This window comes from Paenibacillus sp. MDV22-iso6, from assembly GCF_058408365.1.
Window position 1 is genome coordinate 1 of record NZ_JBZVDZ010000002.1, and the last position, 115343, is coordinate 115343.

At 46.3% G+C, this 115343-nt stretch carries 92 protein-coding genes and 1 riboswitch (1 of these 93 running past the window's edge); of the genes, 59 read left to right on the forward strand and 33 right to left on the reverse strand.

Features of this window, described 5'->3' with window-relative positions; translation table 11 throughout:
* Positions 1 to 277 precede the first annotated feature (277 nt).
* The 3 genes from AC4PM4_RS06300 to AC4PM4_RS06310 all read left to right on the forward strand — a co-directional run bounded on the left by AC4PM4_RS06300 (position 278) and on the right by AC4PM4_RS06310 (position 2301).
* The gene (locus tag AC4PM4_RS06300; RefSeq protein WP_491613104.1) at positions 278 to 901 is read left to right on the forward strand and encodes a deoxynucleoside kinase; all 624 of its coding nucleotides are present in this window, start codon (positions 278 to 280) and stop codon (positions 899 to 901) included.
* Positions 898 to 1554 (forward strand): deoxynucleoside kinase, encoded by a 657-nt coding sequence (locus tag AC4PM4_RS06305; RefSeq protein WP_063568457.1) that lies wholly within the window; start codon positions 898 to 900, stop codon positions 1552 to 1554. The genes AC4PM4_RS06300 and AC4PM4_RS06305 overlap by 4 nt, the downstream gene beginning before the upstream one ends.
* A gap of 264 nt (positions 1555 to 1818) precedes the next feature.
* Positions 1819 to 2301: a hypothetical protein gene (locus AC4PM4_RS06310; protein WP_082935218.1), complete on the forward strand. Its 483-nt coding sequence runs from the start codon at positions 1819 to 1821 to the stop codon at positions 2299 to 2301.
* Positions 2302 to 2686: 385 nt separating this feature from the next.
* On the opposite strand, the gene AC4PM4_RS06315 is transcribed toward AC4PM4_RS06310, so the two are convergent.
* From AC4PM4_RS06315 to AC4PM4_RS06370, 12 genes are all read right to left on the reverse strand, one after another.
* Complete coding sequence (locus AC4PM4_RS06315) at positions 2687 to 3430, reverse strand: MerR family transcriptional regulator (RefSeq protein ID WP_063568456.1); 744 nt, start codon at positions 3428 to 3430, stop codon at positions 2687 to 2689.
* 172 nt (positions 3431 to 3602) lie between these two features.
* Positions 3603 to 4268 carry a thiamine phosphate synthase gene (thiE, locus tag AC4PM4_RS06320; RefSeq protein WP_491613105.1) on the reverse strand — a complete coding sequence of 222 codons (666 nt, stop codon included), beginning with the start codon at positions 4266 to 4268 and terminating at the stop codon, positions 3603 to 3605.
* Positions 4268 to 5080, reverse strand: coding sequence for a bifunctional hydroxymethylpyrimidine kinase/phosphomethylpyrimidine kinase (gene thiD / locus AC4PM4_RS06325; protein ID WP_491613106.1), 813 nt, complete (start codon positions 5078 to 5080; stop codon positions 4268 to 4270). Before thiD ends, thiE begins: the two co-directional genes overlap by 1 nt.
* Complete coding sequence (gene thiM, locus AC4PM4_RS06330) at positions 5077 to 5889, reverse strand: hydroxyethylthiazole kinase (protein ID WP_491613107.1); 813 nt, start codon at positions 5887 to 5889, stop codon at positions 5077 to 5079. Before thiM ends, thiD begins: the two co-directional genes overlap by 4 nt.
* Positions 5890 to 6147: 258 nt before the next feature.
* Entirely contained in the window at positions 6148 to 7215 is a 1068-nt protein-coding gene (locus AC4PM4_RS06335; RefSeq protein WP_491613108.1) for an ABC transporter substrate-binding protein, read from the reverse strand.
* A gap of 47 nt (positions 7216 to 7262) precedes the next feature.
* Positions 7263 to 8075: an ABC transporter permease gene (locus AC4PM4_RS06340; RefSeq protein WP_372828767.1), complete on the reverse strand. Its 813-nt coding sequence runs from the start codon at positions 8073 to 8075 to the stop codon at positions 7263 to 7265.
* On the reverse strand, positions 8062 to 8829 hold the full coding sequence (locus tag AC4PM4_RS06345) for an ABC transporter ATP-binding protein (RefSeq protein ID WP_491613109.1): 768 nt from the start codon (positions 8827 to 8829) through the stop codon (positions 8062 to 8064). The genes AC4PM4_RS06340 and AC4PM4_RS06345 overlap by 14 nt, the downstream gene beginning before the upstream one ends.
* A gap of 174 nt (positions 8830 to 9003) precedes the next feature.
* A riboswitch (TPP riboswitch) is annotated at positions 9004 to 9106 on the reverse strand.
* A gap of 108 nt (positions 9107 to 9214) precedes the next feature.
* Positions 9215 to 10342 carry a histidinol-phosphate transaminase gene (gene hisC / locus AC4PM4_RS06350; RefSeq protein ID WP_491613110.1) on the reverse strand — a complete coding sequence of 376 codons (1128 nt, stop codon included), beginning with the start codon at positions 10340 to 10342 and terminating at the stop codon, positions 9215 to 9217.
* Positions 10343 to 10360: 18 nt separating this feature from the next.
* Entirely contained in the window at positions 10361 to 11137 is a 777-nt protein-coding gene (locus AC4PM4_RS06355; protein WP_491613111.1) for an ATP-binding cassette domain-containing protein, read from the reverse strand.
* A 23-nt stretch (positions 11138 to 11160) separates the two neighbouring features.
* The gene (locus tag AC4PM4_RS06360; protein WP_491613112.1) at positions 11161 to 11946 is read right to left on the reverse strand and encodes an ABC transporter permease subunit; all 786 of its coding nucleotides are present in this window, start codon (positions 11944 to 11946) and stop codon (positions 11161 to 11163) included.
* A gap of 27 nt (positions 11947 to 11973) precedes the next feature.
* Complete coding sequence (locus AC4PM4_RS06365) at positions 11974 to 13029, reverse strand: ABC transporter substrate-binding protein (RefSeq protein WP_491613113.1); 1056 nt, start codon at positions 13027 to 13029, stop codon at positions 11974 to 11976.
* On the reverse strand, positions 13026 to 14168 hold the full coding sequence (locus AC4PM4_RS06370; RefSeq protein WP_269054744.1) for an iron-containing alcohol dehydrogenase family protein: 1143 nt from the start codon (positions 14166 to 14168) through the stop codon (positions 13026 to 13028). The genes AC4PM4_RS06365 and AC4PM4_RS06370 overlap by 4 nt, the downstream gene beginning before the upstream one ends.
* Positions 14169 to 14463: 295 nt before the next feature.
* Between AC4PM4_RS06370 and AC4PM4_RS06375 the strand changes: the two genes are divergently transcribed.
* The 9 genes from AC4PM4_RS06375 to AC4PM4_RS06415 all read left to right on the forward strand — a co-directional run bounded on the left by AC4PM4_RS06375 (position 14464) and on the right by AC4PM4_RS06415 (position 24833).
* Positions 14464 to 15339, forward strand: coding sequence for a radical SAM/SPASM domain-containing protein (locus AC4PM4_RS06375; protein WP_064640556.1), 876 nt, complete (start codon positions 14464 to 14466; stop codon positions 15337 to 15339).
* 365 nt (positions 15340 to 15704) lie between these two features.
* Entirely contained in the window at positions 15705 to 16373 is a 669-nt protein-coding gene (locus AC4PM4_RS06380; protein ID WP_491613115.1) for a pectate lyase, read from the forward strand.
* Between the two features lie 672 nt (positions 16374 to 17045).
* Entirely contained in the window at positions 17046 to 17639 is a 594-nt protein-coding gene (locus AC4PM4_RS06385) for an ECF transporter S component (protein WP_079694965.1), read from the forward strand.
* A complete protein-coding gene (locus tag AC4PM4_RS06390; protein WP_491613117.1) occupies positions 17640 to 19148 on the forward strand; it encodes an ABC transporter ATP-binding protein in 1509 nt (502 codons plus the stop codon). It begins immediately after the preceding gene.
* Complete coding sequence (locus tag AC4PM4_RS06395) at positions 19123 to 19917, forward strand: energy-coupling factor transporter transmembrane component T family protein (protein ID WP_491613118.1); 795 nt, start codon at positions 19123 to 19125, stop codon at positions 19915 to 19917. Before AC4PM4_RS06390 ends, AC4PM4_RS06395 begins: the two co-directional genes overlap by 26 nt.
* Before the next feature lie 109 nt (positions 19918 to 20026).
* Complete coding sequence (locus tag AC4PM4_RS06400; RefSeq protein WP_491613119.1) at positions 20027 to 22309, forward strand: outer membrane protein assembly factor BamB family protein; 2283 nt, start codon at positions 20027 to 20029, stop codon at positions 22307 to 22309.
* Positions 22310 to 22440: 131 nt separating this feature from the next.
* Entirely contained in the window at positions 22441 to 23259 is an 819-nt protein-coding gene (locus AC4PM4_RS06405) for a methionine ABC transporter ATP-binding protein (protein ID WP_491613120.1), read from the forward strand.
* Positions 23249 to 23917: a methionine ABC transporter permease gene (locus tag AC4PM4_RS06410; RefSeq protein ID WP_083678999.1), complete on the forward strand. Its 669-nt coding sequence runs from the start codon at positions 23249 to 23251 to the stop codon at positions 23915 to 23917. Before AC4PM4_RS06405 ends, AC4PM4_RS06410 begins: the two co-directional genes overlap by 11 nt.
* Positions 23918 to 23993: 76 nt before the next feature.
* Entirely contained in the window at positions 23994 to 24833 is an 840-nt protein-coding gene (locus tag AC4PM4_RS06415; protein ID WP_175383454.1) for a MetQ/NlpA family ABC transporter substrate-binding protein, read from the forward strand.
* Positions 24834 to 24958: 125 nt separating this feature from the next.
* Here the strand turns inward: AC4PM4_RS06415 and AC4PM4_RS06420 are convergent, their stop codons facing one another.
* Positions 24959 to 25822 carry a helix-turn-helix transcriptional regulator gene (locus tag AC4PM4_RS06420; protein WP_491613121.1) on the reverse strand — a complete coding sequence of 288 codons (864 nt, stop codon included), beginning with the start codon at positions 25820 to 25822 and terminating at the stop codon, positions 24959 to 24961.
* 142 nt (positions 25823 to 25964) lie between these two features.
* Here AC4PM4_RS06420 and fabF point away from each other — a divergent pair, with 142 nt between their 5' ends.
* From fabF to AC4PM4_RS06445, 5 genes are all read left to right on the forward strand, one after another.
* The gene (gene fabF / locus AC4PM4_RS06425) at positions 25965 to 27203 is read left to right on the forward strand and encodes a beta-ketoacyl-ACP synthase II (protein WP_491613122.1); all 1239 of its coding nucleotides are present in this window, start codon (positions 25965 to 25967) and stop codon (positions 27201 to 27203) included.
* A gap of 307 nt (positions 27204 to 27510) precedes the next feature.
* Positions 27511 to 27930, forward strand: a complete 420-nt coding sequence (locus AC4PM4_RS06430; protein WP_491613123.1) for a hypothetical protein — start codon at positions 27511 to 27513, stop codon at positions 27928 to 27930.
* 23 nt (positions 27931 to 27953) lie between these two features.
* A complete protein-coding gene (locus AC4PM4_RS06435) occupies positions 27954 to 32939 on the forward strand; it encodes a DUF4132 domain-containing protein (RefSeq protein ID WP_491613124.1) in 4986 nt (1661 codons plus the stop codon).
* 313 nt (positions 32940 to 33252) lie between these two features.
* Entirely contained in the window at positions 33253 to 33711 is a 459-nt protein-coding gene (locus AC4PM4_RS06440; RefSeq protein ID WP_491613125.1) for an acetyltransferase, read from the forward strand.
* A gap of 51 nt (positions 33712 to 33762) precedes the next feature.
* On the forward strand, positions 33763 to 34749 hold the full coding sequence (locus AC4PM4_RS06445) for a WXG100 family type VII secretion target (RefSeq protein ID WP_491613126.1): 987 nt from the start codon (positions 33763 to 33765) through the stop codon (positions 34747 to 34749).
* Positions 34750 to 34953: 204 nt separating this feature from the next.
* On the opposite strand, the gene AC4PM4_RS06450 is transcribed toward AC4PM4_RS06445, so the two are convergent.
* The 4 genes from AC4PM4_RS06450 to AC4PM4_RS06465 all read right to left on the reverse strand — a co-directional run bounded on the left by AC4PM4_RS06450 (position 34954) and on the right by AC4PM4_RS06465 (position 37449).
* The gene (locus tag AC4PM4_RS06450) at positions 34954 to 35742 is read right to left on the reverse strand and encodes a formate/nitrite transporter family protein (RefSeq protein WP_053784134.1); all 789 of its coding nucleotides are present in this window, start codon (positions 35740 to 35742) and stop codon (positions 34954 to 34956) included.
* A gap of 104 nt (positions 35743 to 35846) precedes the next feature.
* The gene (locus AC4PM4_RS06455) at positions 35847 to 36065 is read right to left on the reverse strand and encodes a bacteriocin immunity protein (RefSeq protein WP_465115410.1); all 219 of its coding nucleotides are present in this window, start codon (positions 36063 to 36065) and stop codon (positions 35847 to 35849) included.
* Between the two features lie 36 nt (positions 36066 to 36101).
* On the reverse strand, positions 36102 to 36326 hold the full coding sequence (locus AC4PM4_RS06460) for a hypothetical protein (RefSeq protein WP_491613128.1): 225 nt from the start codon (positions 36324 to 36326) through the stop codon (positions 36102 to 36104).
* 133 nt (positions 36327 to 36459) lie between these two features.
* Positions 36460 to 37449 carry a quinone oxidoreductase family protein gene (locus AC4PM4_RS06465; protein ID WP_491613129.1) on the reverse strand — a complete coding sequence of 330 codons (990 nt, stop codon included), beginning with the start codon at positions 37447 to 37449 and terminating at the stop codon, positions 36460 to 36462.
* 137 nt (positions 37450 to 37586) lie between these two features.
* Here AC4PM4_RS06465 and AC4PM4_RS06470 point away from each other — a divergent pair, with 137 nt between their 5' ends.
* The 4 genes from AC4PM4_RS06470 to AC4PM4_RS06485 all read left to right on the forward strand — a co-directional run bounded on the left by AC4PM4_RS06470 (position 37587) and on the right by AC4PM4_RS06485 (position 41163).
* Positions 37587 to 38462, forward strand: a complete 876-nt coding sequence (locus AC4PM4_RS06470; RefSeq protein ID WP_063566038.1) for a LysR family transcriptional regulator — start codon at positions 37587 to 37589, stop codon at positions 38460 to 38462.
* A gap of 6 nt (positions 38463 to 38468) precedes the next feature.
* Entirely contained in the window at positions 38469 to 39569 is a 1101-nt protein-coding gene (locus tag AC4PM4_RS06475) for a threonine aldolase family protein (RefSeq protein ID WP_491613131.1), read from the forward strand.
* A 200-nt stretch (positions 39570 to 39769) separates the two neighbouring features.
* Positions 39770 to 40240: an SMI1/KNR4 family protein gene (locus tag AC4PM4_RS06480; protein ID WP_491613132.1), complete on the forward strand. Its 471-nt coding sequence runs from the start codon at positions 39770 to 39772 to the stop codon at positions 40238 to 40240.
* Between the two features lie 32 nt (positions 40241 to 40272).
* The gene (locus tag AC4PM4_RS06485) at positions 40273 to 41163 is read left to right on the forward strand and encodes a LysR substrate-binding domain-containing protein (RefSeq protein ID WP_491613133.1); all 891 of its coding nucleotides are present in this window, start codon (positions 40273 to 40275) and stop codon (positions 41161 to 41163) included.
* A gap of 52 nt (positions 41164 to 41215) precedes the next feature.
* Here AC4PM4_RS06485 and AC4PM4_RS06490 read toward each other — a convergent pair whose 3' ends face one another.
* Complete coding sequence (locus AC4PM4_RS06490) at positions 41216 to 42205, reverse strand: aldo/keto reductase family protein (protein WP_491613134.1); 990 nt, start codon at positions 42203 to 42205, stop codon at positions 41216 to 41218.
* Between the two features lie 140 nt (positions 42206 to 42345).
* On the reverse strand, positions 42346 to 43377 hold the full coding sequence (locus AC4PM4_RS06495) for a PocR ligand-binding domain-containing protein (RefSeq protein ID WP_491613135.1): 1032 nt from the start codon (positions 43375 to 43377) through the stop codon (positions 42346 to 42348).
* 370 nt (positions 43378 to 43747) lie between these two features.
* On the opposite strand from AC4PM4_RS06495, the gene AC4PM4_RS06500 reads away from it, so the two are divergent.
* The 4 genes from AC4PM4_RS06500 (at position 43748) to AC4PM4_RS06515 (ending at position 49670) form a co-directional block, all read left to right on the forward strand.
* Entirely contained in the window at positions 43748 to 44890 is a 1143-nt protein-coding gene (locus AC4PM4_RS06500) for a glycerol dehydrogenase (RefSeq protein WP_310851978.1), read from the forward strand.
* Positions 44891 to 46660 (forward strand): dihydroxyacetone kinase subunit DhaK, encoded by a 1770-nt coding sequence (gene dhaK, locus AC4PM4_RS06505; RefSeq protein WP_491613136.1) that lies wholly within the window; start codon positions 44891 to 44893, stop codon positions 46658 to 46660.
* A 450-nt stretch (positions 46661 to 47110) separates the two neighbouring features.
* Positions 47111 to 48289 (forward strand): alanyl-tRNA editing protein, encoded by a 1179-nt coding sequence (locus AC4PM4_RS06510; protein ID WP_063566030.1) that lies wholly within the window; start codon positions 47111 to 47113, stop codon positions 48287 to 48289.
* Positions 48290 to 48365: 76 nt separating this feature from the next.
* On the forward strand, positions 48366 to 49670 hold the full coding sequence (locus AC4PM4_RS06515) for a DUF1963 domain-containing protein (protein ID WP_491613137.1): 1305 nt from the start codon (positions 48366 to 48368) through the stop codon (positions 49668 to 49670).
* A gap of 203 nt (positions 49671 to 49873) precedes the next feature.
* Here the strand turns inward: AC4PM4_RS06515 and AC4PM4_RS06520 are convergent, their stop codons facing one another.
* Both AC4PM4_RS06520 and AC4PM4_RS06525 read right to left on the reverse strand, forming a co-directional pair.
* Positions 49874 to 50221, reverse strand: coding sequence for a DUF1801 domain-containing protein (locus tag AC4PM4_RS06520; RefSeq protein ID WP_269054768.1), 348 nt, complete (start codon positions 50219 to 50221; stop codon positions 49874 to 49876).
* Entirely contained in the window at positions 50218 to 50793 is a 576-nt protein-coding gene (locus AC4PM4_RS06525; RefSeq protein WP_491613138.1) for a GNAT family N-acetyltransferase, read from the reverse strand. Before AC4PM4_RS06525 ends, AC4PM4_RS06520 begins: the two co-directional genes overlap by 4 nt.
* 256 nt (positions 50794 to 51049) lie before the next feature.
* On the opposite strand from AC4PM4_RS06525, the gene AC4PM4_RS06530 reads away from it, so the two are divergent.
* The 7 genes from AC4PM4_RS06530 to AC4PM4_RS06560 all read left to right on the forward strand — a co-directional run bounded on the left by AC4PM4_RS06530 (position 51050) and on the right by AC4PM4_RS06560 (position 65270).
* Entirely contained in the window at positions 51050 to 51505 is a 456-nt protein-coding gene (locus tag AC4PM4_RS06530) for a GNAT family N-acetyltransferase (RefSeq protein WP_090807670.1), read from the forward strand.
* Positions 51506 to 51862: 357 nt separating this feature from the next.
* Positions 51863 to 53215 carry an amino acid permease gene (locus AC4PM4_RS06535; protein ID WP_491613139.1) on the forward strand — a complete coding sequence of 451 codons (1353 nt, stop codon included), beginning with the start codon at positions 51863 to 51865 and terminating at the stop codon, positions 53213 to 53215.
* A gap of 253 nt (positions 53216 to 53468) precedes the next feature.
* Entirely contained in the window at positions 53469 to 56570 is a 3102-nt protein-coding gene (locus tag AC4PM4_RS06540; protein WP_491613140.1) for an ATP-binding protein, read from the forward strand.
* A complete protein-coding gene (locus tag AC4PM4_RS06545) occupies positions 56545 to 57648 on the forward strand; it encodes a response regulator (RefSeq protein ID WP_079694990.1) in 1104 nt (367 codons plus the stop codon). Before AC4PM4_RS06540 ends, AC4PM4_RS06545 begins: the two co-directional genes overlap by 26 nt.
* A 252-nt stretch (positions 57649 to 57900) precedes the next feature.
* A complete protein-coding gene (locus AC4PM4_RS06550) occupies positions 57901 to 60300 on the forward strand; it encodes a X2-like carbohydrate binding domain-containing protein (protein ID WP_491613141.1) in 2400 nt (799 codons plus the stop codon).
* A gap of 4 nt (positions 60301 to 60304) precedes the next feature.
* Positions 60305 to 63217: an InlB B-repeat-containing protein gene (locus tag AC4PM4_RS06555; RefSeq protein ID WP_491613142.1), complete on the forward strand. Its 2913-nt coding sequence runs from the start codon at positions 60305 to 60307 to the stop codon at positions 63215 to 63217.
* 298 nt (positions 63218 to 63515) lie between these two features.
* Positions 63516 to 65270, forward strand: coding sequence for a methyl-accepting chemotaxis protein (locus AC4PM4_RS06560; RefSeq protein WP_491613143.1), 1755 nt, complete (start codon positions 63516 to 63518; stop codon positions 65268 to 65270).
* Between the two features lie 190 nt (positions 65271 to 65460).
* Here the strand turns inward: AC4PM4_RS06560 and AC4PM4_RS06565 are convergent, their stop codons facing one another.
* Positions 65461 to 65970, reverse strand: a complete 510-nt coding sequence (locus AC4PM4_RS06565; RefSeq protein ID WP_072735062.1) for a GNAT family N-acetyltransferase — start codon at positions 65968 to 65970, stop codon at positions 65461 to 65463.
* A gap of 167 nt (positions 65971 to 66137) precedes the next feature.
* Complete coding sequence (locus AC4PM4_RS06570; RefSeq protein WP_143038109.1) at positions 66138 to 66905, reverse strand: AraC family transcriptional regulator; 768 nt, start codon at positions 66903 to 66905, stop codon at positions 66138 to 66140.
* Between the two features lie 194 nt (positions 66906 to 67099).
* On the opposite strand from AC4PM4_RS06570, the gene AC4PM4_RS06575 reads away from it, so the two are divergent.
* Together AC4PM4_RS06575 and AC4PM4_RS06580 are read left to right on the forward strand one after the other, a co-directional pair.
* Positions 67100 to 69421 (forward strand): beta-L-arabinofuranosidase domain-containing protein, encoded by a 2322-nt coding sequence (locus AC4PM4_RS06575; protein WP_491613145.1) that lies wholly within the window; start codon positions 67100 to 67102, stop codon positions 69419 to 69421.
* 82 nt (positions 69422 to 69503) lie between these two features.
* The gene (locus AC4PM4_RS06580) at positions 69504 to 70070 is read left to right on the forward strand and encodes a Uma2 family endonuclease (RefSeq protein WP_488731065.1); all 567 of its coding nucleotides are present in this window, start codon (positions 69504 to 69506) and stop codon (positions 70068 to 70070) included.
* On the opposite strand, the gene AC4PM4_RS06585 is transcribed toward AC4PM4_RS06580, so the two are convergent.
* The gene (locus AC4PM4_RS06585; RefSeq protein ID WP_491613146.1) at positions 70053 to 70241 is read right to left on the reverse strand and encodes a hypothetical protein; all 189 of its coding nucleotides are present in this window, start codon (positions 70239 to 70241) and stop codon (positions 70053 to 70055) included. The two genes, AC4PM4_RS06580 and AC4PM4_RS06585, sit on opposite strands and share 18 nt — an antisense overlap.
* A gap of 189 nt (positions 70242 to 70430) precedes the next feature.
* On the opposite strand from AC4PM4_RS06585, the gene AC4PM4_RS06590 reads away from it, so the two are divergent.
* From AC4PM4_RS06590 to AC4PM4_RS06600, 3 genes are all read left to right on the forward strand, one after another.
* The gene (locus tag AC4PM4_RS06590; protein ID WP_063566066.1) at positions 70431 to 71162 is read left to right on the forward strand and encodes a hypothetical protein; all 732 of its coding nucleotides are present in this window, start codon (positions 70431 to 70433) and stop codon (positions 71160 to 71162) included.
* A gap of 12 nt (positions 71163 to 71174) precedes the next feature.
* Positions 71175 to 72863: a vWA domain-containing protein gene (locus tag AC4PM4_RS06595; protein WP_491613147.1), complete on the forward strand. Its 1689-nt coding sequence runs from the start codon at positions 71175 to 71177 to the stop codon at positions 72861 to 72863.
* A gap of 81 nt (positions 72864 to 72944) precedes the next feature.
* Positions 72945 to 74084, forward strand: a complete 1140-nt coding sequence (locus AC4PM4_RS06600) for a toxic anion resistance protein (protein WP_491613148.1) — start codon at positions 72945 to 72947, stop codon at positions 74082 to 74084.
* A 108-nt stretch (positions 74085 to 74192) separates the two neighbouring features.
* Here the strand turns inward: AC4PM4_RS06600 and AC4PM4_RS06605 are convergent, their stop codons facing one another.
* From AC4PM4_RS06605 to AC4PM4_RS06615, 3 genes are all read right to left on the reverse strand, one after another.
* On the reverse strand, positions 74193 to 74900 hold the full coding sequence (locus AC4PM4_RS06605) for a YoaK family protein (RefSeq protein ID WP_269054778.1): 708 nt from the start codon (positions 74898 to 74900) through the stop codon (positions 74193 to 74195).
* Positions 74901 to 75002: 102 nt separating this feature from the next.
* Positions 75003 to 76043 (reverse strand): cupin domain-containing protein, encoded by a 1041-nt coding sequence (locus AC4PM4_RS06610; protein WP_491613149.1) that lies wholly within the window; start codon positions 76041 to 76043, stop codon positions 75003 to 75005.
* Positions 76044 to 76210: 167 nt separating this feature from the next.
* Positions 76211 to 76819: a TetR/AcrR family transcriptional regulator gene (locus tag AC4PM4_RS06615; protein ID WP_072735068.1), complete on the reverse strand. Its 609-nt coding sequence runs from the start codon at positions 76817 to 76819 to the stop codon at positions 76211 to 76213.
* A 190-nt stretch (positions 76820 to 77009) separates the two neighbouring features.
* On the opposite strand from AC4PM4_RS06615, the gene AC4PM4_RS06620 reads away from it, so the two are divergent.
* Positions 77010 to 77768: an SDR family oxidoreductase gene (locus AC4PM4_RS06620; protein ID WP_064640518.1), complete on the forward strand. Its 759-nt coding sequence runs from the start codon at positions 77010 to 77012 to the stop codon at positions 77766 to 77768.
* 125 nt (positions 77769 to 77893) lie between these two features.
* On the opposite strand, the gene AC4PM4_RS06625 is transcribed toward AC4PM4_RS06620, so the two are convergent.
* On the reverse strand, positions 77894 to 78922 hold the full coding sequence (locus tag AC4PM4_RS06625) for a LacI family DNA-binding transcriptional regulator (RefSeq protein ID WP_400347418.1): 1029 nt from the start codon (positions 78920 to 78922) through the stop codon (positions 77894 to 77896).
* A gap of 457 nt (positions 78923 to 79379) precedes the next feature.
* On the opposite strand from AC4PM4_RS06625, the gene AC4PM4_RS06630 reads away from it, so the two are divergent.
* From AC4PM4_RS06630 to AC4PM4_RS06645, 4 genes are all read left to right on the forward strand, one after another.
* Positions 79380 to 80666 (forward strand): sugar ABC transporter substrate-binding protein, encoded by a 1287-nt coding sequence (locus tag AC4PM4_RS06630; protein ID WP_063566015.1) that lies wholly within the window; start codon positions 79380 to 79382, stop codon positions 80664 to 80666.
* Positions 80667 to 80760: 94 nt separating this feature from the next.
* Positions 80761 to 82116: a carbohydrate ABC transporter permease gene (locus AC4PM4_RS06635; RefSeq protein WP_063566014.1), complete on the forward strand. Its 1356-nt coding sequence runs from the start codon at positions 80761 to 80763 to the stop codon at positions 82114 to 82116.
* On the forward strand, positions 82113 to 82949 hold the full coding sequence (locus tag AC4PM4_RS06640) for a sugar ABC transporter permease (RefSeq protein ID WP_024628944.1): 837 nt from the start codon (positions 82113 to 82115) through the stop codon (positions 82947 to 82949). Before AC4PM4_RS06635 ends, AC4PM4_RS06640 begins: the two co-directional genes overlap by 4 nt.
* Positions 82950 to 83108: 159 nt before the next feature.
* The gene (locus tag AC4PM4_RS06645) at positions 83109 to 84395 is read left to right on the forward strand and encodes an MFS transporter (RefSeq protein WP_491613150.1); all 1287 of its coding nucleotides are present in this window, start codon (positions 83109 to 83111) and stop codon (positions 84393 to 84395) included.
* A 99-nt stretch (positions 84396 to 84494) separates the two neighbouring features.
* Here AC4PM4_RS06645 and AC4PM4_RS06650 read toward each other — a convergent pair whose 3' ends face one another.
* Positions 84495 to 86654 carry an alpha-amylase family glycosyl hydrolase gene (locus AC4PM4_RS06650; RefSeq protein ID WP_491613151.1) on the reverse strand — a complete coding sequence of 720 codons (2160 nt, stop codon included), beginning with the start codon at positions 86652 to 86654 and terminating at the stop codon, positions 84495 to 84497.
* Between the two features lie 481 nt (positions 86655 to 87135).
* On the opposite strand from AC4PM4_RS06650, the gene AC4PM4_RS06655 reads away from it, so the two are divergent.
* Genes AC4PM4_RS06655 through AC4PM4_RS06665 form a run of 3 tightly spaced genes read left to right on the forward strand, consistent with a single transcriptional unit; the run spans position 87136 to position 91336 of the window.
* Positions 87136 to 88509: an alpha/beta hydrolase gene (locus tag AC4PM4_RS06655; protein WP_491613153.1), complete on the forward strand. Its 1374-nt coding sequence runs from the start codon at positions 87136 to 87138 to the stop codon at positions 88507 to 88509.
* Between the two features lie 2 nt (positions 88510 to 88511).
* Complete coding sequence (locus AC4PM4_RS06660; RefSeq protein ID WP_491613154.1) at positions 88512 to 89927, forward strand: hypothetical protein; 1416 nt, start codon at positions 88512 to 88514, stop codon at positions 89925 to 89927.
* A complete protein-coding gene (locus AC4PM4_RS06665) occupies positions 89924 to 91336 on the forward strand; it encodes an ANL family adenylate-forming protein (protein WP_072735074.1) in 1413 nt (470 codons plus the stop codon). Before AC4PM4_RS06660 ends, AC4PM4_RS06665 begins: the two co-directional genes overlap by 4 nt.
* Positions 91337 to 91530: 194 nt before the next feature.
* Here AC4PM4_RS06665 and AC4PM4_RS06670 read toward each other — a convergent pair whose 3' ends face one another.
* On the reverse strand, positions 91531 to 93300 hold the full coding sequence (locus AC4PM4_RS06670; protein WP_491613156.1) for an alpha-glycosidase: 1770 nt from the start codon (positions 93298 to 93300) through the stop codon (positions 91531 to 91533).
* A 254-nt stretch (positions 93301 to 93554) separates the two neighbouring features.
* Positions 93555 to 94136 carry a hypothetical protein gene (locus tag AC4PM4_RS06675; RefSeq protein WP_269054785.1) on the reverse strand — a complete coding sequence of 194 codons (582 nt, stop codon included), beginning with the start codon at positions 94134 to 94136 and terminating at the stop codon, positions 93555 to 93557.
* A gap of 407 nt (positions 94137 to 94543) precedes the next feature.
* Here AC4PM4_RS06675 and AC4PM4_RS06680 point away from each other — a divergent pair, with 407 nt between their 5' ends.
* Positions 94544 to 98023 (forward strand): glycoside hydrolase family 2 TIM barrel-domain containing protein, encoded by a 3480-nt coding sequence (locus AC4PM4_RS06680; protein ID WP_491613158.1) that lies wholly within the window; start codon positions 94544 to 94546, stop codon positions 98021 to 98023.
* Between the two features lie 122 nt (positions 98024 to 98145).
* On the opposite strand, the gene AC4PM4_RS06685 is transcribed toward AC4PM4_RS06680, so the two are convergent.
* Positions 98146 to 99717 carry a stalk domain-containing protein gene (locus AC4PM4_RS06685; RefSeq protein WP_491613159.1) on the reverse strand — a complete coding sequence of 524 codons (1572 nt, stop codon included), beginning with the start codon at positions 99715 to 99717 and terminating at the stop codon, positions 98146 to 98148.
* 199 nt (positions 99718 to 99916) lie between these two features.
* Between AC4PM4_RS06685 and AC4PM4_RS06690 the strand changes: the two genes are divergently transcribed.
* Positions 99917 to 100387, forward strand: coding sequence for a DUF4362 domain-containing protein (locus AC4PM4_RS06690; protein WP_491613160.1), 471 nt, complete (start codon positions 99917 to 99919; stop codon positions 100385 to 100387).
* 130 nt (positions 100388 to 100517) lie between these two features.
* Here the strand turns inward: AC4PM4_RS06690 and AC4PM4_RS06695 are convergent, their stop codons facing one another.
* Complete coding sequence (locus tag AC4PM4_RS06695; RefSeq protein ID WP_491613161.1) at positions 100518 to 100904, reverse strand: VOC family protein; 387 nt, start codon at positions 100902 to 100904, stop codon at positions 100518 to 100520.
* On the opposite strand from AC4PM4_RS06695, the gene AC4PM4_RS06700 reads away from it, so the two are divergent.
* From AC4PM4_RS06700 to AC4PM4_RS06755, 12 genes are all read left to right on the forward strand, one after another.
* Positions 100903 to 101145: a hypothetical protein gene (locus AC4PM4_RS06700; protein WP_491613162.1), complete on the forward strand. Its 243-nt coding sequence runs from the start codon at positions 100903 to 100905 to the stop codon at positions 101143 to 101145. The two genes, AC4PM4_RS06695 and AC4PM4_RS06700, sit on opposite strands and share 2 nt — an antisense overlap.
* Positions 101146 to 101333: 188 nt before the next feature.
* Positions 101334 to 102470: an EndoU domain-containing protein gene (locus AC4PM4_RS06705; RefSeq protein WP_491613163.1), complete on the forward strand. Its 1137-nt coding sequence runs from the start codon at positions 101334 to 101336 to the stop codon at positions 102468 to 102470.
* Between the two features lie 49 nt (positions 102471 to 102519).
* A complete protein-coding gene (locus tag AC4PM4_RS06710) occupies positions 102520 to 102960 on the forward strand; it encodes a hypothetical protein (protein ID WP_072735215.1) in 441 nt (146 codons plus the stop codon).
* A gap of 24 nt (positions 102961 to 102984) precedes the next feature.
* Positions 102985 to 103416, forward strand: a complete 432-nt coding sequence (locus tag AC4PM4_RS06715) for a hypothetical protein (RefSeq protein WP_491613164.1) — start codon at positions 102985 to 102987, stop codon at positions 103414 to 103416.
* Positions 103417 to 103729: 313 nt separating this feature from the next.
* A complete protein-coding gene (locus AC4PM4_RS06720; RefSeq protein WP_072735083.1) occupies positions 103730 to 104218 on the forward strand; it encodes a hypothetical protein in 489 nt (162 codons plus the stop codon).
* Positions 104219 to 104305: 87 nt separating this feature from the next.
* Complete coding sequence (locus AC4PM4_RS06725) at positions 104306 to 104773, forward strand: SitI3 family protein (protein WP_072735084.1); 468 nt, start codon at positions 104306 to 104308, stop codon at positions 104771 to 104773.
* A gap of 61 nt (positions 104774 to 104834) precedes the next feature.
* On the forward strand, positions 104835 to 105308 hold the full coding sequence (locus AC4PM4_RS06730) for a hypothetical protein (protein WP_072735085.1): 474 nt from the start codon (positions 104835 to 104837) through the stop codon (positions 105306 to 105308).
* A 104-nt stretch (positions 105309 to 105412) separates the two neighbouring features.
* Positions 105413 to 106075, forward strand: a complete 663-nt coding sequence (locus AC4PM4_RS06735; RefSeq protein WP_491613165.1) for a hypothetical protein — start codon at positions 105413 to 105415, stop codon at positions 106073 to 106075.
* Between the two features lie 182 nt (positions 106076 to 106257).
* A complete protein-coding gene (locus AC4PM4_RS06740) occupies positions 106258 to 109395 on the forward strand; it encodes a DUF3427 domain-containing protein (RefSeq protein WP_491613166.1) in 3138 nt (1045 codons plus the stop codon).
* A gap of 157 nt (positions 109396 to 109552) precedes the next feature.
* Positions 109553 to 112573, forward strand: coding sequence for an ATP-binding protein (locus tag AC4PM4_RS06745; protein ID WP_491613167.1), 3021 nt, complete (start codon positions 109553 to 109555; stop codon positions 112571 to 112573).
* The gene (locus tag AC4PM4_RS06750) at positions 112570 to 114525 is read left to right on the forward strand and encodes a hypothetical protein (protein ID WP_491613168.1); all 1956 of its coding nucleotides are present in this window, start codon (positions 112570 to 112572) and stop codon (positions 114523 to 114525) included. Before AC4PM4_RS06745 ends, AC4PM4_RS06750 begins: the two co-directional genes overlap by 4 nt.
* Before the next feature lie 109 nt (positions 114526 to 114634).
* Positions 114635 to 115343: the 5' portion of a DNA methyltransferase gene (locus tag AC4PM4_RS06755; protein ID WP_491613169.1), read on the forward strand. Its footprint extends 980 nt past the window's final position; only the first 709 of its 1689 coding nucleotides appear in the window; the start codon lies at positions 114635 to 114637; the stop codon falls past the right edge of the window.

Below are 115343 nucleotides of genomic sequence, written 5' to 3' on the forward strand. Positions count from 1 at the left end.
GCGCCGATGGTACTTGGACCGCAGGGTCCTGGGAGAGTAGGACGCCGCCAAGCAATCAAAAGACACGATCGTAGATAAGCGATCGTGTCTTTTTCTGTTATTATGATCATGGGAATGAATATAACTCCTGTAGGCTGTTTTATATATCTTGGTCTTAGAGATAAAACTCATTTTATACATAAAATACTGGCCTTCCCATCATCCAAGCTGTGATACAATAGGTGGGGTCTATATAGAAACGGAAACACGCATGAGTACGAGGAGGAACTGAATCACGATGAAATCAGCCCCGTTTATTGCCGTGGAGGGTCCGATTGGTGCGGGGAAAACAACGTTAGCAACGATGCTTTCTCAGGAATTGAACCTTCCGCTGGTCAAGGAAATTGTAGAAGAGAATCCCTTTTTGGCTTCCTTCTATCAGGATATAGATGAGTGGAGCTTCCAGCTTGAAATGTTTTTTCTGTGTAACCGGTTTAAGCAACTGGAAGACACAGGCGTGCACTACATTAAGAAGAATACACCCGTCATTTCGGACTATCATATCTATAAAAATATGATTTTTGCCGATCGTACCTTAAAGGGCACGAAACGGGACAAATACCGTCAAATCTATCACCTCTTAACGGATGATCTGCCGAAACCCAATCTGGTGCTCTATATTGAGGCTGAGCTCGATACATTGATGAACCGGATCAACAAACGTGGACGGTCTTTTGAGCAGGATATGGACCCCGCTTATATGGAGCAGTTAATTGCAGATTATAAAACAGGTATGGACTACCTGGCTAGCAGCCCGAATCCGCCAATTATCATTAAGGTGAATGCGGAGCAGCTCGATTTTGTAGAACATCCCGAACATTTCAAACAGATTGTTAATATGGTAAAGGAGTACATCACATGAACAACTATGGCATTCCGGCCAATGCATTAATTACGGTAGCAGGTACCGTTGGGGTGGGCAAATCCACTCTGACAGCGGCACTGGCAGAACGTTTGAGTTTCAAGACTTCACTTGAACAAGTCGACCACAATCCATATCTGGAGAAGTTCTATCATGACTTTGAACGCTGGAGCTTCCATTTGCAGATTTATTTCCTGGCAGAGCGTTTTAAGGAACAGAAGAAAATCTTTGAACTGGGCGGCGGATTCGTACAGGATCGTTCCATCTATGAGGATACAGGTATCTTTGCACAAATGCATGCGGATCAGGGCACAATGTCGGCTACGGATTTCGAGACGTACAGCAGTTTGTTTGAAGCTATGGTGATGACACCGTATTTCCCTCATCCGGACGTACTGATTTACCTGGAAGGCAGCCTGCCATCCATTCTGAATCGGATTACGGAACGCGGACGGGAGATGGAGATTCAGACGGACCGTTCCTACTGGGAGCATATGCATGAGCGCTATTCGGTATGGATTAATCAATTTACGGCCTGTCCGGTACTGCGTTTGAACATCGATGAGTACGATGTGAATGACCCAGCATCGGTGGATGCCATTTTGGCGCAGATTGCTGCTGTCATTAATCCCTCCAACGCTACGCAATTATAAACATTAACTTATCTAAGTATGTTATTCATAGGCTAATGAAAGAGTTATTAAATTAATAAGATTAAATGAGATCCCCTCTCTACCAATTCAAGGCTGATAGAGGGGATTTTTTGCGTTATATTGAGATAAAAGCATGGGCACAGAACCTATTTTAATGATTATAAGGTAGTAGAAATTTGTTGAATAAAAGGAGTATTTGTGGTTTCATAGGAAAGGTGAATTCTGGAAAATAAGCATAAGCATGACTCAGGAGGGAAAGACAACGTGGAAGAGAAACAAGGGATCAAGATCGGCATGCCAATCGTTGGTGGATTATTGGCAGCAGTTGTAGGGGGCATTGTGTGGGCAGTGATCGCTGCCATGACGGAAAGGGAGCTTGGGCTCATTGCTATCGTTATTGGGGCGCTCACAGGCTACGCGGTTGTATTGTTTTCGAACAAACGGATCGCGACAGTACACAAAGCCATTGCAGTCATCTTTGCACTTATCGGCATTTTGCTTGGGAAGTATCTGACGGTGGTGTATTTTACTTCCGAGTTGTTCAGCGATGCGAGCATGATGAATCTGGTGTTCGATGGTGAGATGGTAAGTGCATTTGTGGATACCTTTACGGATTATTTCAGCGAGCCGGTTGACCTGTTATTCATCGTACTGGCGATTGTATCGGCATGGCAGATTCCAGGACGGATGGCGAAGACCAGTCTGGCATCGGATGCTTCTTCGTCTGATCACGCTCCTAGAGCTTAACCAATGGATAGCAGGAAGCAAGGCCTGTGTAATACAGAGACTGCCTCCATTAAAAAAGTACTCAGAGTGAATAACTGTAATGGCTTATTCACATTGCGGCTGAGATACTACAAGAGGGACGTGACGTCTTAGGGCGTACGTCCCTTTTTTGTGTAAACTGAGTAATGTTGAATCCCTCGGCTGTCCAGCACATTGCATGAACACGGAAAAGATGTGGCAGAACGGAGTTCTATTTAACACGAGCATATTGCCTATATCGAGAGAGCAAGTTTTCATTAGCAATAGAAAGTTCGAAATGGAACTACTTGTCTACAACGTATACCTGATTGCGAGGGGCATCGGATAATACGGATAATGCTATAGGTGGAATCAATGTAGGCCTAGATTAGCTGTTTCGATCAGCAAACACAGCCATGGCATCCCTCATAAATACAGCCAAGCCTTCGCCGAATTGATCAATATTACGTGTAAAACGTTCGTCGTCTACGTACATTTGGCCTAACCCTCTGAAGACTTCAGGAGAATAATTGCCCATGTTGTTCAGATAGCTGTACCATTCCGAGATTCCGGCTTGAGCTTCGGCAGAGTTTGGATCCGTGTGACGAATTGCTGCAAGACGAGCGTAGATTGAATTCATTTGATCGGATAGAGCTTTTTGCTCCCCAGTAGACTGGTTGTGTAACTTTTGATTAGCCTGATCCACTGCTTGGTCTCCCCAACGTTCCCGCGCTTCCTGCTCATACGGATTATGACTGAAATTAAACCCTTCAAATTGTTCTTTGGTTGTCATCTTAATTTCTCCTCTCACGTGTTGAACCGATTTATCAATGGTGGCGATCATTTGGTCCAACCGCTGGCGTTTCTCCAACAAAATACGGCGATGCATATTCAGGGCTTCTTCTCGATCGAAAGATGGATTGTTTGTAATCTCCTTGATATCTTTCAGAGAGAAATCGAGTTCTTTAAAAAATAAAATCTGCTGCAGCATTTCCAGATTGGCATCTGAATACAGTCGATATCCGGCAGAAGTCACTTCGTCCGGTGTTAACAGTCCGATCTCATCATAATGATGCAGTGTGCGCACACTGATCCCGACAAGTTCGGCCACTTCTTTTACTTTCATGGCCATGATGGAAACCTCCTTACACCACCGATTGTACAGCGTCACGTTACGTGAGAGTCAACAGGTGAAAATGAAAAAAATAAGATGCAGGCACGGAAGCTGCATCTTGAGAATAACTGAATGTGCTGCACCATCTATCTGGTGCGGCACACGGACTGGCGGTGCAGGGAGCGCGTGGCTACGCCTGCATCCCGAGCACCGCCGCAGCGAACTGCGCAGCCGCTGCGCGCACCTCGGCCGCGCCCGCGATGGCGGAGATGACGGCTACGCCGTCGGCTCCTGCCGCCATCACGGCGGCCGTGGTATCGGGCGTAATGCCGCCGATACCCACCACCGGAACTGCGATGCCTGCGGCGCGCAGTTCGGCAACCCCTGCGGGGCCCAGCACAGCATGGGCATCCGCTTTGGACCGCGTCGGGTACATTGGCCCGACGCCAAGATAGTCGGCGCCCGCCTGCACCGCACGGCGGGCTTCCAGCGCGGAGTGGGCGGATACGCCAAGCATCCGCCCTTCTCCGATGCGGGCGCGTACCAGCGCCGCGTCCGCATCGTCCTGGCCGACATGTATGCCGTCGGCCTCCACAGTCACAGCCAGCTCCACATCATCGTTCACGATGAACGGTATCCCGTGCTGGCTGCACACCTCGCGAAGCCGCATCGCAAGCGTGATGCGTGCTTCGCCAACCAGAGCGCCAGTTCCTTTTTCACGGAACTGGAACAGCGTAATGCCGCCAGCGATGGCTTGGCGCAGCACTTCCACGGGGTCACGCGTCGTATTCACGCTGCCCATTACCAAATACACCTGCATCGCATGCCGTACCGCTTCTGCATCCAGTGGGCGCATTACTGTTCACCCCGCAGTCTGCGCTGATAGGCAAAATGATTCGTCGGCCCATGTCCGGCCCCAATCCCCAGCTCATCTTCGATGGCTGCCTGAATGAATGCTCGCGCGGTGGTGACGGCAGCCGGCACAGCTGAGCCTTTCGACAATTCGGCAGTAATGGCCGCAGAATACGTACATCCCGTTCCATGGGTATGCCTTGTCACTACCCGAACGTTCTCCAGATAGTGAAAAGACTGCCCATCATAGAGCACATCGACAATGATGCCATTTCCCCCATCATGACCACCTTTCACCAAAGCATACGTGGAGCCCATCTGCACGATCTGCCTTGCGGCTTCTTCACGCTGACTCAAATTCATAATAGACATTCCTGTAAGAAGCTCGGCTTCCGGAATGTTCGGCGTCGTGATCAGTGCATGAGGCAGCAGCTCCGTAATTAGCGCTTGAACGGCCTCCTGTTGCAGCAGGGGAGCGCCGCCTTTGGCAACCATAACCGGATCGATGACCAGATTGCACCATCCGTATTGCCGCCATTTCTCGGCTACCAGTTTAATTATTTCAGCACTGTAGAGCATGCCCGTCTTCACGGCTGTAGGCTGAAAATCATCACCGGTCGAATCCAACTGTTGAGCAATACCTTCATATGAAATAGGGAAGACGCCCTGCACACCTGTTGTATTTTGGGCAGCAATAGCTGTAATCACAGTCATGCCGTATACACCGAGCTCCTGAAAGGTCTTCAGATCAGCTTGAATTCCGGCGCCGCCACCATTATCGGAACCAGCAATCGTCAAAGCCTGTGTAATACTCATTGCGCACCTCCATCAATCTGGCGAACCTGTGCCCGCTGCGCGAGAACGTCAGGTGTCACTTGAGCCAGTTGATTCAGCAATTCGATCTGGAAGCTGCCCGGTCCCAGGTCAGCGGTACGTTCCGCCGCAATCTCTGCTGCAACGCCATAGAAAACGAGTGCCTCCACAACACTGCTCAGCAAGTCGTCTCCTGGTTTCGCAATGGCTGCAAAAGCACCAATTATCGAGCTGAGTAAGCAGCCTGCACCAGTTACTTGGGTAAGCAAGGCATGTCCATTACTCGTCAGGAACGTCGTTTGTCCATCCGTAATGACATCCTGGCGTCCGGTAATGACGACCACACAGCCGAGTTTTTGTGCTGTCCGTTCCGCTATTCCGATTCGATCTCCATCGCCTTGACCTGCATCCACACCTTTGATGCTCCAATGCTCACCGATGACATTCGCGACTTCTGCCACATTGCCACGCAATATCGTGAGGCGAAGCTCACGAACGAGCATCTGAACGGTTTCCGTACGATAGGCGGTTGCGCCAGCTCCAACCGGATCGAGCACAACAGGCACGTTATTTGAATTAGCCGATTGCCCAGCCAGGCGGATCGCCTCAACTACCTTTTCGTCCAGAGTACCAATGTTCAGTACAACCGCTCCCGACATCTTGGCAACATCTGCGACTTCTTCATGCGCATAGGCCATAAAGGGAGATGCACCTAGTGCGAGCAAACCGTTTGCCGTAAACGGAGCGACGACAATATTCGTAATGTTATGAACAAGCGGGTTTTGTGTACGAACACGTTCCAGATAAGACATATGAGTTCCTCCTTATAAATAAGCAAATTAATCAATAAAAGTGTCAGGGCAGGGTGGGCCATTAAATTCATGGGAACTAAAAGTTATTCTCGGATAGCTGGAAAGTCCATATAGAAAGCTTAATTAAAGAGTCCTTATCCTCGATAAAGATTCTAATCGTACAGTTATTGAATTCCGTAACTACTCATGTGGGCGACATCTGATAATGAATTTACAACTTTCAAATTTCCCTTGATCTCGTCCAGTAATCGATTTTACTTACTCACCCTGCAAGTTGATAAAAGCATCCTCAGCCTTTACGGAATCCGGAATCAGTTCACTTTGAACCAACCATGCACGTACATTTTCCCAAGAAGAGGCGTCCTGCCTGCCAAACGGCTGACCTTCTTCATTCATCAGTGGCAGTAAAATGTTTAGACTTTTGATTTCGATCTCCGGGTCAAGTGGAGACGTTTCGTTCTCATGTGCGAGCAGAATGTTCAGCGCGTCCTCGGGGTGCTCTGTTACATATTTCTGTCCTTCCTGCATCGCTTTGATGAAGCGGGTAAGCTGATCTTTCTTCGCTTCAATGCCCGCATCACTTGCAGTGAGGACCAGTTCATAATAATCAGGTACGCCGTAATCGACGGGATTGATCGCTTTCATGGCATGGCCTTCCTTTTCCAGAATCAATTGTTCATGGTTAATAAAACCACCCATAATGGCATCTGCCTGCCCGGAAGCAAGGGAAGGGATCAGGTCAAATCCCACATCCACCAAATTCATCTTGTCGGGATTACCGCCATCCTGGCTGATCATGGTACGCACCATTGCTTCATACAAAGGGATTGAGGAATAGCCGACCGTCCTCCCTTCAAGATCTTTTGGCGATTTCACTTTACCGTCTGCTTCAGTCAACAGATGCACGAGCGGATGGCGAACGACGGCTGCAATCGAACGTACAGGAATGTTCTCCCCACGCGCGAGCAAAATTTGCGGCTGGTAGCTTAGTGCAAGATCGATTTTCCCGGCGGCAACAAGTTTGAGTGCATCATTCGTATCGGCAGGCATCTGGATATCGACATCCAGACCTTGATCCGCGAAGTAACCATTCTCCTGAGCAACATAGATGAAGGAATGCACTGCATTTGGGTACCAATCGAGCATGATGGACAGCTTGTCTTTGGATGTCGATGGCCGTTCGGCCAAAGATGATTCTGTATCTTTTGCTTTGGAAGCTGAATCTGTAGCAGGTGTATTGGTACCCGTATTTCCACATCCGCTGATAATCAGTAACATAGATATGAGCAGAATGGGGAGTAGGGAGTAGATATGTTTTTTCTTCATAGCTTCAAATTCCTCATTTCCGTTTATCTGTTTTTGAAATCCGAAAGTTATCCAGTTTTTCTTCTACCTGCATGACGTGGTGTACTGAATCTTCTCTCCATCCATGCAATGAGTACAAACAGGGCGATACCGAGCAGGGATAACAGCACAATGGCGGCGAACATTGCATCCGTGTTCATATTGCTCGACATTCTGCGGCTGAAGTAACCGAGACCCTTGCTTCCACCGAGCCATTCCCCGATCGTTGCACCGACCACACAATACACCACAGACATTTTCAGTCCCGAAAAGAAGGAGGGAAGGGCAAGTGGAATCTGGAGTTTGCGAAAAATATCCCACTTGCTGGCCCCCATCGTCAGCAGCAGTTCACGCTGCTCCGGATCACCCTGGCGCAGGCCATCGTAGGTGCTTACTACAATCGGGAAAAATGCGATCAGGAACACCACCGCGACTTTACTCCACAAGGTGTAGCCAAACCATAGGATGAAGACGGGGGACAAGGCAATCAGCGGGATCGTCTGACTGATCACGATGAAGGGATATAACGCTTTTTCAATCGACCGATTCATATACATACCCGTTGCAAGTGCAATTCCGGCACCAATGGACAAGCCAAAACCAACGACAACTTCCATCAAGGTAGCGGGCAGATGTGTAGCCAACAAGAGGCGGCGATGTTCATACAGCGAAATGGCAATCGCCGTCGGGGCTGGAATGATGAAGGAAGGCACCCACCCCATACGCACAATCCACTCCCAGATGACAAGCAGCAAGATCATGAGCAAAAGAAACAGACCATAACGGGCAAGCCAACCTCTTATGCTATGCTTCATGCTATCTCTCAAGTTACCGTCTTGCATGCAATTGTTCCTCCAGTTGTCGTCTCATCTGAACGAGAGCCGGTTCGTAGATCATGTCCGAATGTCTTGGACGTGCTAAAGGTACCGACAGATCCTGCAGCTGTTGACCTTGGCCCACCGGAGTTAACAGGATAATCCGATCACTGAGCAGCAGGGCTTCTTCAATGTCATGTGTGATGAACAACACGGTTTTGCCCAGGCCTTCCCATAGCTCCAGCAGCCAGCGATGCATATCCCGTTTGGTCAGGGCATCGAGTGCGCCGAATGGTTCATCCAGAAGCATAAGTTGGCCACCTGTCAGCAAAGTACGAAGCAGCGCGACACGCTGGCGCATGCCACCTGAAAGCTCGTCCGGGTAAGCATGCGCGTGGCCGGATAAGCCAAATCTGTCGAGGCCAGCCAGGATATCTGCTCGAATCCTTATCTTATCCTGCCGACCTGCAGCCAGTTCAGAGGGAAGCATGCAATTCCCCATGACGGTTCTCCAGGATAACAGGAGGTCCTTTTGTGGCATGTAGGCCACCTGCCCCAGTCGCTTTCCTTCTTGAACCCAAGGAATGTCAATGGTTCCGTGTGTTGGCTCAAGCAAGCCTGCCAGCAGCTTGAAGAGGGTACTTTTACCGGAGCCGCTGGAACCGATGAGCGAAACGAATTCTCCTTTGGCTACAGTCATCGACACATTGGAGAGCACGGGGGAATCCCTTTTTCCCGGGAAAGCGTAGCTCATGTTGTGAATGGTTATATCGTTATCCATCTCGTTCCGTCCCCCTTGTATTCATAATTCAACTTCAAACCGCGGGATCTTTAATTACACCTTCTGATCTGCTCGCAGAACGCGAAAAAGACCCACCCATTTCCGGAGAAATGAGTGGGTCTGTAAGTTCAATTCACATTAAATTTCATCATCAACATGAAAAAATCCGCTTACTGAGAGGCCGCTCCACTTCCCTCCGCTGGTATGATCCAGATCAGGTTCAAAGGGTCCGAATCGTTCGATTCGTCTCAGCCGCAAGGCTCCCCTAGTGCAATGTTCAAGATATGCAGTTGTGTGTTCAGCATATATCACATGCAAGTGGAATGTAAAGAGGGCGGCTTAAAAGAAGTGTGCGTGATGTGAGTTAGGAAAGTAACCTAGGATTCTAATCGTTTGAATGTAACAGTGAATCAAGCTCACCGATCAGCCGGGCAATCTGCTCAGGTGTGCCAATCGTAATCCGAAGCCAGGTAGGCATACCGAATTCGGCACCGCCGCGAACAGAGATGCCTCTGTTCAACAATTCTTGGGTAATCGGGCCACTATCCTGCAACAGATCAACCATGATGAAATTTGTTTCGGAAGGGATGTAGGGTAAGTTCCACTGATCAAAGGACTGCATTAACGTTTCCCTTCCTTGACGATTGTAGTGCAGGCAGTGAGAAACAAATTCATGATCATCCAGGCTGGCCAAAGCAGCGGCTTGGGATGTGGCTGTCAGACTGATGGGCAGCTTGACCCGGTTAATGCCTTCAATAATGCTTTCATTCCCGATGCCATATCCAATTCGCAGGCCAGCAAGTCCATATATTTTGGAGAAGGTCCGCAAAATAATCAGATTATTATACTGCTCCAGCAGCTTAACCGTATCAGGATAATCTTCACTTTCCGCGAATTCATAATACGCTTCGTCCAGGACAACCACGACATGGGAGGGAACATGTTCGAGTAAACCAAGTAGGGCATCTGCCGTGAAAATGGTTCCGGTTGGATTATTCGGATTGCACAGCCAGATAATTCGGGTAGAAGCATTGATCCGTTGCCGGAATTGCTCCAGGTCCAGTGAATGGTTGACCAAAGGCACTTCATGAATGACCCCGCCTGCCAGCAGCGTAGCGCCCTTATACCAGTTAAAGGAGGGCACTGGAATGAGTGATTCCTCGCCGGGATTAAGATAGGCTTGGGCGGTAAGGGTAAGGAGCTCGAATGAACCACTGCCAAATACCAGTTGGGAGGTACGCACACCCAGACGTTCCGCAAGTTTGTCACGCAGCAGTTGGCTGGAACCGTCGGGGTATTGAGCCAAAAGATCAGAACCCAGCGATCTGACCGCTTCCGCTGCTAAGGGAGAGGAACCAAACGGATTTTCGTTCGCTGCAAGTCGATCCACACTTTCCAGTCCCAACTCCCGCCGGATCTGTTCCATGGATTTGGCAGGCGTATAAGCCGGAATTTGAGTTAACAGGTCTTTGACAGGTGGAGAGGGAACGGGTGAAAGGGATTGCATAATCATGCCTTCTTTCCAGTGGAATTAGATCGAGAATGATATCTGTTTCTGGGCAATCTGCTGTGGTGTCTCTTGTGGCGGAGTCAACAAGCGATTCAGAATAAGGTTTTCAAAATGAGCAAACCCGCTGTCCCGAACACGTGGCCGCTCCAGCGTAATTCGGGTATCCATCGTTATATGACCATCCTCGATTAACAGCACCCTGTCAGCCAGCGCAACCGCCTCACTGACATCATGCGTGACCAGAATGACAGTCAGATATTCTTCTACCCACAAGCGTTCGATTAATTGCTGCATCTCAATTCGGGTCAATGCATCCAATGCACCCAGCGGTTCATCCAGCAGCAGTAAACGCGGATGACTTGCGAGTGCCCGTGCCAAGGCGACACGTTGTTTTTGTCCGCCAGATAATACCCCCGGCCAATCACCTTCACGCTCTCCAAGTCCTACATTGCGAAGCGACTGGCGTGCATCTTCCTTGTTCTTGTCGGGGATACCTAGTCGTACATTGTCGAGCACGGATTTCCAAGGTAGCAGCCGGGCTTCCTGAAACAGAAACCGTGTCTCGGGTGCTGTACTGCCAAGCTTTCTGTTGCCCAGCATAATGCTCCCGGAAGAGGGGGGTTCCAGCCCGGCGATCAGACGCAGCAAAGTACTTTTGCCACAGCCGCTTCGTCCAACGATGGCTACAAATTCCCCTTGTCTTACATTGACGTTGATGTTGGATAGAATCGTCCGCTGATCATACGATTTCTGAACCCCATCTACTTGAAGAAAAGGACTGATCTGACTTGTGCTCATGGATCAATACACACTCCTTTGCTTTACTTGCGGGATAGGGCCCGGTTCCAGCGCAGCCAGCGCCGTTCCAGCCATTTAGCGATGGTATCGGACAGCTTGCCCAGCAGGGCATATAGCAGAATGCTTAAGACGATTACGTCCATCTGCATGAATTCCCGCGCGTTCATCGCCATGTATCCAATCCCCGCATCCGCCGCAACCGTCTCGGCTACGATAAGTGTCAGCCACATAATGCCAAGTGCATAACGAATGCCCACCAGAATGGAAGGCAGTGCACCAGGCAGGATAATGTCCTTATAAAGGGACCAACGGCTGAGGCCATATACTTTGCCCATTTCAATCAGACCGGGATCGACTGATCGTATGCCGTGAAACGTATTCAGATATACCGGAAAGAATACACCCAGGGAAACGAGGAATAATTTTGCTTCTTCACCGATCCCGAACCACACAATAACGAGGGGGATCAAGGACAGATGCGGAATGTTGCGGATCATCTGCACCGAGGAGTCGGCGATCTTTTCCGCAAGGGAGGAGATGCCGTTCAGCACACCCAGCAGGAAACCGAGACCCCCACCAATGAGGAATCCTCCCAAAGCTCGTCTGGCGCTAATACTGATATTGTTCAGTAGTTCACCGTTACGAAGCAGACGAATGAAGGCCTCCAGTACCTGAGCGGGCCGGGGCAAAATATTGGCTGCAACAACTCCAGATGCAGTAAGCCATTGCCACAGAGCCAGAATGAGTAGTGGTACAACAAAAGGAATGAACTGGTTAAACCATGCCCGGTTAAAGGTTTTGGACCGCACGTTATGCCTACCTCCTTGCTTCCTTCGTTATTGGCTACCTGGAGCTGGAAGTTGATTTTGAAGTGCATCACTCCAGAATGTGCTCACATCGACTGCCTGCTCAAAAATTCCCGCTTGCTGAAACGTATCCGCTACGTCCTGTTCAGACTTGATGGCCTTTTCAGAAATGGCAACAATACGTGATGGGCGTTGTGCTTCTCCATCCGTGTAGGTTTTAAGGGCTTGATCCACGGGCTGGTGGGTGTTGTCTGCTGTAATTTGAGCCCACGCATCCTTATTGGCACGAGCCCAATCATTGAATTTGTTGATTCGCTCCAGATAATCGGCAAGGGCCTCTTTCTGTTCCGCATTTGCAATAGCCTGATCGGAGGCGGCTACAAGGAAGCTGCCTGACAGGATATCTTTGGCGCTGGCGAGCGTTGTTGCTTCATTCTGATGTGCGGAGATGATGGCATTGCCGTAACTGGCAAGTGCATCCACTTTCCCGCTTATCAGGGCGCTGAGTCCATCGGCTGTTGAAAGTTCGACCGGACTGATGTCACTCCAGGTTAATCCGGCTTCTTCCAGCATTTTGAGCAGGAAATAGTGGGCCGTTGTATTTTTTACGAAAGCAACTTTCTTGCCTTTCAGGTCAGCAACCGATTTGATCGATGAACCTTTGGGAACAACGACCTCCTGATTTAAGGTGCTGCCTTGTTGTACCGCAATAATCTTGAAGCTTCCACCATTGGCAGCTTGAGATGCAAAAATGGGCGGAATTTCACTGGTCACACCAAAGTCCAATTGGTTTGCAGCCATCGCTTCAAGGATCAGGTTACCTCCCTGAAATACGTTATAAGTGACTTTATAGGGGGTTTCATCGAGTCCGGCGGCTTTTAGCCCCAATTCGAGATTGCTCCATCCGGTCTGACCAACACGAATGGTAACGTCTTTATTCGAAGCAGCTGATGCCGCTGTCGGTGTTGTGCCTGTACCCGCGGCCTGATTGTCAGTTCCGGCAGAGCAGCCGGAGATCAGCATCAACAGAAGCGCGCTCAGAAAGGCAGTTAAGGGAAGAGTGTAATGGCGGTTTGGACGGATCATAGGGAGGAAACCTCCTTGGTGTATGTACTGCTTTCACTGGACTGACTGGATTCTATGAATGTTTGGCCGATACGGTCTGCCTGAAGAATGGCTTCGGTTACCTGCGCCGTACTAACTCCGAAGGAGAGATGCGCCGCACTGCCTTCCCGCAGCTGTAGTCCTGCTGCAATGCACGCAGCAGCTTCCTTAGGCTGTTGTTGTATGCCAAGCTCGGCAAGAGTGATAGGCAGATTCAGCTTATGTAACAGAGTGGTCAACTCATGAAGCTCATCCCCTGCTTTGCCTTCAAGAATCCACTGGGTGAAGAGTCCAAAGGCTACCTTTTCTCCATGTAGTGAAGCGTGTGTGTCGGGTAATTTGGTGAGGCTATCATGTAGCCCATGAGCAATCGCGGCATGAAGTGATCCATCGCTAATGCTGCCTACAAGGCCTGCGAGCACAATAATGGCATCGGCAACATCACGGAATTGAGGTGTACTACCGGTTGTATCGGTGGATTCATAGACATCGATGGCGTGCGCTTCAAGAATATCGAGTGCAAGCTTGGCGGTGCTGACACTGTTTCGGAGAGTGAGACTGGTGGCGTTGCCACTTAGATTAACGGCGAACTCATGCCATTTTACGAGTGTGTCACCGATCCCTGCGGCCAAATATCGCCTTGGTGCACTCGCCAGAATATGAGGATCAGCCAGAACGAGATCAGGCGAACGACGCAGGGGACGATATCCTGCAGATTTCCCCTGTTCATCATAGAGCACGGTTAAGGCGGACCAGGCAGCGCAGGTTGCGGCAATCGTTGGGACCGTTACAATGGGCAATTGGGCTTGCTCGGCCACCGCTTTGGACAGATCGAGTACTTTACCACCACCGACGCCGATAATCAGATCAACATCCAAATCGAAGGCTTGCTGCGTAAAAGTATCAATCTGGCCTGTTGTAACCTCACCGTGAAACAATTGCACATGGAACTTGATCTTATGCTCCTCCAATGAAGGAAGAAGGTAAGGCTGTACGGCTTTTAATGCAGACTCACCGGCGATGATGAGAACATGCTGCCCAAGCTGTGCAATCCGCGAACCACTTTGCTCAAGAATGTTAGCCTCGTGTACATATACTGCGGGTGCCTTAACAGTAATCATGAATACACTCCCCTTATAACTTATTATTCTTACGTTTTAACTTGGTTTTAAATTGTTTAGATTCTAGCATCGCGTCTCGGCAACTACAATGACCTGGACAATCAATACATCCTATACTTCGATTGAAAGAATCTATAGGTGAACGTAGTTAACAAATTCGATGAGAAAAAGGGAATTAACATCCTAGTCGATTTACCTTGTCCCTTGAACCCGATATAATAGTGGTGGCACACATGGGCCGGATCACAAATGAGGGTGGGACTGTTCTCCCTCTAAGCAGAATGGGGACCCCGAGTTGAAAACGTTCAAGAAAGTATATATTGAGATCACAAGTATATGTAATCTGGCATGCAGCTTCTGTCCACAGACCAAACGTGCCAAAAATTTCATTGACCCTGAAGTCTTCAACAATATATTGGATCAGATCAAACCCCATACCAAACATATTTATTTACATGTCAAAGGTGAGCCGCTGCTTCATCCCAAAATTGATCTGTTACTGGATTCAGCGCATGAGAAGGGATTCAAGGTCAACATTACGACGAACGGTACGCTGCTGCCCAAGACCCAGCACAAACTGCTCGGCAAACCGGCACTGCGTCAGATGAATTTCTCCCTGCACAGCTTTGATGGTCACGAGGGTTCCACAGACCGTGAGGGCTACCTGGGTAATGTATTGTCATTTGTCCGGGAAGCAGTGAAGCACAATGTCATTATTTCATTTCGACTCTGGAATCTGACACAGGATAACTTCACGAATGCGCAGATGAACCGAAACCGGGAGACGCTGGAGGTTCTTGAACGGGAGTTCAATCTAGATTTCCGTATTGAGGAGAAAGTGGTGCCGGGGAGCGGTGTCAAAATTGCCCCGAATGTGTATCTGAATCAGGATCATGAATTCCAGTGGCCGAGTCTGGATGCACCCGAAGATGATGGTAAAGGTTTCTGTCATGCACTTCGTAGTCAGGCAGCCGTGCTTGTCGATGGAACTGTGGTTCCATGCTGTCTCGATGGTGAGGGTGTAATTAACTTGGGCAACGTTCACGAAAAATCGTTCTCGGAGATTGTGGATGGTGAACGAGCCAACAATCTGTTCTATGGTTTCTCCAAACGGGAAGCAGTGGAGGAATTATGTCGGAAGTGCGGATATCGTCAGCGGTTCGGCGCTTAAAGCGAAATTTAATAAATAAAATGAGATTCAAAATAATAGAGATCACGTTGTCTGGAAACAGATGAGGTGGTCTTTCGTTTTTTCTAGAACGATAAAGGAGCATATCGCCATAGATTACAAGTTGTAAAAGAAGCATACCCGAAGTTGAGATCGGCACATTACACAATGGAGTACGATGCAAAAAATGCCGAGAACACAGGCATACTGCTGTCGTTTCTATATCTAAGCTAATGATTATTATCGTAACATCCCTTTTTTGGTAGGATCAGGGTAGGTTCCGAGCCGGAGGTGCACCTCTGATCGGTTCCTTGAGGACAAGCTTATGCTTGTACGCCAATTCATCAGAATAAGGGAGGATTTAAATTATGAAAAAAATGTTGACGTTGCTGCTGTCTGCGGGTCTGGTCGCTTCATTATTCGGTGCAATTCCAGCTTTTGCTGCACCTACTGTTGTAAACTCAACGATTATTGTAGCCAAGGGAGAAACTTTTGATGGCAAAGGCCAAACGTATGTAGCCAACCCTTCTACCCTGGGAGATGGATCTCAAGCGGAAGATCAGAAGCCGGTATTTCGGTTGGAGGCAGGCGCCACGCTCAAAAATGTGATTATCGGTTCACCTGCAGCTGACGGTGTTCATTGTTATGGTAACTGCACGATATCAAATGTGATTTGGGAGGATGTCGGTGAGGACGCTCTGACTCTGAAATCAGCCGGAACGGTTAACATCACTGGTGGTGCAGCTTACAAGGCCTATGATAAAGTATTTCAAATGAATGCAGCCGGAACGATTAACATTAAAAATTTCCGTGCAGACGATATTGGCAAGCTGGTACGTCAGAATGGCGGAACAACCTTCGCAGTGAACATGACGCTCGACAACTCAGACATTTCCAGTGTCAAAGATTCTATTATGCGTACGGACAGCAGTACATCGCAAGGGAAAATTACAAATACGCGTTACTCCAAAGTACCGACCTTGTTTAAAGGCTTTGCATCGGGCAAAACAAGTCAATCCGGGAATACACAATATTAAAACAGAGCATACCGGTTCTCAATAATTTTCCTCTAAAGGATATGAAGCATAACAATTAAAGGGGATGTCCTATAAGTCATGAATATGACGGGGACATCCCTTGTTCGCGTTATCTTGGTCTAATGAACCTGGCACCCGTTATTCGCTCTCATTTGCACCTTTCTTAGATGTAACGAATTACAGAGACGTTATTTCTTGAAGCAGAGGTATATGGCGCATAAATGAAACATATAGTTAATCACTCTTTCTTCTAGTTTAAACTGATTTTTTCTTATCGGGATTGTCACAAATACCCATGTGTTGTACAGTAGAAGCAATGAAATAAGTGAACCGGGTGCTCAATGAAGTTGGGCTGAGAGAGCGGCCTTGTGCTGCTGACCGTATATCTGATCTGGGTAATGCCAGCGTAGAGAATATGAATTTGCGATGAGCAATAGTAAGCGATAAGGGATAGAACATAAATGTCAGCGTTTCTTGGTTGCAACGGGATTTCTCTGATGTGACGGGGATGGTGTCGTTTGTTTTCTTCTTTCTCTATATCTGCCTAATGCGTTGCATCGTGAGAATTGTAAACTGTGCGTATGGCCTGCCTGTGAACCTGGGAGGCTTTTTTTGTTTGTTTTATTGTTTATTTTAATAAATCAAGGGAAACAGAGAAAGGAAGTAGAGAACATGTCAACAGCAGTAGGCAGCAACAGATTGAAGTTAACCGATATTTTGGTAACGATTGTGATTGCGGTGGTCTTCGGGGTGATCTATAAAATATGGGGACCTACATATGATCTGATGAAGCCATTTGGCGTTCATGCGGAGCAGATGATTTACGGCATGTGGTTCATGGCGGGCACCTTTGCCTTTGTAATCATTCGTAAGCCGGGGGTAGCCATTCTGGCCGAAGTTGCGGCATCAACGGTGAGTGCTTTTCTCGGAAGTGAGTGGGGCATGTCCACACTGGTATACGGGCTGCTGCAAGGGCTGGGAGCGGAGATTTTCTTTGCCGCATTTCTGTATCGGAAAAGCAATCTGTTCGTTACCTGCCTTGCGGCTATTGGTGCAGCAGCGGCTTCGCTTGTACTCGATTATCAGTATGGGTACATTGATTCCCTCTCGGCTTGGAACTATACACTGTTTATCGGATTCCGCTTCATTGGAAGTATTCTGATTGCGGGTGTATTCACCTATTATCTCGCCAAAGCGCTGGAGCTTACAGGTGTAACACGATCCCTTAGACCGGTGTCGAAGCAGGATTATGAGGCGCTGGACTAGATGAATGAAGTGGAGAATGTGCAAGCGGTAGGTGTTACGAATCTAAGATGTAAGTTCCCGGGAGAGAAGGCCTTGGTGTTCCAAGGCTTGTCTCTCTCTGTGCGTCAAGGGGAGAAAGTGTTGTTGCTTGGACCAAGCGGCTCTGGCAAATCAACCTTGTTGCAAATTCTGAGTGGTCTGATTCCGCGATCTGTGGAGATTCCGATGAAATGTGATGACATTCAGGTGCCTGAGCAGCCCGGTATTGTTTTTCAAGATCCGGATACCCAGTTCTGTATGTCATATACGGATGAAGAGATTGCTTTTGTACTGGAAAACCGGAATATTCCACGCGAGCAGATGCCTGCTCTTATCCATCGATATCTGGAACAGGTGGGGTTATGCTTTGAACATAACCGAACACTCATTCAATCCATGTCACAGGGGATGAAGCAGCGTCTTGCGATGGCTTCGATTCTGGCTATGGAGCCAGACGTACTCTTTTTGGATGAACCAACGGCACTGTTGGATGATGAAGGAACCTCTCAGGTGTGGGGTACGGTGAAACAGATTGCACAGGACAAAACACTCATTATCGTGGAACATAAAATTAATGAAATTGTCGAGTGGGTAGACCGAATCATCGTATTGTCGCCTGAAGGAAAGATTGTGGCAGATGGCCCGGCGAATCAGGTATTTACAGATGAGCGGAATATGCTCAGGGAATACGGAATCTGGTATCCAGGAGTTTGGGAAGAGCGAGGGCAGACGAAAGCACAGACGTTGGTCACAGGAGAGTTTATTCGTTATGGGGCAACAGAAACTGAAAGTATAGATTATAAGGAGGAGCGAGCTTCTGCGCAGCCCCAACCAGCCCTGGAAATGCAGCAATTCACCGGATGGCGCGGAAAAACACCTTTCATTCAGGTGGAACAGGCCAAGGTATGGCAAGGAGATTGGGTGGGGATTGTCGGGGCTAACGGGGCAGGTAAAAGTTCATTATTGCTGTCCATGATGAATATTCTAAAAACGACAGGTCATTATGGTGTGGAAGGACAATCGGCCGGAAAAACCGAGCAGCTTGCAGATCACATTGCCTTTGTATTCCAGAATCCTGAATTTCAATTCGTGACCAATACAGTCCGGGATGAAGTGGGATTCTCCTTGCTGAGCGGTAAGTTAACTGCCGCAGAAAGAGGTATTCGAACCGATCACATGCTGGAGCAATTCGGACTGAGTGAGCTGTCCGGTAGGCATCCATACCAATTGTCGATGGGACAGAAACGACGACTGAGTGTAGCATCAGCTCTAGTACGGGAACAGCGTATTTTGTTACTGGATGAACCTACCTTTGGACAGGATGCTCGGAATACTTTTGCCATGTTATCACAGCTGGAGCGGTTGCGGCGTGAAGGGACCGCCATTGTGATGGTTACACATGACCGTGAAATCGTGAAGCGTTATTGCACCCGGATCTGGACGGTGCATGAGGGGAGGTTAACGGATGCAGCTCTCGTTTCCTCATCGTGAGACTTGGCTTCACGCGGTGAATCCGGGGTTGAAAATGATTTTCCTGACATTGCTGTTTGTCTTCGTCATCCTTATTCACAACCTGAATGTAATGGCTAATGTGGCAGTTGTCATGCTGTTACTGCTGGGCTGGACAGGTCACGCATGGCCCAGATTATTGCTGTATGCATCTCCGTTCATTCTGGTATATATATCAACTTCCACAGGTATGATCATGTTTGGTAAAGGGGAGACCACCTGGTTTCAGTGGGGATTGATTCATATTACCGAAGAGAGCTTCTACCGCGGGTTGCACCTAGGATTTCGTTCCCTAAGTATGGCGGCAGCTGGATTGTTGTTCGGTCTGACGACCAAGCCTGTGCGTCTCTTTTATTCCCTCATGCAGCAGTGGAGGCTCCCACCCAAGTATGCCTATAGTTTTCTGGCGGCTATGCGTATGATTCCGATTTTGCTGGATGAATTCCAGACGCTGCGTTATGCCATCCGCATTCGGGGAACGAGGCAGCATGGTTCCCGCTGGAATGTATACGGCATACTGAAACGATATGCAATTCCACTACTTGCCCAGAGTATTCGCCGTGCGCAACGTATGGCGGTGGCGATGGAAGCAAAAGGATTCAAGGAAGGCGGGAGCCGGACCTATTACATTCAGATCGGGTATTCCCGAGCGGATGTATGGTTTATGGGGTATTTTATCATCATGTTAACGGCTGCTTATATATTGGGAACCACATTCCCTTATAATTCAACCCTAGTGGATGTAAGGTGAGACCTGTAATTATTTCGTACCTTGTAAATATATTTGGGAGTAACAGTAACTTTTCCTAGTTCAAAACGTCTTAAATGGAAATAACTTCAAATGATTGGAGTGGACTGACGTGAAGACGGGGCGTAAAAGGCAATGGACGGGCTACCGGTGGAATATCGTTGCTGGTGTCTTAGTTGTGCTGGTTACGGGGGGACTGCTGTTGTACAACCATGCCAGGGCGCTGGAGGGGCAAGGTTCGGGTTCAGTAACGCAAGTGCTATCGGTGAAGCTTAATTATAAAAAGGGGGATAAGGTCACAGTTGCAAAGGGAGTACCTATTTACAGCCAAGTGGTCGAGAGCAGTGTTTCCCCTGATCGGATGGACATAGACGGGTATAGCTCCGCTCAAGGGAGCTTGCAAATCGACGCTGTTCGCGGGGAATGGGTCAAACTAAAAGGTAGCGATTACACTGAATTCTGGATACCTGGCTGGTATACCTCCAAAGAAAGCCGAAGCCTGACGAAATCCATTCCACAAACGTTCAAGCTTCAATCGGGCAGCAAGCTGTACCTGTTTCCCGGAAGTCAGGCAACATGGTCTTCAGGGGCATTCCTGAAAGAGCAGGCGTTCATTGTTGCAGCGACGAAGGACTGGTATGGCGTGTCCATTGCCCCGCGCGTCTGGAACAAGGAATCGTCCACTTATCGTCCAGCATTGCTTTGGGTTAAGGCACAGGATGTAGCACAGCGTACCAAGGTAGCGGATGGCTGGTTCAGTAGACAATTGGCGATGCCCACGTCCACTATACGTCATTTGATAGATATTGTGCTGAATTCAAAAACGACCTCAAAACAGGTGGCGCAGTGGCTTGGCGAACCGGATTGGCAAGAGCATTCCGGCAATTTAAACGATACGGGTTATGCCATGAGCATAGGAAAGACCTGGCGGTACGAACGAGCAGATGCTCATTTTCTCGTGACATTTAACAAGAACGGCAGGCTGGTTCGTACGCGCTGGAATATACCCCAGGACGATCAAAACGGTGTAGTGTCTAATTGGGAATTTGGTGGTTCAGATGAATATCAGTTCACGACTAAAATCTATGGCACAATGCTGCCTGCCACCTTACACTGGAAATCGGTATGGACCAATCAGGGGGATATTAATTACACCTTTCTACAAGCAGCAACGGAGGATGTGCTCCTGATGAAAGGGGATGACGGTGGATTTAGCGGTGGATATTACGAAGGTTCCATATATGCTCTTGACCGACATTCCGGCCAGAAATTATGGGCGATCAATGGTGGGTTTGGAAGACAGCAGGCAGAGGTGGATGCGGGACGCCAATACGTTACAATCTACACCGATTATGACCCTGACAAGAAAAAATACGTGGATCGTATACGCCATCTGGGCTTGAAGAACGGAAAGGTCGAGTGGGAGTATACCCCCAAGCAAAATTTCAGATTGAATGGGATCACGGCAGCGAAGAATGTCGTCATTGTGGACAGCGCGGTTGTTGAAGGCTCAAGCAATAGCTGGTTAACGGTGCTGGACAGTGCAAACGGAAAAACATTATGGAAGCGAAAACTGACGACCGGTTATGAATTATTGAATAAGAGCGCGGAAGATCCTTATGTCATGTATTGGGAAAAGGATAAACTGATTGCAGCTGATCCGCGATCAGGCCGCACCGTGTGGAGCATTGCAGCAGGGAAGTCAACGATAGAGCATCCCGAACGGAATCCTTATTTTGACGGAATTGCTCGTATCGATCCGTTTGTGCCCGCACAGCCAGAACGCTGGATGCTGCTGGATGACCAGTGGGTGCTGGTTGATCTGAACAACGGACAGAAGCTTGCACATTTTCCGGCCCGGGTTGGACAGCAAATTGAGGTGCTGAATGACGGCATGGTGCTCATTCGAGAGAACAACAACGGGGAAATGTATGGTGAATACGAGGATTACATAACCACCTTGTATGATCCCAAGACCGAAAAAAAATGGTGGACGCAGAATAACAAAATCGAACGCGCACTTGTGGAGGGCGATCAATTATATGTAATCAAGAACGGTTATCCTGCAGCCCTTGCCTATGATACAGGGGAGACCCGCTGGACTGCACAAAACACGATTGCTGCCTTTCAATACCCTACCAATCAGGGGAGTTACGTGGTGATTGAAGATCAGCTTTTGCTGCCGATGGGTGAGGATCTCCTGATCATGGCTAAAAATGACGGTACCTTGATCGGCCGTGTGCATGACGTCGTGATGGGAAACCCAGAACATCGTGATCGGGATGCGAAGAATGGAACCATGAATCGATTTGGAAATGAAGTCTATATTGGGTCGTCCAACGGACGGTTTAGTATATATGATGCAAATGATTTGCACACAGATATCTCACGTTAAAGCTTGTTTCATGTGGGATGATGATTTATTATAAATAAACAGGATTGCTCGCGCTCCGGTTATCGGCTGTGCGGGCTTTCTTCATGTGTTCTTGAAGGACCATGTACGATCAATCGCAGGAGGAATCTCCCATGATTTCATTATACGGGGTAAGCAAGCGTTATAACGAGCGTGGGTCCCGTGAAGATCAGGGATTCGAAGCGTTAAGCTCGGTTTCCCTGGAAGTAGGCCAGGGAGAGATCCACGGCATTATCGGCTCTAGTGGTGCAGGGAAATCCACACTTCTGCGCATGCTCAATGGATTGGAGAAGCCGGATGACGGCGAAGTCATTGTGAATGGGCAGCATCTGACCCGGATGAGTGAGAATAGTCTGCGTCAGGCACGGAGGTCCATTGGCATGATTTTTCAGCACTTCAATCTGGTCAGCAATCGGACCGTAAGTGGCAATGTCTGCATGCCTCTGGAACTCGCTGGCGTATCCCGTACCGAGCGGGTTGCACGGGGACTTGAAGTGTTGAGATTTGTCGGACTTGAAGATAAGGCCAACCAGTATCCTGCACAGTTAAGTGGAGGGCAAAAGCAACGTGTTGCCATTGCCAGAGCACTATCCAGCCGCCCGGATGTGCTGCTCTGTGATGAACCAACATCTTCGCTTGATCCGCAGACCACGAGTGGAATTCTGGATGTGTTGCGTCATGTCAATGAAACGCTGGGGGTAACTATTGTACTCGTTACACATGAGATGGAGGTTGCCCGAAAGCTCTGCAACCGGATATCGGTGATGAAAGAGGGAAGGATCATCAAAACGCTGTCGGAAGCGGAAGTACGCAGCATACCGGCACCGAAGCCTGATCTTCTAACATCCTTGTTGATGGGCGAAGATGTATCCATGAGTGGACGAAATACATCTCTTCATGGCGGTCAGGAGGACCAAAACGATGATACCTGAGTCCGTTGTGAAGTATCAGCATGAAATTTGGCAGGCCATCGGAGAGACGTTTGTCATGGTGGGGATCTCCATCACGGCAGCCGTGTTAATCGGGTTGCCTCTGGGTACACTGCTGTATCTGTTCAGAAAAGGGCAACGTTATCAGAATCGACCTCTGTTCACGATTCTGGGAAGTCTCGTCAACATCATTCGTTCCTTCCCGTTTCTGCTGCTAGTGGTATTTATGATTCCGTTCACACGTCTGCTCGTTGGAACATCCATCGGGACGCTCGCGGCAACCGTGCCGCTCTCGGTCATCGCCATTGCTTATTACGCCAGACTGGTAGAACAGGCATTGCTTGATGTCCCGAAAGGGGTGGTTGAAGCTGCTTCTTCTATGGGTGCATCGACCATACAGCTTGTGGTGAAATTCCTGTATGTGGAGGCTCGCTCAAGTCTTGTACTCGGCTTAACTACGGCAACCATTAGCTTTATCTCTTACTCTACGGTCATGGGTATTGTCGGTGGTGGCGGTGTTGGTGATTTTGCGATTCGTTACGGTTATCAGCGATTCGAGACGGAGATTATGGTATTTACGATTATCATTATGATTATCCTGGTACAGATGATCCAATTTACTGGCAGCAGACTGTCCCGCTGGCTCGATCGCAGATCCTGAAGAAGGACAAGCATTGCAGAAAGATTGAATTACAGCATGAACAATACAGATTACATGATGAAGGGGTTTATATCAGATGAAAGCAAAACTAATGCTCATGCTGCTGGCAGTGACGCTGGTAGCAGCCGGATGCGGCAAAAAAGAAGAAACACCTGCGGCGGAAGGAAATAAGGAAAGTACTCAAGCCGGACAAGAAGTGACTTTGAAAGTAGCTACTTTGATTCCGCCAATGACGGATGTGCTGGATATTGTGAAACCATTGCTGAAAGAAGATGGCGTTAATCTGGAAGTTGTTGTACTTTCCGATAACGTTCAACCGAATACTGCACTGGCGAACAAAGAAGTAGACGCAAACTTCTTCCAGCACGTACCTTACATGAATCAGTACAATGAAGCAAATAACGCTAACTTGGTGGCTGTTCAACCGATCTACAATGCCATCTACGGAGCATATTCCAAAAAGGTTAAATCCATTGAAGAATTGCCTGAAGGTGCAACGGTAGCGATTGCCAACGATCCGTCCAACATTGGACGCTCGCTGGTGATGATGGAGCAGAACGGCCTGATCAAGCTGAAAGAAGGCGTCGGTTTTAATGCAACGCAAGCAGACATCACGGAAAACACGAAGAATTTCAAGTTCAAAGAAGTGGATCTGTTGATGCTCGCCCGTATGTTGGATGATGCGGATCTGGTTGCCATGACGCCAGCCTATGCGAGTCCGCTTGGACTTACACCGAAGAAGGATGCGCTGTTCACTGAGAAGGATGATTCCCATTTTGCCATTACCTTGGTTGCCCGGGAAGATAACAAAGATTCGGAAGCCATTCAGAAGCTGGCGAAGCGTATGGCGGGTCCTGAAGTGAAAGCCTTCTTTGAAGAGAAGTATGCAGATATTGCGATCCCGGCGTTTAAATAACATCCGTTAATCTGCAACTGAAATGATTGTACAGATAGGTTCAAGACAAACATGAAGACCCAGGCCTCATCGCCTGGGTCTTTTTTTTGTTAACTTGTACTACGGAGTAAAGGAGAAGAGCAGTATCAGCTTTTGTCAGAGTCAGGTTGTACCTTTGGCTCCATGAGGCGGATCAATTTACGCTCTGTAGCAGTGTCCGTTGCAGGTGTGTAGATACTGCACCGCAAATCGGCATTTCCCTGAACCTGAAGTGAGGTAAGATCAAAAAGCATTTTGCCAGCTCTGGAATGTCTGAATTCAATCAACACATCCGGGGCGCTGCTAACATTGCTTTGTTTCCAGAGAGTATGAAAATCAGGATATCTGTCCATCATGTCATCCAAAAACAAGTTGTACCATTCATCATCGACATATTGACCGTAATAAGCACGGAAAATAGCTAGGAATCCGCTGACAAAATCCTCCCAATTGACGGCCAGCCTCCGAAATTCCTTTCGTTCAAACAACAAACTGATCATGTTCCGCTGTTCAGCCGGAATCTGTTCAAAGTCCATAAACACATGCCGTGCTGCGTCATTCCAGCCCACAATGTGACAGCGTCGGTCTGAGATGATTGTGGGACAATTGCGAAGTTCCTGCAATATTTTCTGCAAAGAGGGATGAATTTGGAGTGGCTTCTCATCCAGGATATGAAGTTCCGAATGGTAATCCAAGCCAAGGGAAAACAAATACTTCCGTTCATCTGCTGTCAGCCTGAGAGCTGAGGCGATGTTATCCAATACGGAATGAGATACCTGAATATCTCGGCCCTGTTCAAGCCAGGTGTACCACGTTGTGCTCACACCTGCCAATTGGGATACTTCTTCTCTTTTTAATCCAGGCGTTCTTCTCCGGGAGCCCGCGGGTAATCCGACAGATTCTGGCGAGATTTTGGAGCGCTGGTTTTTTAGAAAAGCGGACAGTGCCTGCAGCCTGACATCATGGTTCATTCCATCACCTTCGTTCCTGAGTTTATCATGGTAGTCATTATACTATTATAATTGACAACTTGTAATAGGATAATACGAATGGCAATATAAGTGCATAACTTAACTAAACAAGTATGGAAAGAGCACTAAAGGAGGATGCATTATGGAGCGTGTTGTTATTACAGGAATGGGGATTATCTCTCCTTTGGGGAATGATGTGCATACATTTTGGAATGGATTGGTGGAAGGCCAATCAGGAGTTTCGCCAATTGAAGCATTTGATACAACGTCCTATAAAACGAAGATAGCAGGAATGGTCCGTGATTTTGACGGAGAAGAACGGTTTGGACGGAAGGAAGCACGGCGTATGGACCGGTTCGTGCAATTTGCTGTTGCGGCAGCAGATCAGGCTTTATCTGACTCCGGTCTCGAGATGGATCATGTGGACAGGGAGCGAGTAGGCGTGTATATCGGTTCTGGCATTGGCGGAATCCAGACCCTAATGGAACAAGGTAAACTCCTGTCTGAACGCGGGCCTGCAAGAGTCAGTCCAACACTGGTACCGATGATGATATCCAATATGGCGGCGGCTATGGTGAGCATGAGATTTGGCTGTTGGGGACCCACTCTCTCGCCAGTGACAGCCTGTTCGATCGGCAACACCGCGATAGGTGAGGCTTTCCGGCTGATTCGTCACGGTGGAGCAGACGTGATTTTTGCTGGAGGAACGGAGGCAGCTGTCACCGAAGTATCACTGGCAAGCTTCGGCAATGCGACGGCGCTATCTACACGAAACGAAGCGTACGAAGGAGCGAGTCGACCATTTGATGCAGGCAGAGATGGTTTTGTCATGGCTGAGGGTGCCGGGGTCTTGGTCGTGGAGTCTTTGTCCCACGCCCTTGCGAGAGGCGCAAACATCCTTGGGGAAATCGTAGGTTATGGCGCTAGTTCAGACGCGTATCATATGGTAGCAACCCATCCGGAAGGACGTGGTGCATACTTGGCCATGAAAGCCGCTCTGGCGGATGCACAGCTTCAGCCACATGAAATTGATGTCATTAATGCTCATGCTACCAGTACGGAAGCGGGTGATCTTTCCGAGACACGAGCAATTAAGCAGCTGTTTGGTGCTGAAGCCTATCATATTCCGGTAACAGCAAACAAATCGATGACCGGACATATGCTGGGTGCGGCTGGTGGGGCGGAAGCCATATCGCTCATTCAAAGCTTGCGTAGCGGCATCATTCCCCCGACAATCAATCAAGAGCAGAGCGATCCGGAATGTGATCTCGATTATGTACCCAACGTTGCAAGAGAAGCTGACCTGAAGATTGGCATGTCCAACTCATTTGGCTTCGGTGGCCATAATGCGGTCATTATTTTGCAGAAATATTCATCGTAAGCTTACAGAGAGCAGTGACTGCCCAAAGGCGCACTGTTCTCTTTTTATTTGCTGTGGGAAGACTGTTCCGACTGCGAAAGTGCAATATAGGCCATTAGTTCGCTGGTTGCATGTAAACATGAGAAATGGCCCATGAATATGGTCGGGATATTCGTTAAAATGTTCAATAGGGGCACATATGTACGCATAATTGAATGGATAACGAAATAGGCCGAAGTTTAAGTTTGGTCCGTTTTCCATGGTGGTATAGATATAAGGGCTGATAGAGGCTTCTTATAACATAAAGCTATACATAGGAGGGTAAGCAGTGAATGTATGGATTACGGTGAAAAGTCTGGGTAAACGCAAGCCGGCACTTGCCAAACAGGCTGCCGAACTTCCGGAAACAACCGATACGTTGAGACAGCTTATTAAGAACATGGTGGCTCAACAGCTCAAGGCTCTTCAGGACAAGAAGAATGAAGCAGAATGGCTCGCCTACCTGATGCCCGAGGACATTCAAGAGCAGGGAGCAGCAGGAAAAGTAGGCTTTGGCACGATATATAACGAAGGGGTTCCCGATGTAGAAGGCGCCATGGATACAGCTGTAACCGCATATGAAGATGGGTTATTTAAAGTGTTTCTCAATGATGAAGAGTTGCAGGCACTGGATGAGCCGTTAATTTTAAAGGAAGACGATAACGTGGTATTTATTCGCTTTACAATGCTTGCCGGGCGTCTGTGGTAGAGAGTGACGAGGAGGAGAATGGAATGAATCAGGAAGATAAAGTTCAACAGTATCAACAAGAGTTGCAGGAAAAAGTGAAATCGCTGAAGGGTGTGGAGCAAGAACTCGCAGGCTATGTTGCAGAGATGGCTGGATTCACCTATTTGCGCGAAGACGAAAAGGCCTATTTGGATGCAGTGCAGCAATTGCAACGTATGTATGATGAGACGAAAACTCCATTGTTCCGTCCATTATTGGATGTATTGGAGCAACTGGTCAGTGAATCCTTTTTGGCTCGGTTCCGTTACATTGCAGAACGTGCCGCAAATTTTCCATATAGTAAGAATTATGAGCGCAGACCATTTCGTACGACCGATCCCGAACAGCATATTGGACAGGTTCTTCGTAAAATGATTGCCTTGTTCCGTATGGAGATGCATGGCTTCTCTCTGAACGAATATGTATCCATTCGGGAGTACAAGTTTGATTATCTTCATGAGATTAGAGCCGTTTTACCGGATTGCATTGCCTATGAACTGGATCATGAAACCGGCGATATGAAGCAGGCGCTGCATGATATTATCTATGGCGACAATCAGAATGCATTGCTGACCACTGAAATGATCAAGGGTATCTTCATGAGCGACCAGGTGGATGCTTACCAGATGGTTGGAGAATTGCTGGTAGCAGCCAGACTGCAGGAGGGTTTGCGCCAGAGCATTGTGGAACGGATGGATGAAGGAACGCTTGAGGCGTATATATACATATTAAAAATAATCATCGACAACAACCTGATTCGGTTCAGTTCGGTAGTGAGAGCGCTCGCCGTATGGACAGGGATCGGAATTGAAGCAGCGAATCAGCGTGTTGCTGCGCAACTAATTACACAAGCACATCAAGCATTAACTGATCCTGCGGTGCGAGAGGAATGGCAGGAAAGCGCTAATGCAAACCAATTATTTATCAGTCTCTGGGCAACGGCAGTCATCGAAGAAAATGAGTTGGAGCGAAAAGTCATTCAGATCATGGATCACGGGAAAGTATATCAGCAGATTGTTGCACAATACGTACTTGCTAACAGTCAGAACAGAGGGCTGCGCTTAAACATGGCACGTCAGTATCTTGAAGTACAGGATCTGGAGTTGCTGCATTGGGTGATTGAGAATTATGATGCCATGTACATGTTTAACTGGAGCTTTGAAAATGGGGAGAATCAACGTAGTGTTCATGTCTGGCCGCTGTCTGTTTTTGAAGATAAAGCCGTGCGTCGGCGTGACTTTGATCTGTTTAAACAAATGCTGGCCTACATTCCGCAGGGAGGTGCAGGTGGACCATCCGGTGTTCTTGAATTGGTTCAATATCGGATCGATCCGGATGATGTAGTGAAAAAAATGCTATACCTTGCTGCGTATGACATGGACCCAGAATGGATTGGCGAGGTCATTGCGCTCAAAGACAAGCTAAGCCCGGATTTGCGAGGAGAATTGTTGTCCCAATTTGTCCATCATCCCGAGAATGAAGTACAAAGACAGTTTATTTTTGACAGTCTGTCGGATAAGAGCATGAACAACCGTGAGAATGCTCTGCTCAAAGCCAAGCTACTGACGCTTACGCTCGAAGAGATGCTGCAAATGGAGGCGTTGCTCAAACTGAAAACGGGATCGTTGCGTCAGAAGACCATTCAGGTGTTATTGCTTCAGCCAACCGATCAGCTGATGGTATCCCTGAAACGACTTGTACAATCCAAAACTGAACTGCAACGATTGGGTGCGCTGGAACTGTTGACCGAGATCTCCGCAGATCCACAACGCACGGAGCAGCAGGAGCAGATGCAGCCAATCATAGCGTTAATCAAGACTCCAACAGCCAAGGAGCAGAAGCTGCTGGACAAGCTTACAGAGCAGAGCAGCAGGTATACGGCGGCTAATGGATTCGGCCTGTATGATCCTTCATGGGAAAACCCACTGCTTCAGGAAGAACGTGATCTCGGGGGCTTCAAGCCGAAGGACATGTTTACCCTTTCCCTGGAAAAAGTGAAGCAGTTTATTGAAGGGTTGGATGCGTTGCTACATGAGCACAGAGACCATGAATACGAGGCAGAATATTATGCGGGCTACAAAGAAACCTTGCTTGTAGGTGCGACATTGCGTGCTATGGTCTTCATTCCTTATGATCAGCGGCAAGCTATAAAATTATTGGAGCAGTTCCCTCTCCAAAACATATGGGGAGAATATGTTCAGAAGAGTGGTCTGGATAGTAAAGAACTGCTGCAAATTTTGTTTGCGATCCGTTTGGAGGATCTGAACAAGAAGTTGGATAGTTATTACCGTTACTACTCCACCATATACGAATATAGTGAAATGGAGAAACACTGGCTGCTGGAAGGATGGCGCAAGGAATTTGCCGAAGAGGTCTATCCGGTTCAATATATCCAGGACATGAAAAAGATGGTCAGTGAGCTTCGTTACGCAGATCAGGTGAAAACGCTGATGGAGGCCGTTTATGAGGACAGTGATAAGTCAGATACATTTGAAATAGCTGAGCGGACACTCTATGCGCTGATGAAAATGATGCCTGAGGAACAAATGGAAAAGGAATCGGGCATGCTCGCTCTTTTGTCTGGCCCATGGTTCTATATTGTCCGGGATCGTGTATATGACGATAACAGTTTCATGCGATACTTCCAGACGCTAAGCCAATTCGACCGATTAAATAAGGAAAGTAACCGAGGTTCCTTCCTCACTCTGAACGATTACCTGCGTGCCTATGAATTGGACTTCATTGATGTACAGGAAGTCTACAAGCAGCTGCTTGTGGGAGAGTCTCGTGCCCTGTTTATTCGGGAATTGACATCCAGTCGGTCCGACTGGATTACGGAGAAACCGGTATTGGCAGAACTGCGAAGAAGAGTTGTTGAACGAGTTTTGGAGATTGAGTTGACCCGAGGAGAGCTTTCAACAGAAGTAAGTACGCTGGCCATGAAGCTTGAACGCATTGAAGGTATGGAGCATTGGGTGCATCTCGTTGCTGCCATGGATCAGGATACCTTTGTCCGTGGATATATCTACAGCTACGGTGACAATACGACACGTAAAGAAACGTTCAGCCATCTGATCCAGGTTTGCCATCCGCGTGATGGAGAGGACGAAGTACTGCTGGGACAATTGCTGGCGAAGCATCCCATCCAGGAGAAGAAGCTCCTGGAAGCTGCAATGTACGCGCCACAATGGATGGAGATTGTTGCGAAGCATCTCGGATGGGAAGGACTGCGAAGTGCAGCCTGGTACTTCCATGCCCATATTAATGAACGGTTCACTGCTGAAAAGGAAACCATTGTGGCTCATTATTCTCCAATTTCACCTCAGGACTTTAACGAAGGCGCATTTGATATCGCATGGTTCGAGGAGGCATACGAGGCCGTCGGTGAGGAGCGGTTCAGCCTGTTGTACGATTGTGCCAAATATATCTCCGGGGGAGCCAATCACCGCAGATCACAGTTGTTCGCGGATGCGGCACTTGGGAAGCTGAAACTTGAAGATATGCGTGAGTCCGTGGAAGATAAGCGCAATAAAGATCATTTGTTGACCTACAGCCTGATTCCGTTTGCTGAAGAACGGGAACAGGATCTGCGTGAGCGGTACGACTTCATTCAGAAATTTCTGATGCAGAGCAAACAGTTTGGTGCACAGCGCCGTGCCAGTGAAGGTCTGGTATCCCAGATAGCGCTGGGCAACCTTGCCCGTAATGCAGGATATGCCGATGTTACCCGGCTGATGTGGGATATGGAAGCTCGCAAGCTGGATGAGATGAAATCCTATTTTGAGCCGCATGAACTGGATGAGGCTACTACAGCCCAATTGGTCATTGATGAAGAAGGCCAGCCGGAACTGCTCATCGTAAGCAAAGGGAAAACACTCAAATCTGTACCTGCTCGGTTCAAGAAAGATGGATACATCGCCGAATTGAAGGAATTAAAAACGGATCTGGTTGATCAGTATCGCCGGGCAAGACAGGAATTGGAGCGTTCCATGACGGCAGGAACATCCTTTACGAGTGAGGAAGTTTCAAGTCTGCTGCAGAATCCGGTTCTTCGTCCACTGGTTCGCACGCTTGTGTTCCAAGCAGATGACAAGCTTGGAAGATTCGATGTAACGTCCGGTGGGTTGGTTACTCCGGCTTCGGATGATTCGACAAGCACGATACAAACCTTGGCGGCACATGATCGCCTACTGATTGCGCATCCATTGCATCTGTTCCAGAGTGGAAGCTGGAGTGAATTCCAACGGGATCTGTTCAACCGTCAGGAACGTCAGCCATTCAAGCAGGTGTTCCGTGAACTCTATCTTCCAAATGAGGATGAGCTGGCTAATGGAACGGTATCCCGTCGGTATGCAGGTTATCAGATTCAGCCGAAAAAAGCAGTTGCTCTGCTTAAAGGACGTCAATGGACCGTCAGCTATGAGGAAGGGCTGCAAAAGGTAAACTATGAGCATAATCTGATTGCCAATCTCTATGCCATGGCAGACTGGTTCTCGCCCGCAGATACAGAAGCGCCTACTCTGGAGACGGTGCAGTTCTATGATCGAAAAACGTATAAACCTGTTGCGTTAAAGGATGTACCGCCGGTCTTCTTCTCTGAAGTCATGCGTGATATTGATTTGGTGGTTAGCGTTGCGCATGTTGGCGGAGTGGATCCGGAAGCCAGCTTGACCACGATTGAGATGCGTCATGTGATTGTGAATGAGTCACTGCGTCTGTTGAAGGTCGATAACGTACGTCTCGATGGAAATTACGCTCGAATTGATGGTGAACTGGGCGAGTATGCCGTTCATCTTGGCAGCGGCAATGTGTTCAAACAGGCGACGGGCGCGCTTCATATCGTTCCTGTGCACAGTCAGCATCGAGGCAGAATATTCCTGCCATTCCTTGATGAAGATCCGAGAACGGCAGAAATTTTATCCAAAGTGATGTTATTGGCTGAAGACAAGAAGATCAAGGACCCGCAAATCCTTGCACAATTGCAGCATTGATTAGTAATGTTGAATGATGCTGCAGCCAAGCGGCATTAGATTGACGATGCCGAGTGAACTTATCGAATATCAGGCAGCTAGAGCACCAGGGTCAGGGTGACTTTAGCTGCCTTTTATTTTCTGTTTTTTTGGTAAGGAATCCTTAAATAGCAGTAAAAAGCTGTCTCAAGATTGGTAATGGTGGGTACAGATTGAGTATTGGGCATGGTAAAATATGCGTAGAGTTATATAAAATTTGATGTATTAACCAAGTCCAATCGCAGGATCGAATGTTTACATAATTGTTTTCTAGGAAAAGGAGAATACGTTGGACATGTTAATCACTTCATATCGTGAACAGGATCATAACAAGTTGGTCGAGATTTGGGAGAGAGCCGTTCGGGCAACACATACGTTTTTGGAAGAACATCACATCCAGTTCTATAAAAAAGTAGTGAGCGACGTGTTGCAGCAAAGGCAAGTCGAGGTATGGGAAGCGCTGGATGCTGACAATGAACCCGTTGGTTTTATCGGTTTGGATGATAACTTTATTGAGATGTTGTTTGTAGATGTCAGTCAGCACGGGCAGGGCCTGGGGCGTCTTCTGATCAACCATACCCTTAACATCAAAGGCCGTCACCTCAAGGTGGATGTCAATGAGCAGAATGCTGGAGCAGCCCGATTCTACGAGAAAATGGGATTTGTACAAATAGGTCGTTCCGAGTTGGATGGTTCCGGTAATCCGTTTCCGCTGCTGCATCTGGAGGTCAAGGCAGATCAGGCTGCAAGATAAAGATCGGTGGACCACGAAATAGGAGGAATATGACGAAGAGGAGCGTGCAGGATGACACAGATTAAGGTAACACCGGAACAACTGGATACAGTCAGTGGGCAATTCGCCCAGGCACATCAGCAATTGTCGGAGTTTATGTCCACATTGGATAGCCAGATCCGTGTCATGCGCAGCAATTGGGACGGAATGGAGCGGGAGCGCTTTTATAACGATTATGCAACGGCTCAAGGTACAATGAAGTCTGTCCTTGAGCTGGTCTTGTCCATTCAGTCGGAACTCAAGAAGATTGCTGAGCGTTTCCGCACCACGGATGAAGATGTTGTGAACAAGGCTCTTATGGTGGCTTTGGCTGCGGCACAGACTCTTACGTCCCTCGGTAAACATAAAGGTGATGGCTCGGGCAAAACGTCAGGTCCTCCGGAGAATATGGAGGATTGGGATAAGAAGGACGCCGAGGATTACAAAAACTATGAGGAAATGTTGAAGAAAGCCGAGGAAATGGGTGACGAGAAACTGGCGCAGCAGCTTCAGGCCAGCATGAACGTTATTCGGCTTCAATATGAGGACGAAATCTATCAAACCGATCCGAACACAGGCAAGACGGTGAAAATTACCGAGGATTCGATTGTAGGTACGTATCAGGTGAAAAGCGACAAGGGTGAAACGACCAGCATCAGCTTGGATAAACAGGGTAACGTCGTGGATTACAACAAGGATACGAAAAAATACGAGTATTGGGAACAAACCCATACGACCAGTCAAGGGGAGCATCTCTTTGGCAAAGGAGCACAAACGGCTACAGCTTATGGAATCGGCCTGCTGTTGACCAGCAAGAGCGGATCTGCCTTTACAGAACATGCGACAGGGCTCGGTTCCTCCTTTGTTGCGGACAAGTTCCTGTTCTCCGTGCCGGAAGAAGGCGAGACGCGTACGATGATCTACCGAACCAACAAAGATACGGGCAAAATCGAGAATATGATCGTGGTCACGCGTGGCGACAACGATATTGAATATATTCCGTGGCGTGAGTATAACTAAGCCACCGGGTCAAGCCTTGTAGCCTCCATTCGGATAAAAGGCAGATATAACCGAGGGCAGGCACATAGTGAGCCTGCCCATAAACAAACACCCGCGCAACCTTCATCACAGGATGGAAAGGTTGCGCGGGTGTTTGTGGTCTGGCTTACCGTCCAGCCAAGGTCAGGTGACCGGGCTAATAAGGGGGATTTTTTTGCTCAAAAATTAGTGTGTCTCTTCGTCCAGAAAAGGTTTGTTCACCGCATAATACATGAAACCCATCAGCAGCACGCCGCCCACCAGATTGCCGAGCGTGACCGGAATCAGGTTGTGAATAACCCCGCCAAATGAGATCGTCCCCGGATGGTTCAGTACCAGTGCAATCGCAAACGTACACATATTGGCGACGCTGTGCTCATATCCCGAGATGAAGAAACAGAAGACAAAGAGCATCATGGCGAACATTTTTGCACCATTCTCCTTCATGAACATTGGCACAAAGAACGCCAAACATACGAGCCAGTTACACAGAATGCCCCGGAAGAAGAGCTGCATGGCTGGTGCCTCCATCTTGTGCTCTACGACACTCAGTAGAAAACCATTCACCTGAGATGAATCGAAAAGACCCGTCAGGTAGATTAACAGGGCAAATACTGCCGCACCCATCAGATTTCCACTGTAACTCGCGATCCACAGCTTCACCACTTCGAACCATTTCAGTTTCTTGCGTAAGGCAGCATAGGTGTAGTAAAACGTATTTCCTGTAAAAAGATCACCGCCACCATAGGCGATCAGAATAATTGCCGCGCCGAACGTGAGAGCCGCCATAGGGTATGTAAAAGGGGAATCCTCCATATAAAAGAAGTTACCCGTCTTGAACGCCACGATGACGCCAAACCCGATAAACATGCTGGCGAGCATGGAGCGTGCAAGGTACCTGATCAAGCTTTGTTTGTAAATCTTGTGTTTCTTCAGCGCCAGCTTCTCTACGTTGCGTAAACCTTCCGTTTCCATAATTCGCCTCCTGTTTTCCTGATGTCTTGTTTACATTATAACGAAAATATGGAAGTTGGGGAGAGATGGACTGGATTTGTGATGTTTATTTAATAGGATAAGAACTAAGGGCTGGGCGGAAGAATGATTGGATTAGCAGCTAGCGCCTCCTCCACAATCTGTTCGGGTGTCAGGTCTCGATTATCCCAGAAAATCAGATTACTGATCTCAGCATAAGGCATCTGTTGCTGTAGCTCGTTTAGCATCTCATCCAGTTCATTTTCTGTTCCTTCGGCATTCATCAGTTTGCGAACCCTTTCGACCAAATGCAAATGGTTAGCCATATCGATACCTCCTGAAGGATTCATAGAGTGAACAAACTAGTCTTTCATGGGTTGATCCAATGGATCATACGTAACGATCACCGGTAAAAATTTGGGCTCAAGCATCAGGCTAATGAGTTGTTCTTCTTGATCAGCATAAGAAATGAGATAGCTTCCAAAATGAGATTCATAGATGAAATCCCTGTATTGAAAGGATCGTTCGGGGTACTTTATGTTCACATATAGCGTAGTTACCCCGCGGGCAAAGGTTGCTTTCAACATCGGAATTTGGGCCAAAAGTATAATCGCGACAAGAACAATTGCTGTACGTTTAGCGAGACGGGTCAGATGGATTCCCCCATTATCGTAAAAATGATTTTTACCTAATTAATGAAGGTCCATCTAAAACCAGATGTCACTCCACGAGTATAGCAAGATTGCCAAACTGCTCTCCCTTTTCCATACGTTCGAATGCTTTCACTGTGTCCTGTAGCGGATATATACCATCGATCACAGGATGTATATCATGTTTCTCTACCCATTGCAGCATCTGAATAAACTCTTCACGGCTGCCCATGGAGGTGCCAATCAGGCTAACTTGCGGGAAAAAGATCGAGCGGATTGGAACAGCCAGATCATCTCCCGAGCTTGCGCCATACATCACGATACGGCCACCTGGTCTGATTATATCAAAATATTTTGGGAACATGGCTTGTCCGATGCTATCCAAGATGAAGTCAACAGGATCAAGATCATTCTGCAGACTCCAGTCTGCATGACTGTCCAGAGCTTGGAAAGCGCCCAGACGCAGGGCCTCATGTCTCTTGGCTTCACTTCTGGATGTAACGGTTACCTTGGCACCCGCAGCTACGGCCATGAGCAGGGCATAGGTCGCTACACCGCCGCCAATACCGGGAATGAGGATATGTTCACCCTGCTTAAGTCCGCCACGAGTGAATAAGGCGCGGTATGCTGTCAAAGCCGAAAGGGACAACACCCCTGCTTCCACCCATGATAGATGAGAGGGTTTGGGCAAGGCATTTCTAGCAGGCAGCGTAATATATTGTGCGAGAGTTCCATCCGTAGGGCCTCCTACAATATCGGGCACAATGGGTACTTCAACAGCGTGGTCCCAACCGAGAGTAGGGTGAATAATGACCTCATCACCTACAAATAAGTTCTCTACATCATCTCCAATTGCTATGATTACACCTGCTCCATCGGAACCAAGAATGAGTGGTGAGTCTTGGAATGTACGTCCTGCCATGATGAACAGATCACGATGATTAATTCCAGCAGATTTCAGTTGGATCTGTACTTCACCGGCTTCGGGTGCCCGAGATGTTGACTCTGTATATTGAAGACCTTCAAGGCTGCTTTGGCCGGAATGTATAATAGCTTTCATTTTCAAAATTCCTCCTTGTGTATACAAAAACTTCACTACTGAGCCTCATTGTACAGATGGGGCAGATTCACGTAAAATGAACAAAAATGAATGTCAGTATCAATTCAGATAATAGATAACAAGCAGGTGATCAGGGCATGGATGCAGGAGATTTGAAAATATTTCAGACGGTTGCCCGCGAAGGCAGTATCAGCAAAGCAGCATTAGCGCTGAATTATGTGCAATCCAATGTAACAACACGAATTAAACAGTTGGAAGATCAGCTGCAAGTACCGCTGTTTCATCGCTCCAACCGGGGCATGTCGCTCACACCAGCGGGTGAGAATTTACTGGGATATGCGGATAAAATATTACATTTGTTATATGAAGCGGAGCAGGCAACGCAGATCGGAAATCCACCTGCAGGGATGCTTCGTCTTGGTGCGATTGAGACCGCTGCCTCCAGTTATCTGACGCCGCTGCTCGCTGAATATCGTTTATGTTACCCCGAGGTTCAGCATTCGTTAATTACAGGGGGGACACATGAACTCAATCAGAAGGTCATTCAACATGAGCTGCATGGAGCTTTGGTATATGGCCCGATCGACCACCCTGAGCTGAACTATATGAAAGTGTACGACGAAGAGTTGGTACTGATTGCAGAACCCGGAACCCATGAAATGCATGCTCTATTGTGCAAACCGATGTTGTTTTTTGAAGTAGGCTGTACCCATCGCGCGCAGGCAGAAGCCTTTTTGAAAGATCAAGGCGTGCACACCCTCAACGTTACGGAATATGGAACACTGGACACCATTATGAATGGCGTATCTGCGGGAATAGGTGTGTCATTGCTCCCACGATCCTCGGTTACGAAAGCCGAAAGGAGAGGAGAGGTTACAGTGTTATCTTTGCCTGATCCGTATCGCAGGTTGGAAGTAGGATTTGTGCATTCCCGGAGTGAGCATCAATACGGAGCGCTGGGTGCACTGGTGCAGATGATAACGAACCAAAAAACCAGAACAATAAAGGAGTAAATAACCTTGAAGAATACAGAGTTAACATTAGCGGAAGCTTTTAATCAGGCAGAGTTTATTATAGGCGGTCACGGAAGTCGTAAAGTCAAAGTACTTCAGGAAGCGCTGGAGCAGGTGGATGGGGAACAATATAGTGATCATTATGGCAACGGCAAAATCATTGATCAATTCCAGCAGCAGATGGCTGACGTTCTGGGTAAGGAATCAGCTGTATTTTTCCCCAGTGGTACGATGGCGCAGCAAATTGCGCTACGTATCTGGTGTGACCGCAGAGGCATCAAGCGGGTAGCTTATCATCCTTTATCTCATCTGGAAATTCATGAAGAGGACGGACTGAAGGAACTACATCACATTGAATCCATTTTGCTGGCGGATAAGGACCGATTGATTCGATTGGAAGATGTGGAGGGGATGAATGAAGAGATTTCCTGCCTGCTGCTTGAACTGCCCCAACGCGAGATTGGTGGACAATTGCCTGCCTATGAAGAGTTGGAGGCAATCTCGGCCTATTGCCGTGAACGTGGAATCAAGCTTCATCTGGACGGGGCACGTTTGTTCGAAATCACGCCTTATTATCAGAAGACACCCGCCGAGATTTGCAGTCTGTTCGATAGTGTCTACGTGTCTTTTTACAAAGGCATTGGAGGAATTGCTGGGGCCATATTGGCAGGAGATACGGATGTTATGCAAGAATCGAAAATATGGAAGCGTCGGCACGGCGGCGATCTGATCGGCCTATATCCATATATTCTTAGTTCTCAATATTATTTCAATGAACGGATTGGCAAAATGGGGCTTTATTATGAGCAGGCGAAGGAACTTGCTTCCTTGTTAAATGCGTGTCACGGTATACGTACATTGCCAGAAGTACCCGTCTCCAATATGTTTCACGTACATTTTCCCTGGGCCCAAGCCGAGGTGGAGCGTATTCTAGCATCCATGACCCAGCAATTCGGGATAGGGATTACTTCATACTTGCAGCAGACCAGTGCTAATAGCTGTGCCTTTGAATTGTCAACGGGGGATCGTTATCAGAATGTACCCAAGGACAAGCTGCATTCAGCGCTGCAATGGCTGGATGAAGAACTGCGGAAACATGTGAACTAAAATAAAGCTATGCTTATTCTGCCTTATCCACTTGCTGGATAGGGCATTTTTGTTGCAGGAAAAGAAAGATAGGTGACGAAAGGTACTTTAATGCAGCAATAACAGTAATAATGTAGCTTCTGGTATCATCATGTCGTTAATAGTGAACATATTTGTGGACCAAAATTTCATTGATTTTCATTTATAGAGGAGGAGTTCAAGTGGAGTCGATAGGTTTGGAACCCATTCGTGATCTTTTGGTTGAAGCTTACAATACAACAATGGGAGAAGGGTGTACTCCTGAAACGCAACAGAGCATTGAGGATTTTGAGCAAAAGTATAACGTGAGATTGCCCGCAGTGTACCGTGAGCTCCTACTTGAATTTGGTGCATGCAACTTCGGTGATCCTGCTTTATATTCGGTGAAAGAATTGGATTGGGCGTATCCCGGGTTCCTGGTTGTATACCGTGAATATGAGAAGGAATACGAGTTGCCCGTTGAGCTACAACCATTCCCGATTGGTGGATTTGGCGAAGGAAGCATCGCTATACTGGATCAAACTTCCGGTAAGGTCCTGATGTTGATCCACGATGCGGGAGAACTGCCTCTTCGTGAGATTGCCGTGGAATTTAATGAATTAATGATGATGCTGGCTGAATCAGCCATTTGGGTTCAGGAACAGATGAAGTAACAGGTTAGTCGGAAGGGAAGTACATCAGACGTATGGATATTCGAAAATTACGATACTTTATCACCGTGGCGGAGGAGCTTCATTTCCACCGTGCGGCTGAGAAATTAAATATGACGCAACCGCCGCTGAGCCAGCAGATTCAGAATCTGGAAGAAGAGCTCGGCGTGAAGCTGTTGGAACGCACGAAAAAAATGGTTCGTCTCACGGCAGCCGGTGCCGTGTTTCTGGAACAGGCGAGGCTGATCATGGCCCAACTTGAGCGATCCATCCAGCTTACGCAGAAGGCTGACCAGGGGATCATTGGACATTTAACGGTTGCTTTTGTGGATTCGGCTTCAGGGAGTATTATGGTCGATGTGTTGAGAAAATTCCGTGCGGCGTACCCGCAGATTGAACTTACGTTGCACGAGATGACCTCGTCCGAACAATTGCAGGCACTAGCAGATGGACAGATCCATATTGGATTTTTGCGGTATCAGGATCATACCGGACATTTGTCGTTCCGGGTCTGTCAGACGGAAACATTAATCGCAGTGCTGCCAGACCATCACCCTTTAGCTGCACAGACTCAGGTGTCAATCACCGAGCTGGAGGACGAAGATTTTATTTTATTCCCGCGGCATCTGGGCTCTCCGTTCCATCGTCTTATCCTGGATTATTGCAGGGAGCATGGTGTAGATCCTCGTATTACACAGGAAGCCATTCAGATGTACACGATTGTGAATCTCGTTGCAGCGGGCATGGGGATATCCATCGTTCCTTCTTCAGTAGATGTGTTCGAGCGGAGGGGTGTGGTATTTCTACCACTAGTAGAAAGTCCGCCCTCCGTACCGTTATACACGGCATGGCGGACGGACATGAATCAGGAAGTGATTTCCCGTTTTATGAATATTGTAGATGAAATTGTTGAAGGGTTGTCGTGAAAATGATTAGTTCAACTTATATAGTATGGTTAGAGTAGTTTAAGAAGAGCTACTAACCCGTCTTGGCAGGGTTTCTCTCAATCCATTCACCTAATATTTCATCAATGCGGGACAGGATGTCCCGATCCAGTTGAACACCAGAGGCTTTCACATTCTCAAGGACTTGCTCTGGACGGGATGCCCCAATAATGACGGATGACACATACGGATGCTGAAGAACCCAGGCGACGGCAAGTTGAGGGAGCGTCAGCCCGATGTCTTTCGCGAGTGGAATAAGCTGCTGAACAGCAGTCAGAACGTCGTCACGTAACCACCGACCAGCAAGATTATTGAAAAAGGGTGCTCCAGCCTCGGCAGCTGCACGTGATCCGGCTGGCAGCGCTTCGTGCGGAATATATTTACCAGATAGTATGCCCTGAGCCAGGGGAGACCATGTAATGTGGCCCAGACCTGCTTGTGTACTTGCTGGTACAACTTCCTGCTCAATAACCCGCCATAACATGGAATACTGTGGTTGGCTCGCAATAAAAGGCACGCGAAGCTCCTTAGCTAATGCGGAACCTTCTTCAATCTGAGCCGCAGTCCATTCGCTAACTCCAATATAGTGAACCTTGCCCTGACGAACCAGATCGGCAAACGCAAGGAATGTTTCCTCCAGCGGCGTATTTGGATCATAACGATGAGCATAATAGACATCGATATAATCGGTTTGCAATCTTTGCAATGAAGCGTTGCAGGCCTCCATGATATGTTTGCGGGAAAGTCCTCTGTCGTTGCGACCTGAGCCAGTTGGATGACAGACTTTGGTACACAGCTCAATACTTTCTCTTCGAGTCTCCTTTAGAGCATGTCCTAACACAGTTTCTGCCTTGGTGTTGGAATAGACGTCTGCCGTATCAAATGTCGTGATGCCTGCCTCCAAAGCAGCTCGGACACAAGCTTTTGCGGTTCCATCATCCACTTGTGCTCCATGTGTAATCCAGTTGCCCAGTGAAATCTCACTGACGGTTAGACCGCTGTTTCCCAATTTGCGATATTCCATTCGTGACGCCTCCCTAAGTAATCTGGACTCCATTGTAGCAATGGCAGATTAATAGGTGAAATATCTTTTAACCCCATCTTTAATATGAAAAAGATATCACTGAGTTTTCTCTTGTAACGAAAACGTATGGTTAAACCCGCTCATTGTTCTTGCATGTATTTGCGATATAAGGCTGGCGTAATCTCCTCGAATTTCTTAAATATTTTGATAAAATAACCCGATTCATTGAACCCCAGTTCATCACTAATCTGTGACACGGGCATGTCCGTAACCTCAAGCAATTGCTTGGCCCATTTGATTTTGAGTCGTGCAATATAAGTCGTGAAGTTCTCACCCGTTTCCTTGGCAAACAGCCTGCTGAAATAACTTGGACTCAGGTGGCACAGATCGGCCATTTGTTTAAGCGAGACTTGCTCACTCTTGTGACTGTGGATATATTCAAAGGCAGGTTGGAGCACCGGGCTGGAGCTCTCTGTATCACTTGGACTGTTTTTAAGATAGGCATCTGCAATCGCATTGGTCATTTCTTTTTTGATCGACTCAATATTACGAATGGAGTATCCGGGCAGAATAGTGGACAGATTCAGAGACTCCTGATGCCCCGAAGCTTTCTCGAACATTTCCACCAGTAAATTTTTGTTTAGTGCTTCCTCCACAATGTAGTTACAGAGTAAAGAAAGCATGTTGGAAATTTTCACAACCTCTTCATAGGTCATGACAGGCAGCTGGTCATAATCGTCCTGTAATTCCTTTAGCTTTGCAGCATGCATAGGCACGTTCTTGGACGTGACGATCTGTTCCAGTTCCGTATCTTTCTCCGGGTCAGCGAGCTTCACCTGTCCTGCCATTACCGCACCGATATATTTTCCGTCAATGGTGATTGGAATCGCGATATCCACGATATTAAAATGACACAGATATACATAAGGTTCGTTCAATCGAACGGCTTCCAGACCACCACGAGAATCACATTTTTGGCAGTAGGGGAGCAGTTCGGGATCTTTGCGAACATTTTGGCAAAAGGCCTGACAGCTGCTATGGCTGGTTACGGGAATGCCTTTATAATCAACGGTTAGAATAGCCAGCTTGGTCACAGTGGCAAGAGAATCCTGTAGACGCTTCCATTTATTCAGATCAAGGATTTTATTGATGTGCAGATATTCTTTAATCATGGGTGGAACCCTCCATAGCTAACCTGATGAATGATTTCGTTCGTTAAAAGTTAGCAAGTTGTACATATTAAGATGAGTTAATGACGGGTAATGTATAGATGATGTCAAAAATTAACCTATCGCATGACAATAAGATACCATGATTCCATTGAAAAGCAAAAAATTACGATTGCAAATTATAATAATTTGTTATCAAAATCCACTGTAAACCTCACATGCATGGTATATATTTAGGTTAATTGTGAGTATTTAAAATTTAATGTTTAAGTTCATCTAAGAATTACATCAGATAGCCTTGTTGAAGGTATGCAGGACATTTATGCAGTAAACGAAAACGAACTTATATCATCCATAGGAGGTTTATATCATTATGAGAAAAGCATTTATTAGTCCAACGAAATATGTGCAAGGCGAAGACGAATTGTTGAACCTCGGTTACTTTGTGAAATCCTTTGGTGAATCTGCATTGCTGATCGCACATCCGGATGATGTACAGCGTGTAAAGGCGAAGCTCGATGCAACGGCACAAAAATTCAATATTACATTTGTTGAAAGCGGTTTTAGAGGGGAATGTTCCCGCGAGGAAGTTGCTCGTCTCCAGGAAATTGCGAAAGAAAAAGGATGCACATGTACAATTGGCCTCGGTGGCGGTAAAGCGATCGATGCAGCCAAATGTGTGGCAGAAGGCGAAGCGCTAATCATCTGTCCTACCATCGCAGCAACGGATGCGCCAACCAGTCACTCTGCTGTGTTGTATACGCCGGAAGGTGCTTTTGATGACTATGCGTATTTCAAACAAAGCCCAAGTGTTGTTCTCGTGGACACAACGGTTATTGCAAACGCACCAACACGTTTCCTTGTATCGGGTATGGGTGACGCGTTGTCTACGTACTTCGAAGCAAGAGCTACAGCAAAGTCGTACTCTCGTGTTAACGCAAGTCTGCCGATGGGTTCCCGTGAAGGATACACGCCATCCGCAGTAGGTACGAATGCAGCACTTGCTCTCGCAAAACTTTGTTATGAAATGCTGCTGACGGATGGATTGAAAGCAAAAGTAGCCAGTGACAGCAACGTCGTGACTCAAGCGCTGGAAAACATCGTTGAGACCAACATTCTGTTGTCTGGACTTGGATTTGAAAGTGGCGGTCTGGCTGCAGCCCATGCGATCCACAACGGTTTGACTGTTCTGGAGGGTACACATCACTTCTTCCACGGTGAAAAAGTATCATTCGGTACGATTGCACAACTCGTCCTTGAAAACGCACCAACCGAAGAGTTGCATGAAGTCATGGACTTCTGTCTCGCAGTGGGACTGCCTATAAGCTTGGCGGATATCGGTGTAGATACCATTACTCAGGAAGAGTTGTTGAAGGTGGCCGAGATCGCATGTATTCCGGAAGAATCCATTCACGCCATGCCGTTCCCGATTACTGTTCCTGAAGTGGCTGCTGCCATTGCGGCTGCTGACCGTATGGGACGGGACTACAAAAAAGCTCGCCGGGAGGCGAAATAAATGAAAAAAATTATCAATCAGGCTGAAAATGTTGTCATGGAAATGTGCAACGGGATTGCGCTGGCGCACCCGGAGCTTGAATTTTTGAAAAAATATAAAGTCATTAAACGCAGAGAGATTAATGGGGATAAAGTTAGCCTCATCAGCGGCGGTGGCAGTGGACACGAACCGGCTCATGCGGGTTATGTAGGCAAAGGCATGCTGGATGCTGCGGTCTGTGGAGATGTATTCGCATCCCCTTCCCAGATTCAGGTATACCAGGCGATCAAGGCCACAGCCAGCAATAAGGGTACGCTGCTAATCATCAAAAACTACAGTGGCGACATGATGAACTTCAAAAACGCAGCGCATCTTGCCGAGGAAGATGGCATTGACGTGCAATATGTACGGGTTGAGGATGACATTGCTGTTCAAGACAGTCTGTATACGGTAGGACGCCGCGGCGTTGCCGGAACCGTACTGGTGCACAAAATCGCTGGAGCCGCAGCCGAAGAAGGCCGCAGTCTGGCAGAGGTGAAAACTGTTGCTGAGAAAGCAGCCCAGAACGTTCGCAGCATCGGATTTGGATTCACATCCTGTACCGTGCCTGCCAAAGGAACACCGACATTTGAAATCGCTGAAGATGAGATGGAATTCGGTGTAGGAATTCATGGTGAGCCAGGCATTCGCCGCGAGAAATTGGTATCTGCGGATGAGCTTGCAGGACGCATGGTTAAAGTGCTACTTGCAGACATGAAGCTGGACAATAATGCATCCGCTGAGATTGCAGTGCTTGTCAATGGATTTGGTGCGACACCTTTACAGGAGCTCTATCTGCTCAACAACTCGGTTCAGCGTGAGCTGGCACAGCGTTCAGGACTGGTTGTAGCCACTACGTTTGTTGGCAATTACATGACGAGTATCGATATGGCAGGAGCATCGGTAACCATCCTGAAACTGGACGATGAACTGAAAACGTTGTTGTTCAAGGAAAGTGATACACCTGCTTTCAAAGTGTCTGGTCCTCCAGTAGCGCAAGTGGCATATTCCGAAGCGTTGGAAGCCGTCGTAACTGAAGATGCGCCAGTATCCTATGAAGTGGAGACACCTGCAACGTCTGCGGTGATCAACAACAATCAATTCTCCCTGGATAATATCGTCTACCTGATCGATAAGATGAGTGAGATCATCATCAAGAACGAAGTACCATTCTGTGAACTGGATTCCCATGCGGGTGACGGCGACTTTGGCATGAGCGTAGCGAAGGGCTTTAGACAGCTCAAACGCGAATGGAACCATATCGTGAACGAAGAGAAAAAGAATATCGGTTCATTCCTCGATGCCTGCTCTCTTGTCATTATGGAATACTGCGGCGGTGCATCTGGCCCAATCTGGGGTTCGGCATTCCGGGCAGCAGGCAAAGCTGTTGGTGACAAGCAGTCAATGAACGTTGCAGAGTTCGCTGACATGATGCAGGCGGCAGTCCAAGGGATCCAATCTACAGGAGAACGTTCCTTCGGACGTGGTGCCGTTGTAGGTGACAAGACATTAATTGACGCACTTGTCCCTTGTGCAGACTCATGGACGCACAGTGCGAAGTCTGGAGATGACTTCAAAACGGCGTTTGCCAAAGGTGCTGAAGCCGCGGTAGAAGGTGCGAAGAAAACAGAAGACATCGTGGCACGTATGGGCCGCGCGGGTGCTGTTGGCGATCGCAGTCTGGGCTACCCAGATGCTGGCGCATATGCGCTGGGGGTTATTTTCACAGAGCTATCCCAGGCAATGAAATAAATATGGAGTGCAACGAGATTACACTTGGTCACTCCGATTGCAGACCATACTTGATTTAGACACTCAGGAACTACACAGACAGAAAACCTTTCGATCTCTCTTACCCCCGGATTTCAATGATTTTCCCCTGAAGGGAGAAATCCGGTGATAAAGGAGTACGCTCCGCTTCTTCAGGTCCTTTCTGTCTGTTTCGCTCTTGTGTCTATACCAAATTAATATGACTGCATCTCGTTTTTGTGTAATTATAAGATTCAATCCATATCCAACGTTTCATTAACGTGGATAGTGGATATAAGTATGGAGACCGATCTGTAGCTTGGCTTACAGAGCGGTCTTTTTTGATATGGAAAAGCGAAGATGTGAGTCGGAAAATTTGGCTTGGAGGTTCCAGATAGTGTAATCTGGAGAGTATGGACAGCCATTTGAACGAGAAGGGATCGGGATGATTCGATGACGCAAAAAATCTATTATGACTCCGCGTACACACGGGAGTGGCATACACAAATTACAGGCAGAGTGGACAAAGAAGATGGTATATATGTCACGCTGGCGGAGACGGCTTTTTATCCGCATGGGGGTGGACAGCCTTGTGATCTGGGGCAGATCGGCGGCATTGATGTGTTGGATGTGATTAGTGAAGATGGTGAGGTGCTGCACAAACTGGAGCGTGCGACGGAGCAGAATGACGTGGATTGCCATATCGACTGGCAGCGCAGATTCGATCATATGCAGCAGCATAGCGGGCAGCATTTGCTGTCGGCTATTACGCTGAAGCTGGCAGATGCGATGACGCTCAGTTTTCATCTGGGGACAGATTATATCTCGATTGATGTGGCTGCAGCCGAACTGGGAGCGAATCAACTGGCTGCAATTGAAATGGAAGTTAATCAGCAGATATACCGGAATGCCAAAATCAGCAGTTCATGGGTCACTGCGGAAGAGGCGGCACGTCTGCCGCTGGTGAAGCAGCCTTCCGTAACCGAAGATATTCGCATCGTGGAGATCGAGGGCGTGGAATATAACGCTTGTGGTGGAACACATGTGTCAGCCACAGGAGAGATCGGAATTATTAAACTGTTGAAAACCGAGAAAGTGAAGGGCGGCACCCGGATTTATTTTAAATGCGGATACCGAGCACTGAATGAGTTCAACGCCGCGCAAAGCGTGCTGACCGGAATTACAGCCAAATTGAAGACCAGCCGGGAAGAGCTTGCGGATCGGATCGACAAAATGGAAGCAGAGCAAAAGCAGCTGCAAGCAGAGCTGAACGCTGTGAAATCTTCCAATGACGCTTATTATGCACAAGAGCTTTTATCTGCACGGGAAGGGCTTGTCATTGCCCAAATCTTTGAAGACAAATCGCTCAAGGATATGCAGAGTCTGGCGACCAAGCTGACATCAGAACATGAGGGACTTGTACTCTTTGCGAGCATCTCGGAGGCCAAAGTTGTATTAGCACAGAACGGGCAGCCGCCGGAGTGGGCTTGTGGACCTTTCTTCAAAGGCAATCTCGGAGCCTACCAGGGCAAAGGTGGCGGCAGCGAAAAAATGGCTCAGGCGGGTTTTGCCAGCAGCGAAGATGCGCTCGCATTTTATGAATTTACGAAGGACCAACTGGGACATCACTAATCTACCATCCCACTGATCGACATGATTGAGCTTGTAGAACGTGAAGAAGGATCAAAAGCATAGGGGGTACCCATAGATGACAGAACGCATTCCGTGCATACGAGAGGGGTGCCCAAATACGATTTTGCCAGCAACGGCTGCCAGAACAGGTGGGTACTGCATGCCTTGCAAGCAGGAGATGGAGCGCGAGGCACATCAGAGATACATTGAAGCCAATCGGCGCGACGTGGACTTGTATGAGGGAATCACGGACCCTGTGGAGATTTTGAAAATTATGCATGCACGCCAGGTTCATGATCCACTAATCCGTTATGTGGCATACGAGCATTCCAAAGAAGAAGTATATCTATCCTTGTCTACGGAGCAGCAAACCCTCATGATCGATTATGCGATGCAGCTGATTCGTACGGGGGATGACGATACAGGTAAAGATATTTTGGTGTATCTGGTCTGTTACCATGATACGTCGTTGTCTGCACAGATTCCTGAGCTGTTGGAGCACGAAATCTACTACCCTGTCATTTTGTATAAGAGCGCCTCGGCTGAAGTACGTGATAAACTGTTGCAACGGGTGAACACCGATGATGAGAATCGGAATAATCTGTTGCTCATGCTCGCCTATATTGGAGATGATGTGGTCGTACGTCAGTTCCAGCAATGGAGGCAGTCGCCACCTCGTTGGGCAGATCAGCTGCATGTCGCACCAGAACACTATACTACCGAAGCCGGTTGGGAGTTAACGAATGAAGGCCAGCGCAAGGATTTATTTATCACCCCAAGTTATTCACTCTATAAAGTAAAAGAGAATGAAGGGGCTGACGACACATCTATTGGCGATCCGATCTCCATGCTGTTGACCGGTGACGATAACTGTGAGTGGTGTGGCAGTCAGTTAACGACCTTAATTGATCTGGATGTACGGCATCCAGCATTGCAGGACGTTGCTTGGAACAGTGAGCGACTTCAAGTGCAGACTTGCGTTATGTGTAGCTGTTATGGCGTCGTATATATGGAGATGGATTCAGCAGGTGAACCGTTCTGGAGTACGCATAATGTGATGCCGATGGGAGCGGATGATCTTGACCCGGACGACAATATTCAGCTTGCACCGGATACAGGCCGGCAGTTTCGGATTGCGACTGCTCCACGTCATGCGTTCCATGGCAGTGAGTGGGCGATGGAGCCTTCTACATCCCAGATCGGGGGCCACCCCGGATGGGTTCAGGACGCGGAGTACCCGAACTGTCCATGCTGCTCTTCTAGGATGAGGGCCGTTGGACAAATGGACTGGAGCAAGGTTGAGGAGTACAGGGATGGCATGTATTACATGTTCATTTGCGAGCCGTGTCAGATGACCGCGGTATCTTATCAACAATCCTGACTGTGATCTCTAATGATCTGTTATTCATAGAGCGACTTACTTGTATTGACAGCTGCATACCCAAAAGGGGCTATCCTATATGTATTTAACATTCTAGGAAGCCCCTTTGTATGACTAGGTCAACCAGATATGCTGGTTGGCCTTTTTAATGGTCGCTAGAGCCGGTTGAAAGAAACTGAGACACCTTATATCCTCAACTCCAGCTAGAGTTCTGCCGATGCCTGTGTCAGCAGTAAAGCCAGCCACTCATAGTCGGGCGTATCTTTTTCCTTGATCTTGATTGTTTTACGTTCGGCGGGGCCTTCGAATATCCCATCTGGCAGCTCAAGTCCGGTTGCATTGAAGATCGTAAATGATATTGCCGGCTTGGAAGGGGAGAAGACCGCTGCATATTTACCGTTTTTCAGGAAATGAGGTTTCTTGTATTGCACACGTTCCTCTACTTCAGGAATGGACTCATGTACCAACTCTCGCAGTTTACTTGCAACCTGGGCTTGCCAGGGAACCGGGATCTGTTCGATAAATTCAGTGACTTCCGCATTCTTACTCATGCTTGTCCACCCTCCACATTGATCTGATTGTGTGCTTCCCATTCCGGTCTTAGAATTCCCATCAATAAGCGATCATAGCGTTTTCCATCACGATACACGGCTGACCTAGCACGACCTTCCAACAGAAAGCCAACCTTCTCATAGGCACGGATGCCCTTGGCATTATAGGCGATGACATCCAGACCTACCCGGTCCAGATTCAATTCATGGAAGGCATACCTCAAAATAAGGTTCAATGCTTCCGTACCGTATCCCTTGTTGCGATGCTCTGCGAGTCCGATGCCAATGGCAAGTTGTCCGCAGCGGTTGTTCCATTCAATGCTGTGAATGACAACGAATCCGATCAGTTGTTCATCCTTTAGCGTTCGAAGCCGAAAGTAAACTTCCTTGTCCTTCGTCTCGCCTTCATCTTCAAGCTGCTTTTCCGAAAATGGAATGGCAATATCCGTATCCACATTTCGCAAATACTCAGGATCTTCATTCCATTGCAGCATGGTCTGCACATCTTCTGCACGGGGCGGAGTCATTTTCAATCGTTTGCTATAAAACAGATTTTCAGTCGATAGTGTCATGATGGTCTCCTTTTCACAAATTAAGTTCGCTTCACCTCAGTATGACAATTAGCTATATGGTTTCTACGCAATATTCCTCGCTCCTTTGTAATCAGATAGCCTCACTATAATGGAAATTTAAGGGTATCACAACAGACATTTCATTTGTGTTTTTGAATCTGTTGTCAGAAAACCTGCCATGGTAGTACTATATAATCATTGGACATGTATTCAGTGTAAACAACACACAACAAAATTGTCGGTAGGAGTGGTAGATATGGAGATCAAAGTAGACGATTTGAGTGGCCATCAAGTCATTGGATTAATTGCAGAACATTTGCAGGGTATGGCAGCAGATTCGCCGCCGGAAAGCATTCACGCTCTGGATCTGGATGGGTTAAAGAAACCTGAGATTACATTCTGGTGCGCATGGGAAGCGGAGGATCTGCTGGGCTGCGGTGCCATGAAGGAATTGAATTCGGAGCATGCGGAATTGAAATCAATGCGTACAGCATCAGCCCACCTGAGAAAAGGCGTAGCAAGACAAATCCTTGCCCATATTATCGAGGTTGCCAAGGATCGGGGTTACAAACGGATCAGTCTGGAGACGGGTTCGATGGATTCTTTTATTCCGGCGCGCAAGCTGTATGAAGACTTTGGGTTTGTATACTGTGAGCCATTTGCAGATTATAGTTTGGATCCGAACAGCGCTTTTATGACGAAGGAATTATAATTTACACGATAGGCAGTAAACATAGCAGGAACACAGGAAACCAGCATTCTTTTGCATACAGACCGCTGGTTTTTTTGCGTTTAATGATTGTTTTGCGAAGTGCTAGACTGCAACAAATCATACATATTGGAGATCGTAAGAAGAGTAGAATGTATTCAAATGAACGGATTGAATGGCATACAGATTGCTTTGTATCATTGTGGGGTATAAAACATAGGTCATGTCAGCATTCGTTTGGGATGAATTGGCCGTACGGAACTGCTGGGCTGATCCATGAACAATAGGGTATACTGGAAGTTATGTTTCAGAAAATATAACAGAAGATTACAGACGTTTTTTACATCAGGAGGACTTGAATTGGCTCAGACAGAAGGAACATTGCAGAAGAAACTTAAACCAAGGCATATTAGCTTTATGGCTATGGGCGGTGTCATTGGAACCGGAATTTTCAAAGGAAGCGCCGAAACGATTGGACTTGCAGGTCCAGGAGTCATTGTAACGTACATTTTTGCAGGCTTATTGTTACTGGTTGTCATGGCTGCGATGGCGGAAATGGCTACAGTGTACAAGAACAAAAATATGAAAGACTTTGTGCAGGAAGCGTTCGGCAGCAGAGTCTCCTTTATCATGGGATGGATGTATTGTTTCCTCTGGTTGTCGGTTTGTGTAATTGAGGTCATCGCAGCAGGGAGCTTTTTGCAGTACTGGTTCTCGGAAGTACCGCTGTGGATGCTGAGCTTGGCATGTGCGGTGTTTATTATACTGATTAATCTGCTGAGTGTAGGGGTATTTGGGGAATTTGAATTTTGGTTGGCTGGTATTAAAATCGCCATGATTATTATTTTTATTATCCTTGGGGCGGGTCTGATCTTCGGGATCATTCCAAGTGACAATACGCCTTATCTGCATAATTACACGCAAGCAGGCGGTTTCTTTCCTAATGGATGGTCATCGATCTTCTCAGCATTATTGGTTGTCATGTTCTCGTATGGAGGATCTGAGCTGATTGGCTTAACCTTAACGGAGACGGAAAATGCGGACAAGGTGATGCCCAAAATTGTAGGGAACTTCATGCTGAGAATTATTTTATTTTTCACGCTGCCGATTCTCATCATCTGTGGGCTCATTCCGTGGAATGAGTTGGGGCCCGAAAGCAGTCCGTTTGTACAGGTGCTGGCTTCCACGGGACTTCCCGGTGCAGCACATATTATGAACTTTATTCTGGTGACCGCCGTTCTGTCTGCTGCGAATTCGGGCATTTACGGCGCATCCCGTATGATGCATTCCATGGCGGTAGGTGGTGAAGCTCCCAAGGCATTATCACAAACGAATCGTAACGGCAGTCCGGTAAATACACTGCTGGTATGTGCTGTGATTCTGCTTGGGGGCTCCATGCTGGGGCTATTCGCACAAGATCAGCTCTTCCGCGTGCTGTTGGCGGTTCCGGGGTTTGTCGTGATGCTCGTATGGATCTGTATTGCCACCTCACAGCTGAAGCTGCGTAAGAGATATCCGGTACACCCGACATTTAAAGTTTGGGGATTTCCTTACGTAACTGGAGCTGCTGTGCTGTGTCTCGGCATTATTGCAGTCATGTTCGTGTTTGATGAAGGCAACCGTTTCAGCATAAGCATCTGTCTAACTGTACTCGTATTACTGATTCTCTGGTCTCTGATTCGATTCAGGAAGACAAAGGGACGGGTTTTATAATCCTGTAAGAGTATAATATTTGTACAATATCAAAACATCCTGGCGCTTGCGTCAGGATGTTTTTTTGTCGAAAACGAGAAGCAGACAGCTCATTTGAGTTGGGTGAGATGTTTAATTTATACAATCAGCGGACGATCGATATCAAAATTGTTATGATAATGTCGAAGGCTTTTTAATAGTTTTTTTTGAAATACTTCGATATGATAAATCTATTTCGAATCTTTTCTCCGATGACAGGAAGGAATACGCAGTCATGAGAAGACAATTACTTGTTCTAATTGGTATGGTCGGCGTTTTTGCTGGAGCGACCTCAATCTTTATCTATGAATGGCTTCATCCCAACGTGCACTATCCGGAGGCGAGGGAAGGCGTACTGGATGCCAGACAGTGGGATTTTGCTGAACAGGGGATCATCCCGCTTCGCGGGGAATGGGAATTCTACAAGGATCAACTGCTGACACCCAGCGACTTCGCCAATCGGGGCGCGAATCAGCAACTAAAACCGCACTTTCTTCCTGTTCCCGGAGGATGGAAGGGAGAAGTGTCGGAAAGCGGCTATGGTGCGGGGACGTACCGTCTGCGACTGTTGGTAAACGATCCCGAGGATTATGGACTTAGAGCCAAAAAGATTCGGATGGCGAGTCGTATTTATATGGAAGACGAGGAGCTTGGCGGTACTGGACAACCCGGATTATCGGCAGCCGAATTTGTGCCCAGCAATTTTCCGTTCTTTGGAATGATCAAGTCCGAAGACCGGACCATTGAGATTCTTGTCCAGGTGTCGAGCTATCGGTACTTGCAAGGTGGACTTGTGCAAGCACCTGAGTTTGGACTGGCAACGGATGTTATGACCCGGCGGGACAATGCCCGAATGGCTGACGTCATCGTTATCACCACGTTGTTCGTTTTTGGCATTTATTTTGCAGGCATGTTCAGGCAATGGCGGCGGGAGCCTTATCTAATTTTCTTTAGCTTGTTCTGTCTGACACTAGGATTGTTTTTCAGCATCGACAACGAGATCGTTATGGCGACTCTGTTTCCCTCGATGTCGTTTCTGCTGCTGCAGAAGCTGCTCTTCATTCTTCCGTATCTGGCGATCATGTTCTTCATTCACTATGTACGCATTTATCTAAACGAGAGAAGCGGATATTTGTTCAGGGGAGTTCGCTGGTTTTCCTATGTGTATCTGGTTTTACTGATTGGGTTTCCCAATGATCACCTTTTGTATCTGTTGTGGCCTGGCGTATTTTTGCAGATAGTGGCCTTCGGGTTTATCTTTGCTTCAATTTTTCGCAATCGCCATCACGGGGTCAGAATTTACTATATTTTGCTTGGTGTGTTCTTTTTGATTATTAGTTGGATTTTCGCACTGACCCGTTATCAATTGGCGCTGGACAGCCCGTATTACATCATCGTTACGCTACTGCTAGTCGTGTTGTCGCAATCATTCCTGATGGGGGACCGGATTCGTGAGGCTCTCCTGCGCAGTGAACGCCTGGCTGATCAATTGCTTATCTATGACCGGCAAAAAGATGAGTTTCTGGCCAAAACGTCGCATGAGCTTCGCACGCCTTTACATGGTATCATCAATCTGTCTGAAGCCCTGCTGGAGAATAAAGAAGCACCGCTTGCAGCGGAGCATCGTGAGAACGTCAGGTTGCTTCACCTGATCGGAAGGCGACTTGCCGGACTGGTGAATGACATCCTTGATATGAATCGGATTCGGTACGGTCAACTCTCCGTGCAAACGAAACCTGTAGACCTTTACATATCAACCGATTTTGTTATGGAGACCTTATCGATCTCGCCCGTTAAGAGCGGAGTCAGGCTTGTAAATGAGCTGCCTCCCAATCTACCTCTTATCATGGCTGATGAGAACCGGCTTCGGCAGATTTTGCATAATTTGTTGGAGAACGGATTGAAGTATACGGATCGTGGAACGGTCTCCATCTCAGCGGAGAGAAGGGCTAATATGCTGGCGATATCCGTTAGCGACACCGGAAGGGGTATTCCTCCGGAGATCATGGACGACCTGTTTCAGACGTTCTTTCAATATAATGAGCAGGGTGCGCATTCGCGGGGCGGTATTGGACTGGGGCTTGGCATATCGAAGCAACTTGTCGAGTTGCAGAGCGGACATATGCAGATAGAGTCTGAGGTCGGCAAAGGTTCCAGGTTTACATTCATGTTGCCAATTGCACGGCGCGGGGAGAACCAGGTGGCGGCCACTATTGAATACGCTGGACATACCGAGTATAAGAATTATACGGAGTGTGAGGCACATATCAAGCCTGAAGAGAACCCAGCGTTGCTCCCTAGGGTTCAGCTAGCTGTGGAGGTGCCAGATGAGGCGCTCCATATTCTGATTGTCGACGATGAACCCTCCAATCTGAAGGTCGCCATGGACGTGGCAGCTTCCATGGGGTACACGTATACGGCTGTGGGAGGCGGCGAAGAGGCACTGGGGGTGTTAAGGCGCAAGAAGCCGGACCTTGTTCTACTCGACCTGATGATGCCCGGCGTATCGGGATTGGACATCTGTAAGGACATCCGGTCGATTCACGGGCTGGCTGAGCTTCCGGTGCTGATGCTGACCGCTTCGGGGCAGACGGGGGATATTCTGGCAGCCTTTGCAGCAGGGGCCAATGATATTGTGCAGAAGCCTTTTGAGCTGGCAGAACTTAGAGCACGAGTGCAATCGCTTCTGGCGATGAAAAGCTCCTCTGAGCAGGCGGTACGCCGGGAGATGGACTTTTTGCAGGCTCAGATTCCGCCGCATTTTCTGTACAATAGCCTGAATGCACTAGTTGGGCTCAGCTATAAGGACGTGGACAAGCTGCGGGAAACGATCCACCATTTGACCACCTATCTCCGCTCCAAGTTCACATTTATCTTCCAGGGTGATGCAGTACCGTTAGAGCGGGAACTGGAATTGGTACGCGCCTACCTTGCCATTGAACAGCTTCGCTTCGGTCAACGGCTGAACGTGAGCTACACAATCGATGAAGATGCGCACGGTATGGTGCCCCCACTTACCCTCCAGCCTATAGTCGAAAATGCCGTCCGTCACGGGATCGGACAGAAGCCTGAAGGAGGGACCGTGAACATTATTGTCACCCGTAGCATTAACGGTGTGGAGATCGTTGTCGAGGATGACGGGGGTGGAATGGACGAACAAACGCTAAGATTACTGGAGCAAGGCAAGACTGGGGGAATCGGCATTGGTAATGTGAACCGCAGGCTACAAATGAGATACGGGCGGACTCTGGAGATTCATAGTCGCTTGGGCGAAGGAACCCGAATTACAATTTACTTGACGGAGGAGCCTTATGTGGAAAGCCATTCTGATCGATGATGAAGAGATCGCGCTTGACGTCATGGATATTATGCTGGCCGAAGTTGGCGGTGTGAAGGTTGTCGGCAGGTTTCAGCTGGTCGCCGAAGCGCTCGAACAATGTGGCGCGCTGCAGCCGGATTTAATCTTTTTGGATATCGAAATGCCTGGAGTAAGCGGGCTGGAGGTTGCGGAGGAGATCACTGCGTGCTTTCCCTTTGCTAAGATCGTTTTTGTAACGGCACATGATCAGTATGCGATTGATGCGTATGACACCGACGCCATCGGATATTTGCTTAAACCGGTCGCCAAGGACAAGCTGGCCAGGACACTGCACCGTTATTCCAATCTCCAGGCCAAAAATCGGATTCTAAGTAGCAGTCCTCTAGATCTTGACAGGGGAGTTGCCAACGTTGGTTCAAGCGAATTGGACACTGTCGTTGAAGGTAAGGTATTGCTTTCGCTTAAAGTACTAGGCAGCATGGAGCTGTATGCTGCAAACGGAAGGCTATTAACGTGGAGGACCAAGAAAACGAAGGAGTTATTCGCATTCCTCTGGCATCATCGCGGACAGCCCGTTTACAAATACGCCATATTGGAAAACTTATGGCCGAATGATGCGCCGGAGCGCGGGCAAAAATTGTTGCACACTTCCCTGTATTATTTGCGGAGTCTGTTTAAGTCGGTGGGCTATGGCGAAGTAGTAAGGTACGGCGACGAGCGCTACTGGATTAATCCGGTGTTTATCCGAAGCGATCTTGAAGAGTTGCTTGGTCGAATGAAGAGGGGAGTTGCCGGAACCGAAGCCAAGGACATGCTTCATCTATATAGCGGCAATTACTTCGAGATGGAGCATTATGAATGGGCGGATACTTACCGAATCGAGTTGCGTTCCATCCTGATGTCCTACTTGACGAATGCTCTGAATGGGGCGACGAACGAGCCACGGATAGCGATGCTTCGAAAGCTGATCGATCTGGAGCCCAGTCGGGAGGGTTACTACGATCTACTCATTGACTCCTTGAGGCATGCGGGAGATCTGGGCGGAGTCGGAAATGTGCAGGCTTTGAAGAAGCGAATGCTGCTGGAGGAAAATTAGAGTGTGACAAAACCGATCATAAAAAAAGTATGGGTCTTAAGGTTTACGCCTTTAGCCCCTTTTTTTGTCGTTTTATGGGTGGAATGTTGTGAAAATGTTGAGAAGTAATTTGCTAGACTAATGCTGTTGATTGATAGATATCGGACAGCGGTCAACGGATTTGGGATGGGAGCAAAATGAGGGGGAGTGAAAGAAAAAATGATGATATTCAGAAAATGGATCTCGGTGATATTAGCGTTCCTAATAGTAGGAATGCTGGTTCCGCAGTATGCAATAGCCGAGTCGTCCGCATGGGAACTTCGAAGTCCTCTGCCGACGTCTCAGACGATGAACACGGTGGCCTATGGAAATAACATCTTCGTGGCAGTGGGCGAGTATGGAACGATTGTTACTTCCACAGACGGTGTAAGCTGGGCGAGTCCCAAGAGCAATACGTTATTCACTTTGTATAGCGTTGTATATGGCAATGGGAGATTTGTGGCAGTGGGAAGCAGTGGAACGGTTCTCACCTCAACCGATGGAGTGACCTGGCAAAGTCAAAAGGTGGGGAATACCAATATGTTGAGTGTTACTTTTGGTGCCGGCAAATTTGTGGCAGTAGGAGAAGCGGGATTAATACTGCTGTCAAGTGATGGTTCCACCTGGGTTAGCCAAACCAGTAGCGCAACGGGCTATCTCTGGGACGTAACCTATGGTGGAAACTGGTTTGTTGCTGTTGGTTTATCTGGTACGAGGATTGTCTCGAAAGATGGAGTGTCCTGGAAGGCGTACAACAGCACCAATGGAGATTCATATATCGGCGTGACTTATGGGAACAACCGCTTCGTGGCAGTTGATAACCAGGGAGCTATCGTATATTCGCAATCTATCTCGGATTCATCATGGACCTGGGCAATAGGCAAAAATAAAGGTAGTTCCGCTTCAGAGGGCTTTTCTGATGTCAGCTATGGCAACGGAAAGTTCGTGGCGGTAGGACATGGTGGTAAGGTGTACACTTCTTCCGATTCAGCCAGTAGCTGGCAAGTGCAGACTAGCGGCACGGGCAATAATCTTAACGGTGTTGTCTATGGCAGCAACAAATTTGTGGCAGTGGGCATTCGGGGAGCCCTCTTTAGCTCGGCAGATGGGACGATATGGACGAATCGGCTTCAAGGCTCCAGGCAAGCCATCAGAGAAATTAGTTTCATTAATAACCATTTTGTAGCGGTCGGTCCTTACGGAGAGTTGTTTTCCTCTACAGACGGTACATTCTGGGACAGAAAATTGATCGACTCCTCCGTTGGTTTAACAAATATCGAGTATGGTAATGACACTTACGTAGGGGTGGGGTTTAATGGGGCACTCCTTACTTCGACGGACGGAACAGTCTGGGCAAACAGGGCGTCAACCTGGACAGATGCTATATATGGCTTGAGTTATGGGGCTGGGAAGTTTGTAGCGACAGGTAATGCCGGTAAAGTTTGGACTTCGGCTGACGGAGTAATCTGGGCCTCCATTACGAGTCCTACATCGAATACGCTAAATGATACGATATACGCACATGATCGGTTTGTGGCGGTGGGGGTGGGAGGAACGATTATAACTTCGCCTGACGGGGAGAACTGGACGCTCCAAACGAGCGGTTCCCAGGTGAATCTGAAAAAATTAAGCTACGGAAGTGGAAAGTTTGTGGCAGTTGGTGAGTCCGGGACAATCCTGACTTCTGTCAACGGAATGGATTGGGTCGTGCAAGCAAGCGGGACAGCGAACACGCTTAATGGCGTGGGTTATGGCAATGGAACTTTTATAGCGGCAGGAAAAAGTGGGTTACTCTTAACATCAACGAATGGTACGAATTGGACAACTCAAGCGAGCGACAGGCAGGAAGAGCTTAACAGTGTAGGCTATGGTAACAATACCTTTGTGGTGGTTGGGCAAGATGGCATTATATTAAAGAAAATAGTGGAAGCAAACAGCATGATCAATCCGTTGGAGGAAAACTTCGACAAAAATACTACATCAGCGGGTTATGTCAATGTGAATGTTACGCTGACGTTGAACGGAAACATGTTAACCGGTATTGATAATCAGGCATCCTTATTGACTGCAGGCGAGGACTACACAGTTAGCGGTAATATAGTTACCATCAAAAAGGCGTATCTAGCGACACAAGTAGTAGGGACGACAAGTCTGAATTTCACGTTCAGCGCAGGAACATCCCAGACGCTGGACATTTCAATTCGTGATACGACACCGCAAGTTGCTACTGTCAGCTACGGATCAGGCGCTCATGGCACGATCAGCGGAACGAGTGAACAGGTGACAATTGGTGGGCATCCGGTGGCAGTTCCGACAGTGACGCCTGCAAGCGGCTACCGATTTGCAGGATGGAGCAGTGACGGTGGAGTTACGAAGTTCAGCAGTCAGCAGGTAGCGGCTACTAAGATAACTGCGGATGTTACCTACACGGCGCATTACACGTCGTTTGTCATGGGTGACGCGGATGGGGATGGTGTAGTTACGCCTGCTGATGCGCTGTTGTTGACAATGCATATTAAGGGCAAGATCACGCTGACGCCGGAGCAGTTGCAAGCGCTCGATATGAATGGCGACGGACAATGGGACGAAGCGGATATAAAAGCGATTCTCGCCATTGCCGCAGGAAAGGGCTGATTTTATGCTTTGGAAGAGATTAATATCGATTTTACTGACGGTTAGTATGATCTTGCCTTTTGGTACGTTTGTCAGCGCTGGTGCACCAGCTTCTAACTCGATGAAGGTGAGTGGTGGTGAAGGCTACCCTGGAGATACCGTTGACGTGGAGGTATACCTGATACCGAATCTTATCATCAACGAATACGATATTTCGATTGGTTTTGACACTTCTTCGTTGGAACTTGTGACTGGAAATGAAATTACGAATAATCTAGGTGTGAGTTTAAATGGAGATAGCTTCAATTCGGATTTCTCCAGTGATGGGACTATCAATGTACAAGCTGATCTGGTGAACTACTCGATTTTTGATGAAGCGAAGGTATTCACTCTTCATTTCAAGATCAAGGATACCGCACAGCCTGGAGAACTGACGCTGAGTGTACCTACGCACAATCTCTATGAAGGGGGGACACTTTCGTCGACAACGGTTGAAATGGGCAAAATTCAGGTTAATGCTGTAAAGCATACTGTGGCGTTTGATGCACAGGGAGGTAGCGCCGTTGGCAGCATTACAGATGTAAGCAGCGGCACAACGATCAGTGAGCCGCCAGCGCCGACAAAGGCCGGTTATACCTTCGCAGGCTGGTTCAAGGAGGAAGCAGGCACGAATGTCTGGAACTTCGCAACAGATAGGGTAACGTCCGATGTGACGCTATACGCAACATGGACGGCTGTTCAGTTGGCACAATATACCGTTACGTTCGATTCAAAGGGAGGCAGCGTTATTGACAGCACTGCCAATGTGAGTAGTGGAACGACGATTAGCGAACCGCCAGCGCCGACGAAGGCCGGTTATACCTTTGCAGGCTGGTTCAAAGAAGAAGCTGGCACAAATTCCTGGAACTTCGAAACGGATATGGTAACGTCCGATGTGATGCTATACGCAATATGGAAGCGTCATGCAGCAGAGATTCAGATCGGCTCGGTGAGCGGAACGCCCGGAACTACGGTAAAAGTACCTGTCTCCGTAGCCAACTCAACATATGGAATCGGAGCCTATGGAATACAAATTGATTTTGATACAGAAGCGTTGGAAGTAACGAAGATTGAAGGGGAAACGGGCAATAACTTCGACTCCAACTTCGATAACGTAGCAGGTTGGTTGAAAGCGATGTGGGCAGACAGCGATGCAGGTGACACACCGATTGCATCGGGAGAAAAACTGTTCACCGTCAGCTTCAAGATCAAAAGTGGAGCAACAACAGGGAGCAAGAAATTAACAGTAGAAACGGAAGAATTGAGCCATTTCTCCATAGCTAACTCGTTCGCGGTTGGAATGGAAAAAACACTGATGCCTGGTAAGGTTACGGTTAATGATGGACCGGTGCAATACACAGTGACGTATGATTCGCAGGGAGGTAGCACAGTTCCTGGGCTTACCCAGGTGAACAGTGGCACCACGATAAGTGCTCCGACAGAACCAACAAAGGTTGGCTTTATGTTTGCGGGATGGTATAAGGAAGTAGCGGTAACGAATGTGTGGAACTTCGCAACGGATAAAGTAATATCTGATGTGACGTTATACGCAAAGTGGACGAGTAGTACTTCCAACAATTCAAATAACTCTGGTGCGCCTTCAACAAACTCAAGCACAACAACAGTTGAGAAACCTGCTGGTCTGCAAATCATCGTCGATGGTGTCTTGAAAGATCAGATTGCGACAGGTTCCCTCACTAAAGAGAACGGTAAGACTGTACTGAGGGTCACAGTCGATCAAGCCAAACTGGTTGATCAGCTGAAGCAAGCAGCAGACAAGTCCACCGTAGTCATTCCCGTGACTACTAATGTGGAAAAGGTATCGGTGGTATTGACTGGCGATGCTGTGAAGAGCATGGAAACCAAGCAAGCCGTTTTGGAGGTTCAAACGCCAGGCGGAATCTACAAACTTCCTGCAGGGCAAATAGCCATCGACAAGATTTCCTCGACACTTGGGATACAGGTCAAACTGTCCGACATTGTCGTTCGTGTAGAGATTGCCAAGAGTGATGAGGCTACGGTCCTTCTTGCAGAGAAGGCAGCTGTTCAAGGAAACTATGCTGTTGTAGCTCCACCAGTCACTTTTAATGTAACGGCTTCCTACAATGGCAAAACGGTAAACGTAGAACAATTCAGCAGTTATGTGGAACGAGAAATTCCACTTCCCGCAGGTCTTAATCCAAGCAGGGTGACAACGGCTACGGTGCTCAATCCAGACGGCAGTGTTCGTCATGTGCCTACGTTCATCACGGCTAGAGAAGGGAAATATTATGCGGTCGTGAACAGCCTTACCAATAGCGACTACTCGCTGATCTGGCATCCAAAGACATTCGCGGATGTAGAAGGTCATTGGTCGAAACAGGCTGTAAACGATATGGCTTCACGAATGATCATCAAGGGGATAGATGAGAATCATTACAATCCGAATGCGGTCATTACACGGGCGGAATTCGCAGCGATTATGGTGCGCGCGCTGGGATTGGCGGACAATGGAAGCCAAACCACATTCATAGATGTGAAGTCCAGCGAATGGTATGCAGGAGCTGTTGCGAAGGCTGTGGAATACGGTTTGATCGAAGGCTACCAGAACCAGACATTTGCGCCTGCTCAGACGATTAGTCGTCAGGAAGCATTGGTGATTATGTCCCGGGCAATGAAACTCACATCGATTGAAACGGAAGGGGCAGATGTGGAGTCTGTGCTATCTCCGTTTGCAGATCAGACGGCGATTTCTTCTTGGGCCAAGTCGGCAGTAGCCACAGCTGTGAATAACGGACTTGTGGAGGGCTCAGAAGAAGGTTTGATGCCGACAGGCAAGCTTACTCGGGCCGAAACTGCGGCAATTGTTCAGAGACTTTTGATCAAGGCCAAGTTGATCAATAACGGCGATTCTATCTAAAGTTAATCGAAAAAATTAAGACAGTTCAAAACCAGCCTCTTTTCCGATTAAGGTGGAAGTGAGAGCTGGTTTTGTCTGTTTATCGATGAATGGCATTCTGATTAGGAAAGGGACAAAGCATTAGACTCGGAGAAGGCCGTTATCTGGAAATCATCTTCCTGTGGGTGACCCGATATTTTCTTGCCTAATTCGACAACTTCATATACTATTTTCACATTACATAGTGCTTCAAGCATGTAGTTTTTGGGTAGTCGTAGTCGAAAAGGCTTACATACAGGTGTGAGAGGAAGAGGATTGGATGGTCGGTTTTTTCAAGAAACGTTTGGTTGTTCGCATTGTTGCCATTGTTACATTGGTCATTGTGATTATATCTGCGGGAAGCATGCTGCTTCAGCTGGCGAATATGAAGCTAGCCGCGCAGGAGGCCATATCGAGTTATAATATTCAAATTGCCGAGAGTTATGTGAAACAGCTGGATGCAGAGCCGTATGTGGAATTTGCCAAAGATCCCAAGGAAAATGACGCGTTCTTGAAGATTCGTAATGAGCTGGATGATTTTCGTGTGAGCATCGGTGCGATGTATGTGTATTTTGTGAAAATAGACGATACAGGCACGCCTCTCATTATGGTGGACGGCATGAAAGATGTAGATAAAGCATCACCGATCAATGAAGTGACGGATATCCCAGGTGATGCAGTCCAAAAGCTCCAGCAAGGGAAAACAGCCAGTTCCCCTATCATTCATAATGAGGAGTATGGCGAATATATTTCCTCATACGCTCCGATTTTGGACAGTAATGGAGCTTTGACAGGTGTGATTGGAATTGATACGGCTGTGTCGGTCATTGGAAGTATTGAGTCAGATATTATGAAGTCAAGCATTCCATTATATGCCCTGTTGTTGTTCATCACGATTGCAGGCATCGCGGTTGTATTGTGGTTCATCGTAAGAGGCCTGCGACCGCTGAAACCGTTGAAGGCAAGCGTCGAACAAATGGCGCAAGGTGAGCTGGCGGAAGCGAACCGAATCCTGACAGCCTATCGGCTGCAGAGTGAGGATGAGATTGGCAGCACATTCAAGGCGATGATTCATATGTCTGGGGACTTAAATAAAATGATCGGCGAAATGGTGGCGGGTGTCTCGGTAACCACCGATATTCTCGCGGAATCAACGGAGCAATTCAATCGTGATGCAGAAGACATGCTTGAGATGAACAAGAGCGTTGACCAGTCCGTGCAGCAGATCAGACAGGGAGCACATACCCAGAAGCAAGGTGCTAGCGACAGCGCTAATGCGATGGAAGAGATCGCAAAAGGCATTACCGATATTTCAGAGTCCTCTACAGCCGTGTCCGACGCTGCAACAACTGCACTTGCTACGGCACAATCAGGTAAGCAGAGCATGACGCAAATGAAGAAACAGATGGAGAGCATTTCGGCTGTATCTGCTGAAGTTGTAGCCATGGTCCAAGTGCTTAACAACTTCTCGCAGCAAATCGGCGGTGCGCTTCATACGGTGCGGGATTTTGCGAGTCAGACTAAGCTGCTGGCGCTGAATGCTTCAATTGAAGCCGCTCATGCAGGGGAGCATGGGAAGGGATTTGCCGTTGTAGCGGATGAAGTACGAAAATTGGCGGAGGCTTCAGGCACATCTGTGCAGACGATATCGGATTTGTTGCTCAGCATTCAACAGGAGTCAGAGCATATTGGAACACAGATGGATGTTACCTCCCAAGAGATCGGCCAGGGGGTGACGAGCACAGCAGAAGCAGAGCTTGCCTTCACGCATATGGTTGAGGCGTTTCGAGTGGTGACACGTCGTATCCAGGAGGTTTCCGCAGCAGCGGAAGAGATATCGGCGGGTTCCGAGGAAGCGGCAGCATCGGTCAACACCATCTCGCAAATTTCATCCGGCGTTTCAGATCATTCAGATGACATTTATCGCTTAACAGGGGAGCAGTCGAGCATGTTCCGGAAGGTGGCACAAACGTCCACCCTGCTGAGGCAGCAAACGATTGAGATGAGCGAAGCTGTAAGAAAAGTAAAGGTATGACGACAAGAGCCATGCAAAAATTCTGGTGGAAATCGGCTGTTAATAGTGTGGAAAATGGAGCGAATAGCATTTGCTGCTCGATTCCGATTCTTTAGCTCAGAATAACGCTGAAAAGGGATACCCTCTGTCATGTTAATGACTTATGGGCATCCCTTTTTGTGTTATCCGTGCTTATTACCATTTGCGAGAATTATGAATCATAACGGTAGCAAATTGCTTTGCCCCCACCACTCTCGGAACTGAATTCCGGGTCTTCTACAAAACCGAAACGCTCGTATAATCGGATGGCGTTGACCATCTGGCCGCCCGTATATAAATACACCGTATTTTTGCCCATGTCTTTAGCAGACTCAACACATTGTTGAAGCAATTCTCTGGCAATACCGTGACCTCTCCACTTGGGATCAACACCCAACAGTCGAATAAACGGATAATCAATAGGCAACTCGAAGTTCGGGTAAGCCTTATGCGCTGTCTCAAACAATTGCACCGTTCCGACAATCTGATTATCAATTTTGGCAATCCATAATTGCTTAATATAAGGATTGCTCGGCGATTCCCGAATGTCCTTCAAATAATGTTCCCATTGTTCCTGTGTTTGGAACGTGTCCCGGTACTCGGAGTAACTTTCAATGAGAATATGTACAATTTCTTCATGGTCAGCTTCTGTAGCGGGATGAATCTTTACTGCCGTAGTCATCTCAAGTTCTCCTTCTGATCTTGGTTTGATAAGAGATATAGTTGACTTGAATTGTATCACACCCAATGGTACTGGATTAATTCAAATTTTCTATATATGACTCATGAAATTCTATGAGTTGGTATAATCCGCACAAGCACATCCAAGGTTCGCACGTATAAGGTTCATTATAGGCGATTGAGCTGTGTGGAATACAAATTATTGCGATATTCGGTGGGTGTATTGCCTTCGTATTGTTTGAACATGCGCAGGAAAAGTTTGTAATCCGAAAAACCGCATTGCCCCGCAATTTCTTTCACACTGGCATTGGTATTGAGCAGCATCTGCTTGGCCCGGCGAATCCGTTCCGTGAGGATATAGGTTTTGAGCCCAATGCCTTTCTCACGTTTCACCATTTTGGAGATATAGTCCTTGTTAAAATTAAAAGTCTCGGCAATCTTACCAACCGTAATGTCGGTATGCAGATGAATATCCACCCACTTGCAGATGTGGTCAACGATCGCATTGTGCGGTCGATAACCCGCCTGTGTATTGCGTTCCAGTTCTTTGAGCAGCAGCAGCAATGCCGCGTCTGCTTCTTCCGGTGAGAACGATGAACTATGCAGCAATTGCTTGAACAGCTGATTGGCGGTGGACGGAACCTGAATAGTCGCATGGGTGGGATACTGGTCGAACTCTTTCTCAATCGAATCATAATGAACCCAGTAGAAGCTGACGGGAGCATCGCTAACCTGATAGCCGTAATGGGTGCGTCCAGCTCTCAGAAACAGCAGATCATTTGCACGAACCACGAACTGCTCGTCCTCCTCCGCAATGTACATCTCGCCTTCCAACATCAAAATGACCTCGTGAACAGGCATGCTGCGCTTCATATGACTCCAATTGCCTTCGGTTATGAACTTGCCGCACAGGTAATGTTCCAATGGCTTTTGCATAGGACGGATTTCTCCACCTTTTCTTGGATTATGAGTCTGATGTAGTTGTATTTTATTTGATAATATGAGGATATTCAAGGCCTGTATGAAGAAAGTTCGTAAGGGACACATGAATTTCAACACGGATTTTACCCTTTGTACAATTATATAAGCACTTCTAAATATCCACTACATACCGAGGAGGAGCGAGCAGAATGATTGAAACCAAAAAGGGATTTCTGGGACCTGAGCATGTAGATCTGTTAAATGGCGTTTTTCAAACGTCACAGGAAGTTGGAGAAAAGTATTTGTTATCACTGGACATTGATCGTTTTCTGGCACCATGTTTTGAGGCCCATGGGTTACCGAAGAAAAAGGAACGATACGCGGGTTGGGAGGCGCGCTCGATTAGCGGGCATTCCCTTGGACACTATCTGTCTGCCTTGGCAGTGACCTATCAGGCGACAGGTAATGAAACGTTAAAGCAAACGCTGGATTATGCCGTCAACGAGCTTGCATCCATTCAGCTGACAACGGGCAGCGGGTATGTCGGCGGCTTGTCCGAAGAAGCTTTCCGTATTGCATTTCGGGCAGAGCATATTGGTGGTTTTAACATCGGCGAATACTGGGTGCCTTGGTACAGTGTGCACAAAATCTATCGTGGTCTGATTGACGCTTACAAATTAACGGGCAATCAACAGGCTCTTGAGGTGGTAACACGGTTTGCGGATTGGGCGGTGGACGGTCTAAGCCCGATGACAGAAGAACAGATGCAGGTCATGCTTCTATGTGAACACGGCGGTATGAACGAAGTGTTTGCACATTTGTATGGAATCACCGGGAAATCTTTATATCTTGAGATAGCCAAAAAATTCACACATCAATTGATCCTCGAACCGTTGGAGCACAAGCAGGACGATCTTCAGGGCAAACATGCGAATACGCAGATTCCGAAAGTCATCGGTGCAGCCGAAATATACAATCAGGATCATAATCACGAGAGCTACCGGACAGCGGCGGAGTTTTTCTGGGACACTACGATCCATCATCGGTCTTATGTATTTGGTGCTACGAGCATTTCGGAGCATTATGAAGCGAAAGGCATGGAGAGTCTGGGCATCAAAACCGGAGAGAGCTGCTGTACCCACAACATGATGCATCTGACGAAGCAGCTCTACACATGGAATCCCGACAGTGCCTACATGGACTATTATGAAAATGCGATCTACAACCATATCCTGGGCACACAGGACCCGGACACAGGCAACAAAACGTATTTTGCATCAACACTGCAAGGCCACTACAAAATCTACGGTACTCACGATACCGCCTGGTGGTGCTGTACAGGATCTGGCATGGAGAACCCGGGCAAATACGCCGAGGCGATCTATTTCGAGGATGAGCAGGATCTGTACGTTAACCTGTATATTGCTTCCCAGTTGGACTGGAGATCCCAAGGCATGTCGCTGAAGCTCGAAACCGACTTTCCTTATTCGGAAAAGGTAACCCTTACGATCACCGAAGGCAGCGCCTCGGCCAATCTTAGACTACGTGTGCCCTCATGGCTACAGGAGCCAATGACGGCAACGGTCAACGGGGATACGGCCCATCCGCATACCCGGATGGAACCCGGATACCTCGACATCGAGCGTACATGGACCGCTGGCGATGTCATCACCATCACGCTGCCGATGTCGCTCCACCAATACACGTCCAGGGACGATGCACACAAAGTGGCATTCCTGTACGGTCCGATTGTGCTGGCAGGGTCTTTGGGAAGCGAAGGGCTGCCCGAGGATACCATCGTGGACGAAACGGCACTGAATCCCAAAACCGCACCTTTACCTGTAATTTGGACAGAGAAGGAGGATGTGCGTGAATGGATCAAGCTTGTAGACGCAAGTACGTTAACGTTTGAGATCAGCAAGGATGTTACATCGGACGGCAACCCAGTTAGGCTGATCCCGTTCTATGATGTACATCATGAGTTCTATACGGTCTATTGGCCGTTCAACGATGAAGGGGATGCGCTTGAGAAGGAATTGAATGATATCACCATCGACAGGGTGCAGCCTGACGGTCAGCAGGATGAGATTGGACATCATCTGGATAGCAATTGCCGTGCAGAACATCATAACGGTTCCTATACAGACAGCCGCAATAAGCTCCATATGTGGCGGGAAGCTTTTGGTGTCAGCAGGGCTTACTTCAGCTACCAGCTGGCGGTGGATGGTTCTGCACCGAACTATGTATGCGTGGCATACTGGGGCGGGGATCATTCTCCTTTTGAACGGGAAGGAACACGGCATGAAAGAATATTTAGTATCGCCGTCGATGGAAATGTGGTCGGTGAACAGCGGATTCATATGAACAAGATCGGTGAAGTGTTCTTCGTTACCTATGACATCCCTCAGATGGTTACGTCAGGTAAAGACAGTGTGCGAGTTGCATTCCAAGCGTTGGACGACAACGGATGTGCCGGAAAAGTGGTGGAGGTACGTACAACGCGCAGCAAACCGGAATCTATCTTTTCGTAAAAGAGGCATTGTATGAAATTGGGCAAACACAATGGTATAATAATAGTAAAATGCTGATTAGGTAAAAGAGGAGGATGGAAGTGTGGCAAAACCGGATAATAAAGGCATCTATAGTTTTCAGGATTGGTTAACTTGGGAGGGGACTTGGGAGTTAATTAACGGCAAAGCTTTCAATATGTCTCCAGCCCCCACCTCATTACACCAGTTTATTGTGGGTGAGCTGCACTTCTCCTTGCGTGCTTTTTTTCAGAATCGGAAATGTATCGTCTTTGTTGCTCCCTTTGACGTGTATTTCAGCGAGAATGAACAGTATGACGTACCTGATCATGTTGTCCAACCGGATTTATCGGTGGTTTGTTCCAAAGACCAAATAACCAAAAACGGCTGTCAAGGTGCGCCGTCTCTAATCATAGAAGTACTTTCTCCTTCAACTGCGCTGAAGGATTTTAACGAGAAGTTTAATCTGTATCAGAAATACGGTGTGAATGAATACTGGATTGTTGACCCTGGCAATCAGACCGTTCATGTGTATACATTGGAAGAAGGCAGTTACCAGAACCGTCATCTGTACACGGAGCAAGAAACGATTCAATCGGTGTTATATCCGGAACTGGAGATTCCGCTTCGGAATTTATTCAAGCTGAATTAGATCTGACAATATCATCATCACTCCGGCGCTGGCGTCGGGGTGTTTTTGCTTTTTATCGTATCGAATAAGCCCTATATAAAAAATGACACGTACTGCAAATTTCCACGTATTACCTGATAACATTTCTTTTTCCGCCACCGATTGTTCAAGGGCGCCAGGCTCGGTTCCCAAAGGTTACAAAATCTTATCCGCGTTGTCCCTCTAAAGATGAAATGGGATAAGCCCAAGCCACGTATATTATGAATATCCATATTAATCCACCCGAATGCGGCAACATCATGTACAATGAAATAAAGTTCCAATGGTAAATATCGACATAAAGCTTCAACACATAGCGCGAAAGGAGGTCTGATGATTTACATGATAAAGTACATAAAACTGCTGGGGCTGATCTTCGGCGTTGTGGTCATGAATGTTCTATTGTTCTCACCAGGATTCATCGGACTGGAGTTTGGCGGGGGAGCATTTACAACAGCGCTCTCGGTGACATTTCTGTTCGGTAGCGTGATGGCTCTTTTCTATGGAAGCTACACTTTATTGTTCAGACAGCCGGTAGTCTTGCCTGTGAAGAATATCGAAACCCATGAAGATTATGTGGAAGCGTTATCCTTTTATCGACGAATTAAAGTACTTGAGGAAGATATCACATTGGGATTATCTCAACTAAGCCGCATGAAGAAAAAGAAAGAAACCCTCCTGAACGTGTTGAATCAGCGATTTGATCCAGGGGAACTGAGTTACAAGAAATTTGCTTCGGTCACCCTCGAGGTGGAGAAGCTGTTATACCTCAACATCCGAAGTGTACTTAACCGACTCAATGTGTTCGATGAAGCGGAGTACGCCAGCCTGATGAAGTCCAAATCCGCTACACTTCCCCAAAAGCTCTTTCAGGAAAAGACCAAAGTATATAACGACTATCTGAGCTATGTGAAAAACTCGCTTCATACCAATGAGGAAATTCTTTTGAAGCTTGACCAATTGATGCTGGAAATCTCCCGCTTGGACAGCTTTGAAGCAGGAGATATTGAACAAATGCCATGTATGCAAGAAATTGACCAATTAATCAAGCACACCAAATTATACAGACAGTGAGGGGTTGTACGTATGGCTAAGAAGGGAAAGTTTTTTTTCATATCGATCGTGATGCTGGTACTCGTGTTTGGCCTCGTATATGCAGGGATTACGCTGACGTCGAACGTTGGTAAATCCAGTACACAGGTAACGACAGAGAATGCAGGCAAAGAGTTAGGCAAGTTGTATGCGGACATTGCGCCGGCAACGGCTGAACCTGTGAAGGGACAGATTGATCTCGATCCGGTGGATGTGGCTGAATCACTGCCGGACATCTCCAAATTTCCGATCACGGTCGAGAATACAACGAATGATTATATAGAGATCTTTTCTTCCATTGAAAAGGCGGGAACCGGAGCAGATGGCTGGTTGACCGAGGTCACCGAAGAGTTCAACAAGGCTAACATTACCGTTGGCGGCAAACAGGTTTCAGTGAAATTACGTAATATCGCATCCGGTACGGCTGCTGATTATATTAAGTCTGGTAAATATGTGCCTGATGCGTACACTCCCTCGAATGAGTTATGGGGCGAGATGGTAGCTGCAAGCGGAGTAAAGACAGACCTGGTATCCAAAAGACTGGTGGGGAACGTTCCTGGTATCGTCATCTCGAAAGCCAAATATGATGCGCTGGTCGACACGTACGGATCGGTTAATGTAAAAACCGTGACCGAAGCGATTGCCAACAATGAGCTCGCGATGGGGTACACCGATCCGTTCGCCAGCTCCACGGGGCTGAACTTTCTCGTGACGGCACTCAACACATACGACAGCTCCAATCCGCTTGGTGAGAAAGCGATTGAGGGTTTTGAGAAGTTCCAAGCGAACGTACCGTTTACGGCGTCCACAACCATTCAGATGCGTGAGGCAGCCAAGTCAGGGCGACTGGACGCATTTGTACTGGAGTACCAGACTTACGTAAACACCGCAGATCTGAAAAGTGGATATGTCTTTACCCCTTTTGGCGTAAGACATGACAGCCCGCTGTATGCACTGGGGCAACTGCCGCAGAACAAGCAAGAGATCATTAAGAAGTATGCGGAATTCGTAACCCAAGCGAAGTATCAGCAATCGGCTGAGGAATTCGGTTTCAACGGTTTGCAGGATTACAAGTCCGAATTGAACACAGTGGATGGTGGCACCTTGTTGTCCGCTCAGAAAGTATGGAAAGAGAAAAAGAACGGCAGTAAACCGATTGCCGCCGTATTTGTAACCGACGTATCCGGGAGTATGGACGGCGAACCGCTGAACCGACTCAAGGAATCATTGCGCAAAGGCCAGAAGTTTCTTGGCACAGACAACAGTATCGGCCTCGTCTCTTATTCTAGTGGAGTAACTGTGAACCTGCCGATTGCCAAGTATGATACGAATCAGCAGTCGATGTTTGTTGGTACGGTGGATAGCCTGCAAGCGGGTGGCGGTACGGCAACCTTTGATGGGATCGTCGTGGCGATGAAGATGCTGGAAGATTATATGGCTACTGATCCAAATGTGAAGCCACTGATCTTTGTCCTAAGTGATGGAGAAACCAATGAAGGTCATACACTGAAGGATATTCGTGATCTGGTCGAAACGTACAAAGTGCCGATCTACACGATTGGTTATAACGCGGACATTAAAGCTTTGGAGAGCATCTCCAGCATTAACGAAGCGGCGAGCATTAACGCGGATACAGACGATGTTGTATACAAAATCGGTAACCTGTTCAACGTGCAGATGTAGCACGGGGATTGCACTCAAATTGACCTAATGTAAGGTACATTATTCCATTTTGTATAGCACGTAATTGAAGGGGGAACTTGGATGTCGTTTTCGATGGAGATACCTAGCCAGAAGGAAATTCAGAAGGTGATTGAGGAGGAAATAAAGCCCGTACCTGCCGAGGTGACGGAGCTGCAGCAAGTCGCAAATGCCAACGTGGAGATGATCATGACACTGGATCTCGAATCGTTGGAGAAACGCAAGGAGATTCTGCAATCCATTGATGGCTTTGGCATGAATACGATGAGATCCTCTTCCGAGAAAAACGCGTTGCTTCAAGTCTCCGTTGGACATCTGTCCAAGACGGGAGACGAGGGCGGTCAGGTCGCCAAAGGCTTGACCGAGCTGCATATACAACTGAAGGATCTGGACCCCAGCGTGGTCGATTTCGCCAAGACCGGATTCCTTGGCAAATTGTTCAATCCGCTGCGGGCGTATTTCCTGAAATACCAGAAGGCTGACGCGGTCATCGCCGATATTGTGACCTCGCTGGATAAAGGCAGAGCGACCTTGAGAAACGACAATACAACACTGGAAATTGAACAGCAAAATCTTCGGGAGCTCACCAAACGACTGCAAAAGGAAATTCAGCTTGGGGTGCTGATGGATGAGTCGATTGACGCACAGATCGAAGCCGCCAAGGTGCGTAATGAGGACCCGGAGAAAGTTCGCTTCATTACCGAAGAAGTGCTGTTCCCGCTACGTCAGCGGGTCATGGATTTACAGCAAATGCTGGTGGTGAACCAGCAGGGCATCATGGCGATTGAAGTTGTCATTCGCAACAACAAGGAATTGATCCGCGGTGTGGATCGGGCCAAAAATGTAACGATCTCGGCATTGAAAATTGCCGTCACTGTTGCGAGTGCACTGTACAATCAGAAGATTGTATTGCAGAAAATTGAACTGCTTAACCGGACGACCAACGACCTGATCGCAGGTACGTCCAAAATGCTGAAAGATCAGGGCATTGCCATCCAGAAGCAAGCTTATGAGGCCAGCATTTCCGTTGATACGATGAAGCAGGCCTTCACAGATGTGCTTTCCGCGCTCGACTCCATCAGTCTCTATAAGCAGGAGGCTTTGCCACGGATGCGGGAAACTATTAATCAATTCCGTGAACTGGCGGATACCGGGGAGCAGCAGATTCAGCGGTTGGAGAAAGGGCAGAAGCTGGGGCTGTAGTTTGAAGGGCAGTTAGAAGAACACAAGGAAGTTCCATGCATGACCTCAAAAAACGGTTGAACTCAGATAAGATCTGGTTCGACCGTTTTTTTTTTGCCTTTCTGCTGCTTAGGTCAAATCACGTTGAACATGGAGGACGTAGGGGATCAGCAGAAGAAGCAGAGCCAGTGAAGCTATCAGGGCAAGCAGCAGGCTTCCTTGGGTTAATAGCAATGCTCCCAGAGCTGCACCGATCACAAAAATAACCCAGGACAGGGCGAGTACTGCCCATTCGGAAGCAGGAGCCTTACCCCGAACGGCTTTGGCCAGTGCCTGTCCAATACCGAATAATGTGCCTGTCACAAATCCTTTGCCCACATCAGCATGAGCAACCATCTGGTGCATGGTGTTTTGCATGCCCATGGCGATGGCAATCGGGAAAAGCACACTCTGGGTATGGAGGAATAGCAAAAATACAATGGCGCCGGCAAACAGCAGGGATTCAAAGCCCAAGATGCCCGCCAGTCTCCATTTTCCCGATCGATCTGTGATCAACGTACCGATAAAGGCGCCTACAACGAATAAAAAAATGACCAGACCTATATTCGTTAATACAGCGGAGTCTCCTTCAAATAGCGCGATACCAAGCTTGGTACTGTTACCACTCATGAAAGAAAGATAGATTTTCCCCAGCTGCAGATAGCCGACGGCATCAATGAAACCGGAGATCAGCACAAGTACACATGACAGTAGAAGCCGGGAAAGACCCGGCTCCAGTCGTTCTACGGTATGTCCCACACGTTTGCGATCACTGGTCGAATCGGAAGCAGAAGCCATGATGTCCAACCCCTTTTCCATGATACTGGAGTGGTTTCGTGATATATAACAGAAGGATCACTAACCCAAACCTATATTCAATAGGTACCGGTAGTGGTTGGACTATGACTTCAGTTTATTCGGGTCCGGAGCGATAAAAAGAGTATCATCCGGAAGTTGTGCGGCTTCCTCTTTGGACATTTCCAGATTAGTGGACAGCACATCATCCGGGTTGCCTGCGAGCCACTCGCTCAGATCAATAGCTTCATAGTGTCCGCTGTTGAACCCAATTAACACACGGCAGACCTCATCTCCCGTATTTTTGATATAGTGACCTGCACCCATCGGTGCATAGCCCACATCGCCTGCTTCGAATTGCTCTGTCACCGCATGACCTTCTGCCAGAAATACCGTCATTTCGGCAGTGCCGCTAATGTAATACTGCCATTCGTCGGCGTTGGGATGCCAATGCATTTCTCGTAATGCGCCTGGTTGCAGCTCGATCAATGATCCGGCCATCGTGGTGGAGATGGGGAAATCTTCGACAGTAACCGTGCGCTGGGTTCCGCCGCCTGGTGCACGTCTGGGCTGTTTGGCATGCAGCGGGTATCGGTGGGGAGTCGTCAGCTCAGAATTGCGGCGATAGGTTCCAGAAGAGGAGCTGTCATTAGGGACAGGCCCTTTGACAAAATACGCTTCTCCCTGAGGCAGCTTCGCTGCACGCTCTGGGGTAATTCCAAGATTCTGGGCAACAATGTTGTTCGGTGTATGAGACAGGAAATCGGTAATGCTGAACGTGTGATCTTCCGAGAAATCACCATTATCAAATATCAGAATAAAATGGCATTCGTCCGGTCCCAATCCCTGAATGGAGTGTCCGTAACCACGTGGAAAATACCATACATCTCCTGGCTCAAATGTATCGGTGTACGCATTTCCGTCCGGGTGAATGACAGTGGTGCGACAGGAGCCGCTGATCACATAAGCCCATTCTGCCGCATTGGCATGCCAGTGCAATTCACGCATGCCTCCCGGTTCGAGGCGCATGGATACGCCCGCTATTCCAATGGACGCAGGAAAATCCCGAACGGAAGCACCGCGGGTAATACCGCCTGGGCCCGTACGGGGTTCTTTTTGTTCAAGCCGATATTTGAAAGATGTCATCATGATTCCTCCTCATATTATATTAGGTACACATGTAAATAGTTAAATATGGCGTTCATATCTTTTACCCATATTTTGCGAAACTATTCAATTTATTCCTGATTAATATGAGGCAAAAGAGAGACTTTCATTCAAACTTTATGCTGATTTGTGTGTACATATTGTACTTAGGGTGCCTTATACGAGGTGTGATACGCTACATTTCCAGGTTTGTAATTAATGATTTTAAATAACTCATCTGCCATATAAGTGGGACTATGCTTGAATTCCTGCCGAATCCATTCAATAATCATGCCAAAGATCGCATGGGATTGATAACTTGCCAGCAGCTCGCGATTGATATGGGACGGAAATATTTCGTTGAGGTCCTGAAGAGCAAGGTCACGCAGAACATCGCAGATCATTTGCTGAAAATTGGACGATGCCTCCGATTTAACGACAAGGGTGTAGAATTGCGCATGCTGATGCACATGTTCGAAAATTTTGATTGCAGAAGAGGGCATATGACTTACTTCAAATATTTCTTTATCCAGATAGGGCTCACGATAGGATAAGACCAGATCCTTAATGATGTCATCGATGATCTCATTGAACAGGTCTTCTTTGTATTGATAGTGTCTGTAAAAGGTTCCCCGATTCAGATCTGCCAGCTGCACAATATCGGTAATGGATATTTCTTTGAATGACTGCTTTTGCATTAATTGAATGAGGGCATCCTTCAGCGCCGCTTTGGATTTCTTGATTCTTCGATCCATGGAACTCGGAATTTCGGTCATATGCAGTACTCCTCGTAAATAGGTATTTTAAGATAAAGTACATTCGGAATTAGAAGTGTTGATTAACGTACAATTGGGCAAGCTTTTACTGATTGAACAGGAATGCTATGACTTATTATACTAAGGATAAGAGTTAATGAACATTTGTTTGTTAACTTATTGTAAACGAATACATGGAGGATGATACAACATGAGACTTCAAGATAAAGTGGCTGTAGTAACAGGTGCGGGTTCTGGCATGGGCAAAGCAATTGCAACACTGTACGCGCAAGAAGGTGCTAAGGTGGTTGTATCGGATATCAATGAAGCCTCAGCGCAGGCGGTGGCTGAGGATATCAAGGCAAATGGTGGAGAAGCGACGTTTGTGGTTGCGAATGTGGCGAAGGAAGAAGATATTCAGAACCTGATCGATACGACAGTTAACACATATGGAACCGTGGACATTCTGGTCAATAATGCAGGCATTATGGACAGTATGGAACCAGCTGGTGACATTGTGGATGACAAGTGGGAGCGTATCTTTGCAATCAACACAACAAGTGTCATGCGTGCTACCCGCAAAGTGCTGCCAATCTTCCTGGAAAAACAAAAAGGCGTTATCGTCAACATCGCTTCAGCCGGCGGATTGCATGGTGCACGTGCAGGCGCGGCTTACACGGCTTCCAAACATGCAGTTGTGGGATTCACTAAAAATACAGGCTTCATGTATGCTCAACAAGGTATTCGCTGTAATGCAATTGCTCCGGGTGGGGTTGAAACCAATATTGCTTCCACAATGACAAACATTAACCACTTCGGTGCCAGCAGACAACAGCTGGGAATGGCGATCAATCCGCGTGCAGGTAAAAGTGAAGAAATTGCACAGGTGGCCCTGTTCCTTGGATCGGACGAATCCAGCTTCGTGAACGGAACAGTTGTAACGGCAGATGCAGGATGGAGTTCATACTAATCCGTCGTCCATAACTGAAATATGCAAAGAAGCTCATACCAGTGTATGGGCTTCTTTTTGCATGTCCACAACAGGCGAGAATGTGGAACATTAGGCCAATAGGACAAACGTTTGCACAAACATGTCTACGCGTTCCCGGATAACGTAAATAGGGACGAATCCCTAACAATCAAGCGGTGCGGAATAATAACTGGATTCTGAGGCAGGTGTTCACCGTTTAGAATTTTTAACAATACCTGAACCGCAGTATAGCCCAGCTGATAAGTTCCGATATCAATGGAACTAAGCGGCGGCGAAGCAAGTTCCGATAAAGCAATATTGTTAAAGCTCACAACACTTATATCTTCAGGAACGTTATATCCCAGCTCGGCCAGAGCGCGAAGCACGCCAAAGGCAACATTGTCGTCGATGACAACGAGGGCGGTTGGTCTGTCGGGTAGCGACATGAACAGGGACATCGCCCGGAAGCCGCTTTCCTGCAGGAATTCTCCTTCCACGATCCAGTCATTGTTAGCATCAAGACCGGCTTCTTCAAGCGCATTTTTGTATCCGAGCATGCGATCATGAGACAACGTCAAATCTGGTGGTCCGCTAACAAATCCGATTCGTTTATGCCCTTGGGCAATCAGATGTGTGGTTGCATCGAATGCTGTTTGTACATTGTTATTGTCCACCATCGGTGCATCGGGATGTGTTTCGCTACGGCCAATCAGCACAAAAGGAAACTTTTCCGCCTCCAAAAACGAAATAATCGGATCTTCCCTTTTGGAGCCAAGCAGCAAAATACCATCCACGCGTCGCCCATGTACCAGGCGGGATATAGCATTCAACTCATCGCTGGAAGACGTTTCGGTGGAGAGAAGAAGTTCATAATTCATGCGGGTGGCATGCGTAATGATTCCCCGAAGCAATTCTCCGAAAAAGTAGTTCTGAAACAGCTCTTCAGCAGGTCGGGGCAGCATGATACCCAGGGTTTGAGTCGTTTTGGAAACAAGGCTTTTGGCCATCATATTTGGATGATAATTCATTTCTTTCATGATTTGCTTCACTTTGAGTGACGTTTCCGAACTGATTCTGGGATGGTTGGAAATAACCCGTGAGACCGTAGAAGGGGATACACCCGCCAATTTGGCAATATCTTTGATTGTAATCATGTGAAAAATCCCTTCTGTACAAGCATTTCAACATGTCTCCTATGTTAATTCAAAGACTTCGATAAATCAATTGCTAACTGCATCATGGTGAAGAGGGGAAAGCAAAACAAAGGAAGACGGCGGGAGATCAAGCAAATCGGAAATTACAGGAACATAATCCATAAAAGTGAAGGAAAATGGACGAAAATGACTTGTGCAAACGTTTGTGCAAATAAAGTTCGCTATTGTATGATGTGATTGTTATTATAGCGCTTACATGACTTGAATCAACATACTTCCTAGAAAATTCATCCCGATTACATAAGGATTGTACCCATCTGAGGTTAATGTGAGCAAACGTTTGTATTACGTTCAAACGGATATAAGCTGAACTTCGGAATACCGGAACAGTACACAGAAAAACGGGTGAAAAGCGCGAGTACAGCATCGATCATGACTACGAAAAGGGGGAAATTCAATGAGAAAATGGCAGCAAGCAGCACTTGCAGGATTCATGGCACTCACACTTACCGCGTGTTCAAGCGGAGGTGGAGGCGCTGCGCCAACCACAACAGACAGCGGTGAGACTGGAGAAACCACAGTAACCGCGGAAAATATTCAGCCAGAAGAGGGCGCAAGCCTTGTCATATGGGAGGATAAAAATCAGCGCAGCTTTATTGAAGAACGGGCGAAGAAATTTGAAGAGAAATACGGCGTTTCTGTAAAAATCGAGGAATTGCCGCCGACGGATCAAGTGACCAAGCTCACTACGGACGGACCCGCGGGATTGGCTGCGGATGTGGTCGTTTTCCCACATGACAAGATTGGCAGCGCTTCAGAAGCTGGACTGATTTTGCCGAACGATATTTTTGAGCAACAGACTACACAATCCACTAGTGACAATGCGGTTAAAGCCGTAACCTTCAAAGACATCTTATACGGCTATCCCTACAGCGTAGAAACCTATGCGTTGTTCTACAACAAAAAGCTTTATCCCGAAGCACCGAAATCATTTGATGACATTATCAGCTTTGCCAAAACCTTTAATGACACCAAAAACAACAAGTACACTCTGATGTGGGAGCTACAGCAGTTCTATTACAACTTTGCTTATCTGGCTTCCCAGGGCGGATATATCTTCGGTGATGAAGGCATGAACAGCGAGGATATTGGCCTCAACAATGAGGGAGCCATCAAGGGCGGTCAGTTCTTGCAAACGCTAAAATCGGAAGTACTGCCTGTGAAGATGGGCGATGTGAACTATGACATCAAGAAAGGTCTCTTCTCAAGCGGGAAACTGGCCATGGATATTAACGGACCTTGGTCCATCGCCGATTATCGCAATGCTGGCATTGACTTCGGTGTTGCGCCACTTCCGGCGATTGAAGGCAAACCGATGACCTCCTTCTCTGGAGTCAAGGCATATTACGTCAATGCATTTACAACCTATCCGAATGCTGCCAAGTTGTTTGCAGCTTATCTCTCCAGTGCCGAATCCCAGATGGTCAACTTTGAGATGAACGGCACTCTCCCAGCCAATAAAGACGTGGCGGCAGATCCGAAGATTCAAGGGGATGAAATCACGAAGGCATTCCTTGAGCAATTCAACAACTCCACCCCAATGCCTTCACTTCCTGCCATGGATAGCGTATGGGGTCCCATCAGCGCGGCAATTACCGACATATGGGATGGAGGCAAGGATGTGAAAACCTCTCTGGATAACGCAGTCAAACAAGTCAAGGAGAGCCTTGCAACTGTCCAATAAAAAAGAAAGAGCAGGTGCAGAGGAAGTCAACATGTCCTCTGCACTCTGCTATAACTGATCGGTAACTTCGCTTGCCGGGAAGGAGTAGGAATGAATGAAACAACAGCATGTTCCAGTCACTGTTAAACCGAATCGAGAAAGACAGCATCGCATGACAGCGGCTGTGTTGTCCCTTGTCCTGCAAGGACTTGGACAGTTGTATAACCGTCAATGGATTAAGGGAATCTGTTTTCTGATCCTAGAGGGAGTAGGACTCGCATATCTGATTCCCCGTTTGAATCAGGCTGTATGGGGAGTATGGACGCTGGGCGAGCAGACGCAGCGTTTCGTCAAGGTCAATGGATCAACGGTGCTGCAACAGGGCGACCACTCCATCTTTTTGCTGCTCAACGGAATCATAGTACTTTTGGTATTTTTCGTTTTTCTTCTTCTATATATTTTCAATATTCGGGATGCGTACATCACGGGAAAATTAAGAGAGGAAGGCAAGCAGGCCACTGGAGCTTCTGCTTCCCTGAGATATCTGCTCGATAAACAATTTCCGTATCTTTTCCTATCCATCCCTGCGCTCGGAATCCTGTTTTTCACCATTATGCCGATTTTATTTACGATTACCCTGGCCTTTACCAATTACTCGGCACCGGATCATATTCCGCCCGCCAAGCTGGTGGACTGGGTCGGTTTCAAGACTTTTACGGATCTAATTCAGCTTAAATCGTGGAGCCATACCTTCTTTGGAGTATTAACATGGACCGTGATCTGGGCCATTCTGGCAACGGTGACTACGTATTTTGGTGGGGTGCTGGTTGCACTTCTCATCGAGCAGAAGGGTATTCGTTTCAAAAAGCTGTGGCGGACGATCTTCATTCTTCCGTATGCCATTCCGCAGATTATCTCACTGCTTCTGATGCGTAACCTGTTCAACGGACAGTTTGGTCCCATTAATACGTATATGAAGGCTTTTGGCCTTGAGGGGTTGCCATGGTTAACCGATCCATTCTGGGCAAAAGTTACAGTCGTCATTGTAAACATGTGGATCGGAATCCCGGTCAGCATGGTGCTCATACTGGGCGTATTGACGGCGATCCCACGGGATTTGTATGAAGCGGCTGAGGTAGACGGTGCGTCTGGCTTTCAGAAGTTCCGCATCATTACGCTTCCTTTTATCATGTTCGCTACAACACCGGTGCTCATTATGCAATTTGCCGGGAATTTCAACAACTTCAATGTCATCTTCCTGTTGACGAACGGTAATCCGCTGCGTGGTGATTATCAGTATGCGGGATCAACCGATCTTCTCGTGACCTGGTTGTACAAACTGACGTTGGATAACAACAAGTTCAATATGGCTTCGGCGGTCGGTATCATTATTTTCCTGATTATTGCGTCGTTCTCCATCTGGAATTTCCGTCGTTCCAAATCGTTCAAGGAGGAGGACATGATTCAATGAAAAAGCGCAATAATCCCATGCGTCTGACGATCAGCTATGTGCTGCTGGTCATCATTGCCATCGTATCGGTGTATCCCGTCTTGTGGATATTTCTCTCGTCACTGCGTCCAGGTGCGGCTCTGTTCAGTGAACGTCTGTGGCCTGAAGCGTTCACGCTGGCCCATTATGGGGAACTGTTTAATAACCCGTCGTTCATGTATGGAACATGGTATCTGAACACGTTGAAGATCGCCTTTTTCACCATGATTTTCTCAACGCTCATGGTCACTTTAGGCATGTATGCCTTATCCCGGTTCCGGTTTCGCGGTCGCAAGACCATTCTATCCACCATGCTGATCCTCGGGATGTTCCCGAGCTTCATGAGCATGATTGCCATTTATATTATTTTGCTTCAGATCAAATTGCTGGACACTCATGCCGCGTTGATTCTGGTCTATTCGTCTGGGGCCGTGCTGGGTGGATTTATTGTCAAAGGGTTCTTTGATACCATCCCGCGTAGTTTGGATGAAGCAGCACGAATTGATGGTGCCAGTCATCTGCGTGTGTTCACCAGCATCATTCTGCCGTTGTCCCGGCCGATGCTGACCTATGTAGCCTTAACCAGCTTTACTGGTGCATGGATGGACTTTATCTTTGCCCGGCTGGTACTTCGGACAAAAGAGAACTGGACACTTGCGGTTGGAATGTGGGATCTGGTTAGCCGCTATCAGGACAGTAACTTTACGATGTTTGCTGCCGGGGCGGTACTGATCGCTATTCCGATTACGTTGTTGTTTGTATTCTTGCAACGCTTCCTGGTGCAGGGGCTGACCTCTGGCGCCTCCAAAGGATAAAAGGATAAGAGGATAAACACCCAAATCGCATAGACAGCCTGTAGAACATACCCAGGCCACCAATCAGGCGCTTCTGAGAGGTTCCATTCATCGCTGGAACTGCTCCGGAAGCGCCTGCCTGCTGTTTGAGATCCGAATGACAAGAGGAGGAAAAGATCGATGGGAACGCTACAGTCCCCAGAACCGGAATTGGGACCGAACGGGGCTCTTGCGGCTGCGGAAAGTCAGAAAATGGCCAACAGGGCGCTTTGGCGCAATGTTGCTTATCGCAGAATTTTGTGTGGCTATGGCATCTCGGTATTTGGTGATTGTTTCAACGGCATTGCCATCAGTCTGTGGGTATTGCAGACCACGGGAAGTGCGAAGAGTATGGCAGCTGTACAAGTATGTAATATGGTCGTCAGTTTTCTGTTCGGATCATTCGCGGGTACGTTTGCCGACAGACTGGATCGCAGAACATTGATGTTGTCGTCGGATTTGTTTCGTGGGGCTATGGCGTTTATCATCGCGGTGAGTCTGTTTGTGCTGCATGCTCCTTTTCCAATCGTACTGCTCATGTTTTCCATTTCGATGTTTTCCAGCCTCTTTCAGGCGCCTGCATTTCATGCTTCGGTAACCAGTCTGGTGGGGAGGGAGCATCTGCAACAAGCTACAGGAACCATCCATCTGGTCGATAATATTGCCCGAATCAGCGGACTGGCCGCAGCGGGCATTGCGGTTTCTGCATTTGGAGGATTTACGGCTATTATGATTACGGGTGTGACCTTTCTGCTGTCTGCGATATGTGTGATGTTGGCTGGGCGTTTTCCGGATGTACAACGCTCTTCGATGCATAGAGGATCGTTCGTAAAGGAGTGGGGCGGTTCATTTTCCTACATCTTCGCACATCCCCTGATTCGTTCAATCGTTATTCTTAATCCGCTGCTGATTCTCTTCTTCATGTCAGCCATCATGCTTGTTCAAGTCATGGCCGTCAAAGTATGGCAGGCGAATCCTGTCCAGTTCGGACTGATCGAGACATGTATTCCGCTGGGGTACATGCTGGGTTCCGGAATTCTGATTGCCTCAGGCAATCGGCTGAAACGAAGGGGGCGATGGGTGTTCATCGGTCTGCTGGTTCTCGGCCCACTGTATATGCTGTTAGCCAATGTATCTTCTCCTTTGGTGGCCTTGCCGCTGATCATTGCTGGGGGAGCCATGTTTGCGTGCTGTACGATGTTAACTCAGATCATGATGCGTGCCGAGGTTCCCGATGAGCTGCAGGGTAGAATCTACGGGGTGCTCGGAACCATAACAAGTACAGCCCCGATCCTGGGATTAACGGTGGTTTCTGTTTTGGCTGATCAGTGGGGTGCTCAAACCGTGCTGGAGAGCCTCGGAGCATTGCTGTTGGTGGTAGGAATTATTGCGGCAGCAGGACTAAAATCCATTCGGAACTATCGATAGTAAATGCATGCCATAGATAAGGACGAGCCTAATCAAAGAACCCGGAAGCAGGCGCTTGTCGCGTCTGACTCCGGGTTGAATGATAGGACGGTGAAGGAATTAAGGCTGCCAGTCCACTGTAACGGTTGCGGTTCCACTGGTTGGTGTGGTGAAGGTATGATTATTGCCATTTTCCCACGTAATCGTAGAGCCGTTCTTTTTGAAAAACTTGAATTCCAGATTCGTTCCGGCAGGCACGCTCACGTCATAATACCAGGTTGGATAAGAATAGATGACCTGATTGAAGACCGGACCAATGGCTAGAGGGCCTGTAGACCAGTTCCCTAGCTCCGCAACATTGCCTGTCAGATAGAGATTCTGACCGAGTGTAGTAGATGCATTGTTGATGACAAAACGGATGGAAACCTGGTTGCCACTAAGAATCGTGAAATTGTTATAAGTGTTGCTGTTGACTCCGCTCGCTGCGACTTTAACTGCATAGTTGCCGGCAGCAACAGCAGGGATGGTCACTTTGATCTGAGTATCTTCCCAGGATGTGATGGCTGAACCGGTAACAGCGGTTGTACCGAAATAGACAGTGCCTTTGGTAGTACCAAATCCACGACCATCAATGGTAACAGTATTACCCGCTTTACCCATTACAGGGCCCACATGCCCGATAGTTGGTGTAGTGGTATTGGCTGTATACTGCCAGACCGCTGTAGCTCCTGCTGCCAAAGTGAAGTTAGCGACGTTACCTCCTGTAGAGGTAATGTTATTACCGCTTAATGCACCTGCAAGAACATCGTTGTATGTACCCGAAGGGAGTGAAGTGGTCAGACCACTGATGGATGTGGACGTCGAAAGATTACGGTTAACCGCTACGACAGCCACGTTGTTGCCGAATTTACGTTCATACACATACACATCGTTGTTAATCCAGCGCTGCTGAGTTGTTCCATAGGCGATGGCTGGATTGGTTTTGCGCAATGGAGCCAGCTTGCTGATGACGTTAAAAGCAGTTGTTGTTTTGGAGAACGAAGGCATTTTGGCACGGTTGTTAGGGTCGCCGTTACCTGTCAAATACTGCTCAGTGCCATAATAGATGGCTGGTACGCCCCGCGAGGTAAGTGTAAATGCAAGAGCTTGTTCCAAGCGACGGTTATTGACAGCACTTGTTTTGAAGCGATCCATGTCATGGTTATCAATGAAGGTCACTTGGTCATTCACCTGGGCATAATCAGCGGCTGTGCTGGTGATCATGGAATCCAGGGCAACCATCGTGGATGTGTTATCACGGAACACATTACGTACTTCATTGTTGAAACGGAAGTCGAGCAGACTCATACCGGATTGGTTGGCGAAGTTGGTATTGTCTGCATCGGATGCGGATGAACCCAGGAACCATTCACCAAACGTGAATACCGGTTTGTAGCCATAGATGGAGGACATCCAGTTCTTTTGCCATCCCATCGGCATATGCTTCACCGCATCCACCCGGATTCCGTCAATACCCATATCCAGCCAGAGCTTGATCGCATCCTTGAAGTAGGTGTCAATGGTGCTGTTATTGTGGTTCAGGTCAGCGAGATCATAGAGATTTTTGTAGATACCGTTCTCCAGTGTGGAGAAGTCGGAGCCGCCATTGTGGTGGAATAATTTGTTCGTATCATTGGTGTAGCCACCAAGCAGAGTGCCGTTATTGTATAACTTTCCATTCTCTGCGAACGAGGTGTCGGTTTCCATGGCAGGAGAGGTATGGTTAGGAGCAAAATCAATGATGACTTTAATGCCTTTGGCATGTGCCGTATTGATCAGGTTCTGAAAATCGGTCATCGTACCGAAAGCAGGATTGGTCTTCTTGAAGTCACGTGCCCAATAGCCGTGATAAGCCGTATTGTTGACACCGGAATAGTTAATCAGCGAGTAAATGTTCTCCACAGGCTGGGAAATCCAGAGTGCCGTAATACCCAGATCGGAAAAGTAGTTGTCATTAATCTTGTTGATCAGTCCTTGCCAGTCGCCCCCGCAATAGAGCTTCAGGTTAGAACAGGAGGCGTCATAGGCCGCCCCAGTAGGGTTGTTGGAGGGATTTCCGTCCAGAAAACGGTCGGTAAATACTTGATAAATAACATCGGTGCTGAAGTTCTGCTTGTTGGTAACAGCCGTATCAGCATCTGCGAATACGGAGGCCGCCGGGAATATGGGCAGTGCACTTCCGGCCAGCAAGCTGAAGCTCAGCGTGGTACTGAGGATGATTCGCTTGGTCCATTTGAACATTGGTAATCCACCCTTCGTTTATTAGATGTGAACTCTCTTCCTTGATTAGAAAAGCGCTTTCAATTTGGACGTTGACTAGTTATTCTTAACGTTATCCCCCCTTTATGAATGCCAACAACCCCGGCACCTCCTGCTGGAGTTACCGGGGTTGTCCTAAACCGATTGGGTTTAAAAGCATGGCCCTCTAGTTATAATCACAACGTTATGATAATTAAATAATGGTTTGGTTGTCAATAACTTTTTCTTGAGCATTTTTTTTCTATTTCTATATTTACAAATCAGGCTCAACAGATTTAAACTATTCGCAGACCCACCAATATAAGGGCTATGCATTTTAGAACATTTCGGTGTTTTAAAACAACCCCGTCTCTTCAGAGACGGGGTTGTTTGTCGATGTAGCCGAGGGAAGAACGAATCAGAACTAACAGAAAACCCCGATAGTGTAAAAGCGAAATCTATAGGAGAGGCGGTTGATGGATCAGTGAACACTCATTCTGTTATCGAATGTGTGGAAGGTTTCAAGGCGTCCAGGCTGGACAACACAAGAAAGATTTTTATCTATTTGCCACCAGGATATAAGGAGCATGTGGATGAACGCTATCCAGTGTTATACATGCATGCGGGTCAGAGGGCCTTCGGCTCTTCGACTGCGGGAAATGAAACGTGGCACGTAGATCAGGCGGCAGACCAACTGATTGATCAAGGCTTGATGGATGGACTGATCATTGTCGGAATTGCCCATGTTCGTCCAGTTACACACAATGAATTCTATCATTTTATTGCGCCTGCAAGAGAAGCGGTGAGTGTGGGCTGCTCAGGCCTGGATTATGAACACTTTATCATTCATGAGCTGAAACCATTCATTGACGAGCATTACCGCACACTTCCAGACAAGGACAATACGGGATTGCTTGGTTCTTCCGCAGCGGCACTCAGCACCTTCCATATAGGAACACGTCATCCTGATATTTTTGGCAAACTGATCATGCTCTCTCCCTTTTTCGTGGATGTGCAGCTGGATGAAACGTCGGAGAGCAGGTTACAGGAGGAGGATATGTACCTCTTGCCTGAGGGCAGTGCTCCCATTCAAATGTGGATGGATATAGGAGATGCAGAAGGATTATTTCTTCCTTACCAGGTAAGGAATGTAGCCCATCAGATGCTTGAACTGGGATATAAGTCTGGCAAGGACATCGCATTTCTGGAACAGCCGGATGCAGGTCATCAGGAGGCGGATTGGGGAGAGCGAGTTCATATTCCGCTACTGTATATGTTCGGCCGAATCGGCAATCCAGTCTCTCTGGAGCTGATGGGAAGGGACGTTATTGGATTGAAAGGCGGCATGAGCGGGCAGATCAATGCGCTGCTTCATTACGACAGCGGGTTCACCATGAGTGTGCTTGAAGGGGAATATCATTCCGATCAACCCGATGTTCTTGAGGTTCGACCCAATGGGGAACTGGTTCCTGTCAAGATGGGACATGCAATTGTTACCCTGACGGTGGGAGAGTTGACGGCATCACGGATGTACACGGTTGTGGAAGAATTATCGGGTCACGTGACAGTCTGCATGAGTGCCGAGGTACCCTTTCAAGACATGTATGATGACTCGATCTACGGAGGCATGGGCATGAAGCTTCTGCACACCGGAGGTGGCGATTATGAGGGCTGCTTCGAGGTTCCACGTGACAGCGGATTTCGGTTCAGGTTCACGCGAGGCTTCCGGCAGTTTGAAACCGATGCAGATGGCAAGGCACTGCCCAATCGGGTGTTTCGTGCCCATGATAACCTGTCTCTACATTACAAAATCCAGTCTTGGGGCAGTACGGCTGCCAAAGCCGGGAACAGGAGGTAGCCATGATTAGTCAACCATTTCAACCAACGATGGATATTCCGTATTATTATCCCTGCAATTTTCCTTTGATTCACGAAATCCTTCAGCGTCAGGGCTCGATAAGCAGTCTCGGCCTGTTGGCTTCCAGCCGCTTGTATAGTCTGACTTCCTGTTCGGATCGTGGCCTGATCAAGCCTTACTTTCATAAGCTGGATTATGAGGAGCCGATGTGGGAAGTGTTTGGAGAACGGGAGTTTGACAGCTTCGAACAAGGAAAGGCATATATTCGGGAACGGCTTGAAAATGAGGGGCCTTTGGTCGTTACAGGCACAAGTTATTGCTTGCCTTATGGGGATGATTATCGAAATCCCGAGTATATTCATAAACTCGTTAAACAAGACTCACGCCTGCATCTGGTCGATCATTGGCTGGCTGTGTACGGAATGGATGAGGAGCAGTTCTATGTCTATGACCCCGTTCCCTCCAAATACATGGGAGCTGTGTCATCACCTGATTTCCAAGAGTTCTGGAAAGGAAACAAAAATATCTCCGAGCTCGAAATAGCCCGGCGCAAAGAAACATTACGAACATATGGCACGATGGAGATCCGTGCAGTGGAAACACTCGACTCCGCAGGCTATCGGAACATGCTGCGCTCTGCGCTGGCGACACAGGCCCATGAATTCATCGCGGGCAGAACGATCTGGGAGGGCAATCGAAGCTATTATTTTGGACAGGCTGTCACATCACAATTGTTACAAAGATTGCACCCGGATGCCGAGGTGGATCGGGAACAGGAGAAAGCTATCTCCGCGTTCCTGTTCGACATGCGCTGGAGCCGCTACTTTTTCCGCGATTTGCTGGAAGAGGCCGCCCAATGGCTCGATTCTCCTCATGATCAATATGTTGCAGAATTCGGTGCAATGATTGCCCGATGGGAACAGGCGCATAAGCTGCTGCAGATCGCCAGAATGAAACGAAGCCCTGAATGGCGGGAGCAGTTAACAGATATTATCGAACAATTGGCGGCGGACGAATTACGCTGGTACGAAGCGCTAATGACGACACATCAGCATGCTGATCGCTTCAGACAGATCTCATCGACTGTGGAAAATCCCGCGCCTTCACATCGGGAAGTCATTGAGCGGATTGTGCTGGACAGCTGCGATGAGCTTAATCGGTACCATAACGCGCCCATTCCTCTAGAACATGGCTTGCAGGCGCCCCTATATGGAAGTCGGGGAAGACTGGACTCCCTAGAACTTGTAACTTTACTTGCGGTTGTCGAGCAAAGTGTTGAAGATGCGTTCGGTGTAGGGATAACCCTCGCGGAAATGGCGGCAGCTTCCATGCCAGAAAGTCCTTATCGAACGGTGGAATCACTGGTTGAATATCTGGAGGCGCAATTGAAACCTTGCCCAAAGGATGATGAGGGATGAATATCACTTTTCTTCTGGAACGGTTCGCCGCGTATGACCATCGTCCTGCGTTGATATGGAAGGACGAGCAGTATAGTTATAACTGGTTATTGGATCAGGTTCACACCTTTAGCCAGTGGATTTCCAGAGAAGGGATTGAAGGGACAACCGTTGCGCTTGAAGAGGATTATTCTCCTTATGCGGCAGCGGCATTGATCGCTCTACTGGAGCGGAATTGTATTGTGGTTCCGATGGATCGACACTTGGTCGAGGCTAAAAGGAATGAGTATACAGCGCTCGCTCAGGCAGAATGGCGCATGAGTGTTGGGGAAGGGGAAGCTATAGCCAGACGTTGCTCCGTGCAAGGCTCTCGGTCCCCGATTTTGGATAGGCTGAGTCAGGAAAAGAACGCAGGTCTGGTAATCTTCTCATCCGGATCGACAGGGCAAAGCAAAGCTGCTGTTCACAGCGCGGATCGTCTGTTGCACGGGTTCAGGCGGCAAGTCCGGCCGCTCTTTACCATTCCGTTTATGATGTTTGACCACATTGGCGGCTTAAACACGATGCTGCAATCCCTGTCCAGCGGCGGCTGTTTATGCGTCATACCGGATCGCTCCCCCCTGGAAGTATGCAAAACCATTGAAAAGTACCGTGTTCAGGCCTTGCCAGTCTCACCAACGTTCATGAATTTGCTGCTCCTTAGTGGAGTCTATCAGGAGTTCGATCTATCCAGTCTCGAAGTGGTCTCCTATGGTTCAGAGGTTATGCCAGAGGCGCTGCTTACCGCATGGAATAGACAGTTTCCGAATGTACGTACGGTGCAGGCTTATGGTATGTCGGAGCTTGGCATTCTGCCGACACGCTCCAAAAATTCCGGTTCATTGCTATTTACGGTTCGTGACGGAGAAGTCCGTTATCGGATTGTGGACGGGTTGCTTGAGATCCAAACAAAAACGGCCATGATTGGGTATCTGAACGCTCCGTCTCCGTTCACGGAAGATGGTTGGCTCCAGACCGGGGATGAAGCGGAGATGGAGGATGGCTACATTCGCATTTTGGGTCGCCGCTCCGAGATCATTAATGTAGGCGGACGTAAGGTTTATCCTGCGGAAGTGGAGAGTATTCTGGAACAAATGGAATTCATTGAAACAGCAGTCGTGAGTGGCGAGTCAAGTGGGATCATGGGACAGATGGTAAAGGCCACGGTCAGACTTACAGGTGAACAGACTCTTACGGAACTACGCAGACAAATCTGGGATTTTTGCCGAGACAAGCTACCCCAGTACAAAATCCCGCAAAAGATTGTGATTACTCAGGAGACATTAACAAGTTCAAGAATGAAGAAAATAAGAATTCCCGGTCCTATCTCCTCCGTTCGGGATGAGGTTGCGGCTAGCCTGGAGGAGGATATGGAAGGGACACAATACTGATTGAACGAATGAATAAAGTGACTCATGAATGCCAATGCAGCAGGGGACATCATGAGTTGTAATAGGAGAGGGGAACCTTCGGATGCATGACGCACCGATGGTTCCCCTTTTTTCACTTTGAGAGATAAACATACACAGTATTCTTGCGAATGATCTGGGATAGCATCGAGAAGGGCTGTTCATTAATGTAATTGTTATGCCTTAACGTGTGATTTGACATCCAACTGCAACAGGGAGAAACCGTACGCTTCCAAGTCCAGCTTCAGCTTGTTCTGCTGAGTTTCCCGAGTTGTGGCTGAGAATACATTACGCCAAGTTCCTTGGTGTAGTGGCAACTCCATACTGCGTGGTTCTTCACTTGCATTCAGGACGAGTACAAATTGTTCCCCGGTCTCCTGATCCTTGCGTCCAATGGCAATGCACGGGTCTCCTGCTTCCGCGTAAATCATGGTGATGTCCGCACTGCGCAATGCAGCGTGTTGTTTACGCAGGGCAATGGCTTGGGTGAAGAAATCGAGCAGATCCTTGTTCTGCTTCTGTTCGTCCCACTCCATACATTTGCGACAACCTGGATCATAGCCACCATCCAGCCCTACCTCGTCACCATAGTAAATACAAGGAGCACCTGGGTACGTAAGCAGCAGAATGACAGCTAGCTTCATCTTGCGTACATCCCCTTCACATAGGGTGAGGAGTCTTGGCGTATCATGACTGCCGAGCAGGTTGAAAGCTGCTTCGGTTACAGGCTGTGAATAAGCAGCAAGCAGTTTGCCAACCTCGTTGGCAAATCCGAGGCCGTCCAGCTTGCCAAGCACAGCGTAATCCATGACTGAATTCGTGAAAGGGTAGTTCATGACTGCATCAAATTGATCCCCCTGCAGCCACATGATGGAATCATGCCAGATTTCGCCTAGTAGATAGGCATCCGGGTTAAGTGATTTGACCGTTTGCCGGAATTCACGCCAGAACTGATGGTCTACCTCATTGGCAACATCCAGCCTCCAACCGTCGATACCCATATCCTGAATCCAGTAACGGGCCACCTCCAGCAAATATTCCTTAACCTCGGGATGCTCTGTGTTCAGTTTAGGCATAAGAGGTTCAAAGGCAAAGGTATCATATGTGGGAATACCATCCTCAATACGTGCCGGCCATTCTCTGACATGGAACCAATCCGCATAACGGGAAGCAGCCCCTTTTTCAAGCACATCCGCGAATGGAAGGAACTCTCTGCCTGAATGGTTAAACACTGCGTCCAGAACTACCCGTATGCCGCGTTCATGACATGCATCCACAAGTTCCTTCAATTTCTCATTGGTGCCAAAGTGCGGATCGACCCTCAGGTAGTCTGCGGTATTGTACTTATGGTTGGTTGTAGCTTGGAACACTGGGCAGAAATAAATGGCGTTAATGCCAAGTGTACTCAGATGATCGAGGTGGTCCAGAACTCCTTGAAGGTCACCTCCGAAAAAATTGACAGGTGTCGGTTCACCGCCCCAAGGTTCAGCATTCTTTGGACTGATAGACGGATCACCATTGGCAAAACGTTCAGGGAAGATCTGATAGAACACCGCATCCTTAACCCAAGCAGGTGCCTCGAAGAAATCCACCGGATTCATAAATGGAAAATCGAAAAATTCCAACGGATGATCAGGCAGAGCCTGTTCGAATCCCCGTTCCGTCATCCAGACCGATTTCTCTCCCTCGATCAGTTGGAAGCCGTAGCGTAATCTGCGGTAAGGTGGTTGCGCTTCCACTTCCCAATAATCGAACAGGGCATCACGGGCAAAGATTCGCATCGGAAGGTGGAGAACCGTACGATCCCATGCATATTTATCCCCGATGATGGCGATAACAGCATCCAGGTCGCCCCGCTTGGAACGGAGCCTCAGGTGCATGGTGGAACGGTCATATACGTAGGACCAATTCATTTTGGGACGATGATAAATAGCTTCAAGTAACATAGCATTCACTCCTTATCTGGGATGGATCATATGGCTATAAACGCAAAAAAGGCACAACCCCAATGTTCACGAGGTTGTACCTTTCGGCAGCATAGCCTTTTGATTATAGTGCTATTATACGAACTAAATTGGAAAAAGAAAACACTTTTTTTTCCTGAAATCTCAATTTGTTTATTGTGGAACAAATGGTGTGTCCTGCTTCATGTGTGAGGTAGAATGATTCACAATCAACACACATTTTGGTGGACTATTATTTAAAAATCATACCCAAGCTTATTGGCATAAGCAGAGATTTCTTTATGATATTTCTCGATACTTTTCTTACCGGTATCAATTTTGGCATTGGCTTGTTTCAGGACAGCGCTGTTTACCGTTGTTTTGGAGACAGCCTTTTTAGCGAGTTGGAATCCTTCCAGCTGTGTATAACTACCTTTGATCAAGTTAGCATGGATTTTTTGCAGTTCCGCATTTTGCGGTTTAATCAGCTTCAGCTTGGATACATATTTGGTGTAGTTAGGAATCGCTGTGTTGGTCAATTTCAAGAAAACGGACTTACGATTGGAAGATGTAATGTAAAATCCACCGCCCAAAGCGTTGAATGCTTTCTCCTCATATACGGATGCGCTATCCAGTTGATCCAGGTAGTTCAAGAAATCTTCTTCTTCGGCTGTAGGGATCGGTTCTTGTTCTGACGTGTCAACTTCTTCATAGTATTCGTCTTCCGAATATGTAGTAGTTGAGTCATCCGCAGCAGCGGCATAGGACCCTGCAGGTGCGAATACTCCGCCGAGCAAAACAAAACTCATAATGATGGATAGTACCCATGATTTCTTCACGTTCTAATTTCCCCTATCTATATATGTGATATTATTCCAATGGATAATCTAACATAGCACGACAAGAAATTACAGGAATCGATTGACAGAGATGGAATCTATAATACATTGTGAATTAACAAAAGGGAGGGTAGGAGTCCCAACAGCATTGTCATATTTTCTAATGAATAATTAATGTAGTTAGATGAATAAAAATAGACCTCGAATAAGGTCCCTTTTTGGATAAATCTAAATAGGGGCCGTTTTTTTTCTTGAATCTGCCCAAAATGGACGTACAGAGAGCGGTCAGATGATATAATCAAGTGAAGTGTTATTATCTCACCAAGTATTTTCGAAAAGGTTTTCGGTAAGTGGTCTATTGTTGTTTGTAACCGCAATCATAATACACACAGAAAGTGAGAGCTGAGATGAATCAGAAAAAGCTTTTTACGGATGGATGGCAATTTGCGAAAAGTAAGCTGGATGTTACGGAGCCTGCGGGGTTAACGTTTGAACCGGTTGAGCTTCCTCATGATTGGCTGATCTATAATACGCTTGAACTGTATGAGGACAGCATTGGATGGTATCGCAAGACATTCCCATATACGAAGGATGAGCAGCAGCTTCTGCTTTGCTTTGACGGGGTGTATATGGATTCTTCCGTATATGTAAACGGTCAGCTTGTTGGAGAGTGGAAATACGGCTATTCGGCTTTTGAGCATGAGATCACGAGTGCTTTGGTGGAAGGTGACAATGAAATCGTAGTCAAAGTTGTGCATCAGAGTCCCAACAGCAGATGGTATTCGGGGGCTGGAATTTATCGCAATGTGTGGCTCAAAACGAGAGATCGGAATCATATCGTCACAGACGGTACCTATGTTTCGATTCAGCAGCAGCCAGAAGGCTGGCAGGTTGAGGTGGATACGGAGCTAAGTCTCAATCAGAACGCACAACTGGTGCACACGATTTGGTATCAGGGTAATCAGATCGTATCCAGCAAAGCGGACGTTACAGCTGCAGCGGGTAAAGACACCGGACATGAAGAGATACAATCCAACACCCAACAGCTGACGGTCGATCTTCCGAATTTATGGAGCCCGGATGAACCGAATCTGTATGATCTGGTAACGGAACTGCAAGTAGCTACAGGTGAGCAGGGCTATGAGACGATCGAGACCGCCACACAGCGGATTGGTTTCAGGAATATCAAGCTGGATGCAAACGAAGGATTCCACCTGAATGGGGTCAAAATGAAGCTGAACGGCGTGTGTGAACACCATGATCTCGGGGCGCTCGGGGCTGCTTTTAACCTAACTGCGCTGCGCAGAAGATTTGTGCTGTTGAAGGAAATGGGCGTTAACGCCATCCGGACTGCTCATAACATGCCTGCCAAAGAGTTCATGGAACTTGCGGATGAGATGGGTATGCTGATCGTTTCGGAAGCGTTCGATATGTGGGAGAGAGCCAAGACCCCTTACGACTATGCGAGATTTTTCCCGGAATGGGCACATACCGATGTGAAGAGCTGGGTGAAGCGTGACCGTAACCATGCAAGTCTGATTATGTGGAGTATCGGTAACGAGATTTACGACACTCATGCGGATGAGCGGGGGCAGGAAGTAACCCGCATGCTGATGGATTATGTATTGGAATTTGATCCAAAAGGGAATGCAGGCGTGACGATTGGTTCGAACTACATGCCGTGGGAAAACGCACAAAAATGCGCCGACATCGTGAAGCTCGCAGGTTATAACTACGCGGAAAAATACTACGACAAACATCACGAAGAACATCCGGACTGGATTATCTATGGTAGTGAAACGTCGTCTGTGGTGCAGAGCCGTGGGATCTATCACTTCCCGTTCGAGCAATCCATACTGGCAGATGATGATGAGCAGTGTTCGGCACTTGGGAACAGTACGACAAGTTGGGGCGCGAAGTCGGCAGAATACTGCATTTTGGCAGAACGAGATACGCCGTATTCCTTGGGGCAGTTCCTGTGGACCGGATTTGATTATATTGGAGAACCAACACCGTATCATACAAAGAATTCGTATTTTGGACAGCTGGATACAGCAACGTTCCCGAAAGATTCCTACTATATCTACCAAGCAGCCTGGACGGATTACAAGAAAAGTCCGATGGTTCACCTGTTCCCTTACTGGGATTTCAGTCCTGGTCAGCTGATCGATGTACGCGTGTGCAGTAATGCGCCGAAGATTGAATTGCAGCTGAATGGCAAGACAATCGGCACGTATGATATCGACCATGCAAAGGGAACCCAGCTGGCAGGCTGGTGGAAAGTGCTATATGAAGAAGGCGAGCTCAAAGCGATCGCTTATGATGAACACGGAAACGTAATTGCAACGGATGTGCAAAGATCCTTTACAGATGCGAAGAAGATTCGTCTGCAAGCCGATCGGGAGCAGCTGCAAGCGGACGGTACAGATCTTATTTTCGTGGAAATTCAAGTGGAAGATGAAGCGGGCAATCCCGTGCAAAATGCAAACAACCGTGTGCAGGTCCAAGTGACAGGTGCAGGTCGTCTGTTGGGTCTCGATAATGGAGATAGCACGGACTATGATCCATACAAAGGTCTTAGTAGAAGATTGTTCAGCGGCAAGCTGATGGCAATCATCGGGGCAACGAACGAATCAGGAACGGTACGGATCGAGGTGACCTCGGAAGGATTGGGAAGTGCAGCTGCCGAGTTCGAATCACGAGCTGTTGCAGGCGCAGGAGATCGTACCTTAGGTGATTTCGGGGCCGCTGCAGGTCAGAAGCAAACCGTACTCGTGAGTAATACGGAACGTCCGGTTCTGACGGGACGCGCGCAGGAGATTCCTTTGCGGAAAATCGAGATTATCAGCGAAGGTGGACAGCTATTCGATCCATCGAAAAAGCAGATGACGGTGAGCGCCAAGCTGTATCCGGAGAACACATCCTACCGGGATATTGAGTGGGCAGTTGTGAACGACGCAGGTATCGAATCCAACATTGCCAAGGTCGAAGCCAACGGTCTGGAAGTCATCGTATCCGCTCTGGGCGATGGGGAATTCCGTCTTCGTGCGACGAGCAGTAACGGTACCGATAAAACGAAACTGATCTCCCAACTGGAGTTCAAAGCAACAGGTCTGGGTACGGCTTACAAAGATCCATACGGCTTTATTACTGGCAGGCTGTACGATTACACCAAAGGGGATGTCGGTAACGGCAATGAACGTGGGGTAGCGACAAGCCGGGACGGGGAGACACATGTGGGCTTCCGCAATATCGACTTCGGGCCGTACGGCTCCGATACCATTACGATTCCAATCTTTGCGTTGTCCAGTGAAGAGTACTTCATTCAGATCTGGGAAGGTATGCCGGATGAAGAGGGAAGTACACTGCTGGCAGATGTGGTGTATGACAAAGAATCCAGATGGAATGTGTATCAGGAAGAGACGTATCATCTGTCCAAGCGGCTGAGCGGGATTACGTCGATCTGTTTTGTACTGAAGCAGAAGATTCATATCAAAGGCTTCTCGTTCGAGCGCCAAAGCCGGGCATTTGAACAGAATACGGCTGCATCATGCGATCATCTCTACGGGGATACGTTCAAGATCGAGGGTGATCATGTTGAGGGGATCGGAAACAATGTGTCGTTGGAGTTTGAAAATATGGACTTCACGGCAGAAGGCACGTCCAAGCTTGTGATCTATGGACGTTCAACAATCGATAAAAACACGATTCATATCCGCTTTGCAGGTGAGGATGGACAGAGCAATCAGCTGGTCGAATTCACACAGTCCGATGGATATGAGGAGCGAGTGTTTGAGCTTGAGCAGGTTAAAGGTGTGCAGAAGGTGACCTTTATTTTCCTGCCGGGTAGTCAGTTTGACTTTGGCTGGTTCCGGTTCGAGAAGTAGGACGAAAGATATAGTAGTTCAGGGATAGAGATGATTTATATCAATCCTCTTCAAGTAAACGGTATTTGTTAAGAACAAGACGTTTACCTGAAGGGGATTTTTTTGTATGTTAAACGATTCGTTTAGCTTCCTGAATCTTTCTTATCAGCATCGTCAATGGTCAGCATTGCTTTCTCTGAATCCCAGGACACGTTCAATCCCAAACCCCGCAATACCTCAAAAGGCACTGTAGTTGCTCCCGAGTAGTTATTTATGGGTTCAGGTATCTGCACGACTCGCTCCCCAGAGGAATCGGCGGAGGTTATAACATACTGTGTCTCGTTAGGTCGGATTGTGATTGTCCGATTGTCATAATTTAACGTATAGTGGTTCAGGCTACCTTCCACCTGATGAATCTCAAATTTTGCTCCAAGTGCTGTGGCGATGGCTTTAATTGGCAGTTGCACAGTCTTAGGCGTTTCAACAGCGGCATACATTGACTGGAATTGCTCACCGTTCAGATATACATCTGTGCCAATCTTGGCTTGAACGGGTTTGTAGACCATTCCTCCAGATGACGTTGCAGGTGCACCCGCTTCCTCGTATTTATCACTTCCCCAGCCCCAGACGGTTCCATCCGAGGATAGGGCAAGACTGTGGTAATATCCTGCTGAAATATCGGTAATACCGGATAAATGGTTTACTTTTCCTTCTTTACCGTTCACGCTCCTTCCGTAGCTGTACACCTCACCGGATGTTGTGAGTAATAACATATATTGCGTATTTCCATCCATCTTCTTCACCTTGAAGTCGTAATGAAAGGCGAATGCTTTCCCTGTCTCGTCCAAACCCCAGACTTTCCCGTTCTTATCCAGTGCAAGCAGGGACGTATTTGTTCTTGTGATCGAAGATATGTTGGTCAGACCTTTTATCTTGGTAGGTTTGGACAGGACTTTATCGGGTTCTTCGGGCTCGTTCCACGTCCATACGGAGCCATCTTTCTTCAAAGCATATCCATGCAGACCTGCGGATCCAACCTGGATAACATCTTTTAGTCCGCTAATCGCATGTGGTTTACGTATGAGATCATCTGAATTGATTCCTTGAGCATTAGGGCGCTGCCATGACCAGACTGTCCCGTTCTGGAGAAGGGCGACATTGAAAGAACCAGTCACTACATCCTTCGCAGAGTTGATGCTTTCGACTTTGCTTGGTAGTTTGCCAGCACCCCACTCCCAGACCGTTCCATCTGCCTGAACGGCTGCGTTGATTCCACCACCGGCGGCTGAAATAGCTATTACATTAGATAGTTCCGGTACGCGGATGGGACTAAATGTATGACGATATCGAATGTTCTCGCTCACACCCAGCTCTCCAAACAGATTGCGGCCCCAGGTCCAGACCGAACCATCACTTCTCAAGGCGACTGTGTAATAATAAGCTCCCTCTACAGCGGTATAGTGGAGTTTCTTCTCTGTATTTGCTGCATTCGATTGAACAGAAGTGTTACTGGCGGAATGCTGTACGTTAGGGGCTGCATGAGTAATTGGCTCAGCTGTCAGTTCCAACAACAAGCTGGACGCAACTAGTGCTGTAGCCATTGCAATGGCGAATCGTCGGGACGATTTACTTTTACTATTAGGTCTATGATTCAAGCGTGAAGTGGGACGTCGTTTTTCTTTTGCTATGTCATCGAATGGGTTAACCGAACGCATGTGTATCGCCTCTTTTTCAGATGAGATGGACGTGAATGATGCATTGTTATATAGACACTTTATGGAGGGATGAAGTTACATACAAATGATAAAAATCCCTTTATATTGAAGATCCGTGCTGAGTGTGTTTACGTTATTTCTAACAGCACATAGGTAACATGTACGGAGAATTTAGCGTCTTAATTCATGAGGTGATTGGATGAAAAGAGTACTGCTCACGCTTTCGTTAGCGTTAATGATGTTAACAGCCTGTGAGGCAAACGATCCGACAGTGGATTCTCCAGTGGTTTTGAATTCATTTCCGGAAATTATTGAGCCACATAACCCTGAGCAAGCGGAGCAAAGCGGGGATGTCGTTGTGCTTCTCGAAGGCATGCGGAACAAGGATAAGTGGAACACATTTGTGAAGAATGTGAAGAACAAACAGCAGGATCAGGTTCGTGTGACGATGTATACCATTGAAGGTGGGCCCATCATCTATGAATTGATTTACGATGGTTCAGCCATTCAATCGACTTATGATAACTCTAGGGATGCCTATGGCTCCAAACAGGGGATCTCGACCAATACCTGCAAAGGGATCGGTACGATGAAGAGTGAGCAAGGACGTGTTTTTAACGTGTTAACCGGTTGTGAGAAGGAAGGCAGTACCTTTTCTATTCCCAAGTGATGAAGAGCGGTATCTAACCGTAAATAGTTGAGCTATGTAATTATTCATGCTATAAATCAAAAAAAGATCCTGCGAAGCCGAGGCTTTTCAGGATCTTTTTGCTGCCATATGGAGAGTGAGAGCTGATGGTTTATGCATACAAAGCATTGGATAGTTCGATCAGATTACCGTCAGGATCACGTATATACACCGAACAGATTGGCCCCAGTGCACCTGTTCTCTTGACTGGTCCTTCTTCCATCTTCGTGTTCTGTCGTGTTAAATGCGCAATGACTTCCTCCAGCGGTGTGCTGACCAGAAAACAAAGATCTGCTGAACCCGGTGTGGGGATATGAGCTTTGGGTTCAAACTCTTTGCCACGTTCATGCAGATTGATTTTTTGCTGTCCAAACTGTAATGCTTTTCGGCCTTGGCCGAATTCGACTACCTGCATACCTAAAACATTCGTATAAAATGCAATCGTTGCTTCCAGATTTTCCACGGTTAACACGAGATGATCAAGTCGTTCTATTTTCATGGATAAGCCTCCTTTGAAATGGAATATTAGCTCCTGTGAGACGATATTAGTATTATACCTTAGAGCTTGGTGTGGTAATCGGTTAAATCAACGCCGAGCCTTCGGACATATTAGTGGAAAAGTAGAATATAAAGGGAAGAGCGAGCAAGATAAGACCGATGATTACGGCGGTGATGATACTCTTTTTGTTCAATTTATAGCTCCTTTCGGAAAAATAGAATCTAGCACAATGGGTATATAACCTATATATTAACCAATTGATTGAAATTTGGAGTAATATGCACGAATGCGCAATAGTTCTGACGAAGAGTGTTTACCACGGCGCCGGATGATATATGTGAAAATGAATCCTCCGTTTGATTCCAATCTACTTTCTAACTTGTTAAAATTTAGGTATAACTACTACGGTCAGGTTGGCGGTGAAGATAGATGCAGCGTATTCAGGTACATCCCGATGTATTAGAGGAAAAAGCCCGATTAGTTCAGCAAAAGAAGCTGGAACTGGAGCGAATGGTACGGGAACTGGAAAAATCAATTTACCTGTTACAGTCCGAATGGTCTGGTGTCACAGGAGAGCGGTTCTTCTGGGATTTTACGCAGGTGAAAGAAGTTTTCCCAGCCACACTAGGACTTTTGAATAAAATTCAGAATGAATTTATTTTTATAGCGAAGAATTTCAGAACAGCCGATGGTTCGGGTGAGGTTGCTCTATATATACCTGAAGAACTGAAACGAAATTTCGGTGTTGGGTTGCTCGACAAGTCAGTTGGAGAGACCGTAACTGGAATTGGACAGACAGCAGAGGCGCTTTTCTACGATCCATTCGGCACGGTCGCTAGTGTGGCCTATGGGCTGACTTTGGGCAGAGTGGTCGATGTTGGACGAGGAATCGGATTCGCATGGGATGCCGCTTGGGGCACAGGAACAGCCAGGTCTGACATTGAGCAGTTTGTAGATGAGCAGAAGAAACAGATGGATGAGAGTGGGGCAGGATATTATAGTGGTTCTGTGATGGGTCAGGTATTGGCCTACGCCTTTGTTGGCAGGGCACTTCGTTCGAAAGAGGATATGGGCGGGGGATTAGGGGGAGGTAAGAAAGAATCGGATAAGGGTAAAGAAGGGCCTGGACAAGATGGTAAACCTGTTGTAGATAAAGAGAGGTGGCTCGGGAGTCTACAAAATACAGAAAACTTTAAAACAGGAACTAAAGAAAACGGATTAAGCCATATTTTTGGTGGTGAAATACTCAAAAATGGGAATGCCAATGGTTTTCATTATGAAGGGATGCCAAATAGTAACGGCAAAATTGTTGGGAAAGTTGATACACCTAATGAGTTTGGTGTCTATCAAGCCAATGTTGAAATTAATGGAGTACCAAAAGGACCCAAATCCACATTTTTTCCAAAGGAATGGACACCACAACAGGTAATTGATTCAGTAAATGAAGCTTTTAATAGTAAAGTAAATATAAAAAACAATAAATATATAGGGAAAACAAGCACAGGTATGGAAATAGAGCTTATTTTGAGAAATGATAAGATAATCTCAGCATACCCAATATACTGAATTGGAGGGTACATTAGTGAAGATAAAATATAATTATAAATTGAAATACATGGATGAATTTAATATGGTTGTAATGGATTTTGACGAGGAAAAATCACTTGAGTTCGCCACTATGATAAGTGATCCTTTAGGATCTGATATACCTTGGAGATTTGAAGATTTGAGAAAAGATATTGAGAATTATTTTGATTTATTAAGGGGAGGAATCCCCGAATATAGACATGGAGGAAATGCATCCAGCGTCATATCACATAAAGATTACACAATAATTGAAGATCCATTTTATGATGAGGAAGAAGATGAAATTGAACCGATTTGTAAGTTAGAGACAGTTGAATTCGTAAAAATAATATTACTATGGGCTTACGAAACTTACAAATTTAAAAGTAAAAAGGGAGTGATTGCTTTAAAGGAGGCAGAAATGGTTATGAAATGGGTTGAACAAAAGATGTTAGAAGTTGAGAGTATAGAAAATGAATCTATACAATAGCTGATATAAAGCTCATCCCTGATCATGCCGACTTATCTTTTATCGAGTGCTGCTCGGAACATATGTAGAAAAGAGAAACTTTTCTTTGATAAGGATGAAGAAACTTACAATAGCGAAGGTGCATTAAAATATACTCGACTATATATAAGTGACACGCCATTCAAGGAGAATTACTCAAGGACGCTTAGCTTTAGTGTATATGATGAACCTTATGAATTTCAAACCGTTACTTATGACTGGGATGATACGCAAAATGAATATTTTAAAGCAGTAGTATCTGATGATTTTGATGATAATGAGGATTTATTATTTAAATTCCTTTTTGCTTTTCTGAGCGAATTCCCCGATGCAAGAGTATGGATTGAGAAAGATTGGTTTTACAATTTGAAAAATATGAAAAAGATAAAGGCATCCTACAATAATAATTGGTGCTATATTGATCGCAACAACATGTAAAAAACCAACATGTCCATTAATTGATAATGCTTACAGGCACTTCTACCAGACAAAAAGTAGAGGTGCATTTTTATGGAATTTAATAATGGATGGTGTTTTCTGGATGATACTTTGTATGGAGCTTACAGTTAATGTCTGTGGATATTAAGTCCAATTACAGTTCCTACAGAAATATACATATGGAGAAATTTGGTAGCCCTGCCGTTCAGATGCAATAGAGAGGGCGCCACCCTTTTCAGGTTTTGGGCTTAGTAAGGATACTAGCAAGTACTACGATTATGAGATTGATTACTAAATGTTGAGGTGAAACAGAATGTTATTGGAAAATGCAGTATCCAAACTAAATAGTATAAATTGGGGCTCAGTAGGTACTGTTATCTCTGAGGAGGATACTAACCTCGGCTATGAATTTCTCAGAAGAATGGCTCAGTTTTTTAAAGCGGAGCAGCTGAAGCCTATGCCACCTGCATTTACAAATGTGGCGAAACTGTTAGGAGATCAAGAAGAGGAATTAGATATTTCAGCTTATTGTAGTTCAGAGGCTGTTGCTTATTTGAATCAAAACTCATATGTGAAAAGAATATTTGAATACTATTTACAGTTGGCGAAGTACGCAGAGAATAACACGGGCATTAGTCAATATCTAGACATTTATGAACCGTTAATTAAACTTTTTGAAAGGGGCGGCTCTTTTACCATCAAACCACTCTCTCTAGAAATTATACAAGTCTCACATTTCCCACTAAACAATTGGTATGAAAAATTTGTGGAGAAAGATCCGATTGATATTAATAATCTGTAGATCATATTTAATGTAATTGTATTCATACAAACAGTACTCCTACCAAATTATAGTAGAGGTTTGTATGTAAGAGTAGGAGGAGATTAAATGGCAACTGACTGCTCCTTGAAATGTGAAGAAGTTGTGTTGACAAAAGAAACTCTGATTGAGAAATTAACTAAGATCAATATTATTTGTGATGAAGTAATACAATTAGACAAAGGATTAAAAATTGAGGAAACAGTAAATAAAGTTGGATTTTCAATTGCTTTAATTGATACTTCAGCTAGTCCATTTGGTTACGATTCAGAGTTTCTTGCCAATGATTTTAAATATAATCAGAGTTTAAATTTCCGAATAGATAATGACTGGGATAGTATAGAGGAAATTATCCGCATTCTTGTACTTGTCTTTGAAATAATCGATTCGACGGAAAGTAACCTTTTGTTTCTTCTTAATGATAATGAATGTGTTTATAGAATTGATGGGATTCTAAGAATTAATAACGAAGACAGTTTTTGGGATCGAGTAGAGTACAGAAGGTTTATTGAAACCAGAGAATATAAAGATATGTAGAAGATTTTTAGTGAGATCAATTCAACAGGATTCTACTCATCGAATAGAGGAGGATCAGTACATGGATTACGAATTATTTCTACGATCTAATTTAGATCTTAATTCTTTAGGGAAGCTGTTAGAAAGATATACCATTGAATTTGTTAACGGATCAGTTTCATTTAATAGTAACGATGAAGAAATAGTAATTGGATCTAATTTTTTCTCTTTGACTCTTGAAATTGAAGATATTTCTGACATAGCTTTTGTTAGAAATCATTACAACTTAGATGTTAATGTGTGCATTAGGGTTCAGTTATTTGATAATACATTTTATGAAGGACTTGAGCATTTATTTAAAATCATAGGAAACCTTATAGGAAATACTAGTGGAAATCTTTTATTCCTAGAAGATGGTTCTACTCAACTACTTAGAATGGAGAATGGTCTGTTGGCGGTTAATAATCAGTTGGATGAATATCAAACTAGATACCTAACTCCAAGCCTTCTTCTTTTAATTGACCGTCCTTATATTGAAAAGGAGTTATCAAGTTAAAAAAAGCAGCAGGTAAATGAAATAATGATACTACTCAAAAGCACTTCTACCAGACAAACGTAGAGGTGCTTCTTACTATTAAATACCTAGGAGAACAAATTGCTATGATTTTAAAGAAACGATTTGTAATGATTGGATGCTGCATTGGTTTTGTATTTTTACTTGTTCTAACCTATAGCTTTTATAAAGAAAGAAGAATGTATGAACAGTATCTAACGATGAATGTACGACAAGATATGGTTGATATGAAAAGTGCAATTATAAATAATGATATTTTGTTTGACCGCATACTTAAGAATGAGAAAATAACAAACGAGATGGTTGAGGATGGAGAACAAGCCAGCCAGCTCTATTACAACTTTACAAATATGACGCAGATTATAGATAAGTATAACTTGATGAATCTAAGTTTCAGTGAAGAAGCTAACTGGCTGGTAAAACCCGCAGCTATATTTACAAACGATCTAGGTCAAGATGATGTAATGCCACCTACACTTTACCGCATGCGAATGACGTTCGAGAGACTGGACATAACCAGTTATCCTGTAACACTTGAACTTAAAACCAGGATCGAGGAGTATCAGCAGTTAAATCAGCGATGGCTAAACATTGTTGGGGATTTTGAATCCAAGGAAACTAACGAGAAGGATTGGCCCCAAATCTTGAATGATCTGGAGCAAGAGACCCAAGCTTATTTCCGTGAAAAAAAGCTTGATTTCGTGGATGATGACGTTTGGAGAGATGCTTTGAATCCAAGGTATAAATGATGAACAAGAGTGCTCCTGCCGTTCATAGGCAATAGAGAGTGCTCTTTTTTATATACAAACAACTAATGAATTTTCTCCCATGCTGGACGATAATAGAGTAGAGACCATATTTACTAATAACAAGCATCTAATGGTACCACTTACATATCCACAACTATCCTACACCCACACGAGGTACATTCATGAAACAAGGTATATATGAACAGCTTATTAACACCATCACCAGACAGGAGATTTCGGCGCTGGACCCGGATGTGTATAACATTGGAACCGAGAAGCTGGATGCAGAGGAAGCACGCAAGCTGCTGTCCACGTATTTGGCGGCAGTGACCCGACGAGCGCTCAAGATTGTACGGGAACAGACGGAAGATAAGACGGCAGTGTTAGCGCAGATCCGAACGTGTAATGAGATTATTGCTACTCTCAAAGGCACCCTGGGGGAAGAAGAGTACAACGAATTGCAACTGGATGAGCAGGGGGAAGTACTGACCCATGTGTATTCCAAGCTGAACAGCATTCGTGCGGTCCGGGATACGAAAATCATTCGCCCAGATACACCGATCTCCCAAAGCTCTTTATTCACAGGTGCGAAGTCCGAACCGAGTATGTTACTGGAGCTGCAAAAGGAGATCGTGACCGCCGATCGGATCGACTGGTTGGTGTCATTTATCAAATTCAGCGGGCTTCGTCTGCTTCTTGAACAGCTTCAGCAATTTACGGCTGGCGGTGGGAAACTGCGGATTATCACGACGACTTATATGGAAGCAACCGACCTCAAGGCCATTACTGAACTTAGCAAACTGCCTAACACGGAAATCCAGATTTCGTATGATACCAAAGTGACTCGGCTGCACGCCAAAACGTACATTTTCCACCGCGATAATGGATTCACCACAGCCTATGTTGGCTCTTCCAACCTATCCAACCCGGCGCTGACCAGTGGTATGGAGTGGAACCTCAAGGTGACGGAGAAGGATTCACTCGATGTGCTGCGCAAGATTGAAGCTACCTTCGAGAGTTACTGGAATGACCGCGAATTTACGCGTTATGTAGCTGAAGATGAAGGCCATGAGGCACAGTTGAAGGCCGCTCTGAATCGTAAAAAAGATCGTTCTAACCGTTTCCACCTCGACATTCAGCCTTACGATTATCAAAAGGAAGTGCTGGAACAGCTGGACGCTGAGCGTACGCTGTACGGACGAAACCGCAACCTGATCGTCGCCGCCACAGGTGTTGGCAAAACGGTCATTTCAGCCTTCGACTACAAGCGATTCCTGGCAAGCCATGCGGGAGCCAAGTTGCTTTTTGTCGCCCATCGGGAAGAAATCTTGAAGCAAAGCCGGGACACGTTCCGGTATATCCTGAAGGATATGAACTTCGGTGAGCTGCATGTCGGGAATCACCGAGCAGAGGCGCTGGAGCACCTGTTTGTTAGTATTCATAGTCTTAACTCTATGAAGCTGACGGAGATCACGCGCTCAGATTATTACGATTACATCATTGTGGATGAATTCCACCATGCCGCTGCGCCTTCGTACCAGAAGCTGTTGTCTCACTACGAACCGCAGATTCTGCTCGGACTCACTGCCACGCCTGAACGGATGGATGGCAAAGATATTACCGCCTACTTCGATCATACGATTGCCACCGAGATCCGTCTAACCGATGCAATTGACCGGAAGCTGCTGAGTCCTTTTCAATATTTTGGCGTCACCGATACTGTCGATCTATCCCAGGTGAAGTGGTCGCGTAAAGGCTACGACCTGAATGAACTAGAGAAGGTCTATACCCATAACAAAATCCGTGCTAACCAGATCATCCAAAGTCTGAACAAATACGTAACCGATCTGGACGATGTGAAGGGGCTTGGTTTCTGCGTAGGGGTGGATCATGCGCTGTATATGGCCAAAATATTTAACGAAGCCGGCATTCCATCCATGGCCCTACATGGCGGGTCGAACGAACAGGAGCGTCATTCTGCGAAAGGACAGCTGGTGAACGGGGAACTGCGCATGATCTTTGTCGTTGATCTGTACAATGAGGGAGTGGACATCCCTGAGGTTAACACCATTCTGTTCCTGCGTCCTACCGAGAGTCTTACCGTATTCCTGCAACAGTTGGGACGTGGACTACGGATGGCGGAGGGCAAAGAGTGCCTGACCGTGCTGGACTTCATCGGGCAAGCGCATCAGGAGTACAGGTTCCAGGATAAATTCCGCGCCCTGATCGGCGCAACCAAACATTCCATCTCGTACTACGTCGAGAACGGCTTTTCGAACCTGCCACGCGGCACGTTCATTCAATTGGAAAAGCAAGCGAAGGAATACATTATGCGCAACCTCAAGCAGATGAGTCGTAATCTCAGAGCGTTGATCCAGAAGCTGCAAACGTTCCAGCAAGACACCGGACTGCCGCTGACCTTGGCTCATTTTGTAGAGCATCACGGGATGACACTGGTTGAATTGTATGGTGGACGTACGGGGAGAAGGTATTTTCGCGGCCTGTTGGCCGAAGCAGGATTAACAGCACCTATCGAGGGTGAACACGAGGAGTACATCCGCAGACTGCCATCTGTGCTGACGATTAACTCCCGAAGCTGGCTGACGTTCCTGATCGACTTTATTGAAAAAGGCAAAGAAGCAACCACCTCCGATGAACGGCGCATGTTGATCATGTTCTATTACACCTTCCATCGGGCTGCGCCTGAGAAACTAGGGTTGAGCAGCATCGAAGAGGGAGTACAGCGTGTGCTGTCTTGTGGGGCTTTTCGAGAAGAGCTTGTGGATATTTTCAAATATAATCTGGCTCATCTGCGATTTGTGGATAAAAGTAATTCCTTCCCGTACACTTGTCCACTGGATATCCACTGTATGTACTCCATCGACCAAGTGCTTGCCGCCTTCGGCTACTGGAACGCCCAGCAATCACCCGCCTTCCGTGAAGGTGTAAAATATTTTGCAGACGAACAGACCGATATCTTCTTCATTACATTGAACAAATCGGACAAAGATTTCTCACCATCTACGCTGTATGAGGATTATGCGATTAACGAGCGTTTGTTCCACTGGCAGACACAGAGCCGGGTGTCAGAGCATACAGCTACCGCGCAGCGGTATATTCATCATCGAGAGACGGGCAATCGGATCGCGTTGTTCGTAAGGGAGTATAAGGAGGAGCATGGCTATACGTCTCCATTTGTCTTCTTGGGCGAAGCGGATTATGTGAGTCACGAGGGGAATAAGCCGATGAGCTTCGTGTGGCGACTGCGGAAAGAGATGCCTGCGAAGATGGTGGCGGTGGCGAATAAGTGTATTGTTTAAAAATATTCAATGATTTTGGTTGGAATATATTATACTTTTAAAATTTATTTATGGTATATTTATCCTGGTGTAAGTAGTATTAATTACCTAGTTCTCGGCTACGGTTTCTAAAAAGGTATTTGGTAATATCATTATTATTGAAAGTGGGTGGTACTAATTGGATTATAATACTATGCCTTTAAATAAATTATTAAAATATATAGAAACAAATGATTCTTTAGATTTTGATATATATTTAGCTATTGCTCATAAATATTTTATGCAGAGTAAATGGTCAGAAGCGACTAATTATATTAATCGTGTTTTAGCTATTGACTCTAATAATTTAGAGGCATTAAAGCTATTAATCAGTATTCAAATAAATAGGGAAGATACAAGAAGTGCTATCTTGCTTATAGATAAAATAATTTCAATTTCTCCGAGTCTAGAAAATTATATATTCAAGACTAAGTTCTTGATGGAATTAAGTCAGTATACCAGTGCCTTAGATGTGGTGGAGAAAATTGAGGGTTTATTTAATGATGTGGAAGCTGTAGTTCAACTTAAATGCCTGATCCTTAAAAAAACTCAACAGGTTGAAAAATGTATTGAGAGTTATGAGAAACTTATAAATATCAACAATTCTATGTTAAATATTTATAACTATGTTGATTATCTGAGGAGTACCAAAAAACAAGCATTATCAAAGGAAATTCTGAGGAATAACTCTCATAGAATAAATGAATTACCTCAAAATTTGAAAGAGAATGCTCTAAGATATTTAAACGAAGAGGAGGTAACTAATCATCATTTTAGAGCGGCTGCTAGGCTACTTCTTCAGCTAGGTGAACAGATGATTGAAAACGAGAGTGTTGCATTATCTGAGCTGATAAAGAATGCGTATGATGCTAGATCAAGTATTGTCGAAATAATTGTTGATACTGAATACGAAGAATCAGGAGAGAAAATAGGTAAAATAGAAATAAGAGATCGTGGTATAGGAATGACGCGAGAAACAATAAGAAATCACTGGTTGTATATTTCAACTAATATGAAACAAAAAATAAAGCAAGAAAATCGTACTCATGATCGAACTCCATTAGGTGAAAAGGGGATAGGACGTCTTTCTGCACATAGACTAGGATACAAATTACTTATTGAAACAAGTGTTGAAAACACTCCGCATAAGTCCTATTTAGAAGTGGATTGGGAAAAATTCGAATATGACTCAGAAGCGACATTAGATGAAGTTGATACTATTCTGTCTACATCTAGTGAAGACTTAAGCTTACATTACACTAACTTGATTATTACTAAGCTTAGAAACAGAAACTATTGGGTTGAATTGATAAGTAAGAGTGAAAGAAGAGCGGAGCTTCAGAAATCGCTATTTTCAATGATAGCACCCTTTAGAGGATTACAAGAAGACTTTCAATTAAAATTCATCGTAAATGGTATAAAGATCGATATGGAAATGATAGATGAGGATTTTCTTGAAATAATATGTAATTCTAAGTTGGAGTACAGGTTTTATTTCAATGAAGATTCAAAAGAGTGGGAAGCTGAATCTAAGACCACATTCTATTCAGATTTTTTTAGACAAAAAACTAAGAATCATAAAGCAAGGCTAATTGAAAAAGATGAAAAGTGGTTACAAAAGTATTTGAATAAAATAGAAATTCCTAGTAGTCCATATACATTAACGAGTAAATTTAAACAAGAGGACTTGTTGGATAAGATGGATAATGTATGGGAAACTAAATTTTTTGGTTTTCAATCGCCGGGTCCCTTTAATATGATAATTTATAATTTTTCTCGTGATAGTAACACTAAAGAACAAGTAGAAGAAAAACTTGCTGAGATTTATGGCTTAAATGCTAAAAAAATTATCAGTACGAAGAAATACTTTGATTCAATTACAGGGATCAAAATATACAGAGATGGTTTTCGCATATTCCCTTATGGTGATCCTAAAAATGACTGGTTAGGACTAAATATATCGGCTTCATCAAGTGGTAAATATTCAGATTTAAAAAGTGAAAATACTACTGGTTATGTTAAATTAACTGCAAAAAATAAGAATCTTAGGGAGAAAACTAATAGAGAGGGCTTTATAAGCGATACGTATAGTAATGTTTTTTTTCGCCTTTGTTCAATAGCGGTTGAGGAAATCAATTTCAATATGCAAAGTTTTGTAACAAAATTAGGAAAAGTATTCTCAGAAATAATATCAGAGATAGAAAAGGAAGAGGCTAAGCTTTTATTAGAACAAGAAATTGAGAGAAAAAAAATTCTAGATGAACAAATTAAACTATCAGCAGTTATTAACTCTAGTGAAAAAAAGGAAACATCTACATTAAGAGATTATATTGGAAATGCTCTGAAATTGACTAAAGTTGCTGATGAAAACATGAAGTTAACAGAAGAAAACAGTAGGACTTTGCACACGAAAATAGAAATATTGTCTGAAGATATACAAAAAATCACTGAATTAGCTAGTTTGGGGATGCTAGTTGAAGCTTTCACTCATGAGTTTGAAATACAAAGTAATAAAGTTAAAAATTTAATAGGTACTGTTAAAGAAACGCCGAATCTAGATCTAAAGATTAAAAGGTCTATAATCCAAATGCAAACTACTATGGGGGAAATTGACGGATATTTAAAATACCTAGCTCCTTCTTATCAAAATGAACGTAAAAGAAGAACACGCATCGACCTTTATGATTTGTTTCAAAATATGTATTCAAACAGTTCGAATAGCTTCATTAAGGCTAGGGCAAAGAGAAATAATATTAATACTAATATCTTCGGTGAGAATGGGTTCGTTATTTTAGGTAACCAAGGCTTACTGAATCAAATTTTAGATAACTTTTATTTGAATTCAGAGTATTGGCTAAATTTCTCAGAAAATAAAGAATATATTGATATAAAAGAATTTAATATTTCTATAGAACTGACAGAAAAGGTCGTAGAAATTTGGGATAATGGTATTGGTATAGACCCTAGTATTGAAAATGATTTATTTAATGCATTTATTACTACGAAGTCAGATGGTTCTGGAAGAGGATTAGGATTGTATATTGTTAAAACTCTTTGTGAGATGTTAAAAATACATGTAACACTTAGCAATAAGAGAAATGATTTTGGAAGACGTTATAGATTCATATTAGATTTTAGTAAAAATGGGGGCTCACAATGACACTGTTTCAATTAGTATCGGAAATATATATTGTTGAAGATAAACTATATGATGACAAATTGACATCATACATCTTGCCAGAATCATTATTAAGTGATGAGAGACATGAATTTGTTGATATGGTTAATCAGAATGAGTCTATATATAATAAGCTTACTGAGGGGATGAGCGGTGAACTTAGTGAGTTGTTTCTAAAATACATTGATTTAGAAGAGGAAGCTGAAGGATTAGATCAATTAGATCATTGGTATAAAAATGAAGGGAAAACTAGTATTGAAGAAATGTTCAAAGGTGAAAACTATTCCGAAGAATATAGCTTTTTAGATACATTATCTAAATCAATAAAAGTAGAACATTTTCCGGAATATAACGAAGCAATACAGTTTTTGAAAAATTATTCTCCTGTGGAAACTGACGGGAAAATGAAACTGTGGATATTAGATAGAGAGCTGGATGGGCAAATTAGAAATTTTGAAATAATAAACTTGCTTGAGTTACTTTCTACAAGGGATAATTCTGCGATAGGTATTATATATACGGGAAAAAGCGAAGATATTGATAGTCGTGATAAAGTATATGAATTTATCAAAGAACAAATCAATTCTTTCAAACCTGATATTAGAAGTGTTGACCTTGTTGATTTATTGAAAAAGGAAACTATTCAAGAAAGTCTTTTCTTTAATAATGAGAATTTTAAAGAAGAGTTTTATTCTACTTTTGAACAAATTTATGATAGAAAAAGTGAAATTAATAATTTATTTTGGGTTATGCCTAAGGGTGGAGTACTGAAGCAAGAATCGTTTGAGGAGTTACTACAGACAGCTAGATACGGATTTGAATTATATAAACTCTTTCATTTACATTCGAAGCAACGGTTCCAATCTCTAACATATGCAATGGAGCAAACAACTAAATTGAATTTATTAGAAATAGAATATTTAAAAAGAAAATCTATAGATGAGGGAACAAATATTAGTGATACTTTAATGAGAGTTCACGATATACACGCCAATCTATTCTTTAAAAATAAATTAAGTAAAGAACCCTTGTATCAAAGAAGCATAAAAAATATAGAATCATGGACTCCTAATGAAAATGCATTACTCGAAGAGAAAGTTTTCAATGAAATAATTGCTAACGAAAAATTTGATTTTCACGTAAATGAGTTTTTTAAGCCTATAATGACTGGTGATATATTTGAGATAAAGCATCCAACAAAGAATAATAATAATAAAGTAACTTATGCAATGTTAGTAACTCAAGAATGTGATTGTGTTATAAGGCTTGATTCAAAAGTTATTAAACGTAAAGTTGAATATGCTACTCTTTTAAAATTAGATAAGAAAAAAATAAGTGATAAGAAAAATATATTAGAAGAAATGATTAATAGGTTAGAAAAAAGTCTCGATGAGGAGACCATCGATGTTGATAACGTTAAGGCAGCTATTAATGAAATGAAGGCGTCAGCATTACAAGTTGCTGTAATGAATCAAAAAACAAGCCCTGATTATAGAATGACGTTGTCTCCTTTCAAATTCACAGGTGGCACAGATGAAGAGTATTACAATTTCTATTTATATTTGCGTCAAGTTATTCATATACCATTCTCAACACTTGATTTATGCGCTCTTTCACCGACTGGTGCTACCGGATTCTCTGTTAAAGAATTACAGGATATTAAATCTGATATTGTTCCTCTATATCCCAATTACTATCAAAAACATTTAGATGAGGTTTTGAATATCATAGAAACAAATTTAAAATTAACTGAGGGAACTTTCAAAGAAGATACTAAAATTCATGATCGTAGTTTAAAAAAATTCGGAATTAAAGATAATAGGATAGACTATCGAATAAAAAGAATTGGACGTCTTAAAATGCCATATCAAAACTTTGTTCAAGCCTACTTTGGTTTGACTCAGAGCAATGTTGGACTTCCCATGGATTTGTAATATTTTAAATGTTATAATAATTGCAAATGTATGTTCGATAGATGGACTTTAGCCGTGCAGCATTAACATGTTGTGCGGCTTATTTTTGAATGTCCGAGGGAGTGAGTAAATGGTAAATAATGAGTCAGATAACATGTTAGAGAGTAGTAGCTGGAACATCGATTTGAATTACTTAGGAGAAAATAATTTTGCGTCTTTTTTCTCGCCGAATGGAAATATACATTCTTACCCCGCAAAAGCTGTACCAAATATGGTGAATACCATATTAGCAAAAATATTAAAAGAGTATGATTCAATTAATAATGTACTTGATCCCTTCGTTGGGAGTGGTACTACAGCTTTGGAGTCCAAAATTTTAGGACTTAACTTTTATGGATCAGATTTAAATCCTCTTGCACTTTTAATTGCTAAGACAAAATCTCTAACTGTTTCTAACACGGGACTTGTTACCAAACAAATAGAGAAATTTTTATCTGACTTAGAAATTAATAGTGGTGAACCATTTCCCATTGTTAGTTTTTCTAATATAAATTATTGGTTTAAGGAATCTAATATTACTGATTTATCGTACTTAAAATTCAAAATTTGGAATTATCTTAAGGGGAAGAAAGGGCGGTCAAGGGAGGTCTATGCTTGTATACTATTAACTGCATTTAGTTCTACAGTAAGATCGGTTTCTTTAACAAGAAATAGTGAGTTCAAGCTTTACAAGATGTCACCAAAAGATATTGAAAAATTTAATTTAGATAGTTTAATGGTCTTTAAATCAAAAATAAAAGATCTTTTAAGTATGTTAGATAAGGCTAACAAAAATTTTC

Bases quoted from the DNA above. Each gene is read 5' to 3' on its own strand.
- AC4PM4_RS06410 (WP_083678999.1), top strand. From the start codon at position 23,249: ATGATACCTGAGTCCGTTGTGAAGTATCAGCATGAAATTTGGCAGGCC.
- AC4PM4_RS06725 (WP_072735084.1), top strand. From the start codon at position 104,306: ATGGCAACTGACTGCTCCTTGAAATGTGAAGAAGTTGTGTTGACAAAA.
- AC4PM4_RS06565 (WP_072735062.1), bottom strand. From the start codon at position 65,970: ATGACTACGGCAGTAAAGATTCATCCCGCTACAGAAGCTGACCATGAA.
- AC4PM4_RS06390 (WP_491613117.1), top strand. From the start codon at position 17,640: ATGAATGAAGTGGAGAATGTGCAAGCGGTAGGTGTTACGAATCTAAGA.
- AC4PM4_RS06645 (WP_491613150.1), top strand. From the start codon at position 83,109: ATGGGAACGCTACAGTCCCCAGAACCGGAATTGGGACCGAACGGGGCT.
- AC4PM4_RS06610 (WP_491613149.1), bottom strand. From the start codon at position 76,043: ATGACATCTTTCAAATATCGGCTTGAACAAAAAGAACCCCGTACGGGC.
- AC4PM4_RS06340 (WP_372828767.1), bottom strand. From the start codon at position 8,075: ATGCAAGACGGTAACTTGAGAGATAGCATGAAGCATAGCATAAGAGGT.
- AC4PM4_RS06570 (WP_143038109.1), bottom strand. From the start codon at position 66,905: ATGCAAAAGCCATTGGAACATTACCTGTGCGGCAAGTTCATAACCGAA.
- dhaK (WP_491613136.1), top strand. From the start codon at position 44,891: ATGAAAAAAATTATCAATCAGGCTGAAAATGTTGTCATGGAAATGTGC.
- AC4PM4_RS06700 (WP_491613162.1), top strand. From the start codon at position 100,903: ATGGATAAGCCTCCTTTGAAATGGAATATTAGCTCCTGTGAGACGATA.
- AC4PM4_RS06335 (WP_491613108.1), bottom strand. From the start codon at position 7,215: ATGAAGAAAAAACATATCTACTCCCTACTCCCCATTCTGCTCATATCT.
- AC4PM4_RS06530 (WP_090807670.1), top strand. From the start codon at position 51,050: ATGGAGATCAAAGTAGACGATTTGAGTGGCCATCAAGTCATTGGATTA.
- AC4PM4_RS06550 (WP_491613141.1), top strand. From the start codon at position 57,901: ATGCTGGTTCCGCAGTATGCAATAGCCGAGTCGTCCGCATGGGAACTT.
- thiM (WP_491613107.1), bottom strand. From the start codon at position 5,889: ATGTCTTATCTGGAACGTGTTCGTACACAAAACCCGCTTGTTCATAAC.
- AC4PM4_RS06640 (WP_024628944.1), top strand. From the start codon at position 82,113: ATGAAAAAGCGCAATAATCCCATGCGTCTGACGATCAGCTATGTGCTG.
- AC4PM4_RS06730 (WP_072735085.1), top strand. From the start codon at position 104,835: ATGGATTACGAATTATTTCTACGATCTAATTTAGATCTTAATTCTTTA.
- AC4PM4_RS06650 (WP_491613151.1), bottom strand. From the start codon at position 86,654: ATGTTCAAATGGACCAAGCGAATCATCCTCAGTACCACGCTGAGCTTC.
- AC4PM4_RS06670 (WP_491613156.1), bottom strand. From the start codon at position 93,300: ATGTTACTTGAAGCTATTTATCATCGTCCCAAAATGAATTGGTCCTAC.
- AC4PM4_RS06455 (WP_465115410.1), bottom strand. From the start codon at position 36,065: ATGGCTAACCATTTGCATTTGGTCGAAAGGGTTCGCAAACTGATGAAT.
- AC4PM4_RS06720 (WP_072735083.1), top strand. From the start codon at position 103,730: ATGTTATTGGAAAATGCAGTATCCAAACTAAATAGTATAAATTGGGGC.
- hisC (WP_491613110.1), bottom strand. From the start codon at position 10,342: ATGATTATGCAATCCCTTTCACCCGTTCCCTCTCCACCTGTCAAAGAC.
- AC4PM4_RS06450 (WP_053784134.1), bottom strand. From the start codon at position 35,742: ATGGAAACGGAAGGTTTACGCAACGTAGAGAAGCTGGCGCTGAAGAAA.
- AC4PM4_RS06300 (WP_491613104.1), top strand. From the start codon at position 278: ATGAAATCAGCCCCGTTTATTGCCGTGGAGGGTCCGATTGGTGCGGGG.
- AC4PM4_RS06560 (WP_491613143.1), top strand. From the start codon at position 63,516: ATGGTCGGTTTTTTCAAGAAACGTTTGGTTGTTCGCATTGTTGCCATT.
- thiD (WP_491613106.1), bottom strand. From the start codon at position 5,080: ATGAGTATTACACAGGCTTTGACGATTGCTGGTTCCGATAATGGTGGC.
- AC4PM4_RS06690 (WP_491613160.1), top strand. From the start codon at position 99,917: ATGAAAAGAGTACTGCTCACGCTTTCGTTAGCGTTAATGATGTTAACA.
- AC4PM4_RS06710 (WP_072735215.1), top strand. From the start codon at position 102,520: ATGGATGAATTTAATATGGTTGTAATGGATTTTGACGAGGAAAAATCA.
- AC4PM4_RS06345 (WP_491613109.1), bottom strand. From the start codon at position 8,829: ATGGATAACGATATAACCATTCACAACATGAGCTACGCTTTCCCGGGA.
- AC4PM4_RS06315 (WP_063568456.1), bottom strand. From the start codon at position 3,430: ATGGCCATGAAAGTAAAAGAAGTGGCCGAACTTGTCGGGATCAGTGTG.
- AC4PM4_RS06365 (WP_491613113.1), bottom strand. From the start codon at position 13,029: ATGATCCGTCCAAACCGCCATTACACTCTTCCCTTAACTGCCTTTCTG.
- AC4PM4_RS06460 (WP_491613128.1), bottom strand. From the start codon at position 36,326: ATGTTGAAAGCAACCTTTGCCCGCGGGGTAACTACGCTATATGTGAAC.
- thiE (WP_491613105.1), bottom strand. From the start codon at position 4,268: ATGCGCCCACTGGATGCAGAAGCGGTACGGCATGCGATGCAGGTGTAT.
- AC4PM4_RS06520 (WP_269054768.1), bottom strand. From the start codon at position 50,221: ATGAGTAAGAATGCGGAAGTCACTGAATTTATCGAACAGATCCCGGTT.
- AC4PM4_RS06385 (WP_079694965.1), top strand. From the start codon at position 17,046: ATGTCAACAGCAGTAGGCAGCAACAGATTGAAGTTAACCGATATTTTG.
- AC4PM4_RS06575 (WP_491613145.1), top strand. From the start codon at position 67,100: ATGATTGAAACCAAAAAGGGATTTCTGGGACCTGAGCATGTAGATCTG.
- AC4PM4_RS06380 (WP_491613115.1), top strand. From the start codon at position 15,705: ATGAAAAAAATGTTGACGTTGCTGCTGTCTGCGGGTCTGGTCGCTTCA.
- AC4PM4_RS06545 (WP_079694990.1), top strand. From the start codon at position 56,545: ATGTGGAAAGCCATTCTGATCGATGATGAAGAGATCGCGCTTGACGTC.
- AC4PM4_RS06750 (WP_491613168.1), top strand. From the start codon at position 112,570: ATGACACTGTTTCAATTAGTATCGGAAATATATATTGTTGAAGATAAA.
- AC4PM4_RS06500 (WP_310851978.1), top strand. From the start codon at position 43,748: ATGAGAAAAGCATTTATTAGTCCAACGAAATATGTGCAAGGCGAAGAC.
- AC4PM4_RS06735 (WP_491613165.1), top strand. From the start codon at position 105,413: ATGATTTTAAAGAAACGATTTGTAATGATTGGATGCTGCATTGGTTTT.
- AC4PM4_RS06525 (WP_491613138.1), bottom strand. From the start codon at position 50,793: ATGACACTATCGACTGAAAATCTGTTTTATAGCAAACGATTGAAAATG.
- AC4PM4_RS06510 (WP_063566030.1), top strand. From the start codon at position 47,111: ATGACGCAAAAAATCTATTATGACTCCGCGTACACACGGGAGTGGCAT.
- AC4PM4_RS06465 (WP_491613129.1), bottom strand. From the start codon at position 37,449: ATGAAAGCTATTATACATTCCGGCCAAAGCAGCCTTGAAGGTCTTCAA.
- AC4PM4_RS06630 (WP_063566015.1), top strand. From the start codon at position 79,380: ATGAGAAAATGGCAGCAAGCAGCACTTGCAGGATTCATGGCACTCACA.
- AC4PM4_RS06695 (WP_491613161.1), bottom strand. From the start codon at position 100,904: ATGAAAATAGAACGACTTGATCATCTCGTGTTAACCGTGGAAAATCTG.
- AC4PM4_RS06490 (WP_491613134.1), bottom strand. From the start codon at position 42,205: ATGGAATATCGCAAATTGGGAAACAGCGGTCTAACCGTCAGTGAGATT.
- AC4PM4_RS06740 (WP_491613166.1), top strand. From the start codon at position 106,258: ATGAAACAAGGTATATATGAACAGCTTATTAACACCATCACCAGACAG.
- AC4PM4_RS06415 (WP_175383454.1), top strand. From the start codon at position 23,994: ATGAAAGCAAAACTAATGCTCATGCTGCTGGCAGTGACGCTGGTAGCA.
- AC4PM4_RS06555 (WP_491613142.1), top strand. From the start codon at position 60,305: ATGCTTTGGAAGAGATTAATATCGATTTTACTGACGGTTAGTATGATC.
- AC4PM4_RS06685 (WP_491613159.1), bottom strand. From the start codon at position 99,717: ATGCGTTCGGTTAACCCATTCGATGACATAGCAAAAGAAAAACGACGT.
- AC4PM4_RS06470 (WP_063566038.1), top strand. From the start codon at position 37,587: ATGGATGCAGGAGATTTGAAAATATTTCAGACGGTTGCCCGCGAAGGC.
- AC4PM4_RS06405 (WP_491613120.1), top strand. From the start codon at position 22,441: ATGATTTCATTATACGGGGTAAGCAAGCGTTATAACGAGCGTGGGTCC.
- AC4PM4_RS06540 (WP_491613140.1), top strand. From the start codon at position 53,469: ATGAGAAGACAATTACTTGTTCTAATTGGTATGGTCGGCGTTTTTGCT.
- AC4PM4_RS06305 (WP_063568457.1), top strand. From the start codon at position 898: ATGAACAACTATGGCATTCCGGCCAATGCATTAATTACGGTAGCAGGT.
- AC4PM4_RS06420 (WP_491613121.1), bottom strand. From the start codon at position 25,822: ATGAACCATGATGTCAGGCTGCAGGCACTGTCCGCTTTTCTAAAAAAC.
- AC4PM4_RS06635 (WP_063566014.1), top strand. From the start codon at position 80,761: ATGAAACAACAGCATGTTCCAGTCACTGTTAAACCGAATCGAGAAAGA.
- AC4PM4_RS06615 (WP_072735068.1), bottom strand. From the start codon at position 76,819: ATGACCGAAATTCCGAGTTCCATGGATCGAAGAATCAAGAAATCCAAA.
- AC4PM4_RS06595 (WP_491613147.1), top strand. From the start codon at position 71,175: ATGGCTAAGAAGGGAAAGTTTTTTTTCATATCGATCGTGATGCTGGTA.
- fabF (WP_491613122.1), top strand. From the start codon at position 25,965: ATGGAGCGTGTTGTTATTACAGGAATGGGGATTATCTCTCCTTTGGGG.
- AC4PM4_RS06440 (WP_491613125.1), top strand. From the start codon at position 33,253: ATGTTAATCACTTCATATCGTGAACAGGATCATAACAAGTTGGTCGAG.
- AC4PM4_RS06620 (WP_064640518.1), top strand. From the start codon at position 77,010: ATGAGACTTCAAGATAAAGTGGCTGTAGTAACAGGTGCGGGTTCTGGC.
- AC4PM4_RS06435 (WP_491613124.1), top strand. From the start codon at position 27,954: ATGAATCAGGAAGATAAAGTTCAACAGTATCAACAAGAGTTGCAGGAA.
- AC4PM4_RS06680 (WP_491613158.1), top strand. From the start codon at position 94,544: ATGAATCAGAAAAAGCTTTTTACGGATGGATGGCAATTTGCGAAAAGT.
- AC4PM4_RS06395 (WP_491613118.1), top strand. From the start codon at position 19,123: ATGCAGCTCTCGTTTCCTCATCGTGAGACTTGGCTTCACGCGGTGAAT.
- AC4PM4_RS06625 (WP_400347418.1), bottom strand. From the start codon at position 78,922: ATGATTACAATCAAAGATATTGCCAAATTGGCGGGTGTATCCCCTTCT.
- AC4PM4_RS06370 (WP_269054744.1), bottom strand. From the start codon at position 14,168: ATGATTACTGTTAAGGCACCCGCAGTATATGTACACGAGGCTAACATT.
- AC4PM4_RS06605 (WP_269054778.1), bottom strand. From the start codon at position 74,900: ATGGCTTCTGCTTCCGATTCGACCAGTGATCGCAAACGTGTGGGACAT.
- AC4PM4_RS06665 (WP_072735074.1), top strand. From the start codon at position 89,924: ATGAATATCACTTTTCTTCTGGAACGGTTCGCCGCGTATGACCATCGT.
- AC4PM4_RS06715 (WP_491613164.1), top strand. From the start codon at position 102,985: ATGCCGACTTATCTTTTATCGAGTGCTGCTCGGAACATATGTAGAAAA.
- AC4PM4_RS06705 (WP_491613163.1), top strand. From the start codon at position 101,334: ATGCAGCGTATTCAGGTACATCCCGATGTATTAGAGGAAAAAGCCCGA.
- AC4PM4_RS06515 (WP_491613137.1), top strand. From the start codon at position 48,366: ATGACAGAACGCATTCCGTGCATACGAGAGGGGTGCCCAAATACGATT.
- AC4PM4_RS06590 (WP_063566066.1), top strand. From the start codon at position 70,431: ATGATAAAGTACATAAAACTGCTGGGGCTGATCTTCGGCGTTGTGGTC.
- AC4PM4_RS06495 (WP_491613135.1), bottom strand. From the start codon at position 43,377: ATGATTAAAGAATATCTGCACATCAATAAAATCCTTGATCTGAATAAA.
- AC4PM4_RS06445 (WP_491613126.1), top strand. From the start codon at position 33,763: ATGACACAGATTAAGGTAACACCGGAACAACTGGATACAGTCAGTGGG.
- AC4PM4_RS06660 (WP_491613154.1), top strand. From the start codon at position 88,512: ATGATTAGTCAACCATTTCAACCAACGATGGATATTCCGTATTATTAT.
- AC4PM4_RS06485 (WP_491613133.1), top strand. From the start codon at position 40,273: ATGGATATTCGAAAATTACGATACTTTATCACCGTGGCGGAGGAGCTT.
- AC4PM4_RS06355 (WP_491613111.1), bottom strand. From the start codon at position 11,137: ATGAGCACAAGTCAGATCAGTCCTTTTCTTCAAGTAGATGGGGTTCAG.
- AC4PM4_RS06600 (WP_491613148.1), top strand. From the start codon at position 72,945: ATGTCGTTTTCGATGGAGATACCTAGCCAGAAGGAAATTCAGAAGGTG.